This window comes from Enterobacter cloacae complex sp. P47BA (assembly GCF_014930485.1).
GTDB classification, from domain to species: domain Bacteria; phylum Pseudomonadota; class Gammaproteobacteria; order Enterobacterales; family Enterobacteriaceae; genus Enterobacter; species Enterobacter bugandensis.
In genome coordinates, this window is record NZ_JADBRF010000002.1 from 56,908 (window position 1) to 172,250 (window position 115,343).

Consider the following 115,343-nt stretch of genomic DNA (forward strand, 5'->3'; position numbering starts at 1 on the left):
GACTGGTTTGGCTCTGACATTACCCCTGCAACGGGGGCTATCTTCTTTGCGCTTATTGGCGGCGGCGTGGTCTGCGTGGGCACATCGCTGGTCGATCTCTTTAACCGCTTTCTGTTCAGCGCCAAAATTCTGTTTCTGGTTGTCATGCTGGCGCTGCTGGCACCGCACGTGCACAAGGTGAACCTGCTGACGCTGCCGCTGGAGCAAGGGCTGGCGCTTTCCGCCATCCCGGTCATTTTCACCTCGTTTGGCTTCCACGGCAGCGTGCCGAGCATCGTCAGCTATATGAACGGCGATGTCCGCAAGCTGCGTCGTGTGTTTGTTATCGGCAGCGCCATTCCGCTGATCGCCTACATTTTCTGGCAGCTGGTGACGCTGGGTAGCATTGACTCTTCAACCTTCGTTGGGCTGATGGCGCAGCACGCTGGCCTGAACGGTTTTCTGTTGTCGCTGCGCGAGGTGGTCACCTCGCCGCACGTGGAGCTGGCGGTTCACCTGTTTGCCGACCTGGCGCTCGCGACCTCGTTCCTGGGCGTAGCGCTCGGCCTGTTCGATTACCTGGCCGACCTGTTCCAGCGTCGCAATACTGCCGCCGGACGGTTACAGACCGGAGCCATTACCTTCCTGCCGCCGCTGGCGTTTGCGCTGTTTTACCCTCGCGGGTTTGTGATGGCGCTGGGCTACGCGGGGGTGGCGCTCTCTGTCCTGGCCCTGCTGCTCCCTTCCCTGCTGGCGTGGAAAAGCCGTCAGCAGCATCCTCAGCAAGGATATCGCGTCGCGGGAGGAAAACCGCTGCTGTGCGTTGTGTTTGGCTGCGGGGTAATGATTATTCTGGTGCAGGTGTTGATTGCCGCCGGGATGCTGCCGGAAGTGGGTTAAAGATAAAAGGGGCTATCATCAGCCCCTTTTTTATCAGTGCAGGCAGCAGCTCTTAAACTTCTTTCCGCTGCCGCAAGGACACGGATCGTTACGCCCCACTTTCGTGCCGTTCACGACAGGCTTCTTCGCTTCCGGCTGCTGCGGGTTCTCCACCCAGTAGTTGTATAAGCGCAGGGCCGCAGGCTGGATGCTCTCGATGCTGGCGATATACTCCTCTTCGGACAGTTCATCCAGCTTCTCGCTGTTCTCTTCCGTTCCGTGCAGGGCAATCACGTCGAGATCGGCCTTCAGGGCTTCCGGCAAGGCTGACCAGTCCGTCAGCGCCACGCCACGCATATAGCCATAGCACCACTCTTCGACCACGGTGTAACTCTCACCGTCAACGTCGTTATAGCCGAACAGCGGCTCAAACTGATCCGGGTATTCACTCAGGCGCTCGGCAATGTCGTTCATATGCTTAAAGCAGAGATCGATAAAACGGTTCATTTCACGATCGTTTTTCCAGCGCGGGATGTACTTCTCCCCGCCCCACACCGCCACCAGCCAGGCATCTGGCTCAACGACAACAGGGCCGGAAAGCACTGCAGTAAGCATGCCGTCCAGTTCGGACACGTCAATCACGGACGCATCGTCATGACCATAAGACATTAACGTCTCTTCCAGCCACGCCATTTCGCTTTCATTTAATGGACCTTCCGTCATCGCGGACACTCCTGATAAAAAAGGAAAGGATCCTACCACAGATCGCACGCCTGCCCTGGCTGAAGTTTAGGTCTTTATTGCTGCAAAAGTGTGCAAATCGTGACCGTTGCACAACTTATGGGCTTTATTGTTAACGATGTGTGATCTCCGCTGTAAATTCTTCTCCTGCCGCAGGGCGGGATAACGCGGCGCTCTATACTCAAACATGTCATAACCCCGTCAAGGGGTTAACCATTCTGGCAACGTTTTTGCTTGCTGTTCTTCGCGCGACGCTGCGCATGGAAACCTCGCCGTATCACGCAGGATGCCGTTCGTTTAGTGCATTTTGTTCTTGCTCGTGTTTTTGGATTGGCTGCGCCCTGGGCGTTCAGGCTTACGCCGTGGTGCAAAAACCTCTTTGCTAAGGAACATAATAATGTCGCTGAAATTTATCAAAACGCCTGTTTCTCTTGTGCTGGCCGGTTGTCTGGTAACGGCATTTTCCACCCGGGCAGATATCGTGATCGGTGTCGCCGGACCGTTCACGGGCCCTAATGCCACCTACGGCGATCAGTACTGGCACGGCGCAACGCAGGCCGCCGAAGACATTAACGCCGCAGGCGGTATTAACGGTGAGAAGATCAAACTGGTTCAGGGGGATGACGCCTGCGAGCCTAAGCAGGCGGTGGCCGTCGCCAACCGCTTAGTCGACCAGGATAAGGTCAACGCCGTAGTCGGCCACTTCTGCTCCTCTTCCACCATGCCCGCCTCCGAAGTGTATAGCGACGCGGGCATCATCGCGATTACTCCCGGCTCAACTAACCCGCAGATCACCGAACGCGGCATGAGCGACATGTTCCGCATGTGCGGCCGCGACGACCAGCAGGGTCAGGTCGCCAGCGACTTCATTATCGACAAGCTGAAAGCCAAACGCGTGGTCATCATTCACGATAAAGACACCTATGGACAGGGGCTGGCTGATGCCACCAAAGCGGCGCTGGCGAAGCGCGGGGTCAAGGATGTGATGTATGAAGGTTTATCCCGCGGTGAAAAAGACTTTAACGCGCTGGTGACGAAGATCGGCGCGCAAAAACCGGATGTGGTGTTCTTCGGCGGCTGTCACCCGGAAGCTGGCCCGCTGGTTCGCCAGATGCGTGAACAGGGGGTGCAGGCGAAATTCTTCTCCGGCGACTGCATTGTCAACGAAGAGATGGTGACGGCAGCGGGCGGCCCGCAATATACAAACGGCATTTACATGACCTTTGGTAAAGATCCGCGCCTGATCCCGGACGGTAAAGCGGTTATCGACAAATTCCGCGCCGGTAAATTCGAGCCGGAAGGTTATACCCTCTACTCCTATGCCTCCGTACAGGCCATTGCCGCAGCCTTCAAGGCCACCGGCGGCAAGGATTCCGCGAAAGCCAGCGAGTGGCTGAAAGCCAATTCTGTCGACACGGTGATGGGCAAAAAAGCCTGGGACAGCAAAGGCGACCTGAAAGTGTCTGACTACGTGGTTTACCAGTGGGACGACAAGGGAAAATATAAGGAAGTGCAGTAACGGGACGGAATCACGCTCAACGTCGGCGGGCTTGCCCGTCGGCGCGTAATAAACATCAGGCTGCGCGCCTCGCGCAGCCTATAAAACGAGCGCGCTAAGATGAGTACATTCTTCCTGCAGCAGTTAGTCAATGGCTTAACGCTGGGCTCCGTCTACGGCCTGATCGCCATCGGCTACACCATGGTGTACGGCATTATCGGGATGATCAATTTCGCCCACGGCGAAGTGTATATGATTTCCGCCTATCTCTGCGCCATTGGTCTGGCGCTGCTCTCTTTCTTCGGGCTTGAGTCCTTCCCCCTGCTGATTCTGGGTACGCTGGTGTTCACCATCGCGGTAACTGGCGTGTACGGCTGGACTATCGAGCGTATCGCCTACAGGCCGCTGCGCAACTCCACGCGCCTGGCGCCGCTTATCTCCGCCATCGGGATGTCGCTTATCCTGCAAAACTACGCCCAGCTGAGCCAGGGCCCGCGCCAGCAAGGGGTGCCGACCATGCTCGACGGCGTGATTCGACTGCATCTTGGCGACGGGTTCGTGCAGATAACCTACACCAAAGTGTTTATTCTGCTCGCCTCGTTTGCCGGCATGCTGTTGCTTACGTGGATAATCAACCATACCCGGCTGGGGCGGATGTGCCGCGCGGTACAGCAGGATCGCAAAATGGCCTCTATTCTGGGGATCAACACCGACCGGATTATCTCCCTGGTCTTTGTTATCGGCGCGGCGATGGCCGGCCTGGCGGGCGTGCTCATCACCATGAATTACGGCACCTTTGATTTCTACGTCGGGTTTGTGATTGGCATTAAGGCCTTTACGGCGGCGGTGCTCGGCGGTATCGGTTCCCTGCCCGGCGCCATGCTCGGTGGCCTTATCCTGGGCGTCGCAGAAGCCCAGTTCTCGGGCATGGTGAACTCGGACTATAAAGATGTCTTCTCGTTTGGCCTGCTGGTCATGATCCTGATTTTCCGGCCCCAGGGTCTGCTCGGGCGTCCGGTTGTGGCCAAAGTGTGAGGAAGAGAATGATGACATCGCACGGTTTTTCTCTAAAGCGCTGCGTTCTGGACGCGATTTTTTCCGGGCTGATTGCGCTGATTATCTTCGGCCCGATTGCTGGCGTGGTGCTGGACGGGTACAGCTTTAACTTTGCCGGACAACGGCTGGCCTGGATGGTCGGCATTGTAATGCTGGGGCGTTTTCTCTTGAGCGCTTTTTTGGGTACCGCCGCGGGCGCTCGTTTCCAGGCGCGCTTCGAAGCTGATAACGCGGGCGTCTATGTTAGGCCACCGGACTACAAAAGCCGCATGCGCTGGATTATTCCTCTGTTGATTGCGCTTGCGGTTTGCTTCCCGTTTGTCGCCACCAAGTATGTACTGACCGTCGCCATTCTCGGGCTGATCTACGTGCTTCTCGGTCTGGGGCTGAACATCGTCGTGGGGCTGGCCGGCCTGCTGGACCTGGGGTACGTCGCCTTCTACGCGATTGGCGCGTACGGTCTGGCGCTGGGGTATCAGTATCTGGGGTTAGGCTTCTGGAGCATGCTGCCGCTGGCGGCAATCATGGCCGCCGCCGCCGGTGCCCTGCTCGGTTTCCCGGTACTGCGCATGCACGGCGACTATCTGGCGATCGTCACCCTCGGGTTCGGGGAGATCATTCGCCTGATCCTGAACAACTGGCTGACCTTCACCGGCGGCCCCAACGGCGTGTCAGCCCCTCCCCCCACCTTTTTCGGCCTGGAATTTGGACGACGCGCGAAAGAAGGCGGCGTGCCTTTTCACGAGTTTTTCCACCTGACCTACAACCCGAACATGAAGTTTATTTTTATCTACGCGGTACTGTTTCTGGTGGTGATGCTGGTGCTCTACGTCAAACATCGCCTGACGCGGATGCCGATTGGCCGGGCGTGGGAAGCCCTGCGAGAAGACGAAATTGCCTGCCGCTCGATGGGGTTGAATCACGTCCTGGTGAAGCTCTCCGCCTTTACGCTGGGCGCGTCGACCGCAGGGATTGCCGGGGTGTTCTTCGCAACCTATCAGGGGTTTGTGAATCCGACCTCCTTTACCTTCTTTGAATCCGCGCTGATCCTCGCCATCGTGGTGCTGGGCGGCATGGGCTCGACCCTTGGCGTGGTGCTGGCCGCCTTCGTGCTGACGGTAACGCCGGAGCTGCTGCGCAGTTTTGCTGAGTATCGTGTCCTGCTGTTTGGCATGCTGATGGTGGTGATGATGATCTGGCGTCCACGCGGCCTGATCCGCATTAACCGCAGCGGGTTTGCCGTGCGTAAGGGCGTGGCGCCATGAACGGGACGATATTGCGCGTGGAACATCTGATGATGCACTTCGGTGGGATTAAGGCGCTTAACGATGTAAATCTGGACGTGCAGCGCGGCTCCATTACCGCCCTTATCGGGCCAAACGGAGCGGGAAAAACAACCGTGTTTAACTGCCTGACGGGTTTCTATAAGGCCTCCGGCGGCAATATTTTATTTTCTACCCGCACTAAAACGACCAACGTTATTCAGGTTCTCGGACAAAAATTCCAGCCGGGCGACTGGATTAACCCCGCGCAGTTCGGGCAGCGCCTGTTCTACAAAATGTTTGGCGGAACGCACCTGGTGAACCGCGCCGGGCTGGCGCGCACCTTTCAGAACATCCGCCTTTTTCGCGAGATGTCTGTCGTGGAAAACCTGCTGGTCGCGCAGCATATGCGCGTTAACCGCAATCTGCTCGCCGGGATCTTAAACACGCCGGCATATCGGCAGGCGGAAAGCGATGCCCTGGACAGGGCCTTCTACTGGCTGGAGGTGGTGGACCTGGTGGAGTGCGCCAATCGCCTGGCGGGAGAGATGTCCTACGGGCAGCAGCGGCGTCTGGAGATCGCGCGGGCAATGTGTACCGGGCCCGAGATGATCTGTCTCGATGAGCCTGCCGCCGGGCTTAACCCGGTCGAAACGCATAAGCTGAGCAGCATTATTCGTTTCCTGCGCGATCGTCATGACATCACGGTCTTACTGATTGAACATGATATGGGGATGGTGATGGAGATTTCGGACGACATTATCGTGCTCGACCACGGCGATGTCATTGCCAGAGGGAAACCCGAACAGATCCAGCATGATGAAAAGGTGATTGCTGCCTACCTGGGTACGGACGAAAGCGAGGTGACCCTATGACCGAACCGCTGCTGGCATTTCGCAAGGTGGATGTGTTCTACGGTGCCATTCAGGCGCTGAAGCAGGTCTCCCTGGAGGTCAATAAAGGTGAGACCGTGGCGCTGATTGGCGCTAACGGCGCGGGTAAATCCACATTGCTGATGTCTATCTTTGGCCAGCCGCGCATCCGGAGCGGGCAGATTCTGTTCAGTGGTGACGACATTAGCCATCAATCCACCCACTACGTCGCCTCCGGCGGCATTGCGCAGGCGCCTGAAGGCCGGCGTGTCTTCCCGGATATGACCGTCGAAGAGAACCTGCTGATGGGAACCATCCCCATCGGCAATCGGTTTGCGGCTGAAGATATGCAAACCATGTTCGACCTGTTCCCTCGCCTCAAGGAGAGGCGCAAGCAGCGCGCGATGACCATGTCCGGCGGGGAACAGCAGATGCTGGCGATCGCCCGGGCGCTGATGAGCCGTCCCAGGCTGCTGTTGCTGGATGAACCGAGCCTGGGCTTAGCGCCGATAGTGGTGAAACAGATCTTCCAGACGCTGCGCGAGCTGGCCCGCAACGGCATGACCATTTTTCTGGTGGAGCAGAATGCGCACCATGCGTTGAAGCTTTCCGACCGCGGATATGTGATGGTTAACGGGCAGATCCGGTTGAGCGGCAGCGGCGAGGAGCTGCTGGGAAATCAGGAGGTGAGGAAGGCGTATTTGGGTGGATATTAAAACGCCCGCGATAGCGGGCATAAAGATGCCGTATGGATTAACCAAACACCATTATCCAAACAGATAGTGGTTTAATTCCGATCACCCTTATTTACAAAAAACTGCAACTTACAGGCGTAATGTTTCCCTTGTTAACCATTAAGTCTATAAGGGATTAAATTATGTGGAGTGCCCATAAAGCCGCAGTTTATGCCCGCCAGCATGCGGGCGAGCATAGCCAGAAAAGATGTGCAGAATTTGTTTCAAAAGCCATTCGCGCTGGCGGTGCTAATCTGCAGAACACACATTATGCTAAGGATATGAAAAGCAATTTGATTTTGGCTGGCTTCCATCAGATTTACGGCGAGCCTGTTGAGGGTGACGTGGCAGTGATCCAGCCTACAGCCCACCCCCCCTATGGCCATGCATGCATCTTTGCGTCTGGTACTCTGATTTTGTTCAGCGAACAATGTATCCGGGAAAAGAATACCGGGAAGTAAAGCCAGTGTATGCAATATACAGGCATGACTAACATGAAAAAAATAATTCTTGCTGCCCTGCTTCTGCCCACTCTCGTATCAGCTGCACAGAAGCTACCCCCTGAGGCATCCGCCGCCCTTCAGTTTAATAAGTGGTACATCTCGCAGATTCTTAGTGGGAAAGAGCCAATAAAAAACTATGAAGCGCTGAGCCGATACGTTACCCGCGAAACAATCAGCAAGCTCAAAGCCATGGATAAGCTGGATCCGGATGAATATGACGTGCCTGACGTCGATATGTTCATAAAGGCCCAGGGATATGATGATGACTGGGGCATCGTCAGTGCGCGGGCATTAGATTACGATGCCGCATGCATGCAGGTGTATATATCATTCGGCAAAAAGCGGGATCACACCGTGATTGACTGCATGGTCAAAGAAAATGGCGCATGGAAAGTTCAGTCCGTGGCAAGCGTGAATATTTCTGACAACCTGAGCGCAGAATGATATCGGCGATATGACAGGGGTACTGATGCAATGCATCTTCGCGAATCCCTGTCGTATCGCCGACAAATACACCTTCGCTCTGGATAACTGAATAATAACAATGATGCAAGAAAGTGGATTTCAGGCACAAAAAAACCACCTTTCGGTGGTTTCACGACACTGCTTATTGCTTTGATTATTCTTTGTTTCCCATGGTACCCGGAGTGGGACTTGAACCCACACAGCGCGAACGCCGAGGGATTTTAAATCCCTTGTGTCTACCGATTCCACCATCCGGGCTCGGGAAGAAAGTGGAGGCGCGTTCCGGAGTCGAACCGGACTAGACGGATTTGCAATCCGCTACATAACCGCTTTGCTAACGCGCCGTAAAACTTTTCTAACTGACACCCGCAATTGCGCATGTCTTTAATCTGGAGCGGGAAACGAGACTCGAACTCGCGACCCCGACCTTGGCAAGGTCGTGCTCTACCAACTGAGCTATTCCCGCATGTTATCAAGTTAACTGCTAACCACTTGATTTCATTATCGTCCGGCTTGCTGTGCCGCCGTTCGATGCGTTGCATTCTACTGATATGACGTGATGAGTCAACGTTATTTTTTGCTTGTCTGGATTGTTTGCTGAAAATTACGGCGAAACGATCACTGATCAAGCAAATCCCCGCGCGCAGCGTTCAAATATTGCAGCATTGACCACAGCGTCAGCACCGCCGCGACCCACAGGAGGCCAATCCCCGCCCACTCAACCCAGGCGTTCGGACGCCAGAGCATCCACACCAGCGAGGCCATCTGCGCGGTGGTTTTCACTTTACCAATCCAGGATACCGCCACGCTGCTGCGTTTCCCCAGCTCCGCCATCCACTCACGCAACGCAGAGATGATGATCTCACGGCCAATCATAGTCGCGGCGGGCAGCGTCACCCACCAGGTATGATAGTGCTCAGCCACCAGCACCATCGCGATCGCGACCATCACTTTATCCGCTACCGGATCGAGAAAGGCGCCGAAACGGGTGCTCTGGTTCCAGCGGCGCGCCAGATAGCCATCAAACCAGTCAGTTACCGCTGCAATAAGGAAGATCAATGCGCAGGCGAACGGTGCCCAGACGACCGGCAGGTAAAACGCCAGCACAAAGAACGGAATGAGTACAACACGAAAGAGAGTGAGCAACGTAGGGATATTATATTGCATAGTGACGGTAACTATTTGTTGTCAGTAAAATTTAGCTCTATGTTGCTACAGAGCCCTCAATGTTTCAACGAGTAGTAGATCTTTTCTGCCAGCCCTTGCGAAATACCCGGCACTTTTGCAATTTCCTCCATACTGGCGTTGAGTAATCCTTGCAATCCGCCCATATACTTCAGCAGCATCTGGCGGCGTTTTGGCCCAACGCCCTCAATAGTCTCAAGCGTGCTCGTGTTTTTGACCTTCGCCCGTTTTTTGCGGTGGCCGCTGATGGCATGGTCGTGCGACTCATCGCGAATATGCTGGATGACGTGCAGCGCCGGGGAGTCCGGCGGCAGGCTGAAGCCCTCACCTTCCGGCTCAAAAAACAGCGTTTCCAGACCGGCCTTACGATCGGCCCCTTTTGCCACGCCTAACAGCAGCGGATGGTTTTTGTCCCACTCAACGTCGAGCGACTCGAATACCGCTTTCGCCTGACCTAACTGCCCTTTCCCACCGTCGATAAGAATCACGTCCGGGATCTTGCTCTCTTCAATCGCTTTACCGTAGCGACGGCGCAGCACCTGATTCATGGCAGCATAGTCGTCACCCGGCGTGATGCCGGTGATGTTATAGCGGCGATACTCGGCGCGCAGCGGGCCGTTGGCGTCAAATACCACGCAGGACGCCACCGTCTGCTCACCCATCGTATGGCTGATATCGAAACATTCCATTCGCTTCACTTCCGGCAACTTCAGGAGCGTCGCCAGCGCGGTTAGACGCTGGCTAACCGTCGATTGCTGGGACAGTTTAGTGGTGAGCGCCGTCGCCGCGTTGGTCCGCGCCAGCTTCAGATAGCGTGCACGGTCGCCGCGCGGTTTGGTTTGAACATTGACCCGACGCCCGGCCAGTTCGGAAAGCGAATCGGCCAGCAGGGTTTTGTCATCAAGGCTAAAATCGAGCAGGATCTCCGAGGGCAGCGTACGCATCTGGCTGCCCTGAAGATAAAACTGGCCAACAAAGGTTTCCACCACTTCACCCAGCTCGGTGCCGCCAGGCACCTTCGGGAAATAGCTGCGGCTGCCGAGCACTTTGCCCTGGCGAATAAATAGCACATGCACGCAGGCCATGCCGGCGTCGAAGGCCACGCCGATAACGTCGAGATCGTCGCCGGTATTTGAGACAAACTGTTTCTCAGTGACTCTGCGCACCGCCTGGATCTGGTCGCGGATCCGCGCAGCCTCTTCAAACTCAAGTGCGGCGCTGGCTTTTTCCATTCTGGCGATCAGCTGGGTTAAAACCTGATCGTCTTTTCCAGCTAAGAACAGGCGTACGTATTCTACCTGCTGCGCATACTCGTCTTCACTGACCAGCCCGGCAACACAGGGGCCAAGGCAACGCCCAATCTGGTACTGTAAACACGGGCGCGAGCGGTTGCGGTAGACGCTGTTTTCACACTGGCGGATCGGGAAGATTTTTTGCAGCAGCGCCAGCGTCTCCCGCACGGCATAGCCATTCGGGAAGGGGCCGAAATATTCCCCTTTCGCGTGTTTTGCGCCGCGGTGCATCGCCAGACGCGGATGGGTGTCGCCACTCAGAAAAATAAACGGATAGGATTTGTCGTCCCGCAGCAGCACGTTATAGCGCGGCTGGTAGAGCTTAATATAGTTGTGCTCAAGCAGCAGCGCTTCCGTCTCGGTATGCGTCACGGTGACATCAATATTCTGAATGAGTGAGACCAGCGCTTCGGTCTTACGGGAGGCAAGGTTACTGCGGAAATAGCTGGAAAGACGCTTTTTAAGATCTTTGGCCTTCCCCACATAGATAACCGTACCGCCAGCGTCATACATCCGATAGACGCCTGGCTGGCTGGTTACGGTTTTCAGAAATGCTTTTGAATCGAATACATCACTCACTGACTTAACAACGTCTCCGCGTTACATAAACCGTGCCGGATGGCCAGATGAGTCAGTTCAACATCACCATGAATGTTCAGTTTACTGAACATACGATAACGATAGCTGTTGACCGTTTTCGGGCTGAGATTCAGCTGCTCTGAGATCTCATTCACTTTCTGACCCTTGGTGATCATCAGCATAATCTGCAATTCACGCTCAGACAAACTGGCAAACGGTGATTCCGTTTTCTCGGGTTCGATCTGGCTCAGCGCCATCTGCTGCGCAATGTCGGAGGCAATGTAACGCTGCCCGGCAAATACAGAACGGATAGCATTGACGACCTCCTGCGGTGCGGCGCCTTTGCTCAGGTAACCGGCTGCCCCCGCCTGCATCACCTTCGCGGGAAGCGGATTTTCAGTATGCACGGTCAGCATGATGACTTTTGTATCAACAAAGGTACGCGCGATTTTGCGTGTTGCCTCAAGGCCACCGATACCGGGCATATTCATATCCATCAGCACCACATCGGCCGAGTTTGTGCGGCACCATTTTACGGCATCTTCCCCACAGCACGCCTCACCGGCAACTTTTATACCTTTAATATCTTCAAGAATGCGTCGTATCCCTGCGCGCACCAGTTCGTGGTCATCAACAAGAAGGACGTTGATCAAAGGAAATGTCTCCAGAATAGGGATAACGCTACTGAGTGATAATTTGGCTTATATTAACGGTTTTCATCACAAGATTAAAACGTTAAAAAATCGGCTATTCGATTTTGCTCTCGTTTTTGGAAATTAGCCTGTACAGTCGATGGAAAGAGAGCCCTTGCCATCAGAGCTTTTGCGGCAATTTTTAAGCATCTGTATTCAAAAAGTTACAAAAAGCATGCACGCTTTCCTCGCGGAAAAACTGTTCTCAATTTTTGTAACAATAATTAACGGCAAGTAAACCAGGCGCAAACAATTAATAGCCGTACCAGAACATCAGTTTACCGGCTGGCTCTGTTTACGCAAATAAACACTGGCGTAAAAGTACGAAAAACAACCGCTGCATTTTTTGCTGCAGCTTGTGGTATACTCCGCCGCCTTGACTTTCGTCGTCGCGCTTTAGCGCCGTTTAATAATGAGGAAAATAAATGAGCACACCTGAATTTGCCACTGCGGAGAATAACCAGGAACTGGCACAGGAAGTAAACTGCCTGAAAGCGCTGCTAACGCTGATGCTGCAGGCGATGGGCCAGGCTGATGCTGGTCGTGTGATCATTAAAATGGAAAAACAAATCGCGCAGATGGAAGACCAGGCGGAATCGGCCGTATTTGCTAACACCGTTAAGCAAATCAAACAAGCGTACCGCCAGTAACAAAAAACGGCTGGATGCAGTGCATTCAGCCGTCCACTCGTCTGTCACGCAGAACGTACTCTCTAATCAGATCAGTCCCGTAGCCGCCGCATAACAGGCAATCTGCGTCTTGTTTGGCGCATTAAATTTTTTCTGCATATTCTTCTGATGGAAGTTAACCGTATTCTCTGAAATAGAGAGAATGATCGCTATTTCCGCCGACGTCTTCCCTTCCGCGGTCCATTTCAAAATTTCTCGTTCGCGTTTGCTGAATTTCATCTCAGGCGGCATAACCATCTTATCTTCAAAACGCAGCAGCGCGGTTAATGCCATTTGCACCAGCATCTGCAGCCGCAGCTCTATTTCCTCGCCGGCAAACGATCCTTCCTGTGCGCGAGTACGGGAAACTGAGAGGAAGCCGAGCGCATGATTAGGCAGCATCAGACACTGAGTTATTCCCGAACGTAGACCGAAGTCCTGCGCCCTATGCCATAATTCCTGAGCATCCGCAAATAATTCGTCCGTCCAGGGTAAATGCCCCTGAATGAAATTCTCCGGCTTTAGCACCGGATCGATGGTGAAATAGTTCTCTGATTGATATTGCGCCAGCCACTGTTGCGGATAAGTGGCATGCACAGCAATTTTAGGCCGCGTAAACGGCACCGGATGGCGCACACAGAGTGAGTAATAATCGAATTCCAGCGCCTGAGTTTGTCGCTGAAGTTCATGATATACCTCGGCGGCACAGGTCAATTCCTGAAACCGCAGGGAGCAATCCCGTCGCCAGGTGAAAAAGTCTGAATCCTTCATACTTACTAAAAGAAGCCTCTGAAAAGATAATCATTATTATGGTGAATATAACCTAACACATAAAACTTATTTCTAACTACAAAATATCGGCACTAGCACAATTAACTGTGCTATGGATAAAGATTATTCTGTGCGGGTAGAATAAAAGAACACCGTTTAAGGCGAAGAGCGAGAATAATTTGCTCCAGAAGAACTTTCTGGAGCAAATGAGTACATAAATGCTACTGCATAAGGAATTTTTCCAGGAACTGACGGGTTCGCGGCTGCTGGGGGTTAGCAAATAAGCTTTTCGCCGGTCCCTGCTCCACAATCCGCCCCTGGTCCATAAAGATGGCTCTGTCCGCCACGTCGCGCGCAAAGCTCATTTCATGGGTCACGATAACCATCGTGCGTTTTTCCTGCGCCAGCTGGCGGATGGTGTTCAGCACCTCACCCACCAGTTCTGGATCGAGCGCGGAGGTCGGTTCATCAAACAGGATCACGTCAGGGCGCATCGCCAGCGCGCGCGCGATGGCCACGCGCTGCTGCTGCCCGCCCGACAGGCGGCGCGGATAGCTGGTCTCTTTCCCTGCCAGCCCGACTTTGGCGAGCAACTCGCGGGCGCGTGCCATCGCTTCCTCTTTGGGCTCACCTTTTACAATGACCGGTCCTTCAATAATATTTTCCAGCACCGTGCGGTGCGGGAATAGATTGAAGCTCTGGAACACAAAGCCGACATGCTGACGCAGGCGGCGAATCAACCCTTTCTGCTGGCTGATGGATTTACCGGTATCAATCGTTATCTCCCCAACCCGAATGGTGCCCCCTTCCGGCTGCTCAAGCAGGTTGATACTGCGCAGCAGCGTGGTTTTCCCCGACCCGCTCGGGCCAATAATCGCCACGACTTCTCCCTGCTCAACTTCCAGGTCGATGCCGTGGAGCACCGTTTGCCCGTGGAATTTTTTCACCAGGTTTTTGACGTCAATTGCACTCATTTTGGATCACGCTCCTGGCGGTTAAGCTGGTTTTCAAAGTAGTTTTGCAGAGCAGACAACACCGTCGCCATCACCCAGTAGATCAGCGAGGCGGCCAGATACATGGTGAAAACTTCAAGGGTGCGCGAGGTAATGAGCTGCGCCTGACGGAACAGCTCCGGCACCTGAATGGTTGCCGCCAGAGAGGTATCTTTCACCAGGCTGATGAAGCTGTTGCTCAGCGGCGGAAGCGCTACCCGCGCCGCCTGCGGCAGAATGGCGCGTCGCAGCGTCTGCCACGGCGTCATCCCGATACTGGCCGCCGCTTCCCACTGGCCTTTATCAATCGACGAGATCGCCGCGCGCAGGGTTTCGGAGGTATAGGCCGCCGTGTTAAGCGACAGGCCAATCATCGCCGCCGGGATCGGATCCAGCTCGATGCCGAACTGCGGTAAACCGTAGTAGATCATAAAGAGCTGAGCGATAAGCGGCGTACCGCGAAACACGGAAATATAAAAGCGCGCCAGCCAGCGTACCGGCAGGATGGGCGACATGCGCATTAAGGCCAGTACAAAGCCCAGCACAAGACCGAAGAACATCCCGCCGATACTGAGCTGTAGCGTGAATACCGCACCTTTCAGCAGGAATGGCAGGGAATCAATAACCAGTTGAATACTTTCTTGCATTATTATTTTTCGACCTGATTTTTAGACATGAGGATGATAAGCAAACAGCGCGGGCGCCCCGCCGGTGTGCACAAATAAAATCGGCCCTTCATCCTTAAAGCGTTTCTGCGCAATGCCATCGATAAGCCCGGCCATCGCTTTACCCGTATAGACCGGATCGAGCAGTATACCTTCAAGGCGCGCCAGCAGCTTAACGGCTTCCATCCCCTCTTCATTAGGCGTGCCGTAGCCCGGCGCAAAATAGTCATCCCAGAGCAGGATCTCGGCCCTGGCCTTCAGCTCCAGCTGCTCTGCCACCGCCTGTTGCAGCGCCACTACTTTTGGCTTCTGGTCCGCGACGCTGCGGGAAACCGTCACGCCAATCAGCTCGACATCCGGCAGAAGCTGTTCCAGCCCCACCGCCAGCCCGGCATGCGTGCCCGCGCTTCCGGAGGCGACAACGACCGACGAGAGGCTAACGGCGCCCTCGCACTGCTGGGCGATTTCCAGCGCGCTTTCCACATAGCCCAGCGCGCCCAGCGCGTTCGAACCGCCGACGGGAATAACGTAGGGGCGGAAACCCTGCGCTTCCAGACGCGTGGCCAGATCGTCGAGCTGCGCGGTTGGGTCGGTCAACGCATCCACCATCTCCACCTGCACGTTAAACAGATCCAGCAGCAGACGATTACCGTTGGTGAGATAGTTTTCCGCCCGCGTGCCAATCGGGTTTTCCAGCAACGCCACGCAGTGAAGCCCGAGCTTTGCCGCCACGGCGGCCGTCTGACGAACATGGTTAGACTGAATGGCCCCGGCAGTAATAAGCGTATCCGCGCCTTCGCGCAGCGCGTCAGCCGCCAGAAACTCCAGCTTGCGCAGCTTATTGCCCCCCATCGCCATCGGCGTCACGTCATCGCGCTTAATAAAAATATCGCGTCCCAGATAATCAGAAAATCGCGGCAGGTACTCCAGCGGCGTCGGCGCACCGATAAATTCCAGACGGGGAAAGCGCGTTAAATTCTGTAGTGACATGGACTCTCCGGTAACTCAGACAAAATGTGATATTTTTCATTATGCACGCAGACGCGTAAGAAATAAAAAAGGCGCTTTTAAAAGCGCCTTTTTTCCAGGTCACCAACTTATTTGGTGACGTCGGCCCCGAACCACTTCTCAGACAGCGCCTTCAGGCTGCCGTCTTTCTGCATATCAGCAATCGCGGAATCAATGGCTTTCACCAGATCCTCGTTGCCTTTACGGACGGCCACGCCGGATTCCTGACGAGAGAACGCATCACCCGCTACTGCCAGGGTATTATTGGTTTTCTTCACCAGATCCAAAGCGGCCAGACGGTCAACCAGAATGGCGTCGATACGGCCTACGCGCAGGTCCTGATATTTCGTCGGGTCATCATCATAGGTGCGGATGTCCACGCCCTGAACGTTCTGGCGCAGCCACTCTTCGTAGTTAGTTCCCAGACCGACGCCGACTTTTTTGCCTTTCAGATCGGCAGCGGATTTAATGGAGCCTTCGTTACCTTTCTTCACCAGCGCCTGAATACCGGAAACGGTGTACGGCGTGGAGAAGTCATACTTCTTCTTACGCTCGTCAGAAATGGTCACCTGGTTAATCACCACGTCAATGCGTTTTGAATCCAGTGACGCCAGCATACCGTCCCATTTGGTCGGTTTCAGGGAGGCTTTAACGCCGAGGTGCTTCGCCAGTTCTTCTGCAAATTCCACTTCAAAACCGGTCAGCTTGCCGTCATCGCCCTGGAAGCTGAAGGGAGGATAGGTTCCTTCCAGCCCGACCAGCAGCGTACCGCGCTCTTTTACTTTATTCAGCAGGTTTTCTGCAGCGAACGTTTTCACGCTCATGCCCGCAACCAGCGCGACGGCCATAACACCCATCAGCGCCTGACGACCCAGAAGTGCAAATTTCATAAATACCCCGATATAGTGGAATTTTTACGTAGTGTAGAGAAATCGCCTGCAACGTCAAAGGCGACTGCGCTACATCTTATTCTTTTTTAATATATATCAGAAGTTGTTCCGGCGAGCGCTTTCTGCTTCGCGGAACCCGGCATTTGCACCTTATATTGCGCATACTTGCGCAGCGCAATACGGTAGTTGTTGGTGCTGGTTGCAGGCAGCCACGGCTCCAGATTTTCATCCAGGTAACCGGTCTTCAGCAGATCGCGAGAGATATTGTTAACGCTCAGATGCTGCCCAAGACGGCGCAGGCGAACCACATATTCGCGCACGGTGCCGTGGCTCATCTCCGTTTGTTCAAACAGGAATTGCTTGAAGCCGATGATATCAAAGAAGTCGCTTTGCTCTTTGCAGTGGAGATCGCCACAGAAACGGCAAAGCGCCACCCACTCTTTTTGCTCTTCGAGCCACGCGGCTTCATCCATTAACGTGTCGAGGCGAGAGATAGCGATTTTATTCACGATCTCGCCGCGGCGAACCAGCGTGATACGATCGAGTAATTTGTTACAGTGGGCGCAATGCGTCTGGCTGTGTTTAAAGTCTTTCAGGTAGCGGCTTAAAGGCCGTCTTTTAGATTGCTGCACCGTCATGATAACTCCTGGTTGTCAATACGTTGTGCGGCATTTTTCGGGTGATTGGATCACCTATAACTTACCCAGTTTGGTTCGTAAGCGTTTAATGGCCTGGCTGTGCAGCTGGCTAACCCGCGACTCCCCCACCTCCAGAACCGCGCCAATCTCTTTGAGATTAAGCTCTTCCTGGTAATAAAGGGTCAACACCAGCTGTTCGCGCTCGGGCAGAGCTTCAATCGCTTCCATTACGCGCTGGCGTAAATTCCCTTCCATTAAATGGTGTAACGGGTTTTCCTGCTGGTGCTCGTCCGTCACCAGCTCGATGCTATCGCCATGCTCTTCGCGCCACTCGTCATAGGAGAAGAGTTGGCTATTATTGGTATCGAGCAACATCTGACGATACTCTTCAACAGCAATACCAAGACGTTCCGCCACTTCGATTTCCGTTGCGTTGCGTCCCAGTTCCTGTTCCAGCTGTCCCATCGCATGCGCCACTTCGCGCGCGTTGCGGCGAACGCTGCGCGGCACCCAGTCGCGGCTGCGCAGCTCGTCCAGCATCGCACCACGAATACGCTGAACTGCGTAAGTCGTAAATGCCGTTCCTTGCAGAGCGTCGTATCGGTCAACTGCATTCAATAACCCGATACCGCCCGCCTGTAGCAGATCGTCAAGTTCCACGCTCGCCGGCAAACGCACCTGGAGGCGCAATGCTTCGTGACGCACCAGCGGGACATAACGCTGCCACAGCGAGTGTTTATCCATTACACCTTCAGCGGTATAGAGTGAATTCACGATAAACAGCCCTGCGTTAGTTGAGTTATCGGCATGATTATCCGATTCTGCAGGGCGTTCAATTGGATGAATAATGGGTGAAATGAGGGGTTATTTTGAGATTAGAACAGGAAATTCTGCAGCCAGTCGTTTTTCTACTACTGGCGTGCTGAATGTTTTATTGTGCCCTTAAGTCTTTAACTGCATATTTGCTATGGATTTTTTCCAGTATCCGGGTAACTTTCTTTGTGTTCTCAATAGTAATATCTGCAGGCACGAAACCACGCTTTTGTTTAAACCGTTGCAAAGCAACTGTAACTATTGCTCTGAAAGTGAGCTCGCCTGAAATTGTAGATTGCTGAGTGCTCCATCCCTCATCGCCAATATAGTCTTGTGAATCTGCTATATCTGCAAAATAACCGAACGGAGGATGCATGCCGGCATCTATGACTGCAATGGTATGGTCAACATGTTCAAGCGCATTATAGAAACGTTCGTCCATGAGCCCCACCGTATCAAGCGCCAGCGAGGTATAGTAGCTAAATGCCCCGACACAGGAAGGGAACATAAATAGTTTTTCCCCGGCATAATCGCAGCGCATCCGTACGAGTGGCTGCCCCTGCTGATTAACATTCAGTAACCCATGCTGACTAAAATTGAAGTGTTGTACCCCTGTGAGGCGGGACATTTCAATGTAGCGATGAAAAACATCATTCCGTTTGACAAACAAGTCATCCTCAATGAGGAAATAGTGATCAACGCCCTTTTCTCGCAGGTAAGATAGCGCCCTATTTTTGCTGCACCCTACCCCAAGATTCTCTTCATTCAAAACATAGTGGCAATCCAGACCTGAATACTCAGGGAAATGTTGTCCATCATTAATAATGACCAGTTCATCAATATATTGGCGCGGAAGAGAGTTTAATAATTTAAGCAAACCGTCTTTACGGTTATAAGTGACGATCCCCACACCAATTTTTTCACCCTGATACATACATCATTTACCTATTCTTCGTTTCAGACACCGCCAGTTTCTGGCGCTCCTCCGCCCGGGTACAAGCATTAGCCTATCCAGGCGCGCTGCCAATCATCCAAACCGCCCTCTCTTAACATCCAGTCGCGATGCACAGCTTTGCGCAGTTCTTCACCAGCCTTCTCGAGCGCATTCCAGTCGTGAATGTATTCACGAACAGCAGCTATCCACGCATTAGGCGTATTTTTTACCCGATGAACGGGGAGGCCACAGCGATAAGGCTCGATATCCGTGCAGATAATAGGGAATCCGCAACTTCCCAGTTCTAAGAGACGAAGATTACTTTTACATTCGTTAAATCGATTCTGTTCGAGCGGGACCAATGCAAGATCAAGATCAAGTTCACTCAACTTTTGTGGATAATGCTCAAAAGGCACAGGTAAATGGAATTCGCACACGACACCCTCTGGCTTCATCCCCATAAACACCCATTCCACTTCATCTTTTAATTCAGAAATGATCGGTAATAATATTTCGAGATCGCCCGTATGACTCGCCCCCCCCGCCCAACCTACCCGCGGCTTTTTACCGCGGCGTTTTGCGGACTTGAGGTTCCCCCACAGTTCTATATCCAGGCGATTTTTTGCCACGCGGATATCCGAATGAAAACGAGAATAGGCTTCAGCCAGCGGCTCAGTTGACACGACAACCCAGTCAGCCAGGGCCAGAGCCGAGGTCAGTCGATTCTGGATGTCTTTTGGTACATTCTCCCTGAAGATATTTTTCTCAGGGACGTCTAAATAGTAATCATCAAATTCCATAATAATTTTGGCATTACAGACCTGACGATAGCGTTGTACTGTCCGGGGAATATCATCGGCGATAGGCACTTCAAGAATCAGGCGATCGGGCTGAAACTGCGCTACTTCCATCACCGTGGGCAGGCCGAGGATCAATCCGCCATCAGCCTTCAACTCTTGCTGAAGCGCATGAAGAGGTTTAATGACGCGATAATTACCGCATCCTGTCCAGTTAATGTGGGTCCCCATGATTACAGGTAACGGCTTTCCTGGCAGCGCATGCGGTAAGCGCGACATACGGGTATTCAGGCTGAATGTCGACCCGAGACGATTCATATTTGGATTGTAATAAGGATCACGCGCCAGTTCTGCTCCCCATTTCTCCAACAGCGCATCACTGCATGCTTCATCCGCATGAGTAGCGACTGCAAATTTTTCTGGGAACAAACGCGAAGCTCCGCCAAGGTGCTTAACTCGGCTAAACGGTGTCCACAGGGTAATATACCCTTGCGCTTTCGCTTTTAATGCCAAATCAACGTCAGCGTAGTAGATCGGGAAATTCTCTTCATCGAATCCGCCAAGCTCATCAAATACATCTTTACGCACCATCATGCATGCTGCACTTACTGCATGAGCGCCCCGAGGGATCTTCAGTCGGCTAAGGAAGCCACTGTCATCCGGAGAGCTCCCTTTCCCGCAGACAACCACGCCGTCATTGATGCCTGTAATATACCCACCATGCTCCAGCGTACCATCCGGATATTCAAGTTTACTCCCGACAATACCGACTTCCGGGCGTTGAGTGAGTTCGAGTAAAGCCCCCATCCAGTTGGCATCATGAATTTCAACATCATTGTTCATGAACAACAGGTACTCACCTGTTGCATAACGGCTAGCGTAGTTGTTGATAGCAGCAAAGTTGAACGCAGTATCCCAGCGCAGAACTCTAATTTGCGTCAGTTGCATCGACTCTAGTTGATCCAGGTACCTTCTCGCATCCTCATCAGTTGAACCATTATCAACAATGATGATTTCATACTGATGGTACGCGGTTTTTTCCATCAAAGAATCAATACAGCGCTGGAGCAACATCAGACGGTCCCTGGTCGGAATAATCACCGACACCTTCGCAATAGCGGGAAGTTGATACGTCACGAACTGGACGCCAGGTTCTTCGCCGGACGCGATCGTTGCATGTATGCCGCAGCGTGAGAGATGTGCGGCAGTGATGATTTTCATTTCATCAGTGATAGCGGGGTTTTTACACCATTCGCTCATACTGATGGCTCTTGCGATCAGCGCCTCAGGAATATGACCGACCGCGAACGGTCCTTTTTCTTCAATTAATTTCCAGCAAAGATCGATATGACTGAGATACAAAAAGTCTGGATTAAATCCATTGTGGCGACGTAATGCATCTGTCGAAATAAAGACACTGGAGCCGATATAAGGATGCGCACGCAACATATCTATATCGCATTCCGGCTTAAGAATTAAGCCATCTTCCTTATCATTACGGATAACGAGTTCATCAAAATACCAAAACGCCTTCTGCGGATCCCGCATGGTAAATTCGGCACAGGTAAGTAGTGCATGCTCTTCCAGGGTATCGCCCGCCTCCATAATGAGCAAATTAGCGGATGCGATCCCGTCCACCGCCAGATTCAGATCGCCCACGAAGCGTATTGTCGAATCGCCAGTAATAGAATGCGATGGATGCTTTCCTACGACGATGAGTGAATCGGCACTTAATGTCTGGCTATTAACAGAGCTTAAACTCGCACGCAGCTTATCACGGTCGCCTTCACGATCGATGATTATGACCGAAATACTGGCGCAGGCAGGGAAAGACTGAAGCAACGTGCCTATAATTGCGGAACGCAATGGCGTCGGTTTTCTTTCATTCATCCAGCTACTGACTGATCGCGTTGTTTCTTCGCCGAAACTGTCCATAACCTTGCGATGAAACTCGAGATTGCGGTGCTGTTCTTGCGAAATTTTTAATACTTTTGGCGCAGGCAGACGATCGAATATACGTTCAACGCAGGCGTCTAAAGAAAGCTGCGCGTTTGCTTCAGCCCGGTATTCCCAAGCCCAGTGGGCTGCTTGCGGGTAACCGTCAAGGATCTCTTTTATCCAGCGGTTACGGTTAACGATTTTGGGAGCACCTGTCAGTGCAAAGTGATAATCACTGCGTTCCAGCAGATTTGCTTCTGTCAGATAACCGTGTGAGGAAATACCATCTGATATCACAACTGGTAGCCCCATGCCCATGGCAAGTACAACTCGGGCTTCATCACCAATGATAAGCTGATATTGTGACAGCAACTCTGGCGTTACAGGACCAGGCGCAGAGTCGAGATTATAGTAATCCAGTTCAATATTTCTGGACTGGAATGACTCGATGAGCTCAGCTAAATTTTTATTATACCCAGTGGAGATCAGTAGTGCTTTTTCGAACTTATCAGTGAAGACGCCTGTGGCAGACGCAAATTGATTATTAATTGTGAGCGGGAAAATCTTGATCCGCGGTTGTTTAATTCCCTTTTCAACTAAGCGGACATAACTGGCGGTAGAGCAGGCAAAACTGGTGCTGGAAAGCACATTTTCCACATCAGCGCCGTAGGGTAAATCATAATCAGCATAACTGTAAAAGTGATGGAAGAAGATTCTGGAAACCCAGTCTCCTTGCATAAAAATGGTGTTCAGCTCGGCGGGAATATAGCCGTTAAATATCCACATCAGATCGTAGAAAGCGTGCAACTTACCATCGGGTTGTTCCAACAAGCGAATGGTTTTATTTGCATTTATAACATTCAAATTGTTGAGCCAATACCGACCCGTGGTTTTGGCAAAAACATCGACCTGCCAGTTGTGACGATGAAAATATTCTATCAGATCAAAAAAGATACTCTCGTGTTGACCGTAGTGTTCAAACCTGTCAATGGTAAGTAAAATTTTGCGCATAATATTTTCAAGTCTATCAACATTTAAGTGGAGTTGGGCAATATAACAAAAACCCGGCAACGCCGGGTTTTTGAATATCAAGGGCGTAAGAATTAACGCAGCAGAGACAGCATAGACTGTGGAACCTGGTTTGCCTGAGACAGAACAGAAGTACCAGCCTGTTGCAGGATCTGTGCACGTGACATGTTAGACACTTCGGTTGCGTAGTCAGCATCCTGGATACGAGACTGTGCTGCAGACAAGTTAGTTACTGAGTTGTTCAGGTTGTTAACGGTAGATTCGAAACGGTTCTGCATTGCACCCAGGTTGCTACGCGCACCGTCGATACCTTTAAGTGCAGTATCAACTGCGTCAATAACAGCTTTTGCAGTGGCGTTGTCGCTGATAGATGCCGTGCCGCCGGACAGGGCAGTACCGGATGCCAGAGAGCTGAGCTTAGCATTGATCAGAGAGTCAGAACCGATGCTGATGGTATCGCCAGCTTTGGTGTTTGCACCAACCTGAATGGTTACGCCGCCGCTCTGAGAACCATCCAGCAGGTTTTTACCGTTGAAGTTTGCAGCACCTGCGATACGGTCGATTTCAGACAGACGCTGGTTGATCTCGGTGTTGATGGAGGTCATGTCAGTGTCTTGGTTGGTGCCGTTTGCTGCCTGTACAGACAGTTCACGGATACGCTGCAAGTTGGTGTTAATTTCGTTCAGGTTGCCTTCAGCAGTCTGAATCATAGAGATGCCATCGTTGGCGTTACGAGCAGCCTGAGTCATGCCCTTGATCTGAGAATTCATGCGGTTAGCAATCGCCTGACCAGCAGCATCGTCTTTAGCGCTATTGATACGCAGGCCAGAAGACAGACGCTCAATCGCGGTACCCAGAGCAGACTGAGATTTGTTCAGGTTGTTCTGAGTAGACAGGGATAACAGGTTAGTATTGATTACTGACATAATTTAATTCCTTCAAATTGGATTCTAGGGTCGGTGCTTAACACTCACGGCGTCTCTCACCGTCAAAAAGGTTATCGACGAACGTTTTGAAGACTTTAGAATTTTCATTGATTTTTTTTTAACTATTTAATTTTAAAGAAATAATTTTACGTCATCATACCAAAAAAAGAATTATTTATGGCATTCATCCTTGTAGGGCCATACGCAATATCCCAGGGCTGCATCCTTCATACCGTTAACGAAGAGGGTATATGGTAAGGAGAATACCGCTTATTCAACCGATAATTTTCTTAGCTAATGGTTAAACTATTTTCTCATGCCGCCGATAACTAGCTGAAACTACCATTGACTAAAGGAAACAATCTAATGGCAAGTGCAACAATCAGTAGTCTTGGCGTAGGCTCAGGTTTGGATCTACAGACGCTCTACACGAATCTTGAAAACGCTGAAAAAACAAAATTAACGACAATAACGAATCAGCAAACCTCTTATAACGCGCAGCTCAGTGCGTTCAGTAAGCTGCAAAGTGCGATGCAAACACTCAATACCGCCACTGCAGCGCTTTCTAAAACTGATACATGGAACGCAACAGCCGTAGGATCGACCAATAACTCCTTCATGGCAACCACAGCCACGGGCGCAACCGTCGGCAGCTATACCGTTCAGGTCAAAGCGCTGGCAAAAGCGCAGGTACTGACCACTGCCAGCCAGACTAGCGCGACTTCACCGTTGGGCGCGACAACGGGTGCAACCCGTACAATAACCATTGCACAAGCCGGCTCAACAACGCCGCTGACCGTTACACTCGGTGATTCCGATACCTCATTAAATGGAATTGCCAGCGCGATTAACAAAGCGAACGGTAACGTTACGGCTACCGTCGTTAAAGCGAAAGACGGTGACTACACTTTAATGCTGACATCAAAAACATCTGGTACAGCAAATGATATGACGGTGAGCGTCTCGGGTGACAGCACATTACAAAACGTCATTGGCTATGATTCGTCAACTCACACAGGGGTAATGAATCAACAGACGGCATCCCAAAATTCGCAAGTCATTATCAACGACATCACGATTGAGCGTTCAACTAACACGATTAATGATGCCCTACCAGGTATTACCCTGAGCCTTAAAAATGAAAGCACGAGCAGCGAAAACCTAAATATTACCCGTGCTGCTGACACCACACAGAAAGCCATTACTGACTGGGTAACGGCCTATAACGCTTTACAGTCCACCATTACGTCCGTCACTAAATATGTAAAGGTTGATGCCGGTGAGAGTCAGTCCGCAAATAATGGCGCGTTAATTGGTGATAGTACGGTACGTTCGGTGCAGTCGCAGTTACGTGGATTATTAACTGAGGTGCAGTCAGGCTCTTATGCAATCCTGGCTCAGCTTGGCGTGACGCAGGACACCGCAACGGGGGCAGACGGTTCATTAGGCAACCTTAAGGTTGATTCCAACAAATTGAGCAAGGCGTTAACGGATAATCCAGAAGCGGTACAGGAATATTTTGCCGGCGATGGCAAGACAACCGGACTCGCGACACAAATGGGTACGATGCTCACGAATATGTTGAGCACAACGGCGGGCAAAGAAGGGATTATCAAGAATGCTACTGATGGTATTAACACGACGCTGAAAACGCTTGACCAACGCTATGATACGATGGAAGCCAGTATAGAAGCCACAATGGCGCGATATAAAGCGCAATTCACCAATCTGGATACGTTGATGAGCAAAATGAACAATACATCTACCTATCTGAAACAGCAATTCAGTTCTTCCAGCAGTTAAGGAATATCTATGTACTCACAAATTGGTGCGCGTGCATATCAACAAATTGGTCTTGAAAGTGCGGTAATGAGTGCAAATCCGCATCAACTTGTGACCATGCTATTTGACGGGGCACTTAGTGCCCTTGTCCGTGCCCGGCTTTTCCTCAACGAGGGTCGTATTGCCGAAAAAGGTGAAGCACTGTCGAAAGCAATAAATATCATCGACAACGGTTTAAAGGCTGGTTTGAATATGGAGATTGAAGGTCCGCTTTCCGCGAACCTTGCTGCACTGTATGACTATATGATTCGTCGTCTTTTACATGCTAATTTACGTAATGACGAAGGGGCTATCGTCGAAGTTGAGGAATTATTGAATAACATTGCTGACGCGTGGAAACAAATTGGCTCTAATGTCTCCTCTGACCAGGATAATCTTTAATGAACACCCCCAACTCTGTCCTTAGCGCCTGGCAGGCGCTACATAATCTCAGCCTTTCCATGCTTAAGCTGGCTAAAGCCGGTCAGTGGGACGATCTAATCACACATGAAATTACTTATGTTCAACTTATTGAACATATATCGCAGAATCCAATAACATCAGCACCGCGGCCTCACATCGAACAGGCCAGATTATTGCTCGAAAATGTGCTTAAAAATGAAAGTGAACTCAAAGAGTTACTGGCTGTGCGCATGGAAGAGCTCCGCAATCTTATTGATCAAACAGGTAAACAGCAATCCATAACATCTACCTATGGAAAGCTGTCAGGAAATATTCTTTATCCAGAAAGTTTGACCCGCGACACACAATTATGATTTCTTCATCCATACTCCAGAAGTCTGCCATATGGCTTCTGGAGCACGGACGATGAAAAACCCCACCCTGTTACAATGCTTTCACTGGTATTACCCCGCTGGCGGTGAATTGTGGCGAGAAGTCACGGCGTTAGCCCCCAATCTTAATGAAATCGGCATCAACATGATCTGGCTGCCGCCCGCGTATAAAGGGGCTTCCGGCGGGTATTCGGTTGGCTATGACTCTTACGATCTGTTTGACCTCGGCGAGTTTGACCAGAAAGGCAGTATCGCCACGAAATACGGTGACAAAGCGCAGCTGCTGGAAGCCATCGACGCCCTCAAAAGCAACGACATTGCCGTCCTGCTGGACGTGGTGGTGAACCACAAAATGGGGGCTGATGAGAAAGAGCCTGTCCGCGTGCAGCGCGTGAACGAACAGGACCGTACACAAATTGATGATGAAATCATCGAGTGTGAGGCCTGGACTCGCTACACCTTCCCCGCCCGCGCCGGGCAATATTCGCAGTTTATCTGGGATTACAAATGCTTTAGCGGCGTCGACCATATTGAAAACCCGGATGAAGACGGGATCTTTAAAATCGTCAACGACTACACCGGCGAAGGCTGGAATGACCAGGTCGATGATGAGATGGGTAACTTCGATTACCTGATGGGCGAAAACATCGACTTTCGCAATCACGCCGTCACCGAGGAGATCAACTACTGGGCCCGCTGGGTCATGGAACAGACGCGCTGCGACGGTTTTCGTCTGGACGCCGTCAAGCATATTCCCGCCTGGTTTTACAAAGAGTGGATTGAGCACGTTCAGGAAGTCGCCGACCAGCCGTTGTTTATCGTGGCGGAATACTGGTCTCACGAGGTAGACAAACTGCAGGCCTATATTGACCAGGTCGACGGTAAAACCATGCTGTTTGATGCCCCCCTGCAGATGAAATTCCACGAGGCGTCACGCCAGGGTCGGGATTACGACATGAGCCAGATCTTCACCGGTACGCTGGTGGAGGCTGACCCGTTTCATGCGGTTACCCTTGTGGCTAACCATGACACTCAGCCGTTGCAGGCGCTGGAAGCCCCGGTTGAAGCCTGGTTTAAACCCCTGGCGTATGCGCTGATCCTGCTGCGGGAAAACGGCGTGCCGAGCGTATTTTATCCGGATCTGTTCGGCGCAAGCTATGACGATACGGGAGGCGACGGTGAGAACTATCACATCGACATGCCGGTGATTGAGCAGCTTCACGAGCTTATCCTCGCCCGCCAGCGCTTTGCCCATGGCGTGCAGACGCTGTTTTTTGATCATCCAAACTGCATCGCTTTCAGCCGCAGCGGCACCGATGACGATCCCGGCTGCGTGGTGGTGATGTCGAACGGTGACGACGGGGAGAAGGTGATTTGCCTGGGGGAAAACTACGGCAACAAAACGTGGCGTGATTTTCTCGGCAATCGGGAAGAAACTATCACCACGGCAGCGGATGGCGAAGGCATCTTTACCTGTAAAGGGGGAAGCGTGAGCGTGTGGGTGATTGAGGATGCGTTGTAGAACGGGAAACGTGCGGCCTGATGCCCTCACCCCGTCCCTCTCCCACAGGGAGAGGGCGCAAACACCAAAAACGGCAACGAGGTTGCCGTTTTGCTTTTACCCTTAGGGCAGTTTACTCTCCAGCGGATTCTTGCTCAGGTAATCCGCACATTCCACCGTTGGGCGGTCAACCTTCTCCAACTCCATGCCATCATACTCAAGCGTAGCGCCGTCGCGATCCAGCGGATAGATATCCAGCTTGCGGGTAACGTTGTAATAATTGTCTGAACGCAGCATGATCTTACCCGGCACGGCAATCACGCGTTGCCACTGGCGGCAGTCCAGCGTATCGCCCTCTTCCGTCACCACCAGCGTGGCAATGGCTTCAGGACTGACCAGGCTGCTCTGCGGCCCTTTCGACTGCCAGTATCCTGCCAAGTTTGCCGGGACGGGATGATTGATCACATCTTGATAGTTATCCACCTGGACACACCCGGCAAGGATTATCAGAGCGCCTGTTAATGCTAACTTTTTCATGAAAAATCCAGGTTAGTGAAAAAATTCATTTTGGCATTAAAACGCGCGCAACTCTAGTCAGAACCCTTTATGACATAAGAATTACCTATTGCAGATGACTCTCAGACCTTATGCCACACGTACGACGCGAGTCAGTTGATCATTTTGATCGCGAAGGAAATCAACTTTCGCCTCATTTTTAGGATGGTGAGCCAGATAATCATCAAACTGAATATGTTCTACTGTATATCCCAACTCAAGAATAAAGGTCAGCAATGCCTCACGCTGCTCTTTAAACCACGGTAAGTCCCATGCTTCGAAAGAAAAGGGAGGGAAATTATTATGCTCAAGGAATCCGACGGCACCTTTTAAAACATCCAGTTCCAGGCCTTCGACATCAATCTTCAAAAATCGCGTTTTCTGTTCAAACAGAACATCATCAAGTTTGATAATCTGAACGACATCTTTTTCACCGCTCATCGCCGCCTCTACTCCCGTGTTTGAACGATATTGTTCAATTATGGAAAAACCACCAACGTTATACATTTTATGGTAGTCAGGCACTGGTAACTCAAGTATCCCATTTGCCGCACCAACTCCTTTGTTCAGGGCTGTTACGTTATTGAGACGATTGAGGAAAATATTTCCGCAGAGCTGATAATACACAACCTTTTGTGGTTCAAAAGAATAAATATGGCCATTTTGCTCATTCAGCATGAGTGCTGTAGGTATGGTATACGCCCCCAGATTTGCCCCGAGATCGAACACTATAGGCTTATCAAGCCCTCTGGTGAATTCACCTGTAATAGCAAAAAGCCAGTTTTCCCAGTTGTCCTGAGTAAAGAGGTGATTGGAAATGACATCATTGCCAAAGGTCAGAAAGCTACCTTGTGATGAGTTAACGACGTGAACTCTTGGTAACATAAGTAATCCTATAAACTTTCTTTATAAAAAGAAACTACGTCTGAAATCTCGGTAAGACATTTCTCTGCCTAAACCTGCATCCCCATCACTTCCTGATACGCCGACACCAGTTTGTTACGCACCTGGATCCCCATCTGCAGGGAAACCGAGGCTTTTTGCAAATCGGTCATCACATCATTGAGCGCCACGCCCGGCTCGCCGAGGGTGAACTTCTCCGCCTGCGTACGCGCAGCGGTCTGGGTATCGCTGATACGGTCAAGAGCGGCATGCAGTTGCCCCGCAAAGCTGATGGTCGGCTGCTGTTCTGCCACATTCTGATTACGGGCCGTCATCGCCGTTGCCTGCAACTGACTGATGACCCCTTCAATGCCCTGTATAGCCATGACTCTCCCCTGGATGGTTTTTTACGCGGTCAAGACTAACAGCTTGTCAATAAGATAATGGCGGTAAATAGCGTGAAAAAACCAGGTTATTTGACGCATAGAAAATCCGGAATCGTCAAATAATGGCAGGGCCATCAATATGGAACTTTTGTCGTGTTTGCCGACCCGGGAGTCAGTTTTGTTTCTCTACACGAATAACGTAAACCACCAGGATTTAAGAGGTGCGCAATGAGTGCAACAGCATCGACAGCGCCACAAAATAAATCACTCGAGTGGATGAACCGCCTTCGCGCGAATCCTAAAATCCCGTTGATCGTGGCAGGCGCTGCCGCAATTGCGATCCTTGTAGCGATGGTTTTATGGGCGAAAAGCCCTGATTACCGCACGCTCTACAGCAACCTTTCCGATCAGGATGGCGGCGCCATCGTCACCCAGCTTACCCAGATGAACATCCCGTATCGCTTTGCCGATAATGGCGGTGCGCTTGAGGTACCGGCGGATAAAGTGCACGAGCTGCGTCTGCGCCTGGCACAGCAGGGCCTGCCAAAGGGCGGTGCGGTCGGCTTTGAGCTGCTGGACCAGGAAAAATTCGGCATCAGCCAGTTCAGCGAGCAGGTGAACTACCAGCGTGCGCTGGAAGGCGAGCTGGCCCGCACCATTGAAACGTTAGGCCCGGTAAAGAGTGCCCGCGTGCACCTGGCAATGCCTAAACCCTCTTTATTTGTTCGGGAACAGAAATCCCCTTCAGCTTCCGTTACCGTGAACCTCGAGCCCGGCCGCGCGCTGGACGAAGGGCAAATCAGCGCGGTAACGCATCTCGTCTCCAGCGCCGTCGCCGGCCTGCCGCCGGGTAACGTGACGCTGGTGGATCAAAGCGGACACCTGCTGACGCAATCCAATACCGCCGGGCGTGACCTGAACGACGCGCAGCTGAAATACGCCGCCGACGTTGAAAGCCGTCTCCAGCGCCGCATCGAAGCGATCCTCGGCCCGGTGGTGGGCAACAGCAACGTGCACGCCCAGGTGACCGCGCAGATTGACTTCTCTAATAAAGAACAAACCGAAGAGCAGTACAGCCCGAACGGCGATGCGGCTCAGGCGGTCATGCGTTCACGCCAGATCAACTCCAGCGAACAGATCGGCGGGGCCTACCCTGGCGGCGTGCCGGGCGCGCTCTCTAACCAGCCAGCACCGGCAAACGCGGCGCCGATTTCCACGCCGCCGGCCAACCAGCAGAACGGTCAGCAAAATAATCAGCAGACCACCTCAACGACCAATAACGCCGGTCCGCGCTCCAGCAGCCGTAACGAAACCACGAACTATGAAGTGGACCGGACGATCCGCCACACTAAGCTGAACGTGGGCGATATTCAGCGTCTTTCCGTTGCGGTGGTGGTGAACTACAAAACCCTGCCGGACGGCAAACCGTTGCCGTTAACCGCCGAGCAGATGAAGCAGATTGAAAACCTGACCCGCGAAGCGATGGGCTACTCCGAGAAGCGCGGCGATACCCTCAACGTGGTGAACTCTCCGTTTAACTCGGTTGAAGAGACCGGCGGTGAACTGCCGTTCTGGCAACAGCAGGCGTTTATCGACCAGCTGATGTCCGCAGGCCGCTGGCTGCTGGTGCTGATTGTCGCGTGGCTGCTGTGGCGTAAGGGCGTTCGTCCTCAGCTCCAGCGCCGTGCGGAAGCCGAAAAAGCGGCGCGCGAGCAGATGAATACGCGTCAGGAAACGGAAGAAGCGGTTGAAGTTCGCCTCAGCAAAGATGAACAGATGCAGCAGCGTCGTGCTAACCAGCGCATGGGCGCTGAGGTGATGAGCCAGCGCATTCGCGAAATGTCAGATAACGATCCGCGCGTCGTGGCGCTGGTCATCCGCCAGTGGATGGGTAACGAACATGAGTAATACGCTTACGGGCACCGATAAAAGCGTCATCCTGCTGATGACCATTGGCGAAGATCGCGCGGCAGAGGTGTTTAAACACCTCTCCCAGCGAGAAGTGCAAATTCTCAGTGCGGCGATGGCCAACGTGCGTCAAATCTCCAACAAACAGCTGACCGAAGTGCTGTCAGAGTTTGAACAGGAAGCCGAACAGTTTGCCGCGCTGAACGTTAACGCCAACGACTACCTGCGCTCCGTGCTGGTCAAGGCGCTGGGTGAAGAGCGTGCCGCCAGCCTGCTGGAAGACATTCTGGAAACCCGCGATACCGCCAGCGGTATCGAAACGCTCAACTTTATGGAGCCGCAGAGTGCCGCCGACCTGATTCGCGACGAGCACCCGCAGATTATCGCCACCATCCTGGTTCACCTCAAACGTGGTCAGGCGGCCGATATTCTGGCCCTGTTCGAAGAGCGCCTGCGTCACGACGTGATGCTGCGTATCGCCACCTTCGGCGGCGTCCAGCCTGCCGCGCTGGCGGAGCTGACCGAAGTGCTAAACAACCTGCTCGACGGCCAGAACCTCAAGCGCAGCAAAATGGGCGGCGTGAGAACGGCGGCGGAAATTATCAACCTGATGAAAACGCAGCAGGAAGAAGCCGTCATTTCGGCGGTTCGCGAATTCGACGGCGAGCTGGCGCAGAAAATCATCGACGAGATGTTCCTGTTCGAAAACCTCGTCGAAGTGGACGACCGCAGCATCCAGCGCCTGCTCCAGGAAGTGGATTCCGAGTCGCTGCTTATCGCCCTCAAAGGCGCCGAACAGCCGCTGCGCGAGAAGTTCCTGCGCAACATGTCCCAGCGTGCGGCGGATATCCTGCGCGACGACCTTGCCAACCGCGGCCCGGTTCGTCTGTCTCAGGTGGAAAACGAACAGAAAGCCATCCTGCTTATCGTTCGTCGTCTGGCGGAAACCGGCGAGATGGTGATTGGCAGCGGAGACGACACCTATGTCTAATGAGCTGTCGTGGAAGCGCTGGACGCCGGACGATCTGGCCCCTCCCCTTGCCGAATTCACGCCCGCGGTGGTCTCGCCCGCAGAGCCCGACGCGGACGTTGAACAGCCCGAGCTGAGCGAAGAGGAGCAGCAAGCGCAGATGCTGGCCCAGCTGCAAATGCAGGCGCACGAGCAGGGCTATAACGCCGGTCTGAACGAAGGCCGCCAGAAGGGGCACGATCTGGGGTACCAGGAAGGCCTGGCGAAAGGGTTAGAGCACGGCATCGATCAGGCGCGCCAGCAGCAGGCGCCGATCCATGCCCGCATGCAGCAGCTGGTCAGCGAGTTCCAGCATACGCTGGACGCGCTGGACAGCGTGATTGCCTCGCGTCTGATGCAGATGGCGCTGGAGGCGGCGCGTCAGGTTATCGGCCAGACGCCCGTGGTGGATAACACCGCGCTGATCAAACAAATTCAGGGTCTGCTTCAGCAGGAACCGCTGTTCAGCGGCAAACCGCAGCTGCGCGTCCACCCGGACGATCTGCAGCGCGTTGAAGAGAGCCTGGGCGCAACGCTTAGCCTGCACGGCTGGCGTCTGCGCGGCGACCCATCTTTACACCACGGCGGATGCAAAGTCTCTGCCGATGAAGGCGACCTGGATGCCAGCGTCGCCACCCGCTGGCAGGAACTGTGTCGCCTGGCGGCACCGGGAGTCGTCTGATGACCGCACGCCTTACCCGCTGGCTCACCACGCTCGACAACTTTGAGACGAAGATGGCGCAACTGCCATCTGTTCGTCGTTATGGGCGACTGACGCGCGCCACCGGTCTGGTACTGGAGGCCACCGGCCTGCAGCTTCCCCTGGGTGCGACCTGCGTCATTGAGCGTCAGGATGGGCAAGAAACGCGTGAAGTGGAAAGCGAAGTGGTCGGGTTCAACGGCCAGCGCCTGTTCCTGATGCCGCTTGAAGAGGTGGAAGGCATTCTGCCCGGCGCGCGCGTCTATGCGAAGAATATTAGCGGCGACGGGCTGCAAAGCGGGAAACAGCTGCCGCTTGGCCCAGCCCTGCTCGGCCGCGTGCTGGACGGCAGCGGGAAGCCGCTGGATGGCCTGCCCGCACCGGACACCACCGAAACCGGCGCGCTGATTACCCAGCCGTTCAACCCCCTGCAGCGTACCCCTATTGAGCACGTGCTGGATACCGGCGTGCGTCCGATTAACGCCCTGCTCACCGTAGGGCGCGGACAGCGCATGGGCCTGTTCGCCGGTTCCGGCGTCGGGAAATCCGTCCTGCTCGGCATGATGGCGCGCTATACCCAGGCCGACGTGATTGTCGTGGGGCTGATCGGCGAGCGTGGTCGCGAAGTAAAAGACTTTATTGAAAACATTCTGGGTGCGGAAGGCCGCGCCCGCTCGGTGGTGATCGCCGCGCCGGCGGACGTGTCGCCGCTGCTGCGTATGCAGGGTGCCGCCTACGCCACCCGTATCGCCGAAGATTTTCGTGACCGCGGCAAGCACGTGCTGCTGATCATGGACTCCCTCACCCGCTACGCGATGGCGCAGCGTGAAATTGCGCTGGCCATCGGCGAGCCGCCGGCCACCAAAGGCTATCCGCCTTCGGTCTTCGCCAAACTTCCGGCGCTGGTAGAGCGTGCGGGGAACGGCATCAGCGGCGGCGGCTCCATCACCGCGTTCTATACGGTGCTGACCGAGGGCGACGACCAGCAGGACCCGATTGCCGACTCCGCGCGCGCGATCCTGGACGGCCATATCGTGCTGTCGCGCCGCCTGGCCGAAGCCGGGCACTACCCGGCGATTGATATTGAAGCGTCCATCAGCCGTGCAATGACGGCATTGATTACCGAGAAGCACTACGCCCGCGTGCGTAACTTCAAACAACTGCTTTCCAGCTTCCAGCGCAACCGCGATCTGGTCAGCGTGGGGGCGTATGCCAAAGGCAGCGACCCAATGCTCGACAAGGCGATTAGCCTGTGGCCGCAGCTGGAGGCGTTTTTACAACAGGGCATTTTTGAGCGTGCCGACTGGGAAGATTCAATCCAGGCGCTGGAGCTGATTTTCCCGCAGGTGTAACACAGGTGGAGGGCGAAGGTCATGGCGCAAAACAGCGCGTTATCAACGCTGAAAGATCTGGCTGAAAAAGAAGTTGATGATGCCGCATTGCAGCTTGGCGCAATGCGACGCGGGTGCCAGCAGGCTGAAGAACAGTTGAAGATGTTAATCGACTATCAGCATGAATATCGCACCAACCTCAATACCGATATGACGCAGGGCATTGGCAGCCAGCGCTGGATTAACTATCAGCAGTTTATCCAGACGCTCGAGAAGGCGATAGAGCAGCACCGCCAGCAGCTAAACCAGTGGACCCAAAAAGTCGATACCGCGCTGAATTTCTGGCGCGAGAAAAAACAGCGGCTGCAGGCCTGGCAGACCTTACAGGACCGGCAGATTGCAGCCTCGACCCTGGCGGAAAACCGCCTGGATCAGAAGAAAATGGATGAGTTTGCCCAGCGCGCATCAATGAGGAAACCGGAATGATCACACTGCAACAACTGCTGATGAGCGACAGCGACCCGTCAGGCGGGATGCAAACAGGGAAAGGCACCGAGGGGGCACAGGACTTTCTCTCCCTGCTGGCGGGCGCCCTGACGGATGCAACGGGCAAGGGCAACGATGCGCCGCTCACCCTGGCGGATCTGAAAGCCGCCGGCAGCAAGCTGTCGAAGGTCGCACAGGATGCCAAAGGCGATACCGCTCTGCAGGCCAAAATTGCCGACCTGCTCTCGCGTCAGCCTGCGCTGAATGGCGTTGAAACGTCGGAGCCCGCGCCGCTTGAAACGTTGGTCTCCGGGCTGGTACCGCTGTCAAAGGGCGACGCGCTTAAGACGCTCACCGCGGCCAACGGTAAAGATGACGCTAAAACCGAGCTGAGCGAAGAAGAGCTGGCGGGGCTAAGCGCGCTGATGGCGATGCTGCCGCACCAGCAGACGACCGCCTCTCGTGCGGCAGGCAGCGACGGCGTTCATGCCACCTCGGCGCTGAGTTCAGCAACGCTTTCGCAAAACGGTGCGGGACAGCCGCCGTCCCTGAACGCGCCAGCGGGAAGCCATGATAAAGCGCCGCTTTCTGCGTCCTATCAGAGCCAGGCGAAGAACAACGGTCCGGATCTCGCCGCCAACGCGCCAGCCACACCGGTCGTGGCCGCAGCCGCTGAGAAACAGGACTTCGCCAGCGCCTCTTCGTCATCTTCGCCGACCGCTACCCTGGCGCCGATTATCTCCAGCCATGCGGCCAGCCAGCCAGCCGCAACCGTTGCCACCGCCCCGGTGCTAAGCCAGCCTCTGGGGACACATGAATGGCAGCAGTCCCTGAGCCAGCACATCACCCTGTTCACTAAGCAGGGCCAGCAGACGGCGGAGCTGCGCCTGCACCCGGAGGATCTGGGCCAGGTGCAAATCTCGCTGAAGCTGGACGATAACCAGGCACAGCTGCAGATGGTCTCTGCGCACAGCCACGTGCGCGCGGCGCTGGAAGCCGCGCTGCCGGTCCTGCGGACCTCGCTGGCGGAGAACGGCATTCAGCTTTCTCAAAGCAGCGTCAGCAGCGAGAGCTTTGCCGGGCAGCAGCAGTCTTCATCCCAGCAGCACCATACTTCACGCCCGGGCCAGCACGGCGGTTTTAATGAAGAGAGCGATGAGCTCCTGCCGACCCCTGCCGCCCTGCAATCCGCGGCGCGCGGTAACGGTGCCGTAGACATCTTCGCCTAAACGCCAGAGGTAGCGTGATTATCCCCGTCTTTTCCACGCTTTGACGACGGCAGGACACGGGATAATCACCTTATTAAGCTGTACCGAAACAGGAAGCTCGTATCAGATGACAGACTCCGCTATCACCAAAAAAAGCAAGCGTTCCATCTGGATCCCGCTGCTGGTGTTGATCACGCTCGCCGCCTGCGCTACCGCGGGCTATAGTTACTGGCGTATGCAGCAGGAACCTTCAACCGCTGCGGCCAAAGCCGAACCTGCCCCACCGCCGGCGCCGGTCTTTTTCCCTCTGGACACCTTCACCGTTAACCTCGGTGATGCGGATCGCGTGCTGTATGTCGGTATTACGCTGCGCCTGAAGGACGAAGCAACCCGCGCGCGCCTGAACGATTATCTGCCGGAAGTGCGTAGCCGCCTTCTCCTGCTGTTTTCTCGTCAGGACGCCTCCGCGCTGGCTACCGACGTGGGTAAGCAAAAGCTGGTCGACGCCATCAAGCAGACGCTGGCCACCCCGCTGGTAAACGGTCAACCTAAGCAGGAAGTCACTGACGTTCTGTACACAGCCTTTATTCTGCGGTAACGACATGGGCGACAGTATTCTTTCTCAGGCAGAAATCGACGCGCTGCTTAACGGCGACAGCGATAAGAGTGACGACCCGCAACCGGGTCTCACCGGCGACGATAATATTCGTCCTTACGATCCCAATACCCAGCGTCGCGTGGTACGTGAACGTCTGCAGGCGCTGGAGATCATTAACGAACGTTTTGCACGTCAGTTCCGTATGGGGCTGTTTAACCTGCTGCGTCGTAGCCCAGATATCACGGTCGGTGCGATCCGCATCCAGCCGTATCATGAGTTTGCCCGCAACCTGCCGGTGCCAACCAACCTTAACCTGATTCATCTGAAGCCGCTGCGCGGCACCGGTCTGGTGGTGTTTTCCCCAAGCCTGGTGTTCATCGCGGTGGATAACCTGTTCGGCGGCGACGGGCGTTTTCCGACCAAAGTGGAAGGTCGTGAATTTACCCACACCGAGCAGCGCGTCATTAACCGCATGCTGAAGCTGGCCCTGGAATCCTACAGCGACGCGTGGAAAGCGATTAACCCGCTGGAAGTGGAGTACGTCCGTTCTGAGATGCAGGTGAAATTTACCAATATCACCACCTCCCCGAACGATATCGTCGTCAATACGCCGTTCCATGTGGAGATCGGTAACCTGACCGGTGAGTTCAACATCTGCCTGCCGTTCAGCATGATTGAACCGCTGCGCGAGCTGCTGGTTAACCCGCCGCTGGAGAACTCACGCAACGAAGATCAGAACTGGCGCGAAAACCTGGTACGCCAGGTGCAGCACTCGCAGCTGGAGCTGGTGGCGAACTTCGCCGACATTTCGATGCGGTTATCCCAGATCCTGAAATTAAAACCCGGCGACGTTTTGCCGATAGACAAACCCGACCGCATTATTGCCCACGTAGATGGTGTCCCCGTACTTACAAGCCAGTACGGCACGATTAACGGTCAGTATGCGTTACGCGTTGAGCACTTGATCAACCCGATTTTGAATTCGCTGAATGAGGAACAGCCCAAATGAGTGACATGAACAATCCGTCCGATGAAAACAGCGGAGCACTGGACGATCTGTGGGCTGACGCGTTAAACGAGCAAAAAACGACTCCGACAAAAAGCGCGGCGGACGCGGTATTCCAGCAGTTAGGCGGCGGCGACGTCAGCGGCACGCTGCAGGACATCGACCTGATTATGGACATCCCGGTTAAGCTGACCGTTGAACTGGGACGCACCCGGATGACCATTAAAGAGCTGCTGCGCCTCACGCAGGGTTCAGTTGTGGCCCTTGACGGCCTGGCCGGCGAGCCGCTGGATATTCTGATCAACGGTTATCTGATTGCCCAGGGTGAAGTGGTGGTGGTTGCCGATAAATACGGCGTGCGCATCACCGACATCATCACCCCGTCTGAACGCATGCGTCGTCTGAGCCGTTAAGCATGAAAACCCAGGCAACAATATCACAGCCTTCCGCCGTTCCCGGCTCCCCGCTGCTCCAGGTGAGCGGGGCGTTGTTCGGTATTATTGCCTTTATTCTTATCGCCGCCTGGCTGGCAAAGCGTTTTGGCCTGGCGGGTAAAACTGCCGGCACCCGCGGCCTGAAGGTCAGCGCCAGCACGACGCTTGGGCCGCGCGAACGCGTGGTCATCGTCGATGTGGAAGATGCGCGTCTGGTTCTGGGCGTAACCGGCTCAAACATCAACGTATTACATAAACTGCCGCCCGCCCCGGTCACGGTGGACGAGCGCGCACAAGCCCCTGCGGATTTTCAGTCCGTCATGAAGAGTTTGCTTAAGCGTTCCGGGAGAACCTGATGCGCCGTTTGTTATCCCTGACGCTTGCGGGCGTTGGCCTGTTTGCTCCTGCGGTTTATGCGCAGCTGCCCGGTCTGGTTTCCACGCCGATTGCGGGTGGCGGCCAGAGCTGGTCGCTCCCGGTTCAGACGCTGGTCTTCATCACCTCGCTGACCTTTATTCCGGCCATTCTGCTGATGATGACCAGCTTTACCCGCATCATCATCGTTTTTGGTCTGCTGCGAAACGCGCTGGGCACCCCTTCGGCGCCGCCAAACCAGGTGCTTCTGGGGCTGGCGCTGTTTTTGACCTTTTTCATCATGTCGCCGGTGATCGATAAGATTTATACCGACGCCTACCAGCCGTTCAGCGAAGACAAAATTTCGATGCAGGAGGCGCTGGAAAAAGGCGCGCAGCCGCTGCGAGAATTTATGCTGCGCCAGACGCGCGAGGCGGACCTGGCCCTCTTCGCCCGCCTGTCCAACACCGGCGAGCTGCAGGGCCCGGAAGCGGTACCGATGCGCATTCTGCTGCCGGCCTATGTCACCAGCGAGCTGAAAACCGCGTTCCAGATTGGCTTTACCATCTTTATCCCGTTCCTGATTATCGACCTGGTCATCGCCAGCGTCCTGATGGCGCTCGGGATGATGATGGTGCCGCCCGCCACCATTGCCCTGCCCTTTAAGATCATGCTTTTTGTGCTGGTCGACGGCTGGCAGCTGCTGGTTAGCTCGCTGGCGCAAAGTTTTTACAGTTAAGGAACGGCAATGACACCCGAATCGGTCATGATGATGGGCACGGAAGCGATGAAAGTCGCCATTGCCGTTGCCGCGCCGCTGCTGCTAGTCGCGCTGGTTACCGGCCTGATTATCAGTATTCTTCAGGCCGCCACGCAGATTAACGAAATGACGCTGTCGTTCATCCCGAAAATCATCGCCGTATTTGTGGCGATTATCGTGGCCGGGCCGTGGATGCTGAACCTGCTGCTGGACTATATGCGCAACCTGTTTACCAATCTGCCGTACATCATCGGCTGACCTGAAGATGCTGCACTTCACCAGCGACCAGTGGGTTCAGTGGCTCGGCGTCTATTTCTGGCCGATGCTGCGCATTCTGGCGCTGATCTCCACCGCCCCCATTCTCAGCGAGAAATCGATCCCCAAGCGCGTTAAGGTGGGGCTGGGCATTATTATCACCATTATCGTCGCCCCTTCCCTGCCACCGGTGGATATTCCCATCTTCTCGGCTAACGCAATATGGGTCGCTTTACAGCAGGTGATGATTGGCGTCGCCGTGGGCTTTACCATGCAGCTCGCCTTCGCCGCCGTGCGCACGGCAGGTGAGTTGATTGGCCTGCAAATGGGGTTATCGTTCGCCACGTTTGTCGATCCCGGCAGCCATCTCAACATGCCGGTGCTGGCGCGCATCATCGATCTGCTCGCCATGCTGCTGTTTCTGTCGCTCAACGGTCATCTGTGGCTCATCTCCATGCTGGTGGATACTTTCCATACGCTGCCGATCGGTGATAACCCGGTCAACAGCAATGCCTTCCTCGCGCTGACCCGCGCGGCGGGGCTGATCTTCCTCAACGGTCTGATGTTGGCTCTGCCGATCATCACCCTGCTGCTCACCGTCAACCTGGCATTAGGCTTACTGAACAGAATGGCACCGCAGCTCTCGGTGTTTGTGATTGGTTTTCCGCTAACGTTGACGGTCGGAATTTTATTAATGTCATTACTGATGCCACTTATCGCCCCCTTCTGTGAACATTTATTCGGCGAGATATTCAATCTGTTAGCGGATATTGTCAGCGAATTGCCACGTAAATAATAGTCCTCACGATCGCTATTGTCTTTCTGAGGATATTCCTAAAATAAAACGCGAAAAACATCTTCCAGGATATATCTGACGCGGTTTAAATGTTTCTAACCATCTCACAATACTTAATATTTACTTTACTTTAAGAAGATTCCTGGCAAATTATACGTAACTTTACGGGATAGTGAGTCCGCCTGAAAGTCTTTGTCATGCTCACAGGTTTATTATTTTTTTCCATCCCGTATGGCTGTTTTGAGCTCTCAGGCAGATGGTGAATTATCGTTACGCATTGAGTGAGGGTATGCCATGTCAACGATCATTATGGATTTATGCAGCTACACCCGGCTAGGGTTAACCGGGTACCTGGCAAGCAGAGGGGTAAGAAAGAGAGACATCAACGATGCACACACCGTTGAAGAACTCGCAGCCGCTTGTGACGAACTCAAACCAGGCGTGGTGTTTATTAATGAGGACTGTTTCATTCACGATCCAGCCAACAGTCAGCACATTAAGCAAATCATTAATCAGCATCCAAAAACCCTGTTTATTGTTTTTATGGCGATCGCGAATATCCATTTCGATGAGTATTTGTTGGTCCGTAAAAATTTATTGATCAGTTCTAAGTCGATTAAACCCGAGTCGCTGGATGACATTCTGGGTGATTATTTGAATAAAGAAGTTAAAAATGTAGGAGCGGTTAACTTACCCACCCTTTCATTAAGCAGGACTGAATCAAGTATGCTGCGAATGTGGATGGCTGGACAAGGAACTATTCAGATCTCTGACCAGATGAATATTAAAGCGAAAACCGTTTCGTCACACAAAGGAAATATTAAAAGGAAAATTAAAACGCATAATAAGCAAGTGATCTATCACGTGGTACGTCTGACCGATAATGTGACGAACGGGATTTTCGTCAACATGCGTTAGTGGCTTAAACCCCTTTGCACCCTACCTTTGATCTCTGGCCTGGCCAGAGATTTTTGCTTTTGCGGACGTGGTCGGGCACGCGCAATGCCACCCGACGCCGTACTACTCCGCTTTCTCAACAAAAATGCCGTCCGGATGCCCCAGTTCGTTAAAAAACCAGATACCGAGCGGGTAGTCTTCCAGTGAGACCAGGTACATTGTGCCTTCACTAAACTCTTCAATTGCCAGCACCACCCCCGGGCGGCGCGGCCCACCGTCCGTTTTAACGGTTACCCGATCGTTGACCTTCATACATTCCTCCTCTGGTTTTGAGCCAGTGTAGAACAAAACGCAAAAACACACATCGCCGCACGGCGTGAATGGCGTTTTTATACACAGTCTATACTTACCGTGGACACGGTTTAATGAGGAGCCCCGTAATGAAGACCGATAAAGAGTACAGCGACACCATCAAACGCGAGGTCGAGGTGGATGTCGATGCCCTGCTGGCCGCCATCAATGAGATCAGTGAGTCAGAAGTCCGCCGCACAAACGATGGTTCGGACCACGTCATTGTTAACGGGAGGGATTATCACACCTACCGCGAGCTGGCGGAGGCCTTCGAGCTGGATATTCACGACTTTAGCGTATCTGAAGCAAATCGTTAACACGAAAAAAATCCCGGTCATGGGGATGGCCGGGATCAAAACTTGCTTATGCAAGAAGCACTTGAAAATTCGTTACACCAGGAAATCTGATGTACAAACAACACTATCCCCAACGATTTTGCATGACAAGCATATATTCTTACGGCGAATATAATATTTTTAACATAATCGTTTTGGTTATGAGCAACAACATCCGCCGAATGCGGGTTTGGCTGGATCGGTTCTTTTCAATCCGGTTTAAGCCCAAATATTTTTTTAGGAATATTCTTAGATTAAGGCTCATTCGTTTTCGGGAGTTACTATGCTTTCACTCCGGGGTCCCCTGCTGATTTTTTCCGATCTGGATGGATCGCTGCTGGATATTCATACCTATGAGTGGCAGCCCGCGATGCCGTGGCTGGATAAACTGCAGGATAACCAGGTACCGGTGATTCTTTGCAGCAGCAAGAGCGCGGCAGAGATGCTGGATATTCAGCAGGATCTGGGTCTGGAAGGGTTACCGTTTATCGCTGAGAACGGCGCGGTGATTCAGCCTGACGTGCGCTGGGAAATGGGTCAGCGCCACATCAACGGCATGACGCACCGGGAGATTCGTCCGCTTATTGAGCAAATCCGCCAGCAGGCGGGCTTCAAATTCACCACCTTTGACGACGTGGACGAACGCGTCATTAGCGAATGGACGGGAGTGACCCGCTACCGGGCGGCGCTTGCCCGCAAGCATGACGCCTCCGTCACGCTCATCTGGCGTGATTCCGACGAAGCCATGGCCCGGTTTGAAGCGGCGCTGGCGCAACGCGGGCTGAAATGCCTGCAGGGAGCCCGTTTCTGGCATATTCTTGATGCCGGCTGCGGTAAGGACGTTGCGGCTAACTGGCTAATCGCGCAGTACCGTGAACGGGAAAATATTGAACCCACGACCCTGGGGCTCGGCGATGGGCCGAACGACGCGCCGCTGCTGGACAGCGTGGACTTCGCGGTGGTGATTAAAGGGATAAACCGGCAGGGTATTACGTTACGGGACGATAACCCCCGCCGGGTTTATCACACCCGGCAGGCGGGACCGCTCGGCTGGCAGGAGGGGCTGGATCACTTTTTGTCATGATCTTGCCAGACAACCCGGTTACGTCCGTCCTGTTTAGCTTCATATAACCGGGCATCCGCCACGGACTGCAGCTGTTCGAAATCGTAATTTTCGTTTTCCCGGGCGCTGCTGACGCCGAGTGACGCGCTGATACGCAGGGTCGTACTCTTCTTCACCAGAATCTCCTTGCTGTTGATTCGGCAGCGAATACGCTCCGCGATGCCTCTCGCCTCCTCAAGACCGAGTCCCGGCAGGACGATACAAAACTCTTCCCCGCCCACGCGTCCTGCCACGTCGTTTTTACGCAAGGCGCTGGAAATCAGCCCTGCCGAGTGGGAAAGCACCTTATCACCGGCCTGGTGACCGAACCGATCGTTGACGCTTTTAAAATGGTCGAGGTCTAACTGAATGACCGAGAACGGCAACGACTGTTGATGACACTTCTTCGCCAGCAGTTTCGCGCGTTCGAACAGCGCACCGCGATTATTCAGGCGGGTTAGCGGGTCGTGCCAGGCCTGCCACTTGAGCGAGTGCTGCAGCGTATACATATTGCTGACCATCCGGCGGATCACCAGCCACGAAATCAGCAGCATCGCGGTAAAGAGCGCCCACAGTAATGCCAGTACGATACTGATGCTGCCGAAGTCGCCCTGTACCCCTTCCTGCAGAGTATGGACACGCAAAACCAGGCCATCAAAATGATCGAGCCGCTGCCAACTGATGAAACGGCTGCCGAGGCGGATGCCACCACCAGTATCGTGCTCGATCGCCTGCGCTATCTGCGCGAGTTCGCGTTCATCGAAATGGTTCACCTGTTTATCTGTCTTTTCAGAGGAGGCAATCATATTGAGCCGGGAGTCGTACAGCTGATACTCCCCCTCCGTACGGTCGTCCGTCGCCTCTACCAGCAGGCGTTGCATCGTATTCAGCGAAAAATCCATCGCCACCACGCCATACCAGTAGCGATTGAAATAGATGGGGACGCTGGCAGTGATCGTTCGCTCGTCACCGGTCCAGGATGACGGCGTGGAGATAAACCAGCGCACCGCGCGGGAGCGATTGTTACGTTCCGACTGCTGGGTAAACCAGGACTGCGTGACCAGGTGATAATAGCGGGGGATAATATCGCTCGCCTCTGTTAGCGTATCCGTCGAAAGATAAAACCCGGCGCGTGAAACGTAGATCACCCGCGATTCACTATGCCTGCTCGACGTCGCCAGCCTGAGCAGATAACCCACCTCAAGCGCGGCTGAAATTTCATTGCTGATGCGTTCAGCGTCCCGGTTCAGAATCGACGTTTTTTCAACAAACGCATCCGAGACGCCGTTAATCGGAAGTGTGCGATTTCTATCAACGAGGAGCTGCCAGGTGGGACGCATGCGTAATGCGTTAAAGTGCGATACTGCATCGTGCAAAACATTGAAGGCCAGCGGCGTCTGTAGCGCATCGCGCATGCTCTGGCGAAATAACAGCATTTTATCCACGCTGTACTGCAGCTGCCTGTCCAGCGAGCTGGCCACGGTTTCCAGGTGGTTGCGCTGGCTGGAGATATACGCCTCTTCGAGGACCACCACTTCACGCCAGGTCAGGAGGGTTGAAAATACCAGAACAGTGATAAAACAGAGGTTAACAATCAAACCCGGATTGCTACGCTTATGCAGCCATTGCAGAAAGGAGCGTCTTACAACAAAGGTATCGCGCTGCACACACACTCCCTGATTACTACCTTACACCCGGTACTTCAGTTAAAAACGCCCGGCAAAGCCGGGCGTTATGTGATTAAGCCTGATCGTGCTTGCGCTGGCCGTCACCCGGCTGAAGCTCATCTTCACGAAAGGCTTCTTGCTTAATGCTATAGCCATCATGCCACCGACATTCCACCATTCCGCTGGAATACCCGGTGACAATCATGCGCGGGCCGCCCTTCTTAGGCTTAACTTCATCACTGACCAAAAAGACCATACCTGCCTCCTGTATCAGGGTGAAACTGTTTCAATTTAGACGAGGAATGGTCTTTTTGCACCCTGCGACGGGTAACAATTAGTGCGCCGTACCGCGCATTTTTTCGATCAGTTTCACCGCCGCCACCACGATAGCGCCAACGATAAAGCCCAGCACCAGATTAAGCAGCGTGGGCAGAATCGCTGCCACCACGCTCCCCTGCGCCGAGGCGAAATGTTCGATGGCATGGTGCAGCGGCGCAATGCCGTGGACCACAATGCCGCCGCCCACGAGGAACATCGCCAGGGTACCCACCACGGACAAGCTCTTCATCAGCCACGGCGCCAGCGTCAGTAAGCCTTTACCGATACCTTTAGCCACCGCGCTGGATTTCTCCTCCAGCCAGTAACCGATATCATCCAGCTTCACGATCAGCCCGACCAGGCCGTAAACGCCCACCGTGACCAGAATGGCGATCCCGGAGAGGATCAACACCTGATTCAGCAGCGGCGCATCGGAGACGATGCCCAGCGTAATGGCGACAATTTCAGCCGACAGAATAAAGTCGGTGCGAATGGCGCCTTTGATTTTATCGCGCTCGAAAACTTTCGGATCCTGCGCGGCAAGCGCTTCAAGGCGCTGCTGGCGCGCCTCCGGGGTATCCTTCTGCTTGCGCGAGCTCAAAGAGTGCAGGACCTTCTCCACGCCTTCGAAACACAAGAATGCCCCGCCAATCATCAGCAGCGGCGTGATGGCCCAGGGAATGAATGCGCTGATCAGCAGCGCCAGCGGCACCAGGATCACTTTGTTCAGAAACGAGCCTTTTGCCACGCCCCACACCACCGGCAGCTCACGGTTAGCCCGTACCCCGCTTACCTGTTGGGCGTTAAGCGAGAGATCATCCCCCAGCACCCCTGCGGTTTTCTTCGCCGCCAGTTTCCCCATCACGGAAATATCATCCAGTAAGGTGGCAATATCATCCAGCAATGTTAATAAGCTACTTCCTGCCAAAATGGTGATCCTTCTTTTTTGGTAATTAAGTGAATAGTATGGAGCAAAAGCGCAATCGCGGAAACAGGCAGCTTTCGTCAACAAAAAATTCACATCAACTACACAATTAAAGGACTCGCCAGCGCGATAGTTTTCGCGTTTACTATCAGCGACCTTTTTATTTCGTCGTGAGGGATTATGCGTTTCCGGCAACTGCTTCCGCTTATCGGGGCACTTTTTTCGCTGTATATCATCTGGGGTTCAACCTATTTTGTCATTCGCATCGGCGTGGAAAGCTGGCCGCCGCTGATGATGGCGGGCATTCGCTTCCTCTCGGCGGGTGTGCTGCTACTGGCCTTCCTGCTGCTGCGCGGGCATAAGCTTCCACCGCTCCGCCCAATGCTGAACGCCGCCTTGATAGGCCTGCTGCTGCTGGCGGTGGGGAATGGCTTTGTGACCATTGCCGAGCACCAGAACGTACCGTCTGGGATCGCCGCCGTAGTCGTTGCCACCGTACCGCTGTTTACCCTCTGCTTCAGCCGCCTTTTCGGCATCCGCACCCGCAAGCTGGAGTGGCTGGGGATTGGCATCGGCCTTGCCGGCATTATTCTGCTTAACAGCGGCGGTAACCTGAGCGGGAATCCGTGGGGCGCAGTGATTATCCTTATCGGCTCGATGAGCTGGGCGTTTGGCTCCGTATACGGTTCGCGTATCGAACTGCCGACCGGCATGATGGCGGGGGCAATAGAGATGCTTGCGGCTGGGATTGTGCTGCTGCTGGCCTCAGCCCTGACGGGAGAGGAGCTGACGACCCTGCCGCCGTTGTCGGGCTTCCTGGCGGTAGGCTATCTGGCGCTGTTTGGCTCCATCATCGCCATCAACGCCTACATGTTCCTGATCCGTAACGTCTCACCGGCGGTCGCCACCAGCTATGCCTACGTCAACCCGGTCGTGGCCGTGCTGCTCGGCACCGGGCTTGGCGGTGAAACGCTCTCTCCGGTTGAGTGGTTAGCTTTAGGGGTGATTGTTTTTGCCGTCGTGCTGGTGACTTTAGGCAAATATTTGCTGCCGGCAAAGCCCGTGGTTACGCCTTGCGAGGTGGAGAAACCGTAAGCGCGTGGATCCCCTGCGTGTCGATCTGCGCGGCCTGGCCGCCGCCGCAGATCCACTCTTCCAGCCGTTCGCTCAGATCGGCATCGTTCTGCTTTAACCGTCCTCTCAGCGCACACTCCCAGACGATCAGCACTCGCCAGCCCTGCGCGACAAGCGTGGCGAGATCCCGCGCATCTCTCTCAACGTTCTTGCCAATCTTTTCCAGCCAGAAATCGGTGCGCGTCGCCGGGACTTTAAACAGGTAGCAGTCGTGATGATGCCAGAAACAGCCGTGGGTGAAGATAATGCACCGATACGCGTCGATGACGAAATCCGGGCGACCCGCAAGTGCGGGATCCTGCACGCGAAAGTCGAAGCCCGCCTGTGTCAGAAGCCCGGCCAGACGCTTTTCTATCGCGGTGTCACGCGTGCCGATGGCACGCATGTTTTTGCTCCGCGTGGCCTTATCGTGAACGTCCGTCATTGACGGCCTCACCCTGGCGGAGCGCCACCGCCTGTCTGATGCGCGGGGCCAGCAGTTTTGCCACCGCCGCGAACGCGGGCACCACCACCGAGTTACCAAACTGACGGTAAGCCTGAGTGTCCGAAACCGGAATGCGGAAACGGTAGCCCTGTGGCGTTTCAAAGCCCATCAGCCGGGCGCACTCCCGCGGCGTGAGGCGCCGCGGACGGTGACGCTGGTTTTGCGGATCGTCGAAATCTTTCTCGCCCAGCGCTTTATCCCAGCCTCTGTCGATCAGGATTTCCGCGCCGTCTTTGTAGTAGCGAGCGGACAGCGTGCGGGTCACGCTGTGCGGATCGTTTGGGTTCACCATGCCAAACCCAAATCCGTTGCCTTTGGCCTGATGCTTTTTGGCATAGCGGTAGAGGTATTTCCACAGGATTGGGGTAAGGATAAATTTCGCGTCGACCACCGGCTCCAGCAGGTCGGCAATGGTTGGACGACGCTCGGGGTATAAGGAGGGAATATCCCGCAGGGTGAAATCCCCCTTAAGATTGAGATCGCGGCGGAAACCGACGAGCACAATGCGTTCGCGATGCTGGGGCAGGAAGTGTTTCCCGTCGATAATTTTCGGGTCATCCGCGCCCATGTCCTCGGAATCCGCCACGTCATAGCCCAGCTCGTCCAGCGTTTGCATGATAATGCGGAAGGTCTTTCCACCGTCATGGCTCTTTAAGTTCTTGACGTTTTCCAGCACGAATATGGCCGGGCGACGGGCGTCAATGATTCGAGCCACATCGAAAAACAGCGTTCCCTGCGTATCGCAGGCAAAACCGTGGGCACGCCCGAGGGCATTCTTTTTGGAGACGCCGGCCAGCGAGAAAGGCTGACACGGGAAGCCCGCCAGCAGCACGTCATGCGCCGGAATCGTCTGGCGAATGTGCTCGGCGGCTTGTTCATCCGTGACGCCGCTTTTATGGCTCAGGGTAACGTCGCGGATATCGGCGTTGAAATGATGTTCGTGCGGATCGCAGTACCAGTTCGCTTTATAGGTGCGTACCGCATGTTTGTTCCACTCGCTGGTAAACACGCACTGACCGCCGATAGCTTCAAAGCCGTGTCGGATGCCACCGATGCCGGCAAACAGATCGATAAAGCGGAAGGCATAGTTCGGGTGCGCGGCAGACGGCCGCGGAAGCAGGTCTTGCAGATAACGAAACTCGCTTTCGCTCAGGCGGCGCCCTGCCCGATCGCTGGTCAGCAGTCGCTTAAGGATGGCCGGGCTCCAGTGGCTCTCGCCGTGCGCCACCAGCTGGTTTGCCAGCGTTTTAGCGTCATAAATATCCAGCAGCTGGCGCAGTAATGCCTGCACCGTTGCCGTTGACTTCTCAGCCTGCTCTGGCGCGGGCTCTGTCACTGATCGATTTTCCTGCATTCTTTTAACCGGGCAATAAAGACTGGAAACAGATTACCACAGTTCACTTTCGCAAACTGCGACGGAAGCGGTGTTGAATCTGGCTATCCAGCCCGATGCAGTCGCCCTGTAATTCGGCACTGAGTTTCGCCATAAACTGAATCAGAAAATCGGCGTTGTGCTGCGCGAGCTCGCGCCCGACGTCGGTTTGCATTGTATCAGGCAAGCGCAGCAGCTTGGTCTGAAAATGATCGAGCGCAAACGCCCGGTCATCAAGCGGGCGCGCGTCGGCAAACGGATCGTCCGCGTCAAAAAGCGGTACGCCCAGCGCGCCTGACACGGCAAACACGCGCGCCAGGCCAATCGCCCCCAGCGCCTCCAGACGATCTGCATCCTGGACAATTTTGGCCTCAATCGTGTACGGCGTCAGGCCGGCGCTGAAACTGTGCGCCTCGATGGCGTGCTCCACGGCGGCATAGCGATCGGACGGGAAGTCAGGGAAATCGCGGTGCAGAATGTCCCGCGTTCTGCGTGCAGCCAGACGCGACGACTGGCTGCGTTCAGGATGATTTTTCGGCAGGCTAACGATGTCGTGAAAATAGCAGGCGGTCAGGATCGTCAGCGGGTCGACGTGGTGATGAACCATGATTTTCTGCGCCGTCAGCCAGACGCGACGGAAGTGTGAAATATCGTGCGCGGTGTCATCGGTCGCGTGATGTTCATCAAGCCAGGATTCAAAGCGCTGCTGCCACTGTATGAGTTCCATCATCCTTTCCTGTTACGAAAATGGGCACTGAATTATAACATAGCTAAATGAAATAAATTTAAAAATAGAAAGTCGAAATACTTAATAATAATTACCCGCAATACTTTCAAGCGATTAATTCATTTGAAAAATAAAGAGATTTTTGGAAATATTTTGTAATATTTTCACTGGTTTAATTACATTTATTTTTGAACCAAATTCACGAGCCATAGAATAGTATCAAACACGTAATTACGGAGGGTGATTACATATATTCATATAAATTATCTTTAAAGGGAATATATAATGAAAAGAAAAGTTCTGGCAATTCTTGTACCCGCTTTATTAATGGCTGGCGCGGCAAACGCGGCTGAAATGTATAACAAAGACGGCAATAAAGTTGACCTGTACGGCAAGGTTGACGCGCGTCATACCTTCTCCGACAACGCGGGCGACGACGGCGACGAAACCTACGTGCAGATTGGTTTCAAAGGCGAAACACAGATTACCCGCGATCTGGTCGGTTACGGTCAGTGGGAATATAAAACCTACGCTAATGATACCGAAAATGCCGGGGATACCTCTTTCAACCGTCTGGCCTATGCGGGCCTGAAATATGGCGAATACGGTTCATTTGATTATGGCCGTAATTACGGCGTCGTGTATGACGTTGAAGCCTGGACCGATATGCTGCCGGTATTTGGTGGCGATTCCTACACCTGGACTGACAACTATATGGTTGGCCGTACCAACGGTGTTGCGACCTACCGTAATAATGATTTCTTCGGTCTGGTTGATGGCCTGAACTTCGCGCTGCAGTATCAGGGTGCTAACGAAGGCGCAAACGCTAACGAAGATCAGGAAGGCACCAAAAACGGTCACGACGACGTACGCTTCCAGAACGGCGACGGCTTCGGTATGTCTACCACCTATGACTTCGACTTCGGCCTGACCCTGGGTGCGGCGTATTCTTCCTCTGACCGTACCAACGATCAGGTTGCTTATGGTAAAAATCTTGAAGGCGTGGGTTTTGCGGGTGGCGAAAAAGCTGAAGCCTGGACCGTTGGCGCGAAATACGACGCAAACAGCATCTACCTGGCGATGATGTATGCGGAAACCCGCAACATGACGCCAATTGGTAACTTTGGTATCGCTAACCAGACTCAAAACTTTGAAGCGGTTGCACAGTACCAGTTCGACTTCGGTCTGCGTCCTTCCCTGGCATGGGTTTACTCAAAAGGTAAAGATTTGGACGGTAAAGGATTCAATCAGGATCTGGTTAACTACATCGACCTGGGCATGACCTACAGCTTCAACAAAAACTTCTCCACCTATGTTGATTATAAAATCAACATGCTGGACAACGATGAAGCGCTGTATGACGCATATGGTATTTCCACCGACGACATCGTTGGCGTCGGTATGACCTACCAGTTCTGATCCCTGAAAATACCAAAGCCCGCATTGCGGGCTTTTTTGTTCCAAGGGGCACTATTTTACGGCGCTTCCTGCAGCGCCACGCGGATAAACCCGTTATTCTGCACCAGCAGTTCATGGGCTTTCCATGCATCCAGCCCTGTCAGCACCATCAATACCGCCGTTTTACAGTGGTGGTTACAGCTCTCCAGCGCGGCTTTTGCCTGCGCCCGGGTGCATCCCCCCGCCTCCATCACAATGGCGATTTGCCGTTCAGCCCATTTGGTATTGCTTGCCTCAAGATCCACGCGCAGGTTGCTGTAAACGCGCCCGGTGCGAACGGCCAGCGCGGTGGTAATCATCGAGAGGATCATTTTTTGCGCGATCCCCGCCCTGGTATTGCGATACCCGGCAACCACATCAGCCCCAAGCTCTGGGGCAATTACCATGCTTGCCAACTGTGCTGCTTCACTTTGTGCATCACCGGTGATGACCGCAACCGGCGCTCCCAACGACCACGCATGCCGCATTGCCCCCCAGACCCACGGCGTTTTTCCGCTGACGGTCACGGCAAGCATCATATCGTGCTCACCAAATTTAATGGCCTGCAGGTCAGCCACCCCGCGCTCGTAGCTCCCATCCCCCTCTTCTGCCGTCACGGCAATTACCGGCGTTTTACCCGGCGCATACTCATCTACAGCCTGTTGTGCGATGCAGCCTGACGGGCCCGCGCCGACAATCACCAGACGGCCGCCGTGGTTGAGCGCCGAGGCGGCATTATCCACCGCGCGGGCGATTGTCGTTAAGCAGGGGGTTATAGCAGCAGAAATGCGTGCATCTTCCTCGTGGATAACCTTCAGCATGTCCAGCGTGGACAATCTATCTATATTCATCGTGCTGGCGTGCCGTCTTTCCTTGACTGAACCGGTAAGCGTAATGCTCATAAACAGCCTCCTTATTATGAGTACCCACACACTATAAAGTGTTTTATATAGATGACCTGCGAGTGGGGTCACGAAAAGAAGAGTAAATCGACGCTTTTACATGGCTTTAAGAAAAGCCCATCATCAGCGATAATCACTCCCTTTCTTAATCATCGCGGAGTGTTGATGAGCGATTTGCAGCCTTTCCCTCTGACGCGCAAGCGCCCCATGAAACTGTACACGCTGGTCACGTTGATGGTGTCCGCGATTATCGCCTCGGTGTTGCTGGTAGTTTTTGCGCTCTATTCCGTGCAGATCACCCGGGCGACCCGCGATGATGTAAAAGATACCGCTCTGGGCATCGCCCGCACGCTGGCCGACAGCCCGGAAATCCAGCGCGGCCTGATGCAGTCGCCGCAGGCCGACATCATTCAGCCCATCGCCAAAGCCGTCACCCAACGCAACGATCTGCTGCTTACCGTGGTGACCGACATGCGGGGGATTCGCTACTCGCACCCGAACGAGGCGCTCATCGGCCTGCATTTTATCGGCAACGATCTGGAACCCGCGCTGGAAGGCAAAGAGAATGTCTCGGTTAACCGCGGCGCCCTCGCCGAGGCGCTTCGCGTTTTCACGCCGGTCTATGACAGCCAACACGATCAGATCGGGGTCGTCGTGGTCGGGATTTCCCTCAAAAAGGTGGAAGACCAGATAGCCCGCGGGCGGCTCAACGCGCTCTGGACGATTCTGTTCAGCATCTTTATGAGTTCGATGGCGATATGGGGTCTGGTACGGGTCCTGAAACGCATCCTGTTCGGGCTAGAACCCTATGAAATCTCCGCCCTGTTCGAACAGCGCCAGGCGATGCTGCAGTCGCTTCGCGAAGGGGTGCTGGCCGTCGACATTCACGGCCGCGTGACGATGATTAACCACGCTGCCAGAGAGATATTACTTCTTCCCTCCGGCAAGCAGACCGAAAACACCAGCGAGCCGCTGCTGGCAAGCCTGCGTGAGGTATCGAAAACCGGGATTGCGCGTCAGGATCAGGAGATTAGCTGCAACGGACGACTGCTGCTCTGCAACATGGTGCCGGTCAAAAGCCAGAATCGGGTGATCGGGGCTATCAGCACCTTCCGCGATAAAACGGAAATCAGCCAGCTGATGCAGCGTATTGATGGCATGGTCAACTACGTCGACGCCCTGCGCAGCCACACGCACGAGTTTATGAATAAACTGCATGTGATCCTGGGCCTGCTACACATGAAGCGCTACGACAAGCTGGAGGAGTACATCATCCAGACGGCGCATAATTACCAGACGGACATTGGCACGATCCAGAGCAAGGTAAAGTCCCCGGTCGTTGCCGGGTTCCTGCTGGGTAAAATCAACCGGGCGAAAGAGGCCGGCGTCACCCTGACGCTGGCGGATGAAAGCCTGATACCGGATACCGGCAGTGAAGAGCAGGTTGCGGTGCTGATCACCGCCCTGGGTAACTTAATCGAAAACGCGCTCGACGCGATGGCAGGACAGCAGGAAGGCGAGATTGGCCTGCTGCTGCATTATCAGAATGGCTGGCTCAGCTGCGAAGTCAGCGACGACGGCCCCGGCATTGATCCCACTCAGCTGGAGGCTATTTTTACTAAGGGGTTCTCAACAAAAGGTGAAAACCGCGGCGTTGGGCTGTTCCTTGCTCGCCAGCAGATCCAGAACCTGGGCGGCGATATTACCGTCGAGTCTGAGCCTGGCGTATTTACCCAATTTTTTGTTCACATCCCCTGGGATAGCGAGAGGAATATCGCGTGATAAATGTATTAATTGTCGATGATGACGCCATGGTAGCCGATCTCAACCGTCTGTACGTCAACCGTGTTGAAGGCTTCAGCTGCTGCGGCGTCGCCTCCACGCTCAATCAGGCCAGGGCCTTTATCAATAACCCCAGCCAGCCTGTCGATCTGGTGCTGCTGGACGTCTACATGCAGCAGGATAACGGGCTGGATCTGCTGCCCGATATTCGCGCGTCAGGCCGCCCGATTGATGTGATTATGATCTCCTCGGCCGCCGATGCCGCCACGATCCAGACCTCCATCCACTACGGCGTGGTGGATTATCTGATAAAGCCGTTCCAGTTCCCGCGCTTTGAAGAGGCGCTGAACGGCTGGAAGGCAAAACACAGCCTGATGGGCTCGCACCAGTATTACGAGCAGGCGGACGTCGACAGGCTGATCCACGGCGGCGCGCCGGAGCTGGCGGACACTAAAAAATTGCCGAAGGGGTTAACGCCGCAAACGCTGCGCACGATTTGCCAGTGGATTGATGGCCACCCGGAGACGGAATTTTCCACCGACGATCTGGCTAACGCAGTCAATATCTCCCGCGTCTCCTGCCGTAAGTACCTGATTTGGCTTGCGCAGATCAACATTCTGTTCACCAGCATTCACTATGGCGCCACCGGGCGTCCGGTGTATCGCTACCGCTTACAGCCGGAACAGATCGGGCTGCTCAAACAGTACTGCCAATAACGCGGTAGCTCTCGTCCAGAAGGGTAAAACGGAAGTGGTGCATCGAGGAGATCACCACTTCTTTTGTTTTGGTCACAAAGATAGCTTCAATATCGGGGCGCGCACGCAGGGCGGCACAGCCCTTTTCTACCCCCATGCCGTATATCAGCGTGGTCCAGATGTCGCCGTCAATGGAGTCTTTTGAAATGATAGTGACGCTCTCCAGCTCGTTGTCGAGCGGATACCCGGTGCGCGGATCGAGAATATGGTGATAGCGCTTGCCGTTCTGCTCGAAGTAGCGCTCGTACGTTCCCGAGGTCACCACGGATAGGTTCTCCACCGTCATCGCACCGATAAGCGCGTCACCGGCGAACGGTTTTTTTAGCCCCACGCTCCAGCCCCCTTCCGGCGAGCCTAACGTCTGGATGTTTCCGCCGAGGTTGATCAGCCCCAGCTCAGCGCCCTCTTTGCGCAGGTAGTCCCGCACCCGGTCGGCGATATAGCCTTTGGCGATGGCCCCCAGATCAATCTCCATCCCCGATCTGGTCAGAAACACGCTGGTCTGCGCCTCATCAAGGATGACCTCCTCGGGCCGGGTTATCGCCAGCAGGGACGCAATGTCATCGGCAGGCGGAACGCTGTCTCCCTGAAAGCCAATCTTCCAGCGCTTCACCAGCGGGCCGATCGCCAGGTTAAACGCGCTGTCTTTTAGCATGCTTGCCGCTTTGGCACAGCGGATCAGTTCAAACACCGGACGACTGACGGCAACCGGATGCTGGCCCGCCGCATGGTTGATGTCCATCACCTGCGAATGCGCCCGGTTAACGGTGAGGAGATCTTCGTACTGTTTGATCAGGCGGAAAACGCGGGACGCGAGGGCTTCGTCATGGGAGAAGAGCTTCAGGAGAATGGGCGAGCCCATCAGAACGGCGGAGTAGCTGTAAACGCGATGGCTATCAGGCATTGCATGTGTCCTCAGATGTAGCCCCGGCAGGCACCGCGCCGCCGGGGAGACAGGAGCCTTACGTTCTTTTTGAGCGCATCGCCGCCTGATGTCCTGCAAGGGTACCAAAAATAATGATATCCGCCACCGCGTTACCGCCGATACGGTTGCCGCCGTGGATCCCCCCGACCACTTCACCCGCCGCAAACGCACCCGGCAGTACGTTGTGGTTGCTGTCCAGCACGCAGGTTTCGGTGTTGATGGTCACGCCGCCCATGGTGTGATGCACGCCTGGCGCAATCTGAATAGCGTAGAAAGGCCCTTCGTTGATAGGCGCACGCAGCGCGGTGGTACGACCAAAATCGTCATCGTGCTGTTTTTCAACGAAACCGTTGTAACGTTCCAGGGTCGCGAGGAAAGCGTGGTGATCCATACCGAGCGCTTCCGCCAGCGCTTTTGGCGAGCTGGCGCTGGTCACGAAGCCTTTCGCAATATACTCATCCGCGGCTTTGTTTTTGGCACGTACGTGCTCGTCAAAGACGATGTACGCGTATTTCTCCGGCAGCGCGATGATTGACGCCGAGACTTTATCGCGGGTCGACATTTCGTTGTAGAAGCGCTCCCCTTTCTGGTTGACCAGAATCGCCCCGCCCCCGCGGATGGATTCGGAAATCAGGTACGAGGTGTTCTGCTCAACGGTTGGGTGAATTTGGATTTCGCCCATATCCACGGTGCCCGCCCCGATGCGCTCCAGCAGCGCGATACCGCCGCCGGTTGCCCCTTTGTGGTTGGTGGTGACGAACCCTTCCAGATCCGGACGGTATTTGACGACCATCTGGCTGTTGGCGCTGAAGCCGCCCGTCGCCACGATCACGCTTTTCGCTGCCACGGTGACGGTTTCGTTCTCTTCAGTGGTCAGGCGAACCCCGGTCACTTCACCGTTCTCGAAGAGAATGTCGCTGACGGAGGTATCCAGCATCACCTCGATGTTGCGTTTGTTGACGTTACGCACCAGGCCGCTGATCAGGTAGCCCCCCACCGCAGAGCCGTCTTTTGGACGGTGAGTACGGTCGATGCTCATCCCACCGGTGGTGGTAATGTCGTTCAGCATGATGCCGCGCGTTGCCAGCCACTCAATCGCCTGCGGCGCGTTCTCGACAAAGCGGCGCAGCAGTTCAGGGTTGTTCTTGTTGCCGCCGCCTTTCAGGCTTTCCTGGTAGAACAGCTCTTTGCTGTCCTGAATGCCCTTCACGCGCTGGAAGCGGGTTTCAGCGGCATTCATACCGGCAGAGGCTTTAATGGTGTTCCCGCCGATGGTTGGCATTTTCTCGACAATCAGCACGCTCGCGCCTTCGTCGTGAGCCTGAATCGCCGCCGCCAGACCGGCGCCGCCGCTGCCGACTACCACCACGTCCACGCTGCGGGTTTCGTTCGGGTCAACGCCCTCTTCCGCTGCCAGCGCTTTGCTGGATTTCAGCATCGCTTTAGAGACCGCTTTCTTCACCGCTTCACTCTGGCTGGTTGCACCGGTGATGGCATCCACGTGCGGGGTATTGGCGTCAAGAATGCGGGTACGGATCTCTTCAAAGCTGGTGACGAACTCAACGTCATCGCTCGGGCCAGAGGCCAGCTCGATGTCCGCAATGCGGTCGGTTTCCAGACTGACGTTAATCACCAGCTCGTTCGCGTCGTCCTGCACCTTCTCGGTGAACATGCCCGGTTTGAATTTCGATTCGCCCATGCTCATGTCGCGGATCATCGCTTCCACCAGCGAGAAGCGCCACAGCGGTTCAGGAATGCTCAGTTCCTCGCGTTTGGTGCTGTCCATAAACAGCTCAAGGTTTTCACCCGCCGCGATGCGGTCGGTCCAGTCCGGGTAGGCAATAGTGGCGCGGCCAACGGCAATCAGGTCGTAACCGTGGTCCAGCGCTTCATTCACGTCTGACGCATTCACCACGCCGCCCACGCCCATCACCGGAACCTGCGCCAGGGTTTCAGAGCGCATCGCGCAGTATTTTTCGATCAGCGGCGTCGGGTCCTGGGTGTCGACAATGGACGGACGCAAGGTCGCGCCGACGGAGAAGTGCAGGTAGTCCACGCCGCGCGCCGCCAGTTTTTCCAGCAGGTACATGGTGTCTTCAAAGCGGATGCCCGGCACTTCCAGCTCTTCAGGGGAGAAACGGTAGCCAATAATAAACGCGTCGTCCGCGTACTGGCGCACCATTTTGTGGGTGATGTCCAGCACCGCCAGCGGGAACTTCGCGCGATTGTCGCGGCTGCCGCCCCACTCGTCGTCGCGCTGGTTAGAGTTTGGAGAGTAGAACTGCTGAATCAGGTAGGTGTTCGCCCCGTGGATTTCCACGCCGTCAAAACCGGCCTGGATGGCGCGGCGCACGGCTTCACCAAACTTGCCGATCATGCCTTCCACTTCTTCGGCGGTCAGGGCAACCGGCGTTGCGGCACCGTCACGCGGCGCGGCCACGGCGCTTGGGCCAACCGGGGTACGGCCACCGATCAGTTTCGGATCAACCATGCGGCCACCGTGGTAGATCTGCAGCAGGGCCTTAGATCCTTTGGATTTAATGGCCTCGGCGATTTTCGCCAGCCCGGCGATTTTCTCGTCGTTATCAATACCAATTGCCCCCGGGAAGGCAAGGCCGAGATCGTCGACGAAGCAGCACTCCACGATGATGGTGCCAATGCTGCCGGAACGGGCCCGATAGTACTCCACCAGCTCGCTGGTGACGGTGCCGTCATAATAGCCGGTACAGGTGGTCATAGGGGCCATTAACAAACGGTTTTTCAGTTCAGTGCCATTCGGTAATGTGAAGGGGCTAAGAATGCGTTCGTTAGTGCTCATAATAGAAACTCCAAACTTTTAAAAATTGAGAATTCGTTATCGGATTGATTTTTTATTTCGTCGTTTTTTGCCGATGTCATGATATTAATATAATGATTTTTTTAGTTTCTAAAGTTATTACGTTAGTTAAAAAACTATTTAATCCCTGTGATAACACTAATAATACATTGGTGTTAGCGATTGTCATTCAGGCATTCACAATATTTTAAAATACGTTAAATAAAAAATGGTAAAACCATTTCGCCAAAAACCAAAAACACCCTTTAAAATCAACTAAATAGGCGTTATTAAAATTTCGAATTGTTACAGAAATGATAAAATAAACCCGCAAAAAAAGATAATAACCACATACGCCAGAGTGGTTATTAATAAAAGCATAAAAATAACGCTGCAATTCTGTTTTTTTGATCTCGATCAATAGTCATGGCATTTAAAAGCGCAATATAAAAACATCATCATTTTTTAATTTAACGCACACAAAAAAGCGTTAAATCGCTATTACTGAAAATACAAAAACGCACCTTTAATAACTAAAAAAAGCAAAGAAACTTAAGAAAGCAATTTTGACTTTTCAGTGCGACCGAATTTTTGACAACTTAAGACGTGAAACTATGAATACAAAAACTGCTGTAACGCCCCCTGTGGCGAACCAGGCATCAAATGGAAACGCAAAACGTCTGCTGATGATGGCACTGCCCGTCATCGTCGCCGTACTGCTGCTGTTTGTTCCGGTACCGGAAGGACTGCCTCCTTATGCATGGCACTACTTCGCCATCTTCGTCGGCGTGATCGTCGGTCTTATCTTCGAACCCCTGCCGGGCGCGGTGATCGGCCTGACCGGCGTGGTCGCCATTGCCCTGTGCAGCCAGTGGGTGCTGTTCAGCCCTGAACAGCTGGCTGACCCAAAATTTAAGCTGGCGGGCGCCTCCTTTAAGTGGGCAGTGAGCGGGTTTGGTAACTCCACCGTCTGGCTGATTTTCGGTGCCTTTATGTTTGCCGCAGGCTACGACAAAACCCGCTTCGGCCGCCGTCTGGCGCTGATTCTGGTGAAGTATCTTGGCCGTCGCAGCCTGACGCTCGGTTACGCGATTACGTTTGCGGACCTGCTGCTGGCACCGTTCACTCCGTCCAACACCGCGCGCAGCGGTGGGACCATCTACCCGATCATCGCTAACCTGCCGCCGCTGTACGGTTCAAAACCCAACGACCCAAGCGCGCGTAAGATTGGTTCGTACCTGATGTGGGTGGCGATCACCGCGGCCTGTATCACCAGTTCAATGTTCCTCTCCGCCCTCGCGCCAAACCTGCTGGCCCTGGCGCTGGTGAAAAGTACGGTTGGGATCGACATCTCCTGGGGGACCTGGTTCCTCGCCTTCCTGCCGCTGGGTATCCTGCTGATTCTGACCATGCCGCTGCTGGCCTACTGGTTCTACCCACCTGAAGTCAAAGTGAATAACGAAGTGCCGCTGTGGGCGACCCGCGAGCTGGAAAAACTGGGCAAACTGTCGCGCAATGAGATCCTTCTGCTGGTGTTCGTATGCTGCGCGCTGCTGATGTGGATCTTCGCCGCCGCGTGGATTGAACCCGCGATGGCAGCCCTGCTTATCGTTGGCCTGATGCTGTGGACCGGAGTGCTGGAGTGGAACGATATAACCGGTAACAAAGCGGCGTGGAACACCTTCGTCTGGTTCGCCACCCTGGTGGCGCTGGCGGATGGCCTCTCCTCTACCGGCTTTATCAGCTGGCTGGGTAAAGAAGGCGGCCTGCTGATGAGCGGTATCTCTCCGGGCGTGGCGACCATCGTCCTGCTGCTGGCGTTCTACCTGCTGCACTACCTGTTTGCCAGCACCACCGCGCACACCACGGCGCTGCTGCCAGCGATGCTGACCATCGCCTCCACCATTCCGGGCATGAATATGGAAGTGTTCGTTCTGCTGATGGTGACCTCGCTGGGCGTGATGGGGATTATCACCCCGTACGGTACTGGCCCAAGCCCGATTTACTACGGTAGCGGCTACCTGCCAACCAAAGACTACTGGCGCCTCGGCACCATCTTCGGAGCCATCTTCCTGGCGGCCCTGCTGCTGATTGGCTACCCGTGGATGTCCATGATGTTCTGATTCCTGACCGCCGGACTTCTCCTCCGGCGGTTTTATTTTTGTGGAGCAATACGCTATGTCAAACAAACCGTTTATCTACCAGAACCCCTTCCCTCTTTCGCATGACGACACCGAATACTACCTGCTGACCAACGAGCACGTTTCCGTTGCCGAGTTCGAAGGCCAGGAAATCCTGAAAGTGGAGCCGGAAGCGCTGACCCTGCTGGCACAGCAGGCCTTCCACGACGCCGCATTTATGCTGCGTCCTTCCCACCAGAAGCAGGTTGCCGCCATTCTTAACGACCCGGAAGCCAGCGAGAACGATAAGTACGTGGCCCTGCAGTTCCTGCGTAACTCTGAAATTGCCGCCAAAGGCGTGCTGCCAACCTGCCAGGATACCGGCACGGCAATCATTATGGGTAAGAAAGGCCAGCGCGTCTGGACCGGCGGCGGTGACGAAGCGGCCCTGAGCCAGGGCGTGTATAACACCTATATTGAAGACAACCTGCGCTACTCGCAGAATGCGGCGCTGGATATGTATAAAGAAGTGAATACCGGCACCAACCTGCCCGCACAGATTGACCTCTACAGCGTCGACGGGGACGAATACAAATTCCTGTGCATGGCGAAGGGCGGCGGCTCTGCCAACAAAACCTATCTCTACCAGGAAACCAAAGCGCTGATTACCCCGGCGAAGCTGAAAAACTACCTGGTTGAGAAGATGCGTACCCTGGGGACCGCAGCCTGCCCGCCGTACCATATCGCGTTTGTTATCGGCGGCACCTCAGCGGAAGCCACGCTGAAAACCGTGAAGCTCGCCTCCACCCGCTACTACGACGCGCTGCCAACCGAAGGCAACGAGCACGGCCAGGCGTTCCGCGACGTTCAGCTCGAACAGGAACTGCTCCAGGAAGCACAGAACCTCGGCCTCGGCGCGCAGTTCGGCGGGAAATACTTCGCCCACGATATCCGCGTGATCCGCCTGCCTCGCCACGGTGCCTCCTGCCCAATCGGCATGGGGGTTTCCTGCTCCGCAGACCGCAACATCAAAGCGAAAATCAACCGCGATGGGATCTGGATTGAGAAGCTGGAGCACAACCCGGGCCAGTATATTCCGGAGTCACTGCGCCAGCAGGGCGAAGGCGACGTGGTGAGCATCAACCTGAACAAGCCGATGAACGAGATCCTGGCGCAGCTTTCCGCGCACCCGGTCTTTACCCGCCTGTCGCTGAACGGCACCATCATCGTGGCGCGCGACATCGCCCACGCGAAGCTGAAAGAGCTGATCGACAACGGTGAAGAACTGCCGCAGTACGTCAAAGATCATCCGATTTACTACGCGGGCCCGGCCAAAACGCCTGAAGGCTACGCGTCTGGCTCACTCGGTCCAACTACCGCAGGGCGCATGGATTCGTATGTGGACTTACTGCAGTCGCACGGCGCGAGCATGATCATGCTGGCGAAAGGCAACCGCAGCCAGCAGGTGACGGACGCCTGCCATAAGCACGGCGGCTTCTACCTCGGCAGCATCGGCGGCCCGGCGGCGGTGCTGGCGCAAAACAGCATTAAGAGCCTGGAGTGCGTCGCGTATCCTGAGCTGGGCATGGAAGCCATCTGGAAGATCGAAGTGGAGAACTTCCCGGCGTTTATTCTGGTGGATGATAAAGGCAACGACTTCTTCCAGCAGATCCAGAACAAACAGTGCAAAGGCTGTTCACAGCGCTGAGTGCTTCCATACGTCCGGCAGGAGCGACAGCGTTTCAGCGATCGTGCTGCGCTTGTCGCTCCCCGGCTTCCAGATGGTGACCATCGTCTGACCAATCCCCTGGCTGCCCACTTCGGTGTGCAGCCTTTTTACGTTTTGCCACTGACCGGCATGAAAATGCGTCGGTAAGAATCCCCAGCCGCAGCCGCGCTCCAGCAGACCGCGCAGCATCTCCGGTTCATTGGTAAAGAGGGTATGCCCGGAAATCTGCAGGCGGCGCGCCACCGGCTCGTCCGAGGCGGGGTGCATGACGACCTGGGGCACCAGGGAGAGATCGAGCAGCGACAGAGGGGAAGAACGGTCAGCAAACAGCCCGCTGGCGGCATAAAAATCCATATCAATGGCACCCAGGGCGCGCCACTCCATATCATTGCCCACGCTGCGGTTGCGTGCCTGGCAGATGGCGAGATCCGCGTCGTTGTTCGCCAGCAGCCGTTCCGATTCATCCCGCGAGGCGCAAATAAGGCTCAGGCGGATTTTCCGCACCGCCATTTCAGCAATCACCCCATGCAGAAAGGCTCTGGGCGTAAAAGGATCGTAGACCAGCGTCAGGTCCTGCGTGGCACCGTGCGGCACCTCTCTGGCAAACGCCTCAAAGGCTTTTACCTGCCGCATCAGCAGGTGCGCCTGGCGCTGAAGCTGTTCCCCTTCGGGCGTGAGCCGCAGGGTGCGGCCGTCGCGAATAAACAGCGCGTAGCCTAACCCATCCTCAAGAAAATCAACCAGATCGCGAAGCGTCGTTCGGTCCTTCTTCAGCGCCACCGCGGCTTTACTCAGGCTCCCGTTCTCGGCCACGGCGGTAAATGCCTCGAGCTGTGCAAAAGAGTAAATCAATCCCGCCACGCTACGCTCCCTCTGTTTTTTGGGGGGATTTTCCCCCGCTACGCGTTTTTTATTATAGCCCCGGGGTTTTTAAACTAAAGCCGTTCCTAACCTGTAAGAGACGGATATGAAAAACAGAAAAGTAAACCATGCCCTGCTGGCGGGCCTTGTCTTCAGCACCCTGATCTCCCCTGCGGCAGTGGCGGCCTGTAAAGGCACCGACCTCAGCGCCTGTCCAGCCCCCTTCGACACCGCGCTGCCGGACACCCATAAGATGCTCACCTGGAGTCAGGCCGATCGCGTGGTGGGCTTTCGCAATGACTATCGCAACTACGCCGGGGATCGTTTCCGCCACGGTAACGCCGTGCCGCTGCAAATGTCGGACAAGCCGCTCACGGACGCACACTATCAGGTCAACGGCAGGCGCTACGGCCTTCAGGAGTACCTCCAGCGCCAGAACGTCAGCGGCATGCTGGTGCTGAAGGACGGCAAAATCGCCTGGAAGTACCTTGGAGAGGGCAATACCGACTCCACGCTCTGGACCTCGCGCTCGGTTGGGAAATCGGTGGTATCGGCGCTGGTGGGCGTGGCCCTCAAAGAGGGAAAGATCCACTCGCTTGACGACCTGGTCACGCGGTATGAACCCGACCTGAAAGGCACCGCGTGGGACGGCGTGACGCTTAAGCAGCTTATCACCCATACCTCCGGCGTGGCGTGGAACGAGGATTACACCAACCCTAAATCCGACTTCGCGCAGCTCACCGAGTGCGAGGCGAAGCCGGGTACCTATGACTGCGTGCGCAAGCTGGTGAAGGGGTTACGCAGGGCGCACCCGGCCGGAGAGAGCTGGTCTTACTCTTCGGGCGGCGCCTGGCTGCTGGGTGACGTGCTGGAGCGGGCCACCGGCATGACGCTGGCGGCCTATCTGGAGAAAAGCATCTGGCAGCCTTACGGCATGGCGAGCGACGGCGTGTGGCATGCCTACAGCAAAGGCCAGCATGACGTTGGCGCGCACGGCTTTAACTCCACACTGGAGGACTGGGGGCGCTTCGGGCAATTTATCCTGAGCAACGGTACGCTGCCGAACGGTAAGACCATTCTGCCGGAAAACTGGATCCAACAGTCGTCAGACTGGACGAAGGCCAAAGGCTCGGTCTCAGACGCCCATCCCGAGGGGCTGTACGGCTATCAGTGGTGGAACAACGAAGTGCCCGCCAACGCCACGGGCGTAGAGCCGACGGCCCAGGATTCGCTGAAAGGTTCACTCTGGGCGCTGGGCATTTTCGGGCAGATGATTATGGTGAACCCGAAGGAAAATCTGGTCATTGTCCAGTGGTCTACCTGGCCGCAGGCGGAACCGTCCTTCAGCGCCCAGCCGCTGGAGGCCTCTCTGATGTTTAGCGCGATTGCCAGAGCGCTGCGCTAAATGGCCTCCGCCGGGTAACGACGCGGTTACCCGGCTCATTCTGAAACGCGCCTCTGCGCTACATCACAAAATCGCAATATCAGAGGCTTACAGAATATTGGTGAATAAAAAGCCAATATTTTGTTAAGTTATTGTTGCCATTAATTGTATTTGTTCGCCGGATTATATTCATGCAAGAAACGCATCAGTCGATGCGGCATTTGCGCTTATCTAATTCCTCATCCTGATCCAGTTTTCAGAAACAGACGCGTAAAACGTCAACAATAAACTGGAGATAACCATGTTTTCCTCAACCTCACCTGCAACCGTACGCTCTAAGGCGGGCGCGATACTTCGCGTGACGTCCGGCAACTTTCTTGAACAATTCGATTTCTTTCTTTTCGGCTTCTACGCCACCTACATTGCCCACACATTCTTCCCGGCGAGCAGTGAATTTGCGTCGCTGATGATGACCTTCGCGGTCTTCGGCGCGGGCTTCTTGATGCGTCCAGTCGGGGCCATTGTGCTGGGGGCTTATATTGACAAGGTCGGTCGCCGCAAAGGGCTGATCGTGACGCTTTCCATCATGGCGGCAGGCACCTTCCTGATCGTGCTGATCCCGTCCTATCAAAGCATCGGGCTTTGGGCACCGTTGCTGGTACTGACGGGCCGTCTGCTACAGGGCTTTTCCGCCGGTGCGGAGCTTGGAGGCGTCTCAGTCTATCTCGCTGAAATCGCCACGCCGGGCCGTAAAGGGTTCTATACCAGCTGGCAGTCCGGCAGTCAGCAGGTTGCCATTATGGTCGCCGCGGCGATGGGCTTTGCCCTGAACGCGCTGATGGAAGAGAGCGCCATTCGTGAATGGGGCTGGCGCATCCCGTTCCTGTTCGGCTGTTTAATCGTGCCGTTTATCTTTTTCCTGCGCCGCAAGCTGGAGGAGACGGAAGAGTTCAGCGCGCGCCGCCATCATCTTGAGATGCGTCAGGTCTTTAAAACGCTGCTTGGCAACTGGCAGGTGGTGGTCGCGGGCATGCTGATGGTGGCGATGACCACCACCGCGTTCTACCTGATCACCGTCTACGCGCCAACCTTCGGCAAAAAAGTGCTGATGCTGAGCGCCTCGGACAGCCTGCTGGTCACGCTGCTGGTTGCGATCTCTAACTTCATCTGGCTGCCGGTGGGCGGCGCGCTGTCGGACCGCTTCGGGCGTAAACCGGTGCTGATTGCCATGACCCTGCTGGCGCTGGCCAGCAGCTATCCGGCCCTGACGCTGCTGGCTGATGCGCCAAGCTTCTCCATGATGCTGAGCGTCCTGCTGTGGCTCTCCTTCCTGTACGGGCTGTATAACGGTGCGATGATCCCAGCGCTGACGGAAATTATGCCCGCTGAAGTCCGCGTGGCAGGGTTCTCTCTGGCTTACAGCCTCGCAACGGCGATCTTCGGCGGCTTTACCCCGGTGATGTCCACCGCGCTGATTGAATACACAGGTGACAAAGCCTCGCCGGGCTACTGGATGAGCTTCGCCGCGGTGTGTGCCCTGCTGGCAACCCTCTACCTCTACCGTCGTCGCGCGGTTTCGGTGCAAAACACCGTTAAGTCGCAGGGGGCCGCATGACTCGCACTTCTCGTTATGCCGCCACCGCGCTGATGCTGACGTTCCTGAGCGCCAATGCCTGCGCTCAGGAGGTGAAAGTGATGATTTCAGGCGGTTTCAAAGCCGCCCTTGAAAAGCTGGCACCGGAATATGAACGCCAGACCGGCGATACCATCGTGATTATTCCCGGTCCGTCAATGGGCGCTACGCCGCAGGCGATCCCAAACCGGCTCGCGCGCGGCGAGAAAGCCGACGTGGTGATTATGGTGGGCGATGCGCTGGCGAAGCTCGAAAAAACCAGCCAGACCCAGCCGGGTTCGCGAACCGAACTTGCGGACTCCCCCGTCGGAATGGTGGTGAAAAAAGGGGCGGGTGTCCCTGATATCAGCAGCGAGGCGACGCTACGTAACGCGCTGCTTCAGGCCAGCTCCATCGCCTACTCAGACAGCGCCAGCGGCAGGTATGTCAGCCAGACGTTGTTCAAGAAACTAGGGATTGAAAAGGAGGCGGCGGCTAAAGCAACGATGGTCGAACGCATTCCGGTTGCTTCGGAAGTGGCAAAAGGGAAATACGCCGTGGGCTTCCAGCAGGTGAGCGAGCTGCTGCCGGTTCAGGGCGTCACCTTTATCGGTAAAATCCCGGATAATCTGCAGTACATCACGCGCTTCGCGGGTGCAGTTACCCGTCACGCAGAACATCCTGACGAGGGGAAAGCGCTGCTGACCTATCTCGCCTCACCGCCCTCACGCGCCGTCATCGAGAAGACGGGGATGATCCCCGTTACGTCCGGCGATACCGCTCGGTGATCTCTTTTTCCAGCTCAGCCGCGATATAAGACTGGATGCGCCCCCGGCGCCGGATAAGCCCCACGGTGCGTTTCACTTCCGGCGCCACCAGCGGCAGATGCGTCAGCGGCGTGTGCTCTGACGTCGGCATCGACATGGCGGGAACGGCGGCAATGCCGATCCCCGCCTCTACCATACCGAGCATCGTGGTGACGTGGCGCGTTTCGCAGACGCTGGGGCGCTCGGGAATGATATCCCCCAGCATCCGATCCAGCAGGTTGCGGTTCCCCGACGTTTTATCGAGGGAGATATAGTCCTGCTGGTAAAACGCCTGCCAGGTCAGGTGGCTCTTCTGCGCCAGCGGGTGGTCCTTTCTGCACGCCACAACGTAGACATCCTCCACCAGCGGGAAAAATTCAATTTCAGACGGCAAGTTTCCCGCAAAGCAGATGCCAAAATCCGCCTGGCTTCGGGCCACGGCGTCAATCACATTCCCCGCGCTGCTGTCGATGAGCTTAATGCGAACGCGCGGAAAGCGGGACTGAAAGCGACGGATCACATCAGGCATAAAATAACAGGCGGCGGAAGGTACCGCGGCGACCGTAATCAGCCCCGTCCGCTCTTCACTGGCCTTATCGACATCCGCCAGCATTGATTCTACGTTGTCGAGCAGCTGCGCTGAGCGTTCAGCAAAGTTTTGCCCGTATAACGTCAGGGCGACGCGGCGGGTGGTTCGGTCAAACAGCCTGATTCCCAGCGCGGCTTCCAGCTTTTCGATTCTGCGGCTCAGCGCCGACTGGGATATGCAGATTGATTCAGCGGCGACACGGAAGTTACCGTATTCCACTAACGCCCTGAAGGCATAGAGATCGTTAAGGTCGAAATTCACGGGCATAGCGTCTGGATGTCCTGTCAGGGAAAGCAACAAAGTCAAAAATAATAGCGTCTTATTGACCTTCCGCAACCGGCGCGGTGTTGAAATAGGTCAGAGGTCGTTGAGATTGAGGCGAATGCGCCCGGCCTGGTCAGCAATCGCCTGCCGTTCCTCTTCCTTCATATCCGCAAGCTGTTTATAGACAATGCCCAGGCGGGGATTGTTACCGAGGCGCGCTCGGTTGCGCGCAAAGAAATCCCAGTAGAGGGCATTGAACGGGCACGCCAGCTCTCCGGTGCGCTGGTTGTGCTGGTACCGACATTCCTGACAGTAATTACTCATCTTATGAATGTAGGATGCGCTTGAGACATAGGGCTTACTGGCCAGTAATCCGCCATCGCCAAACTGGCTCATGCCGAGAGTATTGGGCAGCTCCACCCATTCAAACGCATCAATATAGACCCCCAGATACCACTCATGAACCGCCTGCGGCGACAGGCCGCTGAGCAGACTAAAGTTACCGATCACCATCAGGCGCTGGATATGGTGGGCGTAAGCCTCGGTAAGCGATTGCCCAACGGCATGCGCCAGGCAGCGCATCTGCGTTTTGCCCGTCCAGAACCAGTCCGGCAGCGGGGCGTGCTGCTCCAGGGCATTCAGCTCGCGATAGCCCGGCATTTGCGACCAGTAGATCCCGCGCACGTACTCCCGCCAGCCGAGAATTTGTCGGATAAAACCTTCAACGGCAGGCAGCGGCGCGTGGCCAGAACGCCATGCCTGCTGGGCGGCGGCCACTACTTCCCGGGGATTAAGCATTTTGGTATTCAGCGCAAAAGAAATTAACGAATGAAAAAGAAAAGGTTCCTCCGCGTGCATCGCATCCTGCCAGTTTCCAAACTGCGGGAGCACGTGAGAAATAAACGCATCCAGACTGGCTTTGGCTTCCGAACGGTTGAGCGGCCAGCGAAAATTGTCGGCCTGCGGTTCGCCGAAGGTCTTTACGCCGCAGCGTTGGATCTCTGCCCACAAGGCTGAACGATCGTGGCGGGGGCGCGAGTCACCCGGCGCGGGCGGCTCGCCGGACCAGCGCCTGCGGTTTTCAGCATCATAATTCCATTTCCCCCCTTCCGGCTCGCCTTCAGAGGTCAAGAGAATCCCGTGCCGACGGCGCATTTCCCGATAAAAGTATTCCATTCGCCAGCTTTTACGCGACGCAAAAAACGTGCTTACCGCGTCCCGGGGGGTGAAAAAATGCTCGCTGCTGACGCAGGCTGTTTCGACGGACGCTGTTTTCGCCCACGCCTGCAGCTGCGCATCAAGACGCCATTCGTCGGGCTCCTGCCACAACACCCTGTCGGCGCTGTAATGCGTAACAAGCGCGTTGAGATTCTCTTCCAGCGCGCCGCGGTTTGAACCGTCAGAGAGCCGGACATACCTCACCCGATGCCCCTTCTCTTTTAATGCAGAGGCAAACGCGCGCATGGCCGCGAAGATAGCGATAACTTTCTGGGCATGATGCAGCACGTATGCGGTTTCCGCCCGCAGCTCCAGCATCACGTAAATGACGTTTGGGTTGCGGGTATCAAACCAGCTGTGATGCGGATTAAGCTGATCGCCCAGGATCAGACGCAGCTCGGTCAACGATGGCTCCTGCGGCAACGCTCGGAACAGTATTTGACCTCATCCCAGCATTTCGCCCATTTTTTGCGCCACGTCATCGGCCGCTGGCAGTGCACACACAGCCGGCTGGGCAGGTCCTGCTTGTTGCCTTTGAAATCGCTCATCTTTTCAATACCGTACTGATTTATTTACCCCACCTGCGGATAAAGGCTACGACAGACGTCACAAAATGAAGGTGATGCCTGCAAAGCGCTACCCACCGCTACGTACGAAATGATAGTTTATTCGGGCTGTAAGTGTTGCAATGATAACGTTCCCCTTTGTGTTCAAGTGACGAGTTTGCGAGCAAAGTGATGATTAAGTGGCCCTGGAAAACGAATGAGGCTGGCCGGGATATGGCGCTGCCGTGGGATGACGCGCTGGCGATCCCTGTTCTGGCGAATCTTAAGCCGGATGAACAATCGAAGCTGGTTCAGATGGCGGATCGTTTTTTGCAGCAAAAACGCCTGGTGCCGCTGCAGGGGTTCGAGCTTGATCCGCTGAAAAACGCCCGCATCGCCCTGCTTTTCTGCCTGCCGGTGCTGGAGCTCGGCATTGAGTGGCTGGACGGTTTTCATGAAGTGCTGATTTATCCTGCACCGTTCGTCGTCGATGACGAGTGGGAGGATGATATCGGGCTGGTACACAACCAGCGGGTGGTGCAGTCCGGGCAAAGCTGGCAGCAGGGGCCAATTATCCTCAACTGGCTCGACATTCAGGACTCGTTCGACGCCTCAGGCTTTAATCTGATTATTCACGAGGTGGCGCATAAGCTTGATACCCGCAACGGCGATCGCGCCAGCGGCGTGCCTTTTATTCCGCTACGTGAAGTCGCAGGATGGGAGCACGACCTGCATGCGGCAATGGATAACATCCAGGATGAGATCGATCTGGTGGGCGAAAGCGCGGCCAGCATTGATGCGTATGCAGCAACTGACCCCGCCGAGTGCTTTGCAGTGCTCTCGGAGTACTTCTTCAGCGCCCCCGAACTTTTCGCGCCCCGTTTCCCGGCGCTGTGGCAGCGTTTCAGCCAGTTTTATCATCAGGATCCGCTCCAGCGCCTGCGGCAAAATGAGGGCGCAGGCGGCCCTTCATCCCACCACGTCCATTAATTTTTTTCGACAGGGGTACGCTCGGTTAACCGTACCCCGATGCTCAGCGCTAAAAACAGCACCGCCACGCCAAAGGCCGCCGTCGTTAAATAGTGTTCGCCGAAAATGCGCGTCACAACGGGCACCAGCAGCGCGCTGACGCCATAGCCCAGCGTGTGGCTGGTCGCAATAGCGCCCGCCCCCTTCCCCGTGGTCAGGCGCTCGTTCAGCAGCAGCTGATAGCCCGGCGTTGCCATTGCCGCGCCGAGCGAAGTGATAGCAATCCCCACGTAGAACAGCGCCAGTTCGGCGATACACATTAGCGCCAGCCCAGCCACCATCAGCACCGCCGCCATGCAAAGCAGGGTCAGCGGGCTGAAATGCTGCGGACGAACCACCAGGAACTGCGCCGCGAGCGTAGCCAGCGCGGCCAGGCTCAGCAGGAGCGCAACATGATGGCTGATATCCCGGGCGTTGCCGTCCAGCAAGGGGCTGAGGTGCGGTGACAGGCCGAGCTGCATCAGGCTCACCAGCGCCGCCAGCAGCATCGCCAGCAGCAGGAACGGCAGCATGGACATCTGCAGACGGGTCGCCTGATGTGCCACCGGCGGCAGCGGCGGATCCGCCACTTCGCGCAGCACCAGCAGCAGAGCGATTAACGGCGCGATCGCCATCAGCCAGAGTGGCGCGACCGGGTTAACGCTGAGCATCAGCGCCGCCAGCGGAGGCCCCAGCAGGCGGCCGCAGCTGAGGCCGGAACTGATGGTTGCCAGCGCCGCCATGCGTTTATCCAGGCCCGCACGCTGAATGGCCCACGTCTGCGCGGCAGGCACCATGCCCGACACCGTCAGGCCATACAGCAGACGCGAGAGGATCAGCCCCGCCAGCCCCCAGGTGCTTTCCAGCCTCCCTGCCGCCATCGCCCATACCACCAGCGCCATGACGCCAAAGCTGGCGAGATAGCCGCTGAGGGAGGCCACCATAACGACCTTACAGCCGCGGCGCTCGCTCTGGCGTCCCCACCAGGGGGACGCGGGTAAAAAAAGCATGGAGCCGAACATCAGCAGCCCGGCCCAGACCGAGAGTGAAAGTCCGGTCAGGGTCACCAGCTGCGGAAGCATGACCAGCAAACCGTTTTGCCCGATGCCCAGCAGGCCCGCGCAGAGTGCCAGGGGCCAGTTGGCTTTGGAGGTGATGTTTTCGGTCAACGTTTCAGAATCAGCGCGCATGAGAATGTGAACATAGTGTCAATAAATGTGTGGAAATTATGAAGTTAATGAAAACAAATATTGCAAAAATAGTTGCGACTGTAAACAGAATGAATATCATAACGAGAATTATTATCAGTCATGGAATGAGGTACATCTATGCGTGCTCTGCCCCGCTCTGCCGGTACAGACGTTGCAGCCCAGTGTTTTTTAAACGCCCTGTTACGCGAAACGAAGGACTGGCGCTATCTCCCCGCAGCTGCAGCGGATGAGTTAGCGCACATTCATATTCCACTCTCTTCCTCCCAGGCCCTTCGGGTTCCGGTACGCTATTTCTCCCCAACCCAGCACCATCAGTACCGTTTCCCGGCAACGCTTATTCAGAGCGATAGCGACAGTGGTGACGCCGTCACCTTCACTCAACTGATTGATTTAATTATTGAAAAACCCTCAGTAAAAGGCTCACTGGATGCCGATACGCTGACGCGTTTTAAACAGCGCGCGCTGGAAAGCCATACCCATACCTGGCAGGCGATTGATTTGCGCCACGGCTGGGCAACGCTGCGAGACAAGCCGCTGACGTTTGCCGAAGCGGAACAGGCGCTGCTGGTGGGCCACGCGTTTCACCCAGCGCCAAAATCCCACGAGCCGTTCAACGAAACCGAGGCGCGCCGGTATCTGCCGGATTTCGGCTCCCGCTTCCCGCTGCGCTGGTTTGCCGTTGAGAGCACGCTCGTTGCCGGCGACAGCCTGAACGTCTCTCTGCGCGAGCGTCTGCTGCGCTTCGCCGCCCAGAGCGCGCCCGATCTGCTCGGCCACTTCACCGACACCCGCTGGCTGCTGCCGATGCATCCGTGGCAGGCCGACTATCTGCTGGAGCAGGACTGGTGTCAGCGTCTGGCGGCAAACGGTTCATTACAGGACCTGGGTGAAGCGGGCGCACAGTGGCTGCCCACCAGCTCCTCACGCTCGTTGTACAGCGAAACCAACAGCGACATGATTAAATTCTCCCTCAGCGTGCGCCTGACCAACTCCGTGCGCACGCTGTCGGTCAAAGAGGTTAAGCGCGGTATGCGCCTGGCGCGGCTGGCGAAAACAGAACGCTGGCAAGATTTACAGGCCCGCTACCCGACCATGCGCGTGATGCAGGAAGACGGCTGGGCGGGACTGCGTGATGAAAGCGGCGTCGTTCAGGAAGAGAGCCTGATGGCCCTGCGCGTTAACCTGCTGTTCGATACGCCAGACACCCAGACCAACGTGCTGGTCAGCCTGACCCAGGCCGCGCCTGACGGCGGTGACAGCCTGCTGGCCGCAGCGGTGCGCCGTCTTAGCCAGCGTCTGGATTTACCGCTCGCCCAGGCCGCCCGCTGCTGGCTGGACGCCTACTGCGACCGCGTGTTGCTTCCGCTGTTCAGCGCCGAGGCGGACTACGGTCTGGTGCTGCTGGCACACCAGCAAAATATCCTCGTTGAGATGCAGCAGGATTTCCCCGTCGGGCTGATCTACCGCGACTGCCAGGGCAGCGCCTGGACCGAAGGGGCCGACGCGTGGCTGAAAGAGGCGGGCGAAACCGACGTGGAAAACCGCTTCGGTGAAAGCCAGCTGCTGCGCTACTTCCCTTATTACCTGCTGCTGAACTCCACCCTTGCGGTCACCGCCGCTCTCGCCGCCGCCGGTTTCGACAGCGAAGAGCACCTGATGTCCCGCGTGCGTGACGCGCTGGCCGGGCTGCGCACGACGGCGAAGCAGACCCGCTGCCTCGACTACGTGCTCGACAGCCCGACCTGGAACTGCAAAGGCAACTTCTTCTGCTACCTGCACGATCGCAATGAGAACACCATCGTCGATCCGGCGGTGATCTATTTCGACTTTAACAACCCGTTTTACAAGGAGAAGGCGTGATGGCCATCGCGAATATCGTCCATTCCGGCTACGGCTTTCGCTGCACCGCAACGGAACAAAACCTGCCGCTGACGCTGGGTCTTGACGGCAGCGCGGTGCTGGAGCGCCTGACCGGGATCCCGGCCGGCTGGCTGGTGGAAGCCCTCGATCAGCTGTTTGTTGCCGCGCCCGCCCTGACCGGCATTACCCTGCCGTGGGCGGACTGGCAGGATGAACCCCAGGCGCAGGCGCTGTTTAGCCAGGCCCACGGGGATTATCTGGCGCGAGAAACCTTCTGGCAGCTGCCGCTGTGGCTGCAAGGCGAACGTCCGCAGGCAAGCGGCGGGATGCAGTTTGATGAGAGCCGCCAGCTGTACTTCCCGCTGCGTCCTCGTCGCCCGCAGGGCGAGGTGTATCGCCGTTACGATCCGCAAATCAAGCGCACTTTGAGCTTCCGCGTGGCGGACGTGGCGCTGGACGGCGAGCGTTTCACTCAATGGATGAATAACCCGCGCGTGAACGCCTTCTGGGAGATGGCGGGCCCGCAGGCCGAGCAGGAAAACTACCTGCGCCGCCAGCTTGACTCGACCTACTGCTACCCGGTTATCGGCTGCTTCGACGACCAGCCGTTTGGCTATTTTGAACTCTACTGGGCGGCAGAAGACCGCATTGGCCGCCACTACCGCTGGCAGCCGTTTGACCGCGGGCTGCACATGCTGGTGGGCGAAGAAAACTGGCGCGGCGCGCAGTATATCCGCAGCTGGCTGCGCGGCCTGAGCCACTATCTGTATCTCGATGAACCGCGCACCGCGCGCATCGTGGCCGAGCCGCGCTTCGACAACCAGCGCCTGTTCCGCCATCTGGCCTCCGCCGGTTTCGACACGGCGAAAGAGTTCGACTTCCCGCACAAGCGCTCGCGCCTCATCATGAGCCAGCGTCACCGCTTCTTCAATGAGGTGGGCCTGTGAACGCGCTCTGGCAGAAAGTGAACCGCGAGATGGTGGCGAAGATCCTCGCGGAGCTGGAATACGAACGCACCCTGCGCGCTGAGCCCGTTTCATCGGACGGCTGGCGCATCGCCATGGGCAACGAGTGCTGGCAGTTTCGCGCCACGCGCGGGATCTGGGGCTGGCTGCATATCGACCCGGACAGCCTGATCGCCGCCAGCGGCGCCGCCGTGGAAGCGGAGAGCGCGCTGCTGCAGCTGGCGACGGTGCTGGAGATGAGCGATGCGCAAACGGCGGAGCACATGGAAGATCTCTACGCCACGCTGCGCGGCGACATGCAGCTGCTGCAGGCGCGTGAAGCGCTGGACGCGGACGCGCTGATCCAGCTCGACCCGGACGAATTACAGTGTCTGATGAGCGGTCATCCGAAGTTTATTTTCAACAAGGGTCGCCGCGGCTGGGGGCTGGACGCGCTGCGTCAGTACGCGCCTGAGTATCGCGGGCGTTTTCGTCTGCACTGGGTCGCCGTTCAGCGGGAGCATCTGGTCTGGAGCAGCGACGCCGATTGCGATATCAACGCTCTGCTGGCAAGCGCCATGAACAACGCCGAGCGCGCCCGCTTTGACGCCCATTGGCAGACGCTGGCTCTCGATGACGGCTGGCTGCCCGTGCCGCTGCACCCGTGGCAGTGGCAGCAAAAAATTGCCATTCATTTCCTTGCTCAACTGGCGCGCGGTGAAATGGTTGAGCTGGGCGAGTTTGGCGATGAGTACCTGGCCCAGCAGTCCCTGCGCACGCTCACCAACGCCAGCCGTCGCGCGCCGTATGACATCAAGCTGCCGCTGACCATCTACAACACCTCCTGCTATCGCGGCATTCCGGGCAAGTACATTGCCGCCGGTCCTCTGGCCTCGCGCTGGCTGCAGCAGCAGTTCGCCGCTGACGCCACGCTGATCCGCTCTGGCGCGCAGGTGCTGGGCGAACCCGCCGCCGGGTATCTGTCGCATCCGGGCTACGCGGCGCTGCCGAAAGCGCCCTACCGCTACCAGGAGATGCTGGGCGTGATCTGGCGCGAGAACCCATCCTGCTATCTGCAGGACGGCGAACAGGCGGTGCTGATGGCGGCGCTAATGGAAACCGACAACGCCGGGCGCCCGCTGATCGACGCGTGGATTAAACGCTCGGGGTTAAGCGTCGACGCGTGGCTGGAAAAGCTGTTCGAGGCAACGGTGATCCCGTTCTACCACCTGCTCTGCCGCTACGGCGTGGCGCTGATTGCCCACGGCCAGAACGTGACGCTGGTGATGAAGGACTACGTCCCGCAGCGCATCCTGCTGAAGGATTTCCAGGGCGATATGCGCCTGGTGGACGAGGATTTCCCGCAGGCGCAGAGCCTGCCGGAGCAGGTAAAAGCGGTGACGGCGCGCCTGAGCGCGGATTACATCATTCACGACCTGCAGACCGGCAACTTTGTGACGGTGCTGCGCTTTATTTCGCGCCTCACGCTGCAAAGCGGCGTCAGTGAAACGCGTTTCTATCAGATCCTCGCCGGGGTGCTGCACCGCTATATGGCCGCGCACCCGGAGCTTGCGGAGCGCTTTGCGAAATTCGATCTGTTTAAGCCGCAGATTATTCGCGTGATCCTCAACCCGGTCAAACTGACCTTCTCCGAACACGACGGCGGCAGCCGCATGCTGCCGAACTACGTTACCGATCTTGATAACCCTCTTTTTCTGGCCTCCCGGGAGTCCGCGCAATGAAAACCTATGATTTCATCGGCATTGGTATTGGCCCGTTTAACCTCAGCGTCGCCGCCCTCGCAGAAGGTCTGGACGGCTTTAGCTCGCTGTTCCTTGAGCGTAAACCGCACTTCTCGTGGCACCCGGGCATGATGGTGCCGGACTGCCACATGCAGACCAGCTTCCTGAAGGATCTGGTCAGCGCCGTGGAGCCGACCAACCGCCACAGCTTCCTGAACTATTTGGTGCAGCGCAAAAAGTTCTACCGCTTCCTGACCACCGAGCAGCGCACGGTTTCCCGCGAAGAGTTTGCGGACTACCTGTGCTGGGCGGCGGATAACCTCACCAACCTCGCCTTCAGCCAGCAGGTTCAGCAGGTGAGCTTTGATGAGCAACGCGGCCTGTTTGAGGTGGTGACCCAGCGCGACCGCTTCCTCGCGCGCCACGTCTGCGTGGGTATTGGCAAACAGATCAACCTGCCTGACTGCGTCACGGCGCAGGACGAAACCTGCTTCCACGCCAGCGAGATGATGCTGCGCACGCCGGATCTCGCCGGCAAGCGCGTCACCGTTGTCGGCGGCGGACAGAGCGGCGCCGACCTGTTCCTGAATATTTTCCGTGGCGAATGGGGCCAGCCGCTGAGCCTGAACTGGGTCTCGCGCCGCAACAACTACAACGCGCTGGATGAAGCCGCCTTTGCTAACGAGTATTTCACGCCGGAGTATGTGGACAGCTTCTCCACGCTCGGTGAAGAGGCGCGTCGTCAGATGCTGCACGAGCAGAAGATGACCTCCGACGGCATCACCACCGAGTCCCTGCTGGCGATTTACCGCGCCATGTACCACCGCTTCGAAGTGCTGCGTGAAAAACCCTGGGCGCACCTGATGCCGTCCCGCTCGGTGACTGCCCTGACGCGTCAGGAAACCGGACATCGCCTGAGCATTCAGCATCACCTCGACGGCGGCCACGAGCAGCTGGAGAGCGACGTGGTGATTTTCGCCACCGGCTACCGCGCCGTGCAGCCCGCGTTCCTCGCGCCGCTGTCTCACCGCCTGCATCTGGATGCGGACGAAGCGTTCTGCATTAACAACGATTTCACTCTCGAATGGGACGGTCCGCAGAGCAATCGCCTGTTTGCCGTGAATGCCGGGATGCATCGTCTCGGCATTGCCGAACCCCAGCTCAGCCTGATGGCCTGGCGCGCGGCGCGAATTCTGAATCGCGCTCACGATGACGAGCCGTTTGAACTGGCGACCACCCCTGGCGTTATCCACTGGCGAAGCACCGCCAGCCCGGAGAGTAGCCAGGTTTTTAAATCTTTAGCAAAAACGACCGAGTACTGACACACACATTCAGGATCAACATAACAATGAAACGTTCTCATCTTTGGGTTTTAAATCCTTGCTTGCTTGCAATGCTTTCTACCTCTGCGTGGGCGGAAGAACAAAAGGAAGAAAATATCGTGGTCTCTGCCAGCCGCGCGCACCGCAGCGTGGCCGAGATGGCGCAGACCACCTGGGTCATTGAACGCTCTGAGATCGAGCAGCAGGTTCAGGGCGGGAAAGAGATTAAAGAAGTGCTGGCGCAGCTGATCCCGGGTATGGACGTCAGCAGCCAGGGGCGTACCAATTACGGCATGAACCTGCGCGGCCGCTCCATGATGGTGATGGTGGACGGCGTGCGCCTGAACTCGTCCCGCAGCGACAGCCGCCAGCTCGACTCCATCGACCCGTTCAACATTGACCGTATCGAAGTCATCTCCGGCGCCACGTCACTGTACGGCGGCGGCAGCACCGGCGGCCTGGTGAACATCGTCACCAAAAAGGGCCAGCCGGAGACCGAAGTTGAGTTCCAGACCGGAGCAAAAAGCGGGTTTAACAGCCACAATGACCACGATGAGAACGTGTCGGCTGCGGTCAGCGGCGGCAACGACAACGCCTCCGGTCGTCTGTCGGTGTCGTATCAGCGCTACGGCGGCTGGTATGACGGCAACGGCGACGAGGTGATCATCGACAACACCCAGACCGGCCTACAGTATTCCGACCGTATTGATGTGATGGGAACAGGCACTCTCAACATCGACGATCACCAGCAGTTGCAGCTCACTACCCAGTACTACAAGAGCGAATCCGACGGCAAGCATGGGCTGTATCTCGGGAAGAACTTCTCGGCGGTAACGGGCGATGCCACCGCGTACAATAAGGATAATCTCGACTCTGACCGCGTGCCGGGCACCGAGCGCCATCTGATTAACCTGCAGTACTCCAATACTGATTTCTGGGGCCAGGATCTGGTCGCGCAGATTTACTACCGTGACGAGAGCCTGACCTACTACCCGTTCCCGACCCTGACCAAAGGCGTGGTGAGCAGCATCGGCGCGTCGCAGCAGAAAACCGATTTTTACGGCGGCAAGCTGACGCTGAACAGCAAGCCGGTGGACGATTTGACGCTGACCTGGGGTGTCGATGCCGACCACGAAACGTTCGATGCCAACCAGCAGTTCTTTGACCTGAGCAAAGCGGCGGCGAGCGGCGGCATGGAGCTGGACAACGCCTACAACGTGGGCCGTTATCCGGGCTACAGCATCACCAATCTCGCTCCGTTCCTGCAGGCGAGCTATGACATTGACGCCATCACCCTGAGCGGCGGCGTGCGCTACCAGTACACCGAAAACAAGGTGGATGATTTTGTTGGCTACGCCCAGCAGCAAGCCATCGCCACCGGTAAAGCCACCTCCGCCGACGCGGTGCCGGGCGGGAAAACCGATTACAACAACTTCCTGTTTAACGCCGGGATCCTCGGTCGTCTGACCGAACAGCAACAGCTGTGGTTTAACTTCTCCCAGGGCTTTGAAATTCCTGATCTGGCGAAGTACTACGGCTCCGGCACCTACCAACTCAGCAACGGCCACTATCGCCTGCTGAACAGCGTGAACGTCAACGACTCAACGCTGGACGGCATCAAGGTCAACGCCTACGAGCTGGGCTGGCGCTTCACCGGCGACAACCTGCGCACGCAGGTCGCGGCGTATTACTCGCTCTCGGATAAAACCATCACCATCAACAAGACGGATATGACCATCAACCTGGAAGACGACAAGCGTCGTATCTACGGGATTGAAGGCCAGGTGGACTATTTCTTCACCGACAGCGACTGGAGCACCGGCGCGAACTTTAACGCCATCAAGTCTGAAACCCGCGAAAACGGGAAGTGGGAGAAGCTGACGGTCGACAGCGCCAGCCCGTCGAAAGCCAGCGCATGGGTGAACTGGGCGCCGGGCGACTGGACCCTGCGCGTGCAGAGCACGCAGACCTTTGACGTCTCTGACGCTGACGGCAAGAAGATCGATGGCTATAACACGGTCGATTTCCTGGGCAGCTACGCCCTGCCGGTGGGGAAAGTCAGCTTCAGCGTGGAAAACCTGCTGGACAAAGACTACACCACCGCCTGGGGCCAGCGCGCGCCGGGGCTGTATAGCCCAACCTACGGTGCACCGGGCCTGTACACCTATAAAGGCCGCGGACGTACGTTTGGTCTGAACTACTCCGTACTGTTCTGATCCTTCGCGCCGCCTGCGGGCGGCGCATTTCGTTGTGTAATTTCAACGCAAATTTGCTATAAAATCAGCGATTTGCTGAAATAGTCGGCAAACGAACAAAAAGCGCGTTTTCACCCTTTGACAAGGCGTACCGAGGTCGATAATATGCGCCTCGTTCACACGATTCCTCTGTAGTTCAGTCGGTAGAACGGCGGACTGTTAATCCGTATGTCACTGGTTCGAGTCCAGTCAGAGGAGCCAAATTTGAAAAGCCTGCTTTTAAAGCAGGCTTTTTGCTTTTCTGCGTCTCTGATGTTAATTCAGAATCGCATCCAACCTGGCAAGTACCTCATTTACAAAGGCGTCAGGTATGCGTTCCAGCCGCATGCCGTTCCGGGCAGCCATATCAATGGTTCTGGGCTGGTCACAGCGAATAACGCCTGTTGTTTTTGTCCCCGCCCCTTCCAGTGAAACGGTGAAACCTGCCGTGCGAGCAAAGTTACCGCCGCTGGTGACGGGAACCACTACCGGTAGCCGGGTCAGCTTGTTAAACGATGCCTTCGACACGACGAGAACCGGACGTTTTCCGCTTTGCTCATGGCCAGCAATCGGATCCAGTGAAACAAGCCAGATTTCCCCTCTGTCCATTTACAGGATCTCCTTGCCCACCGCAGGCGCATCAATCCATTCCCGATCCTCTTCACTCATTTCAGCGTGCGGATCGCACTGCGCCAGCAGCTCCTCAAGCGAATAATGAGGCCGTTTTTGGGGTTCAATGATCAGGCAGCCATTGCTGATGGTCATGCCGACTTCGCTGTCCATCGACAGCTCCAGCGTTTTCAACACGGCGGGAGGAACCGCCAACATGATGGATCCGCCGACCTTTTTCAGGCGAGTTTTATACATAGCGCACCTCCTGATATTATATTTTAATATAACATTCATGCCAGGAGGTGCGCAATTATTCATCAGATTCATGGTGATTTCCTTTTCGTAATTAAGTGGGCAGAGAGCCGTTATCCATCGAAGGGCAGCGCTGGTGGGAACGAATTGCGTCACTAAGAAGGCTGATAATAAAAAACTGTTTTTACGGTTAAAAGAATTATGGCGGATCGGATAAACGAAATGCGAGGCGGCTTCCGCATCGGGAGCATTGTGGGGGCCATGCTAAGGTCAACCCCCTCATGGCTTCATAACGATGCGGCCAAGCGGTTTCGCTGTCTCGGCGTATTCATGGGCCGCGGCGGCGTCAGCCAGGGGGAAGATGCGGTCAATGACAACCCTGATGCGCCCTGCCGCTACAGCCTGCAACATCTCGTCTACGCTTGCCCGAACCTCGGGCCTTTCAAAAAGGGGGCCCATGAATACCCCCATGAGCGTCTGGTTAGACTGCATTGCCGGCCATAAGTCGGCTGTCAGGCTGCCACCGCCCGCATTACCGACGAAAACGAGACGCCCTTCCGGCGCGAGTGCAGAAAGCGACGCAGGCAACGTCGTCCCTACCGGATCGATGACGAGGTTAACACCGGTGCCACGAGTGACCTGTCGGACACTCTCCACGACGTTATTCTCTACACGATCCACAACATGATCGGCCCCCAGTTCCAGCAACCGGTTTTTTCGCTGCGTTCCGCTTGCCACGGCGATGACCGTCGCGCCAGCTTGTGAGGCAAGCTGAACGGCCGCGAGCCCCACGCCACCCGCTGCTGCCTGAATCAGAACGGTTTCTCCGTGCCGGAGCATGCCTCGTGTGAAGAGGCAGTGATATGCTGTTCCAAAGGAGATCGGTACCACCGCCGCTTCTGCTGCATCCACTCCGTCTGGTATAAGCAAGGTTCGTTCCGCAGGCACAGCCCAACGTTCCGCATGCGATCCCTGCATGCTAAAAGCAGTCACTCTGTCTCCAACCTTGCGGCTACGAACTTTCGACCCGACGGCAACCACCGTCCCCGCGGCCGCGTAGCCAACGATCCATGAAGGAAAAGGCGGCGGAGTTGAACGTCGGTTGATCAGATCTCCCCCTTCAATCGAGATAGCCTCGACAGAAATCAGCACATCGTCAGGCCCTGCGACCGGATCCGGAACATCGACATACTGCAGGACGCCGGGAGCGCCTTCCACGTCATAAACCGCTGCCTTCATAAATTTTCCTCTGACTTGCCTTTTGACCGTCGGAAAGATCCGTAACGCTCAGGGTAGCCTGGCAATCACTTTTATCTCAAACTGGAATCCGTACAGCCACGTCACGCCGATCCCGGTCAAGGTTGGGTAAGGTGCTTCCCCCCAGTATTCTGGCAGGACACTCCAGATAGCGTCGAGGTTTGACTCGGGATCGACAACAAAAAGGGTAACGTCAACCACGTCATCGAACGTGCAGCCCGCAGCCGTGAGAACAGCATTAAGGTTATCAAACGCCAGACGGATCTGCGCTTTTATATCCTCTTCAGGCGAACCATCTTCCCGGCTACCCACCTGCCCCGAAACAAACAAGAAGCCATCAGATTTGATGGCGGGTGAATAGCGATTGCGCTCATAGAGCGCCTGGCGCCCGAAGGGAAAAACGGCTTCGCGTGTTGTCATATTTGTACCTTTGTAATGGGGCGAACTCTGCCCGGTGAACGTAAAGAGACTTTACAGCTGCTGAAGCAGAGGGATAAACAGGCGACTTTGTCCATCATTGTTTGTAATATCCAAACAATCGGTGAAAAGAGAGGACATGGGATGGATCGTTTTGATGCGATGCGCGCCTTTGCTCGCGTGGTGGAGGCAGGCAGCTTCACAAAGGCTGCCCAAACGCTCCATATGAGCAAAACCACGGTGACGCAGCTTATTCAGCAGCTGGAAGCGCGCCTGCGCGTCAAGCTGCTCCATCGCACCACCCGCAGGCTCGGCGTCACTCCCGATGGCGCGGTCTACTACGAGCGCGTTATCCGCCTGCTGGCGGACATGGAAGATGCAGAAAACAGCCTGTCCAGTGCGGCGATGACGCCCAGGGGACGCCTAAGGGTGGATGTGCCCACTCCTCTCGCCCGCCTTGTGCTGGTGCCCGCGCTACCGGCTTTTCACGCGCGCTACCCTGATATCCACTTTGACATGGGCGTAAGTGACCGGGTGGTGGATCTGATCGGCGACAACGTGGATTGCGTCCTGCGGGGTGGCGAAATCAATGACCAGTCACTGATCGCACGCCATGTTGGCGATTTGCAAATCGGTGTTTACGTTGCACCGAGTTATGTGGAACGCCTCGGCGCCCCCGCGCATCCGCGAGAGCTGGAAAACACGTACCATCGCATCGTGGGATTCTTGTCCTCACGCACCGGTAAGATTGATCCTCTGGTGCTGCACGGTGAGAGTGAACGTATTGAAATTACGGGCAACTATGTGCTTGCTGTGGATGATGGCAATGCTTACCTCGAAGCTGGGCTAGCGGGATTGGGCGTGATTGCGCTGCCGGTTTATATGGCGGCAGCACATCAGGCTCGCGGTGCCTTGATTCCGCTATTTGAACGCTGGCGTATCGCTCCAATGCCCCTGTACCTGGCATTCCCGCCTAACCGCCATGTCAACGCTAAACTGCGCGTTTTTATTGACTGGATTGTTGAGTTGATGCAGCAGCATGTCCCTACTTCTACCATTAAGTGACTACATCTATTCGCTCATCACCGCCGATTGGTGGTCATTCAGGCGGTTTTGACAGAAAGGGAAATATTTATTTGTTTGTTTGTTACTGGCAAAGTCGAACCCATCAGAGGAGCCATTTTTGAAAAGCCTGCTTTTGAAGCCGGCTTTTTGCATCTGTGACTCACTAATAGTTACCAAGCGGATTCTTTTCACAGGCAATACCGCAAATGCCCTCAAGTTCGGCTTCGAGTGTTTTAACCAACGATTGAAGGTAGTCTGGCCCTTCCTGATACTGGCGACGTTGTAACTGGTATTCTTCGGTAGAGAGCAAAGTTAATCGTTCTTTGACTCGCTCACCGCATGACGCTATCTCTTCAATAAAATCAACATCATAAAATGGAAGAATTTCTTTAGTTTTGTTATTAAAAACGATGACTTTGACGCTATGAGCATCCAGAACTTCAATGAATTTTTTATCACAGGTTAAGATTGCGGGAAAAAAGAATGCCGCTTTTTTATCAATATTTAAGGTAATAACAAATTCGAGAAAGCGCTGATGGCGAAGATCCCAGGCCATACCTCTAACGTACTCCCAAAATCCCGCCGTATTACGGTTCACTTTGTGAAAAAAGGCTTCCTTAGAACCATTTTCAAAAAAACGCTTAGCGAGCAAAATCTCTCTAATGCCAAAGAAATGGGCTTCATTGTGAGTAAATTCTAGCAGTTCGAGTAATTTTTCCTGCACCTGCTTAGCACTTGTTTTTGGGTTCCGCAGGTGAATCGCGCACATTTTTAACACATATACATATAAGCGATTATAGTCACGAGCCAGCTCTTCCATTAGCGACTTATTTATAAACTCATAATTTTTACGTGCCATATATTGCTGCGTTTTAGCTATAATTTCCTGTTCAGACACATTAAATTTTAACTGCCTATGCTGCTGCCAAGCCGCAACATCCAGGTTGCGTAACATCTCATAAGCTCGAATGCGTTCGAAGATTTTTTCCTGTTTATTGAGATCGCTAAAATTACAAAGATTTTCGAGTTCATACAGCAAAGGATCAACATTGACTTCCTCTCTGGCGATGAAGTCAAAAATTTCTTCAAAATCATCGGGAAGTCGCGATCTTTGCCCTTCAAAGAAAGGCTTAAGATAACTTAATACCTGCGTATCGAGCGAGATAGAATAGTCGATGGGAAATGTAACGCGGTTACCAGAGATAAACATTTCTCTGAATATGTCTGGTGTAAGAATAAACACATGCGGCGTTTTGAATAAGCTACGCACGGCAGAACCACTGCTGAAGTTCCTGTTAACCGATAAGCCCGGAGTCGCACCTTTCTCCGCTGCAAAAATGAAGGTATAATCGTCAAGATAGTGGTAATAGAGTGCATATTGTTGAACAGCTGCCTCAAGATTTCCTGAGTGGCAGATATCATAAATAAAATCATGAATAACATTTGCCATTGTGCCCTCCCGGCATCGACCTAGCCTCCATTTTTAACACGCCTAAGCTTTTGCTATCAATATTCAGTATTTATTCCTGCATGCATACTTCATAAAATTTATGCCGCGATACTAACGCACCGGGCATAAACGATAACAGACTGCTTGTCTAAGCTGGATTATTAAATCTGATAATCAATCGCCACTTCTTCCGGCTCCATGACCTGGCGTTTGATCTCGTCCACCGACAGCCCGGCATTGCACAGCTCGATAAAGCGCCACACATAGTTGCGCTGCAGCTGCCCGCGCTTCAGGCCCAGCCATACGGTGTTGGCGTCAAACAGATGACGCGTGTCAAGACGCACCAGGTTCCCGTCTTCGCGTTCGCCGCTGGACTGTTCCGCCACCAGGCCAATGCCCAGACCCAGCTCGACGTAGGTTTTAATCACGTCAGAATCCTGCGCGCTCAGCACGATGTCCGGCGTTAATCCTTTACGGTTGAAGGCCTCGTCTATGCGCGAGCGTCCGGTTATGCCCTGGCGATACGTAATCAGCGGCCATTTCGCGATCGCTTCCAGCGTCAGTGGTGAAACCTGATTCAACGGATGATCGAGCGGGAGCAACAGGCTGTGGTACCAGCGGAACCAGGGGAAGGCCACCAGCAGCGGGTCGTTGCTCAACCGCTCGCTGGCAATGCCGATATCTGCCCCACCGTTTTGCAGCAGCACTTCAATTTCCTGCGGCGTGCCCTGGATAAGCTCCAGACGGACGTCAGGGAAAAGTTCGCGGAAGGCTTTAATCACCGGCGGCAGGCTGTAGCGCGCCTGGGTGTGGGTGGTGGCGATGGTGAGCACGCCCGAGGCATCGTTGGTGAAGAGATCCGCCAGGCGACGCACGTTGCTGGCCTCGTTGAGGATCCGCTCAGCGATGGCGAGCAACGCTTTACCCGGCTCCGTCATGCCGAGCAGCCGCTTGCCGCGGCGGATAAAAATCTCTATGCCCAGCTCCTCTTCCAGCTCGCGGATATGGCGGCTGACGCCGGACTGAGAGGTATAAAGCATATTGGCGACCTCGGTCAGGTTGTAGTCCCGCCTGGCCGCCTCGCGGATAATTTTAAGTTGCTGGAAATTCACGATTCACTCCGGCGCATCTGACATAGCTCTATTGTTAGAGTCAGCCGAGCTGCAGAACAAATAATAAAAACCAGCATCTTATGCTTTTATGGAATATCAGCTCACGAGCTGGAGCTCACGGTTCTCAAGCGACGGCTTGCTGACCAGCGACATTAAAATCTCTTTTACCGCCTGCGCCTGAGGCGACAGCGAGCCACGAGCGGACATGTTCAGCGACAGCGGCAGGCTCATCGAAGGCGTGGTGATCCGCGCCATCCAGCCGTTTGCCGCACCGCACAGCGAGCGCGCGGCGGATTCCGGCAGTACGGTGACGCCCATTCCGCTGGCAATGGCTGCGGTCAGCGTGGAGATTGAGTCGATTTCGCCGATGATTTTGGCCGTCAGGCGGCGCAGGGAGAACGCTTCGTCCACGCGCACGCGCACGGCGCTGTAGTCGCGCGGCAGATAGAGGTTCATCTCTGCCACGGCGGTAAGATCGACGCTCTGGCCCGGACAGTCGCGGGTGCCCACGAGGTAGAGATCTTCCTTGAGCAGCGGCTGGCTGGTGATCCCGGCAACCGGGGAGCGATCGTAAAGGACCGCCATGTCCAGCTGGCCGTTGAGCAGCTTGTCATTCAGTACAGAACCACTGTTTTCATGCAGATAGACCAGCACTTCCGGCAGCTCGGCGCGCACGGCCTGCAGAAGCGGCATGGTGATAGAGGACGCCGCCGTTCCCGGCGCCAGCCCGATAGAAACGTGCCCGCTCAGGGTCTGGCCCACGTTGTTCACCGCCAGCTGCGCCTGTTCACACTGACGCAGGATAGTGCGGGCATGGGTATACAGGATCTTGCCTGCTTCCGTTGGCGTGACGCCGCGTTTGGTGCGGATCAGTAACTGCTGATCCATCTCGCCTTCCAGAGTAGCCACCTGCTGGCTCAGCGCAGGCTGCGCGATGTGCAGCACTTCTGCCGCTTGAGTCAGGCTGCCGATATCGACGATTTTTACGAAGTATTTCAGTCGTCTTAAGTTCATTTTGCCCCCTGTTCGAAATGCATTGCCGGAACCGGCTGTCGTTGTTGAACAGGTTTTGCAATATGAATGCCACTTTTACCGTGCGGTCTGAATTGTTCGCTAACCGCCTGAAAATAAGGAAACCTAATCATGGAGGGGTGATTTATTACTGAAACAGCAGTTTACGATCTGCCCCATTAGAGGTATATCCGCACCATTACGGTGCATTCCGCTGTCAAAAACATCATTTTGCCGATTTTGTCAGCAAACGATCAAAAGGCGTTGATCCACCCTTTGACAAGGCGAACGCAGGTCGATAATATGCGCCCCGTTCACACGATTCCTCTGTAGTTCAGTCGGTAGAACGGCGGACTGTTAATCCGTATGTCACTGGTTCGAGTCCAGTCAGAGGAGCCAAATTTGAAAAGCCTGCTTTTAAAGCAGGCTTTTTGCTTTTCTGCGCAAGGTAAATGCAAAACGGCAACTAGGTTGCCGTTTTTAGTGTGTTCCCCCTCTCCCGTGGGAGAGGGTTGGGGTGAGGGCACCAGCCCGCACTATGCCCTCACATGCCGATTTTAACCGGCATCCCCGACCGCCGTTCCAGTTCAGCGCCCGCCCCCTCGTTTATCAACTGTGTCTGCTGTGCGGCGGAGATGGGCAGAGGCACTTTCCGGCTCGATTCAAATTCCGCCCGGTTACGCGACAGCGGTTCGTGAACCTCCACCCAGCGGCTGCCGTCCGGCTCCGTGGTCACCTTAACGGGCCGATCGATAAGCTGCACGCGGGTGCCCACGGGGACATTATCGAAAAGATATTTAATGTCGTTGTTACGCAGACGAATACAGCCCTGGCTCACCCGCAGCCCAATGCCGAAATTGGAGTTTGTGCCGTGTATGGCATATAGCCTGCCGATATATATCGCATACAGCCCCATCGGGTTATCCGGCCCGGCGGGCACGAAGTCGGGCAGCGTTTTCCCCTCTGCCGCATAGGCACGACGCGTGTTCGGCGTAGGTGACCAGGTGGGGCCCTCCTGCTTGCGCTCAACCGCCGTGACCCAGTTACGCGGGGTTTCGCGACCGGCCTGACCAATGCCGATAGGCAATACTTCAACGGTATTGCTGCCCGGCGGATAATAGTAGAGACGCATTTCCGCCACGTTAACGACAATCCCCTCGCGCACGGTGTCGGGTAAAATCAGCTGCTGAGGAATGACCAGCCGGGTGCCGGATTTGGGCAAAAAAGGATCAACGCCCGGGTTCGCTTCCAGCATATTGCTGAGCCCAAGCCCGTGCTGTGCAGCAAAGGCCTCAAGCGGTAACGTATTGCGCTCGGGAACGGTGATGGTAATCGGGGTTCCCACCAGCCGACTGCCTTCCGACGGCAGGGTATAGGTTACGGCAAACGTACTGGGAACAGCGGCACACAGCGTAAGGACGAACCAGGTAAGTCGCATCATAATTTCCTGTGCTCACAAAAGAGAAAGCCTGGACTCAGGCAGGCTTTCTCAGTTTACGCTATTACGCTTCGATTTTACGCCATCTGCGCGTCAGCACTTTTTCCGCCTCGACAATAAGGAACATCACAAAACCAATCAGGAAGGTAATGACCCAGTAGCGGAACGGCAGCGCTTCGGTGCCAAACAGCATCTGCATGAACGGGGCGTAAATGATAAGAAGCTGTAGCGCAAGCAGTACGCCGCTCACGATCCAAATCCCTTTATTCGCCAGCAGACCTTTGCTCAGCGAGAAGCCGTCATTAACGCGACAGTTGAGCATGTAGAACCACTGCGCGGTCACCAGGGTTTGCAGCAGCACGGTGCGGATGAATTCCGCCGAGTAGCCGCGCGGCTGTAGCCAGGCTTCCAGCACGAAGGCGCTAATGGCAATCATCAGACCGACAAACACCACGCGCCAGATGGCGTAGCCGTCCATCACATGCAGATTCGCCTTGCGCGGTGGCCGGTTCATGATGTCCTTCTCACCCGCTTCAAACGCCAGGCCAAACGACAGGGTTGCCGACGTCGCCATGTTCATCCACAGGATCAGGACCGGCGTCAGCGGAATCAGGTTCCCCGCCAGCAGCGCGATGATGATCAGCAGGGCCTGCGCGATGTTGCTCGGGATAACGAACAGAATCGTTTTTTTCAGGTTATCGTAAACCCGCCTTCCCTCGTGGACCGCACTGGCAATGGTGGCAAAATTGTCATCCGTTAACACCATGTCGGCGGCTTCCTTGGTGACCTCAGTCCCCTTAATCCCCATGGCGATACCCACATCCGCCCGCTTGAGCGCCGGGGCATCGTTTACGCCATCCCCGGTCATGCCCACCACTTCCTGTTTACTTTGCAGGGCCTGCACGAGGCGGAATTTATCCTCCGGGCTGGTTCGGGCGAAAATATCGTACTGCTGCGCGGCGTCGCTCAGCTGACGGTCATCCATCGCCTCCAGCTCACGTCCGGTGATTGCGCTTGCGGCGTTACCAATCCCCAGCATTTGCCCAATGCTCATGGCCGTTTGCGGGTGGTCGCCGGTGATCATTTTCACGCGAATCCCGGCCTGCAGACAGTCGGCAATCGCGGTAATGGCCTCCGGACGCGGCGGATCCATCATTCCTGCAATACCCAGCAGGATCACGCCATCATGGAGGTCCGGGTGATCCAGATCGCGCTGTCCCTCGCGGGCAGGTTTCCAGGCCGCCGCCACCATGCGCAGCCCTTCCCGGGCATACTCTTCAATCTTCCCTTCCCAGTAAGGTTGATTGAACGGCTGCAGTCCGTCATTCGTCTGCTGGTGCTGGCAGAGGCGGAACAGGACGTCCGGCGCGCCGGTGATTAAAATCGCCTCTTCTTCACCCAGTCGGTAGAGCGTGGACATGTATTTATACTGCGAATCAAACGGGATTTTACTGCGCATTTCCGTATCAAGCGGTGGGAGCGGGATTTTCGCCGCCAGCACCTTCAGGGCACCCTCGGTTGGTCCTCCGGTGATTTTCCACAGCCCCTGCTCGTCTTTGATCAGCTGGCTGTCATTGCAGAGGTCAATGGTGCGCAGGTAGCGTTCCAGCAGGGAACCCTGCGTCACGCTGACGGGCGTCGGGTCATCTACGGGGTGAATATTCCCCACCGGTTCGTAGCTGTCGCCCTCCACGCGATAGGTCGTGTCAGCGGTAATTACCGCTTTGACCGTCATTTCATTCATCGTCAGGGTGCCGGTTTTATCCGAGCAGATGACCGTCATTGCGCCCAGGGTTTCCACCGTGGGCAACTTGCGAATAATGGCCTTGCGACGCGCCATGGCCTGTACGCCAAGCGAAAGGATGATGGAAATGATGGCCGGCAGGCCTTCCGGCACGGCGGCAACGGCGAGGCTGATAAGCGACAGCACCAGTTCAGAAACCGGCATATCCCGGAACAGGAGGCTAAAGACGAACAGCGCTAACATCATCACCAGGATAGTGATGAAGATGGTCTTACCGAGCTTGTCCATCTGCACCATCAGCGGCGTGCGGTGCTTTTCAATGTCGGACATCATCTGGTTGATGTGGCCAAGCTCGGTCTCCCCCCCGGTGGCCACCACCACGCCTTTACCGCCGCCGGAGCTGACGGTGGTGCCTGAGTAGAGCAGATTATAGCGATCGCCTAAGGGCAGTTCCCCGCTTAACGCATCGCTGTTTTTCTCAACAACGGTGGATTCGCCAGTCAGGATGGCCTCCTCCACGCGAAGGTTATGCGCCTCAATCACGCGCAGGTCCGCAGGGATACGATCCCCGGCGCGGATCACCACGATATCGCCCGGGACCAGCGCCGTAGTGGGGATCGTTTCATGATTCCCCTGTCGTACCACCACGGCTTCGCTGGAGAGCATATTGCGAATACTCTGCAACGATTTTTCAGCATTGCTCTCCTGGATATGGCCGATCAGCGCGTTAATGATGGCAACCCCAAGGATCACAAACATGTCTACCCAGTGGCCCATAAAGAGCTTAAGCAACGCGGCCACCAGCAGAACGTAAATCAGTACATCGTTAAAATGCGCCAGGAAGCGCAGCCAGGCGGGTTTGCCCTTTTTTTGCGGTAACGCATTCTCACCATGCTGCTGAAGTCGGGCTGATGCCTCAGTGCCGCTAAGTCCTTCCAGAGTGGAGTGGATATTCGACAGGGTTTCATCAACGGTTTGTTGATAATACGGACGTTCAGGTTTTCCTGTTTTCATTGTTACTTCCTCAGGTTCTATTCAGAAATCACCTTGCTTTCATGAAATTAACGAATAACGAAAACAGGAACATGGGCGTAACGGACAATACTTGCCGCCTCCGATCCTAACAAATGGGTTTGAATATTTGGATTGCGGGAGCCGACGATAATCGCGCCAGCAGCAAGTTCATCTGCCAGCTTAATAACCTCATCACGAACATTTCCGCTGCGAACATGGAGGTGAACGCGCTCTTCTGGCAAATTCAATTTTTTGACCAGGTCAGACAGTTTTTCTTTTGAATTATTAATCATATATTCATCCATCTTTCGCGCATCTGAAATAAAACCACGCGTCAGCTCGGCTGAAAATTTTGGCATGACGTGCAGCAAATGAATGTCACCCAATGCGCTTTGCGCCAGAAACTGTGCATGCTGCAACGCTTTATCCGCCAGGCTTGTCTCATAGACATCCACCGGAACGAGAATGTTTTTATACATATCGAGCATCCTTTTTATAACCAACATGAGAGTGAATGAAGCAAAAAAAACGCATTAAATGCAGGGGGTTGCCCTTAATGCCAGTTACGGTAAAAGAGATGAATAATATTAAACGTAGCACAGGAATTTCAGGTTTAGCGCGTCCCCGCTGCTAATGGTTATTTAACATTTATCTTTTCGCCGACTATGCTCATAGTGAGTTACCGCTTCCGGCTCATGGAGGAATGTATGTATGGCATAAGCCTGATCCGACTGGGTATGTTTATTGCGCTTGCCATTATCGCCAGCACGGCGATTGGTTTATTTACCTATATGGTCGTCACTGTTCTGGCAGAATAGTGTCACCCCTGTCCAGGTTATGGAATAAATAAAACAGTTATTTATTAGGGGAATACAGTGAACCGCTACCTCTCTCTTTTACCGTTCGTTTTGTTAACGCTCACGGCGTGCGATCCAAAACCTGAACAAGCCTCCCCCCTGCCCAGAATGGTTAAAGTGGCGGAGGTGACGGTTCCCGGTCATGCCCAGCAGCGCGTTTTTCCCGCCCGCATTGAATCGGGCGATGCCACAGACCTTTCCTTCAAGCGCGCTGGTCAAATTGAAGCGCTCGATGTGCGTCAGGGCGCAGCCATCAAGCAGGGCCAACAGCTTGCAAGATTGAACTCTCGTGAAGCCCAGCAGCGGGTTAACGACAGGCAGACGGCGGCGACGCTGGCCCAGAGGCAGTTCGATCGCTTCCAGACGCTGGCGGGCCGCCAGGCGATTTCGAAAGCCGAAATGGACGTGCAGCGTGCAAACCGCGATTCGGCGAATGCGGCGCTGCAGATTGCCCGAGAAGAGTTGAATCAGATGACGCTCGTCGCCCCCTTCAGCGGGACGGCGGCCAGCGTACATGTCCGAAACCATCAGGTGGTGTCTGCTGGTCAGCCCATCGCGACGTTAACCCGCACCGATCTGCTTGACGTGGTGTTCAGCATCCCTGAAAACCTGTTTAAGACCTTTGATATCCGCAACGCGCAGTATCGTCCGGTAGTGAGAATTAACGCTATTCCGGATCGGGAATTTACCGCCGTCTACAAAGAGCACTCGGGCAGCAGCGACAGTAATACCCTGACCTGGCAGGTAATACTGACCATGCCGCGACCAGAGGATTTTCCCGCCGTCGGTGGCGTAAGCGGTACGGTGACCATCAATTTAACCAACCTCCCGGCTGGCGCGGGCGCTCAGGCGCTGGTTGTACCGGTTGAGGCCGTCTTTAACCCGGACAACAGCCCACGCAATGAGCCGCACGTCTGGGTTGTGGCGGGAGAAGGCAACACGCTCCATCTTGAAGACCGCAAGGTCAGCGTGGGGCAAGTGATAACCGAAGGCGTGACGATCACCAGCGGGCTTAAGGCGGGCGAGCGCGTGGTGGCCGCAGGCGTGGGAGAGCTCCATGCTAACCAGCCGGTGCGTATCTGGACGCGTGAGCGGGGACTGTAATGGATATCACTCGTCAATTTATTAATAACCCGGTTCGCGTATGGCTAACGATTCTGCTGCTGGGCATGGGGGGGATTTTCGCCCTGTTGAATATCGGCAGGCTGGAAGATCCCGCCTTTACCATCAAAACCGCAGTGGTGGTCACCCACTACCCCGGCGCATCCGCTCAGCAGGTTGAAGAAGAGGTGACGCTGCCGCTGGAGAATGCCCTTCAGCAGCTGCCTTATCTGGACAACGTGAGCTCCATCTCTTCAAACGGGCTGTCGCAAATCACCGTTAACATCGCTTCACGCTATCACTCGAATGAACTACCGCAGATTTGGGATGAGCTGCGCCGCCGCGTAGGCGATGCCTCGCGTCAGTTCCCGCCCGGCGTCGTCACGCCCTTTGTGAATGACGATTTCGGCGACGTGTTCGGCTTCTTCTTCGCCATTTCCGGGGATGAATTCAGTAATCCTGAACTGGTGAGATATGCAGAGCAGCTGCGCCGCGCGTTGATTCTGGTTCCCGGCGTCGCGAAGGTCGCCATCGGCGGGGCCATTAGCCAACAGGTCAACATCGATATTTCCCTGACTAAAATGGCCGCGCGCGGCATTACGCTGAACCAACTTTCCGCCCTGCTCAGCAGGCTCAACGTCGTTTCCAGCGCCGGAGAAATCACCTCGGGCAGCGAATCCATTCGTCTGCACCCCACCGGTGAGTTCGAGAATCTTGATGAACTGGCGGATCTCATCATCACGCCTTCCGGCACCGGGGCGGCGACGCGCCTGCGGGATATCGCCACGCTGTCGCGCGGGCTGAACGAATCGCCCGCCAGTATCTACCATGCCAACGGCAAAAAAGCCGTTACCATGGGCGTCTCGTTTATTCCCGGCGTGAACGTGATCGACGTGGGCCACGCGCTGGAGGCGAAGCTAAACCAGATGTCGGCGGAAAAACCGGCAGGCATACAGATAGATCTGTTTTACGATCAGGCAGCCGAAGTGGGTCATTCTGTTAACGGTTTTATTATTAACTTCCTGATGGCGCTGGCGATTGTCATCGGCGTGCTGCTGATCTTTATGGGGGTACGCAGCGGGATCATCATCGCGGTTTCTCTCGCCCTTAACGTGCTGGGCACGCTGCTGATTATGTATCTGTGTGGCATTGAGCTACAGCGCATCTCGCTCGGGGCGCTGATTATCGCCCTCAGCATGCTGGTGGATAACGCCATCGTGATTGTCGAAGGGGTGTTGATTGCCCGGCAGCAGGGCTCCCCGCTGTTAACCGCCGTAAACAACATCATCCGCCGCTCCGCCCTGCCGCTGCTGGGGGCGACGGTGATCGCCATCCTTGCGTTTGCTCCTATCGGGCTATCGCAGGATTCCACCGGGGAATACTGTAAATCTCTGTTCCAGGTGCTGCTGATTTCCCTGATGCTGAGCTGGTTCTCGGCGCTCACCCTCACCCCGGTGCTGATTAAGTGGTGGTTGTTTAAAAACGACAGCGCACCGGACACTACTGACGAGTCAGATCCTTACGACAAACGTCTCTACCGCCTTTACCAGCACCTGCTGAACGCACTGCTGCACCATAAAGCGCCGACGCTGGTAGTGATGGCCGCCCTGCTGGCCGCGTCTGTCTGGGGGTTTGGCGCGGTGCGGCAAAACTTTTTCCCGTCGTCCAATACGCCGATTTTCTTTGTCGACCTCTGGTTACCTTACGGGACAGATATCAAATGGACCGAGAAAATGACCGGCGACATTGAGAAAACCATCAAGGGACGGCCCGGCGTGGAAACCACCGTCTCGACCATTGGTCAGGGGAGTATGCGCTTTATTCTGACCTACAGCGGACAGCGGCAGTACAGCAACTACGCGCAGATCATGGTGCGTATGGATGACCAGCGCAGCATCTCCGCGCTGACGCGCTACGTGGATGAGTACATCGCGCGTAACTACCCGCAGGTCAACGCCAGTACGAAACGGGTGATGTTTGGGCCCTCCGGCGACAGCGCCATTGAAGTGCGCATTAAAGGCCCGGATCCTGACAGGCTGCGTCTGATTGCCAGCCAGGTGGACGATATCCTGGCGCGCGACCCGGCCACGGGGAGCGTCCGAAACGACTGGCAAAACCGCAGCAAAGTGATCCGTCCGCAGTACGTCGCCGCGCTGGGACGCGAGCTTGGCGTGGATAAGCAGGACGTCGACAACGCGCTGGAGATGAATTTCTCCGGCAGCCGGGCGGGGTTGTATCGGGAAGGCAGTGACCTGCTGCCCGTGGTGGTGAGGCCTCCGGAAAGCGAAAGGCTGGACGCCAGCCACCTGAACAACGTGCTGGTGTGGAGCCATGCGCGGCAGCAGTATATCCCGCTGAGTAACGTCGTCAGCAGCTTCACGCTGGAGTGGGAAGATCCGCTCATCCTTCGACGCGACCGCTCGCGGGTACTGACGGTTCAGACGGATCCGGACCCGCTGAGCCAGCAAACCTCCGGTGATATTCTCGCCCGCGTGAAGCCGCAGGTGGATGCCCTTCCCCTGCCACACGGCTACAGCATCGAGTGGGGGGGCGACGCGGAAAACTCCAGCGAAGCGCAGCAAGGGCTGTTCACTACGCTACCTCTCGGGTATCTGGTGATGTTTGTCATTACGGTGCTGATGTTCAGCTCGGTAAAAAATGCCGTCGCGATCTGGCTAACCGTACCGCTGGCGTTGATTGGCGTCACGCCAGGATTTTTAATTACCGGCATTCCCTTTGGCTTTATGGCGCTGATTGGTCTGCTGAGCCTGAGCGGAATGCTCATCCGCAACGGCATCGTGCTGGTGGAAGAGATTGAACAGCAGAAAACGCACAAGGATCAGCACAGCGCGATCGTTTATGCCGCCACCTCGCGCCTGCGCCCTATCCTGCTCACCGCGTTCACGACCGTACTTGGCCTGGCTCCGCTGCTGCTGGATGTTTTCTTCCAGAGCATGGCCGTTGTGATTATGTTTGGACTGGGGTTTGCTACAATCCTGACGCTACTGGTACTCCCCGTGATCTATGCGTGTTTCCATCGTAAGGACGAAGCCAAACAACAATGAATGCGACAGGGCTGAACATTATCAAGACGCTGGGCTGTATGACGGCGGTCACCTTCTTCACCATCTACAATACCTGGGATCATTATGACTATGACTATCACTGGATCCTGGGCTTTTTAACCTTTATCTCGACCATCGCCACGCCGCTGTTTTTTGTGGTGTCGGGCTATCTCGACGGGCAATCCCGGCACGGCACACGCTGGCAGCTGGGTAAAATAAAAAGTCTGGTGATTGTTTTTCTGTTCTGGATAACGATCTACTACCTGTGGGAGCCTTATCAGCGCGGGTATTTAATTCAGCCCTGGTTCGTGTTCGCCTTTGTGGTGATTTACACCTTCCACCCGGCGGTGGAGTGGCTTAGCCAGAGGAGATCGCTGTTCTGCGGCGCGATTGCTGCTCTGCTGTGCTTTTCCTACGGATACGATCTGCTATCGGCGCTTTATCCTGAAACGCACGTCCTTTCGCTTTCGCCGCAGTATCGGCTGTGGACATGGCTGCTGTTTTATCTGACCGGGCAGCTCTTCTGCGACCCAAAAGTGGCCGAGTGGATAAGCCGCAAAAATGTGGTCCGGGCGGCGGTTGTCGCCATCCCGTTTATCTATCTCTTCACCTGGTTTTACGAGCGCCACTTCTTTTTTGCCCTGTTTAAGGCCGACAGAAACGCCTTTATTCTCACCGGCTCGCAGATCTACATCCTGATTATTGCCCTGGTGATTGCGGCGAACGGCGTTCGCTTTCGCCGCAATGCTGAATTAAAGGAGTCCATTCTGGCCGCCATCAGCAAAACGATGACCGGCGTATATATTGTGCACTACTCGGTGTTTCATCTGCTGACGGCGCTGATACCGGTGACCTCTCTCGGCATGAAGCTGGCGCTGATTGTGCTTACGTTCGTCACCTCTGTTCTCTTCTCCATGCTGGTATTGTCTAACGCCGTGGCAAAAAAGGTGATCACCCTTTAAAAGCCTAAGCGCAGCCAGGCAAAGAGCACGTTGCCGTTGTTATACGTTCCGGGAATATAGGTGAACTGGACGGTAACGCGCTTATAGCCAGCTGAAAACAGCGGGAAGATGAACGGCAGAGGCACATAGTTTGCAAAATCATCTCGCGCCGTGATGCCCGCGGCGGCACCGAGCCCAAGGCGGAAATCTTTGGCATTATCCAGATACCAGCCCTTCTCCCAGCCATAGCCCATCGCGGGCTGCCATTCGTTGTGCGAGTCCTTGAACATCATTGCGAAAAGCGCGCTCCAGTTGCCCTCTTCGTTATAGCGGGACACGCCCAGGCCGCCGCCCCACGGCATTTCGTTGTAATTGTCGGTTTTTTCTTTATCGTACATAAAGCGGGCGTGCCAGCTCAGAAACGGCAAGTACAAATCGTAACGTTGCGGCTCTTCCCAGGTCTGGGAGATATCATCCGTCAGCGCATTCAACCAGCCGCTAATACGCTGTTCGCCATAGACTTTCGGCTCGGCATGAAGCGGTGCGGCGAATAAAAACAGGACCATCCAGAATGCCGAAAAGTTACGTTGCATCGTTTTTCCCTCAGCTTTAGTCACGCAGCGGTATCTATTACTGTAATCCATTCAGCACGAACCGGAGCCAAACAGACTGATTTATCTTGAGGCAGGGGAAGATGAAATTTATTTATTCAGCGCCTTCCGGAAAGATAAAAACGTTTTCTCAGGCGTTTTGTCGCGGTAGTCTCATAGGTTCCGTTTATATGACGGCAGCTATGTGAGTGACCTTTTCTTATACCAATAATAAAAAACAGTACGGACAGGATAACTATGGACTCCACCCTCATCTCCGATCGTCCCAACGAGGAGACACCTTCGCTCAATCGCGCCCGCCGCGCTGCACTCGGCAGCTTCGCAGGTGCCGTCGTCGACTGGTATGATTTTCTGCTTTACGGCATTACCGCCGCGCTGGTGTTTAACCGCGAGTTTTTTCCCCAGGTCAGCCCTGCGATGGGCACGCTCGCCGCGTTTGCCACCTTCGGCGTCGGCTTTCTGTTTCGCCCGCTGGGCGGGGTGATTTTCGGCCACTTCGGCGACCGGCTTGGCCGCAAGCGGATGCTGATGCTTACCGTCTGGATGATGGGGATTGCCACCGCGCTGATTGGCATTCTCCCGTCGTTTTCCGCTATTGGCTGGTGGGCGCCTGTGCTGCTGGTGACGCTGCGCGCCATTCAGGGCTTCGCCGTGGGCGGCGAATGGGGCGGCGCGGCGCTGTTATCCGTTGAAAATGCGCCAAAAAACAAGAAAGCGTTTTACAGCAGCGGCGTGCAGGTCGGGTACGGCGTCGGGCTGTTGCTTTCCACCGGGCTGGTATCGTTAATCAGCCAGCTCACCACCGACGCGCAGTTTCTGAGCTGGGGCTGGCGCATCCCTTTTATCTTCAGCATCGTGCTGGTCATTGCCGCCCTGTGGATCCGCAACGGGATGGAGGAGTCCGCTGAATTCGAACAACAGCAGCTGGAAAAACCGGCCGTCAAAAAACGGCTGCCGGTGATGGAAGCCCTGATTCGGCACCCTGGCGCTTTTCTGAAAATCATCGCCCTGCGCCTGTGCGAACTGCTGACGATGTATATCGTTACCGCCTTTGCGCTGAACTACTCGACGCAGAACCTCGGCCTGCCGCGCGAACTGTTCCTGAATATCGGCCTGCTGGTCGGCGGGATCAGCTGTCTGACCATCCCCTGCTTCGCCTGGCTGGCGGACCGGTTTGGTCGCCGCCGCGTCTACATCACCGGCGCGCTGATTGGCACCCTCAGCGCCTGGCCGTTCTTTATGGCGCTGGAGGCGCAGTCTGTGTTCTGGATTGTCTTCTTCGCCATTATGCTCGCCAACATCGCTCACGATATGGTGGTCTGCGTGCAGCAGCCGATGTTTACCGAACTGTTCGGCGCCAGCTACCGCTACAGCGGCGCGGGCGTGGGCTACCAGGTGGCAAGCGTGGTCGGCGGCGGGTTTACGCCGTTTATTGCCGCCGCGCTGGTGACCTTCTCCGGCGGTAACTGGCACAGCGTGGCGATTTATCTGCTGGCCGGCTGCCTGCTGTCGGCAGCGACGGCGCTTCTGATGAAAGAGACGAGCCACGCCTGATCTCCCTTTTGTTTCACAGGCGTGTGACATACTATCGGATAGAGTCGCACACCTGTGGAACAAGGAGACAGAGATGAATAATAAGGGCTCCAGCCTGACCCCGGCTCAGGCGCTGGAAAAACTCGACGCGCTGTATGAACAGTCCGTCAACGCGCTGCGCAGCGCCATCAGCGAATACATCGAAACGGGGAAACTTCCCGATCAAAAGGCCAGAAACGAAGGCCTTTTTGTTTATCCATCGCTCTCTGTGACCTGGGACGGCAGCGCAAGCACGACGCCGAAAACCCGCGCCTACGCCCGTTTTACCCACTCCGGCTGCTACAGCACCACCGTCACCCGCCCTGCACTGTTCCGCCCCTATCTGGAAGAGCAGCTAACGCTGTTGTATCAGGATTACGGCGCGCACATTGCCGTGGAGCCTTCACAGCATGAGATCCCGTACCCGTACGTGATTGACGGTTCGGCGCTAACTCTTGACCGCTCCATGAGCGCGGGACTGACCCGCCACTTCCCAACGACGGAACTGTCACAGATTGGCGATGAGACGGCTGACGGGATTTATCACCCGGCAGAGTTTTCACCCCTGTCGCACTTTGACGCCCGTCGGGTGGATTTCTCCCTGGCGCGCCTGCGCCACTACACCGGCACGCCCGCCGAGCATTTCCAGCCGTTTGTGCTGTTTACCAACTACACCCGCTACGTGGACGAGTTCGTTCGCTGGGGCTGTAGCCAGATCCTTGATCCGGACAGTCCATATATCGCCCTCTCCTGCGCGGGGGGGATCTGGATCACCGCTGAAACCGAAGCCCCCGAGCAGGCCATCTCCGATCTGGCGTGGAAAAAACACCAGATGCCCGCCTGGCACCTGATCACCGCCGACGGTCAGGGGATCACCCTAATCAACATCGGCGTCGGCCCGTCGAACGCCAAAACCATCTGTGACCATCTGGCGGTGCTGCGCCCCGACGTGTGGCTGATGATTGGCCACTGCGGCGGCCTGCGCGAAAGCCAGCTGATTGGCGATTACGTGCTGGCCCACGCTTATCTGCGCGACGACCACGTGCTGGATGCGGTACTGCCGCCGGATATCCCAATCCCGAGCATCGCCGAAGTACAGCGCGCGCTCTACGACGCCACCAAAGAGGTGAGCGGCATGCCGGGTGAAGAGGTGAAGCAGCGCCTGCGTACCGGTACGGTGGTGACGACGGATGACCGCAACTGGGAGTTGCGTTACTCCGCCTCCGCGCTGCGCTTCAACCTGAGCCGAGCGGTGGCGATTGATATGGAGAGCGCCACCATCGCCGCCCAGGGGTATCGCTTCCGCGTTCCTTACGGCACGCTGCTGTGCGTGTCCGATAAGCCGCTGCACGGCGAAATTAAGCTGCCGGGTCAGGCCAACCGTTTCTATGAAGGGGCGATTTCCGAACATTTGCAGATCGGCATTCGCGCCATCGACCTGCTGCGGGCGGAAGGCGACCGACTGCATTCACGCAAGCTGCGCACCTTCAACGAGCCGCCGTTCCGCTAATAACAATAAGGAAAAACCATGCACACCCCTACTCCGCTCTCTGCCCTGCGTCAGTGGCTTCAGGAAAACAGCCTCGACGGGATGATCGTTCCGCGCACCGATGCCTGGCAAAGCGAGAATTGCGCGTCGAACGACGAAAAGCTGGCCTGGCTGACAGGCTTTGACGGCTCTGCTGGCGTCGCGCTGGTACTGAGGGATAAAGCGCTGCTGTTCGTCGACGGGCGCTATCAGGTGCAGGCCCACGTTCAGGTGAATATGGATGAGGTTGAGATCCACCATCTGCACAACGAGCCGCTGGCAGACTGGCTGACGGCCAACGTCGCGGCGGGCACGCGCATCGGTTTCGACCCAATGCTGATGACGAATACCGAGTTTACGCAGCTGTCTGCCACACCGTGCACGCTCGTGCCGCTGAACGCGTCACCGTTTGACGCCTTATGGACCGATCGCCTTGCCGCACCGGCGGGGCTTATCCGTGAGATGCCGGTTGCGATAAGCGGTGAAAGCAGCGAAGACAAACGTCAGCGCGTTGCCGCCGTGCTGGCCGCGAACAACGCTGACTACCTGGCCGTTACGCTGCCGGATAACATTGCGTGGCTGCTCAACGTGCGCGGCTCAGATATCCCCACCAGTCCGGTACCGCTCTCATTTGCCCTGCTCGGTCGCGACGGCCGCGTTGAGTGGTTTGTTAACGATAATAAGCTCGCAGAACTTCCTGATGCAGTTCTGAACGCCTTCACGATTGCGCCACAGGACACCTTTATTGAGCGCTGTCAGCAACTTGCTGAAGGGAAGCGGGTGATGGTTGATGCCGACTCCGCGCCGGTGGCCCTGCGCTTTGCCATTGAACCGCGCGGTGAAATTGTCTGGCGAACCGATCCCGTTACCCTCATTAAGGCTACCAAAAACCCGGTCGAGCTGGCAGGGTATCGCGAGTGCCATCTCCAGGACGGCGCCGCGTGGGTCAACTTCCTGGCCTGGCTGAGCCGCGAAGTGCCGCTGCGTGCGGCGGCGGGACAACCGCTAACGGAGCTGGAAGTGCAGGCGCAGCAACTGGCATTTCGCAAACAGCAGCCCGGTTTTATCGAGCAGAGTTTCGCGACCATTTCCGCCTCTTCGAGCAATGCGGCGATGTGCCACTATCATTCAAGCGAGGCCAGCAACAAGCCCATCGGCCATAACCATTTTTACCTGAACGATTCGGGCGGTCAGTACGCTAACGGCACCACCGATGCCACGCGCACGCTGGCGTGGGGTAATGTCCCCTCGCAGCAGCGTCTGCACTACACCGCCGTGCTGAGAGGTTTTCTGTCGCTGATTACCCTGCAGTTCCCTTCCGGTACGCAGGGGCACCAGCTGGATGCTTTCGCGCGTCGTCCGCTGTGGGAGATGGGGCTGGATTACGATCACGGTACCGGGCACGGCGTGGGCCACCAGCTTCTGATCCACGAAAACCCGCATCGCATCGCCAAAAAGGTCAACCCGTGGCCGCTGGTGGCAGGCAATATCATGACGATTGAACCGGGATACTATCTGGGCGATAGCCACGGTATCCGTATTGAAAACCAAGTGGAGATAGTGGAGAGCCGTCCGGGGTTTTGCAAATTTGCTTCTCTGACGCTGATCCCGATTGATTTAAGCCAGGTCGAGATGGATCTGTTGAGCGAGCAGGAAAAGCAGTGGCTGGATGAGTATCACCAGCAGGTACGGGAGGCGCTGTCACCGCTGGTGAATAGCGAGGCGCGTTCGTGGCTGGAGGAGGCGACGGCGCCGGTTCGTGTGTAATTTCGTGCGGTATGATGCCCTCACCCCATCCCTCTCCCACGGGAGAGGGTGAAAACACTAAAAACGGCAACAAGGTTGCCGTTTTGCATTTACCTGACGCAGAAAAGCAAAAAGCCTGCTTCAAAAGCAGGCTTTTCAAATTTGGCTCCTCTGACTGGACTCGAACCAGTGACATACGGATTAACAGTCCGCCGTTCTACCGACTGAACTACAGAGGAATCGTGTGAACGGGGCGCATATTATCGATGCTCCCCGATGATGTCAAAGGCAGAATGCATATTTCCGATCGTTTGCCGAATTATTCTCCATTTCGCGCATTTGTCAGGCATTTTGTCGCGGATATTTCCACAGCCAGCGCCCGCTGACCATGCGCCAGTAGAACAGCGCCCCGCGTACGGCCCAGTCAAGGAACATCCCCAGCCAGACGCCCACCACGCCCCAGCCCAGCACCACGCCCAGCGTATAGCCCGCCACAACGCGACACCCCCACATGCCAAGCATGGACACCCACATGGCAAAACGGGCATCGCGCGCCCCTTTCAGCCCGGCAGGCAACACCCAGGATGCCGCCCAGATGGGCATAAAGGCGGCGTTGAGCCAGATAAGGATCTTCACCACCTCTTTCACGTCATCTTCGTGGGTATAAAACGCGGCCATCAGCCCGGCAAACGGCGCTGTGCCCCAGGCGATCAGCGTCAGCCCAATCGTCGACAGCCAGAACACATGGCGCAGCTGCCGCTCCGCCTGGCCTATCTGCCCTTTCCCGAGCCGTTTACCCGTGATGATGGTTGATGCCGACCCAAGGGCGTTACCCGGCAGGTTAATCAGCGAGGCGATGGAGAAGGCGATAAAGTTACCGGCGATAACGTCGGTGCCCATTCCGGCGACAAACATCTGCGTGAGCAGCTTCCCGCCGTTGAACAACACGGATTCAATGCTCGCGGGAATACCAATCCCCATCACTTCCCAGATAATGGCGAAATTAAAGGGCCGGAAATAGCTCTTAAGCGTAAGACGCAGCGAGGGGGTAATCCCCGTCATCAGCACCCCGATGATGGCCGCCGCACCGATATAGCGTGATATGGTTAATCCCAGCCCGGCCCCGACGAACCCCAGACCATCCCACGAGAACGCGCCGTAGATCAGCACGCTGCTGATGATGATATTCAGGATATTCATCCCACCGTTGATCAGCAGCGGGATTTTGGTGTTACCTGCCCCGCGCAGCGCGCCGCTGCCAATCAACGCGATGGCCGCCGCCGGATAGCTTAAGACGGTCATTTCGAGATAGGTCAGCGCCAGGTCTTTGACCTCGTTCGTGGCTTCCCCGGCGACAAAATCGATAATCTCTTTACCGAAATAGTGGATCACCGCCGCCAGAACAATCGAAAAGAGGGTCATGATCATCAGCGACTGACGTGCAGCCTCGCGCGCGCGTTTGGGATCCAGCTTGCCGAGACTAAAGGCCACCACAACCGTCGTTCCGAGATCGATGGCGGCAAAGAATGACATCACCACCATGTTAAAGCTGTCTGCCAGCCCGACCCCCGCCATCGCCTCTTTCCCCAGCCAGCTCACCAGGAAGGTGCTCAGCACTCCCATCAGCAGAACGCAGGTATTTTCCAGGAAAATAGGCACGGCAAGAGGGGTGATTTCACGCCAGAACAGAACACGATAGCTTTTACGTTTTGCGTACCATGGCGTGCGCACGATCGCCTGGCGCAGAGGGGCAGTGACGTTCAAAATGGACCTTAGCGAGAATAGTTGAAACTTCATTTCAAATGATGGGGGAGAAATGCTAATCCTGCAAAGTATTTTCCTGAAAAAGATGTGTGTATTTACAACAAACTGACGACAGAATCGGCAATCAGTCGATTTTCCCTAAGATCAGGTTTGACAAAAGTTTTTTCGCCGCTAAGATAAGCCTCCACAACGATTCCTCTGTAGTTCAGTCGGTAGAACGGCGGACTGTTAATCCGTATGTCACTGGTTCGAGTCCAGTCAGAGGAGCCAATTTCCTGTTTGCATGCATCTTTGCGAATCCTTATCTGATATTGATTCAAGAGGTTAGCGTGAAAACTCTTCCCGGTGCATTTTGATTTTACCCTCCGCATCGGGAAAAATTGGTGGTCAAATCTGGGGTCAGGTTAGTTCGATGACGGAGTGACCCCCAAATGTCCCTTAACGACTCAAAAATCCGCAACTTAAAACCATCCGCAAAACCCTTCAAAGTTTCTGATTCTCACGGTCTGTACCTTCTTATCAAACCAGGCGGCTCACGTCACTGGTATCTTAAATATCGTATAAACGGCAAAGAATCCCGCATTGCACTGGGTGCCTATCCTGCCGTCTCCCTGTCTGATGCCCGCCAGCAGCGCGAAGGTATCCGTAAGATGCTGGCGCTGAACATCAACCCGGCACTGCAGAGGGCTGCTGAACGCAGAGCCTGCACACCAGAGAAGGTGTTTAAAACAGTGGCGCTGGCATGGCATAAAAACAATAAAAAGTGGTCGCAGAACACCGCTGACCGTCTGCTTGCCAGCATGAACAACCATATCTTTCCTGTAATTGGTCATCTGTCCGTCACGGAGCTTAAACCCCATCATTTCATTGACCTGCTGAAAGGCATTGAGGAAAAGGGCCTGCTGGAAGTCGCGTCCCGCACGCGGCAGCACCTCAGTAACATCATGCGCCATGCGGTCCATCAGGGATTTATCGACACCAACCCGGCAGCAAATCTTGATGGCGTGACGGCTCCCCCCATGAGACACCACTATCCCGCCCTGCCGCTGGAGCGGCTGCCTGAACTGATTGAACACATTGAAGCATATCATCAGGGCCGTGAACTGACCCGGCTTGCTGTCCTGCTGACGCTGCATCTGTTCATTCGCTCCAGTGAGCTGCGCTTTGCACGCTGGTCAGAAATTGATTTCATAAACAGAATTTGGACGATACCCGCCACACGCGAAGCCATTGTGGGTGTGCGTTATTCAGGGCGCGGTGCAAAAATGCGCACTGCTCATATCGTGCCCCTCTCACAGCAGGCTATAGCTATTCTGAAACGGATTAAGGAAATATCCGGGGCTTACGAACTGGTCTTCCCCGGCGACCATAACCCGTACAGGCCGATGTGCGAAAACGCGGTTAATAAAGCACTGCGCCTTATGGGATTCGACACGAAACAGGACATCTGCGGACATGGCTTTCGGGCAATGGCATGCAGTGCCCTGATGGAGTCTGGCTTATGGTCGCAAGATGCAGTGGAACGCCAGATGAGTCACCAGGAGCGCAACACCGTGCGTCTGGCTTACATTCATAAGGCTGAGCATCTGGAAGCCCGCAAGGCGATGATGCAGTGGTGGTCAGATTATATCGATACATGCCGGGTCGCATACGTACCACCTTTTAACACAGGGCGGGATAAAAACAACGAAGCTGCATGACCAATAACAAAAAGCTGTATCAGCATACCCTGGTACGGCTTTATTCATTTCTGATGGCTTGCCAACCCCTCCACCCCGACCCGACCCGTCGCTGCCTGTAGAAAGCTGTTACACAACAACAACAACAACACGCTTGCGCCGTCAGCCCTGGCGTGCCATTTCATTTGAGAGCAAGGATCATCCCTACTGCCCCAGCGACGAGAACGGCATCAATGAGAAGCTCGAACGTATGCGTCTGGAGTTTCTGGACGAGACGTTTCGCAATCATCGAACCGACGAACAATGCGATGCCGATGGCAAGTCCATGTGTGAGGACAGGCTGCGCGAGTGCGCCCGATATACCGAACGTAGCTAGCTTACCAGCGTAGAGCAGGATTGCGCTTGCCGCCTCTGATCCCAAAAATACGCCTCCACTCATTCCGTACCCGGTAAATACCGGCACGCTGAGCGGCCCGGTGGACAGCACGAATCCGGTCATAAACCCGACAATCGCCCCGGCCAAACTCATGTGCCAGAGATTCAAGTGGAGGTTCGATCGTCTGATGAGACGGCGCAGCGGGATCATCGCAAGGAAGAAAGCTGCTAGGAATACCTCCACTGTGCCAGGAGAAATCGTAAGTAACGTGTGCGCCCCGAGAACAGCCGCAGGAACTCCCGCCAACGAATAGGCAAACACCGGTCGCCAACGAATCTCATGCCACCAGACAATCACCCGTCCGATGTTGCCGAAAAGGGAGGCGATCGCCATAACAGGCACAGCAATCCGTGGCCCGTACGTGGCGACGAGGACGGGCAGCATGATTAACGACGAGCCAGTGCCGACGACACCGCTGAGTACTCCGGCACCGAGAGCGACGAAGAAGAGAAGTAAGAGTGCAATCATCGGCTTTAAGATCAACCAGGGCCATCGCTCGCAGCCGCAAGAAGCGGCACCAGGATGTCGCTGATCGGCGTTGGAATGCTGTGAACCCGGCCGCGACGCGCAATGACGCCGTTGCGGATATCCCATTCAAGCGGTCGGCCAGCTTCTCGATCCGTGAGGATGGAGGTGCTCATGTCTGCAGGAGCCGCCCGGAACTTATCGAGGATCTCCTGCGGCACTTCGTCTCCGAGTTCAGCGCCCTCTGCACGTGCCACGGCCAGGCATTCCTGCAGATAAGCCAGCGTAAGCCTGGCGATATCAGCACGGCCAAACATGCCTGAGCGGCGGTGCGTGAGTGCCATGAGTCCAGCCACCGCATTCTGCATCAGCTTGCGCCAGGCCAGGGAGCTGAAATTCGCGGCCAGATCTACGGAGCACCACGTGCCTTGCAGCGCTGCGGCCACTACACGGGAAGCTGGTGCGTCTGGCACGCTGAGGCGCGCCTCACCACGCAAGCGTACCGAGCCATCGGACTGCGCTTGCGCAGGGAACCACACGACAGCGGGAACAATCTGTCCGGGCAGAGAGTACGTAGCGAGCCTGTCCAACTGTTCGACCCCATTCTGGAGCACGCATATAACCGTCTCCGGGCCAGTCAACGCCCTGAGCCATTCTGCTGCCGCGTCGATTTGTGTGGACTTGACTGCCAGAAAGATAAGATCAACCGTGCGAGTGATTTGTGCCGGATTCGTCTGTACCGGACCGGGTACGGTGATAAAGCGGTTGCCATCTTGCAAGGTCAGGCGATCGCGGGGAGTACGTCCACACAGCAATGGTGTGCGGTCGACTTCGTGTAACGCCGCCGCGACTGTTGTGCCGATGGCACCTGGACCTAAAACAGCAACAACTGTATTGATTTCAGTGTTCATGAATGCGGACTCCTTGCAACAGAATCTAATTACGTGGTGGTTGTGCCCTTCCCAAAGGACATGTAATATATTACATATGAATAAAGAAAATGGTAATAGAATTTCAGAAGGTGAGCAGCGGTTACAGCAATGGCTTGGCAGCATTCACGCCCGAAGCGGCGACCTCGCTGCAAGTGAGGCTAAAGTTGTCGATCTCCTGCTTGTCGATCCTTTATTTGTCGGTACAAGCACGGCAGCACAGGTTGCCACCCGTGCTGGTGTATCACCGCCGACAGTAATACGCGCTGCACGAGCGATCGGGTTCACCGGGTTCACTGAACTTAAGATAGAGATTGCCCGGGCTCGTGGCACTGCCCAATTCTTTGCCCCGCCTGAAGTTCTTACAGCGGATGCGACGCTGGCATCAGTGCTGGAAACATCAATTCGTGCTGGTGTAGACGCACTGACTGCGCTCAGCGGTGCTATCGAAATCTCCGCACTTGATGAGGCGGTCGATTTAATCCAGAGCGCACGCCAGGTATTTGCATTTGGTGCTGGTCCCTCTGCGACGGTTGCCGCTGATGCGGTCTTTCGTTTGCGGACGGCGGGTGTGATAACCGTCAGTATCCAGGATTATTTATCAGCGATGATTGCTGCTCGTCTACTCGGTCCAGGCGATGTCATCATCGTCGTCAGTTCAACAGGGCGCACATCATCCACACTCTCCATCGCTGATGCAGCATCCTCGGCAGGAGCATCGCTTATTGCAATAACTAACCAGTACGATACCCCACTGGCAACACTCGCCAACGTTTCGCTCGTTGTTGGCGGAATGCCACTCCCGGCACAGATGGCCGCTGCCGGGAGTCGACTGGCCCAGCTCGTCGTTATTGATACGCTGGTCGCTGCTCTCACTCTGCGGGATAAAGAACAAAGTCGCCGGGCTGAACGGGCGGGTATTGATTTGCCCGATATGTCCTGATGCAGTTCAGCACGGTAGCAATGATTCTTACTGCTGCGGTAGCTCATGCAGTATGGAATATAGCCTCAAAATACAAGAGGGAAGACACTCTTGTGTTCGTCTGGGCGTACAGCTGTGCCTCAGCATTGCTGTGGCTCCCGTTCAGCCTCATTCTGATAGTTGAGGGACAACAGGAACTCGACTGGAGACTCGCTGTCGGCGCAGTTATCTCGTCTGCACTTCATATCGCTTATTCTCTAATCTTGCAGGCTGGCTACGAGCGCGCCGAACTGGGTGTTGTTTATCCGATTGCCCGAGGAAGTGGACCAGTTCTGACGATACTGTTTGCAACCCTTCTCATGGGAGAACGGCTTTCACCAGGCGCTTTACTCGGCGCTTTTATCGTTATCGCTGGTATTTTCGTTGTCACCGGCAATCCGTTCAGGAGCGGAAGCCGACCACTACAGGGAATGCTTTGGGGGGCAGCGACAGGCACCGCCATCGCTGGCTATACACTCTGGGACGGTTATTCGGTAATCTCTCTGCACTTGGATCCAGTGCGCTACTACGCCAGCACACTCCTGCTACAGAGTCTGATTCTTACCCCTGGTGCGATGCGGCGACGAAATCGCATTCCAACTGCTGTACGTGTGGATATCATCCCAATCCTTATCATTGCTGTATGCTCTCCCCTTGCCTACATCCTTGTACTGACAGCCATGCAGAGCATGCCACTGGCACTCGTCGCTCCTCTCAGGGAAACATCCATTATTGTCGGCTCCCTTCTTTCGTACTGGCTGTTTCGTGAAAATCATCTGGCACGCCGGATTGCCGGTGCAGTGGTGGTGCTGACCGGCATCGCAATAATTAGCCTTTGATCGCTTCGTTGGATGCCAATCGTCGTCTTATTGTCAGCGTGGATCGTTCGTCGAAGTTCAGTTTTCATCACCAGTTTGATCGCAAAGCTATGCCACATAGCACTATTGGCTTTATAATCATTAACGGTAAAAGTGGTATTGAATAGTGATACTCCGATGCAACACATTCAACATGTAGCCTGATTCTGATAACCGCTTTCGTTAGAAATGGCTTACTCCATAGCGAGAGTTCGTGATGCTCAAAACAGAAGATCTCAACACTATGATATCAATTGATGAGATTCACTTTGCTGACTGGCAAATCTGGCCACAGCTAAGGATTCTGTTACATCGGGGTAAGCCAGTAAGAATTTCTGCCAGAGCTTTTGATGTTCTGGTTGTTCTGGTGAGTGCCAGAGGTAAAGCGGTAAGTAAAGAATCTTTACTTACGCAAGTGTGGGGAAATGAAATCGTCGAAGAAAATAATCTTCAGGCACAAATTTCAGCTATACGCCGCATACTGGGACATGACCGCCATCTACTGGTTACTGAATTTGGTTGTGGTTATCGCTTTAATATCAACAAATCGCCAACTGAACCTCTCTCTAAATCAAAAATACCTGAGCCCGCTATTACCCCTTTTCTAGCGTCGATTCTGGGGCGTGATAAAGCTGTGCAGGAATTATGCGCCTTATTGGATCAATACCGTCTGGTGACGATTACAGGCTCAGGGGGCGTGGGTAAGACTCGTCTGGCATGGGAAGTCGTCAGTCTTACACACACGCATTTTCCTGATGGAATATGTGTGGCTGAACTGGCTCATATCACCGAAGCATCCAGCTTGCTATCCGTTATTTCACAAGCGCTCCATCTTCCATTAGCTGCCATTCATAATGATGCCGATTTACGGCAACAGCTTGCACGGCGTCGATGTTTACTGCTGATTGATAACTGTGAACATGTAATTAATGAACTTGAACCAGTGATTACGTTGCTCCTGCACCTGGCTCCCCATATCAAACTGTTGTTGACTAGCCAGGTAGCGTTGCAGGTTGCCGGCGAGCAACAATATCTACTACCACCATTACAAGTTCCTGAGAGCGAAGAGGCTGATACCCACGAGTTACTGACTTTTTCCAGTGTCCGCCTCTTTATCGAACGCGGGCAGGCAAATCGACATGATTACCATCCATCAGCCAGCGAACTGTCTTTGATTGGCGAGTTATGCCGTCATCTTGACGGTCTGCCGTTGGCGATTGAACTTGCGGCCTCCCGTCTGCCAGTCATGAGTGTCAAAGAGATCTATAGCCGACTGGAAGACCGTTTCCAGCTATTGAGCAATACGCACAGATCTCTGGAGCCCAGACATCAGAAAATACTGACCGCGCTGGAGTGGACTTATCAGTTGCTCAACACACGTGAACAACGATTATTTTGCTCTCTGGGGATCTATACCGATATGTTCAGTGCGAAATCAGTAAGCGACCTTCTGCTGATTAAAGACAAGCATCGCTGGCAGGTTGTTGACGATCTGCAAAGATTACTGTCTTTATCCCTGATTCAGGTCAGTACTCAGGTACCAGAGACCCGTTTCCGCCTGCTGGAAACCATGCGCCAGTTCGCATGCGATAAACTCAGGCAACAGGGTGAATATACTGTTCTTGAGGCCCGTTTTGCCGGTTATTATAAAGTTCTGGTAGAAGAGGCCCAAGGTGATTGGTTTATGCTGCCAACGGGACAGTGGCGTGAACGTTATAGCCATATGCTTAATGATTTGCGGAGTGTATTACAGCAAACGTTGACTGAGGGGGCCGATCCTTCTAAGGGGCTTAAGATATTACAAGCGATGACCCCTTTTTGGATTGAATATTCACTATACGATGAATGTCAGCGCCATATTTATCCTCTGCTTTATGAAAATACTTCGCAGGTAGTATTAACGCTACGCCAGAGAATGAATCTCAGCGCTGTAGCAGGTAAGGCGTCAACCTGGGCAAAAGGCCCTACGCCTGAAACACATTCAGCCTGGAAAACCGCGCTGACAATTGCAGAAAAGCTCGACGACAAAGAAATACGTTTACAGGCTCATTACGGATTATGGTTGTATTATCTGCGTACTGGCGAGTTGGATAAAGCGCTTGAGCATGCGCAATCTATGTGCGAGCTAGCACGGTCCATTACCGACGAGGAGGCGATGGCAACCGGGCTGCGTATTCTCGGTGTATCCCTGCATTTTTTGGGCCGTCATGATGTCGGGCGTGATTATCTCCAGCAATCTCTTGATTGGTATGAACATGGTGAATTAAGCCACTCTTTCCGTTTTGGTCTTGATCAAGCGAGCGCCGGTCAGGCCTTTCTGTCTCGTTTACTCTGGTTACAGGGTGAGTATAAGGCCGCGAAACAGATGGCATGGCGCGGTGTTAAAAAAGCCGCTCGTTTGCAGCATGTCTGTTCTCTTTGCTGTGCACTGGCTGAAGGCGCTTGTATGACAGCAGCACTGGATCGTAATCCGCGTTGGGTTATAAAGGCCGCAAACTGGCTTATTCATCTGGCAAAAAGGCATGATTTATATTTCTGGAAGACATACGGCGAGCTGTTTCTTGTTTGGGCCAAACAGTTCAGTCATACCGATGTTAGTCAAACTACACTGTTTAGCTCGTTGCGGGCGATGGGATTAGACTGGCAATATTCCCCCTTGTTGTCAGAAATTGATACCGGGGTATCACTGAGAGCCACCCGCCAAGATCATGAAAACTGGTGCACGCCAGAGCTGATGCGTCTTTCTGCCACTCAATTACCTCCTCAGAAGCAACGCCTGCTGTTGGAGAAGGCCCTGGACAAAGCGCGTCAGCAACAGGCTCATGGCTGGGCCCTCCGTATTGCTTATTCATTGGCGACATTGCAGGCTGAAGCCGGGGAAAAATGGGCTGCTAAACAATTGATACAGGACGCTTTACATGATGTTGATGACTCAGACAATGCGACGGATGTAAGAAGTGCTATTGCGCTATGTGCCCGAATAGGGACCTGAATATTTACGTTTTACGGCTATTAACATCCCCATGATCACGAGTCCGCCCCCTGCTGAAGAAATCAGCGCCCAGCTATGAGTTGTCTCCCATAACCAGGTGGCAGTCAGTGAGCCACATGCTCCGCCAATAAACATAACGCACATAAATAATGTATTAAGACGGTTTCTGGCATCCGGACGCAAAGAATAAATCGTGTGCTGATTAGCTATCAGTACACATTGCTCACCCGCATCCAGTAGTAGAATGCCCACCACCATACCCACAATACTGTTCCATCTCCAAAAAACAGTCCAGGCTAGCAGCATGAGTATCACACCAAAAACAACCATTCGGAATGGTCCCTGACGATCGCTGAAACTTCCCGCCAGAGGCGCACACAGAATACCGATTAACCCCAAAGCAGCCAGGGCGCCGGTTATCCCTGCACCGTAATCGTAGCGATGAGCTAACCAGAAAGGGAGCACGGTCCACAGCACGCTGAAGGAGGCAAACAGCATTGCTTGTGTAAGAGTTGCACCACGCACCTGCGGCTCGTTTTTCCACAGCAGTCCTAATAAACGTAATACCGCCAGATAGTTAAACTTTGGCGTTGACAACGACTGAGTAGGCAAAATGCGTAAGATGAAAAATATAGCCAGCAATGTCATGATCGCGCCGGATAAAAAGACGCCACGCCAGCCGAAATACTGACCAATAAGGCCTCCGATAGCCCGGCCAGCAAGGATACCTGCCAGGACACCGCTCATCACCGTACCAACGGTTTTACCTCGTGCAGAAGTTCTTGAGAGCGAGGCGGCAAGCGGCACTATCTGTTGAGCTACTGTTGCAGCCATCCCGGTAAGGAAGGAGAAGAACACCAACACTGTCGCCGTTGGGGATAACATCATGCCGATCATTGCCAGGAAAAGCACCTGCGCTTGACGCAGGATAAGCCGCTGACGTTCAATATAATCGCCCAGGGGGATCAGAAAGAATAAGCCCACCGCATAGCCTACCTGGGTGACCATGGGGATCAAAGAAACAGCTCCCCATTCATTGGGAAATGATCCGGCAATTAAATTCAGGACAGATTGATTAAAATAAATATTAGCCACAACAATACAACAAATAATCCCCAGCATAAGAATCCTGGTAGAAGAAAGCTCGTGATTGTCCGAACGCATTGACCACTCCTGGCACTAAACTCAATATTGTCTGGAGTATAAGCAAAGGCGACACCCAACTCTTTGACCGCTTTTTTCAGACATCTGAATTCTGATGCACAAGCTCCTGAAAAAGAGATTTGTTACTAATACTGCTCATGTTATTGACTGTGCTTAACTTGAGGAGCAACAAATGGATTTAAAACTGACTGGAAAAGTGGCTCTGGTAACTGGAGCCCGTACCGGAATTGGTTTCAGCATTTGTGAAGAATTGGCCGTGAATGGTGTGCATTTAGTCATGGTGGCCAGACGAGAACCTGAGCTGATTCTTGCTGCGAAAAAAATTTCAGAGAAATACGGTGTTTCGGTGCTGCCTATTGCCGGGGATGTGACTGATCCCAAACTACCTTCTTTAGTGGTTGAACAAGCGGAAAAAGTTTTTCAGCGTATTGATTTACTGGTGAACAATGCCGGAAGAGCCCATGCGGGCACGCTGTTAACCACTTCGGAAGAAGACTGGCAGATAATGACTGAGACCAAATTCTCCGCCATGCGACGTTTTTGTAAGGTAATCATCCCCGGGATGCAGAGACGAAACTGGGGGCGTATTGTCAATATCTCATCCATTGGCGGTATCTACCCTAATCCGCAACTTACCGTCTCACACGCACTGAGCGCCGCTATCAACAACCTGACCCGTAGTTTAGCACTTAGCGTGGCTCCGGATGGCATTCTGGTCAATGCGATCGGAGTGGGTGCTGTCGCGACGGATAACTGGGCGCAGAACATGCTACCGAATGTTCGCAATCGTCGTCCTGAACTGGCTGACAGAACAGACGAAGAGGTAATGGCATTACTGGGTAAAGAGAAAACGCCTGTGGGCCGCTTTGGACTTCCTGAAGATATTGCTGCAATTGCTGCGTTCCTACTTTCTGGGAGGAATCAGTTTGTTACTGGACAGACAATTGAAGCATCAGGCGGAGCAGACAGATTTATGTAATGTCTTCCATTCAACTTAAATAATGTTTGAGAATTGAATTAGTTTAACCTGATATTTGTTCTTCTTTTCAATCACTGCGAAATATGAGGCCGGATATGGGGGGCTGAAACGCTAAGAAGCCCCCGCGCCAATATAATCCAAATATTATAACGTAATAAATCCCGCACCATGAAATTAATTTCACTGGAAAATTCATGGTATTTTTTTAAAAAAATAGAAATAGAGGCAAACCACTATGTCAAAAAAACAAACACTATCAAATACAAACTATAGTTCGCCTGACTGGCTGACTATCCGTGAAGCAGTCGAAGTGATAAATAAAAAAGGACTGAAAATTAAAAAAAAGTGACATTTACA

The 115,343-nt window shown here is 55.0% G+C and carries 103 protein-coding genes, 7 tRNA genes and 2 pseudogenes (2 of these 112 only partly in view); 60 read left to right on the plus strand and 52 right to left on the minus strand.

The window, feature by feature from the left end:
• A protein-coding gene (tyrP, locus tag IM299_RS03735; RefSeq protein ID WP_041909407.1) for a tyrosine transporter TyrP crosses the window boundary here: on the plus strand, window positions 1-879 show its 3' portion. The gene continues 333 nt to the left of window position 1, outside the view; only the last 879 of its 1,212 coding nucleotides appear in the window; the start codon falls outside the window, past its left edge; the stop codon is at window positions 877-879.
• Between the two features lie 33 nt (window positions 880-912).
• On the opposite strand, the gene IM299_RS03740 is transcribed toward tyrP, so the two are convergent.
• Window positions 913-1,581 (minus strand): YecA family protein, encoded by a 669-nt coding sequence (locus tag IM299_RS03740; protein ID WP_028013666.1) that lies wholly within the window; start codon window positions 1,579-1,581, stop codon window positions 913-915.
• 415 nt (window positions 1,582-1,996) lie between these two features.
• Here IM299_RS03740 and IM299_RS03745 point away from each other — a divergent pair, with 415 nt between their 5' ends.
• The 7 genes from IM299_RS03745 to IM299_RS03775 all read left to right on the plus strand — a co-directional run bounded on the left by IM299_RS03745 (window position 1,997) and on the right by IM299_RS03775 (window position 7,968).
• Complete coding sequence (locus tag IM299_RS03745; RefSeq protein WP_193357071.1) at window positions 1,997-3,118, plus strand: branched-chain amino acid ABC transporter substrate-binding protein; 1,122 nt, start codon at window positions 1,997-1,999, stop codon at window positions 3,116-3,118.
• A 99-nt stretch (window positions 3,119-3,217) separates the two neighbouring features.
• Window positions 3,218-4,132 (plus strand): branched-chain amino acid ABC transporter permease, encoded by a 915-nt coding sequence (locus tag IM299_RS03750; protein ID WP_048959822.1) that lies wholly within the window; start codon window positions 3,218-3,220, stop codon window positions 4,130-4,132.
• Between the two features lie 11 nt (window positions 4,133-4,143).
• Window positions 4,144-5,418: a high-affinity branched-chain amino acid ABC transporter permease LivM gene (gene livM / locus IM299_RS03755; protein WP_047362806.1), complete on the plus strand. Its 1,275-nt coding sequence runs from the start codon at window positions 4,144-4,146 to the stop codon at window positions 5,416-5,418.
• On the plus strand, window positions 5,415-6,290 hold the full coding sequence (locus IM299_RS03760) for an ATP-binding cassette domain-containing protein (protein WP_041909401.1): 876 nt from the start codon (window positions 5,415-5,417) through the stop codon (window positions 6,288-6,290). The genes livM and IM299_RS03760 overlap by 4 nt, the downstream gene beginning before the upstream one ends.
• Window positions 6,287-7,003 (plus strand): ABC transporter ATP-binding protein, encoded by a 717-nt coding sequence (locus IM299_RS03765; protein WP_045631541.1) that lies wholly within the window; start codon window positions 6,287-6,289, stop codon window positions 7,001-7,003. Before IM299_RS03760 ends, IM299_RS03765 begins: the two co-directional genes overlap by 4 nt.
• 161 nt (window positions 7,004-7,164) lie before the next feature.
• A complete protein-coding gene (locus IM299_RS03770) occupies window positions 7,165-7,482 on the plus strand; it encodes a CHAP domain-containing protein (protein WP_370567617.1) in 318 nt (105 codons plus the stop codon).
• Window positions 7,483-7,515: 33 nt separating this feature from the next.
• On the plus strand, window positions 7,516-7,968 hold the full coding sequence (locus tag IM299_RS03775) for a DUF3828 domain-containing protein (protein WP_028013673.1): 453 nt from the start codon (window positions 7,516-7,518) through the stop codon (window positions 7,966-7,968).
• Between the two features lie 192 nt (window positions 7,969-8,160).
• On the opposite strand, the gene IM299_RS03780 is transcribed toward IM299_RS03775, so the two are convergent.
• The 6 genes from IM299_RS03780 to uvrY form a co-directional block, all read right to left on the minus strand.
• A tRNA-Leu gene (locus IM299_RS03780) sits at window positions 8,161-8,247 on the minus strand.
• 12 nt (window positions 8,248-8,259) lie between these two features.
• Window positions 8,260-8,333, minus strand: a tRNA-Cys gene (locus IM299_RS03785).
• 46 nt (window positions 8,334-8,379) lie between these two features.
• Window positions 8,380-8,455 (minus strand) — tRNA-Gly (locus tag IM299_RS03790).
• Between the two features lie 152 nt (window positions 8,456-8,607).
• On the minus strand, window positions 8,608-9,156 hold the full coding sequence (gene pgsA, locus IM299_RS03795) for a CDP-diacylglycerol--glycerol-3-phosphate 3-phosphatidyltransferase (protein ID WP_041909393.1): 549 nt from the start codon (window positions 9,154-9,156) through the stop codon (window positions 8,608-8,610).
• A 56-nt stretch (window positions 9,157-9,212) separates the two neighbouring features.
• Complete coding sequence (uvrC, locus tag IM299_RS03800; RefSeq protein ID WP_041909391.1) at window positions 9,213-11,045, minus strand: excinuclease ABC subunit UvrC; 1,833 nt, start codon at window positions 11,043-11,045, stop codon at window positions 9,213-9,215.
• Window positions 11,042-11,698 carry a UvrY/SirA/GacA family response regulator transcription factor gene (gene uvrY / locus IM299_RS03805; protein WP_013096026.1) on the minus strand — a complete coding sequence of 219 codons (657 nt, stop codon included), beginning with the start codon at window positions 11,696-11,698 and terminating at the stop codon, window positions 11,042-11,044. Before uvrY ends, uvrC begins: the two co-directional genes overlap by 4 nt.
• Before the next feature lie 464 nt (window positions 11,699-12,162).
• Here uvrY and IM299_RS03810 point away from each other — a divergent pair, with 464 nt between their 5' ends.
• Window positions 12,163-12,387, plus strand: a complete 225-nt coding sequence (locus tag IM299_RS03810; protein WP_014832453.1) for a DUF2594 family protein — start codon at window positions 12,163-12,165, stop codon at window positions 12,385-12,387.
• A 66-nt stretch (window positions 12,388-12,453) separates the two neighbouring features.
• Here the strand turns inward: IM299_RS03810 and sdiA are convergent, their stop codons facing one another.
• The 10 genes from sdiA to IM299_RS03860 form a co-directional block, all read right to left on the minus strand.
• Entirely contained in the window at window positions 12,454-13,176 is a 723-nt protein-coding gene (gene sdiA, locus IM299_RS03815; RefSeq protein WP_193357072.1) for a transcriptional regulator SdiA, read from the minus strand.
• Between the two features lie 221 nt (window positions 13,177-13,397).
• Window positions 13,398-14,150: an L-cystine ABC transporter ATP-binding protein TcyN gene (gene tcyN / locus IM299_RS03820; protein ID WP_163329838.1), complete on the minus strand. Its 753-nt coding sequence runs from the start codon at window positions 14,148-14,150 to the stop codon at window positions 13,398-13,400.
• Complete coding sequence (tcyL, locus tag IM299_RS03825) at window positions 14,147-14,815, minus strand: cystine ABC transporter permease (protein WP_028013677.1); 669 nt, start codon at window positions 14,813-14,815, stop codon at window positions 14,147-14,149. The genes tcyN and tcyL overlap by 4 nt, the downstream gene beginning before the upstream one ends.
• 21 nt (window positions 14,816-14,836) lie before the next feature.
• Window positions 14,837-15,823, minus strand: coding sequence for a D-cysteine desulfhydrase (gene dcyD / locus IM299_RS03830; RefSeq protein WP_048956501.1), 987 nt, complete (start codon window positions 15,821-15,823; stop codon window positions 14,837-14,839).
• A gap of 107 nt (window positions 15,824-15,930) precedes the next feature.
• Window positions 15,931-16,731: a cystine ABC transporter substrate-binding protein gene (gene tcyJ, locus IM299_RS03835; RefSeq protein WP_028013679.1), complete on the minus strand. Its 801-nt coding sequence runs from the start codon at window positions 16,729-16,731 to the stop codon at window positions 15,931-15,933.
• A gap of 86 nt (window positions 16,732-16,817) precedes the next feature.
• Window positions 16,818-17,369: a flagella biosynthesis regulatory protein FliZ gene (fliZ, locus tag IM299_RS03840; RefSeq protein WP_045631537.1), complete on the minus strand. Its 552-nt coding sequence runs from the start codon at window positions 17,367-17,369 to the stop codon at window positions 16,818-16,820.
• 54 nt (window positions 17,370-17,423) lie between these two features.
• Window positions 17,424-18,143, minus strand: coding sequence for an RNA polymerase sigma factor FliA (locus IM299_RS03845; protein ID WP_193357073.1), 720 nt, complete (start codon window positions 18,141-18,143; stop codon window positions 17,424-17,426).
• 157 nt (window positions 18,144-18,300) lie between these two features.
• A complete protein-coding gene (locus IM299_RS03850; protein WP_051486078.1) occupies window positions 18,301-19,116 on the minus strand; it encodes a glycosyltransferase in 816 nt (271 codons plus the stop codon).
• Window positions 19,117-19,184: 68 nt separating this feature from the next.
• Entirely contained in the window at window positions 19,185-22,862 is a 3,678-nt protein-coding gene (locus tag IM299_RS03855; RefSeq protein ID WP_041909384.1) for a glycosyltransferase, read from the minus strand.
• Between the two features lie 92 nt (window positions 22,863-22,954).
• A complete protein-coding gene (locus IM299_RS03860) occupies window positions 22,955-23,806 on the minus strand; it encodes a flagellin domain-containing protein (RefSeq protein WP_041909382.1) in 852 nt (283 codons plus the stop codon).
• A gap of 366 nt (window positions 23,807-24,172) precedes the next feature.
• Here IM299_RS03860 and fliD point away from each other — a divergent pair, with 366 nt between their 5' ends.
• Genes fliD through amyA form a run of 4 tightly spaced genes read left to right on the plus strand, consistent with a single transcriptional unit; the run spans window position 24,173 to window position 27,943 of the window.
• The gene (gene fliD / locus IM299_RS03865) at window positions 24,173-25,609 is read left to right on the plus strand and encodes a flagellar filament capping protein FliD (protein ID WP_041909380.1); all 1,437 of its coding nucleotides are present in this window, start codon (window positions 24,173-24,175) and stop codon (window positions 25,607-25,609) included.
• A gap of 9 nt (window positions 25,610-25,618) precedes the next feature.
• Window positions 25,619-26,029 (plus strand): flagellar export chaperone FliS, encoded by a 411-nt coding sequence (fliS, locus tag IM299_RS03870; protein WP_041909379.1) that lies wholly within the window; start codon window positions 25,619-25,621, stop codon window positions 26,027-26,029.
• On the plus strand, window positions 26,029-26,403 hold the full coding sequence (gene fliT / locus IM299_RS03875; RefSeq protein WP_041909376.1) for a flagella biosynthesis regulatory protein FliT: 375 nt from the start codon (window positions 26,029-26,031) through the stop codon (window positions 26,401-26,403). The genes fliS and fliT overlap by 1 nt, the downstream gene beginning before the upstream one ends.
• A 52-nt stretch (window positions 26,404-26,455) precedes the next feature.
• Window positions 26,456-27,943 (plus strand): alpha-amylase, encoded by a 1,488-nt coding sequence (gene amyA, locus IM299_RS03880; protein ID WP_193357074.1) that lies wholly within the window; start codon window positions 26,456-26,458, stop codon window positions 27,941-27,943.
• A gap of 102 nt (window positions 27,944-28,045) precedes the next feature.
• Here the strand turns inward: amyA and yedD are convergent, their stop codons facing one another.
• The 3 genes from yedD to fliE all read right to left on the minus strand — a co-directional run bounded on the left by yedD (window position 28,046) and on the right by fliE (window position 29,745).
• Complete coding sequence (gene yedD / locus IM299_RS03885) at window positions 28,046-28,459, minus strand: lipoprotein YedD (protein ID WP_048956498.1); 414 nt, start codon at window positions 28,457-28,459, stop codon at window positions 28,046-28,048.
• 108 nt (window positions 28,460-28,567) lie between these two features.
• On the minus strand, window positions 28,568-29,362 hold the full coding sequence (locus tag IM299_RS03890) for an FkbM family methyltransferase (RefSeq protein ID WP_193357075.1): 795 nt from the start codon (window positions 29,360-29,362) through the stop codon (window positions 28,568-28,570).
• A gap of 68 nt (window positions 29,363-29,430) precedes the next feature.
• On the minus strand, window positions 29,431-29,745 hold the full coding sequence (gene fliE, locus IM299_RS03895) for a flagellar hook-basal body complex protein FliE (RefSeq protein WP_013097729.1): 315 nt from the start codon (window positions 29,743-29,745) through the stop codon (window positions 29,431-29,433).
• Between the two features lie 228 nt (window positions 29,746-29,973).
• On the opposite strand from fliE, the gene fliF reads away from it, so the two are divergent.
• The 14 genes and pseudogenes from fliF to rcsA all read left to right on the plus strand — a co-directional run bounded on the left by fliF (window position 29,974) and on the right by rcsA (window position 41,508).
• Window positions 29,974-31,653: a flagellar basal-body MS-ring/collar protein FliF gene (gene fliF / locus IM299_RS03900; protein WP_028013700.1), complete on the plus strand. Its 1,680-nt coding sequence runs from the start codon at window positions 29,974-29,976 to the stop codon at window positions 31,651-31,653.
• Window positions 31,646-32,644 (plus strand): flagellar motor switch protein FliG, encoded by a 999-nt coding sequence (fliG, locus tag IM299_RS03905; protein WP_014832476.1) that lies wholly within the window; start codon window positions 31,646-31,648, stop codon window positions 32,642-32,644. The genes fliF and fliG overlap by 8 nt, the downstream gene beginning before the upstream one ends.
• Window positions 32,637-33,344, plus strand: a complete 708-nt coding sequence (fliH, locus tag IM299_RS03910) for a flagellar assembly protein FliH (RefSeq protein WP_045260350.1) — start codon at window positions 32,637-32,639, stop codon at window positions 33,342-33,344. The genes fliG and fliH overlap by 8 nt, the downstream gene beginning before the upstream one ends.
• Entirely contained in the window at window positions 33,344-34,714 is a 1,371-nt protein-coding gene (fliI, locus tag IM299_RS03915; RefSeq protein WP_023330814.1) for a flagellar protein export ATPase FliI, read from the plus strand. The genes fliH and fliI overlap by 1 nt, the downstream gene beginning before the upstream one ends.
• Before the next feature lie 21 nt (window positions 34,715-34,735).
• Window positions 34,736-35,179: a flagellar export protein FliJ gene (gene fliJ, locus IM299_RS03920; protein WP_006811155.1), complete on the plus strand. Its 444-nt coding sequence runs from the start codon at window positions 34,736-34,738 to the stop codon at window positions 35,177-35,179.
• On the plus strand, window positions 35,176-36,408 hold the full coding sequence (fliK, locus tag IM299_RS03925) for a flagellar hook length control protein FliK (RefSeq protein ID WP_193357076.1): 1,233 nt from the start codon (window positions 35,176-35,178) through the stop codon (window positions 36,406-36,408). Before fliJ ends, fliK begins: the two co-directional genes overlap by 4 nt.
• 106 nt (window positions 36,409-36,514) lie before the next feature.
• On the plus strand, window positions 36,515-36,985 hold the full coding sequence (gene fliL, locus IM299_RS03930; protein WP_021241388.1) for a flagellar basal body-associated protein FliL: 471 nt from the start codon (window positions 36,515-36,517) through the stop codon (window positions 36,983-36,985).
• A gap of 4 nt (window positions 36,986-36,989) precedes the next feature.
• Window positions 36,990-37,994 carry a flagellar motor switch protein FliM gene (gene fliM, locus IM299_RS03935; protein ID WP_193357077.1) on the plus strand — a complete coding sequence of 335 codons (1,005 nt, stop codon included), beginning with the start codon at window positions 36,990-36,992 and terminating at the stop codon, window positions 37,992-37,994.
• Window positions 37,991-38,404 carry a flagellar motor switch protein FliN gene (gene fliN / locus IM299_RS03940; protein WP_003859592.1) on the plus strand — a complete coding sequence of 138 codons (414 nt, stop codon included), beginning with the start codon at window positions 37,991-37,993 and terminating at the stop codon, window positions 38,402-38,404. The genes fliM and fliN overlap by 4 nt, the downstream gene beginning before the upstream one ends.
• Before the next feature lie 2 nt (window positions 38,405-38,406).
• The gene (gene fliO / locus IM299_RS03945) at window positions 38,407-38,781 is read left to right on the plus strand and encodes a flagellar biosynthetic protein FliO (protein ID WP_045260352.1); all 375 of its coding nucleotides are present in this window, start codon (window positions 38,407-38,409) and stop codon (window positions 38,779-38,781) included.
• Window positions 38,781-39,518: a flagellar type III secretion system pore protein FliP gene (fliP, locus tag IM299_RS03950; RefSeq protein WP_028013705.1), complete on the plus strand. Its 738-nt coding sequence runs from the start codon at window positions 38,781-38,783 to the stop codon at window positions 39,516-39,518. Before fliO ends, fliP begins: the two co-directional genes overlap by 1 nt.
• Window positions 39,519-39,527: 9 nt before the next feature.
• On the plus strand, window positions 39,528-39,797 hold the full coding sequence (gene fliQ, locus IM299_RS03955) for a flagellar biosynthesis protein FliQ (RefSeq protein WP_003859587.1): 270 nt from the start codon (window positions 39,528-39,530) through the stop codon (window positions 39,795-39,797).
• 7 nt (window positions 39,798-39,804) lie between these two features.
• A pseudogene (gene fliR, locus IM299_RS03960) lies at window positions 39,805-40,597 on the plus strand (flagellar biosynthetic protein FliR); the annotation flags it as partial.
• 287 nt (window positions 40,598-40,884) lie between these two features.
• Window positions 40,885-41,508, plus strand: a complete 624-nt coding sequence (gene rcsA, locus IM299_RS03965; protein WP_013097740.1) for a transcriptional regulator RcsA — start codon at window positions 40,885-40,887, stop codon at window positions 41,506-41,508.
• A 102-nt stretch (window positions 41,509-41,610) separates the two neighbouring features.
• On the opposite strand, the gene dsrB is transcribed toward rcsA, so the two are convergent.
• On the minus strand, window positions 41,611-41,799 hold the full coding sequence (dsrB, locus tag IM299_RS03970) for a protein DsrB (RefSeq protein ID WP_013097741.1): 189 nt from the start codon (window positions 41,797-41,799) through the stop codon (window positions 41,611-41,613).
• A 128-nt stretch (window positions 41,800-41,927) separates the two neighbouring features.
• On the opposite strand from dsrB, the gene yodD reads away from it, so the two are divergent.
• Both yodD and IM299_RS03980 read left to right on the plus strand, forming a co-directional pair.
• Complete coding sequence (gene yodD, locus IM299_RS03975; protein WP_028013707.1) at window positions 41,928-42,155, plus strand: YodD family peroxide/acid resistance protein; 228 nt, start codon at window positions 41,928-41,930, stop codon at window positions 42,153-42,155.
• Between the two features lie 301 nt (window positions 42,156-42,456).
• Window positions 42,457-43,257 carry a mannosyl-3-phosphoglycerate phosphatase-related protein gene (locus tag IM299_RS03980; protein ID WP_045631638.1) on the plus strand — a complete coding sequence of 267 codons (801 nt, stop codon included), beginning with the start codon at window positions 42,457-42,459 and terminating at the stop codon, window positions 43,255-43,257.
• Here IM299_RS03980 and dgcQ read toward each other — a convergent pair.
• The 3 genes from dgcQ to IM299_RS03995 all read right to left on the minus strand — a co-directional run bounded on the left by dgcQ (window position 43,242) and on the right by IM299_RS03995 (window position 46,191).
• Complete coding sequence (gene dgcQ / locus IM299_RS03985) at window positions 43,242-44,942, minus strand: cellulose biosynthesis regulator diguanylate cyclase DgcQ (RefSeq protein WP_193357078.1); 1,701 nt, start codon at window positions 44,940-44,942, stop codon at window positions 43,242-43,244. The genes IM299_RS03980 and dgcQ overlap by 16 nt on opposite strands.
• A gap of 73 nt (window positions 44,943-45,015) precedes the next feature.
• Window positions 45,016-45,198, minus strand: a complete 183-nt coding sequence (locus IM299_RS03990; RefSeq protein WP_028013710.1) for a YodC family protein — start codon at window positions 45,196-45,198, stop codon at window positions 45,016-45,018.
• 78 nt (window positions 45,199-45,276) lie between these two features.
• The gene (locus IM299_RS03995; protein WP_169804339.1) at window positions 45,277-46,191 is read right to left on the minus strand and encodes a DUF808 domain-containing protein; all 915 of its coding nucleotides are present in this window, start codon (window positions 46,189-46,191) and stop codon (window positions 45,277-45,279) included.
• A gap of 174 nt (window positions 46,192-46,365) precedes the next feature.
• Between IM299_RS03995 and yedA the strand changes: the two genes are divergently transcribed.
• Window positions 46,366-47,280: a drug/metabolite exporter YedA gene (gene yedA, locus IM299_RS04000; protein WP_028013712.1), complete on the plus strand. Its 915-nt coding sequence runs from the start codon at window positions 46,366-46,368 to the stop codon at window positions 47,278-47,280.
• Here the strand turns inward: yedA and IM299_RS04005 are convergent.
• The 3 genes from IM299_RS04005 to IM299_RS04015 all read right to left on the minus strand — a co-directional run bounded on the left by IM299_RS04005 (window position 47,252) and on the right by IM299_RS04015 (window position 49,902).
• Window positions 47,252-47,743: a very short patch repair endonuclease gene (locus tag IM299_RS04005; protein WP_193357079.1), complete on the minus strand. Its 492-nt coding sequence runs from the start codon at window positions 47,741-47,743 to the stop codon at window positions 47,252-47,254. The two genes, yedA and IM299_RS04005, sit on opposite strands and share 29 nt — an antisense overlap.
• Window positions 47,724-49,139 carry a DNA cytosine methyltransferase gene (locus tag IM299_RS04010; protein WP_041909349.1) on the minus strand — a complete coding sequence of 472 codons (1,416 nt, stop codon included), beginning with the start codon at window positions 49,137-49,139 and terminating at the stop codon, window positions 47,724-47,726. Before IM299_RS04010 ends, IM299_RS04005 begins: the two co-directional genes overlap by 20 nt.
• A 61-nt stretch (window positions 49,140-49,200) precedes the next feature.
• Entirely contained in the window at window positions 49,201-49,902 is a 702-nt protein-coding gene (locus IM299_RS04015; RefSeq protein WP_045260359.1) for a phosphohydrolase, read from the minus strand.
• A 285-nt stretch (window positions 49,903-50,187) separates the two neighbouring features.
• Between IM299_RS04015 and ompC the strand changes: the two genes are divergently transcribed.
• Window positions 50,188-51,321, plus strand: coding sequence for a porin OmpC (gene ompC, locus IM299_RS04020; protein WP_193357080.1), 1,134 nt, complete (start codon window positions 50,188-50,190; stop codon window positions 51,319-51,321).
• 56 nt (window positions 51,322-51,377) lie between these two features.
• Here the strand turns inward: ompC and IM299_RS04025 are convergent, their stop codons facing one another.
• Window positions 51,378-52,241: an N-acetylmuramic acid 6-phosphate etherase gene (locus tag IM299_RS04025; protein ID WP_193357081.1), complete on the minus strand. Its 864-nt coding sequence runs from the start codon at window positions 52,239-52,241 to the stop codon at window positions 51,378-51,380.
• A gap of 165 nt (window positions 52,242-52,406) precedes the next feature.
• On the opposite strand from IM299_RS04025, the gene IM299_RS04030 reads away from it, so the two are divergent.
• Window positions 52,407-54,023, plus strand: a complete 1,617-nt coding sequence (locus tag IM299_RS04030; RefSeq protein WP_045260362.1) for a sensor histidine kinase — start codon at window positions 52,407-52,409, stop codon at window positions 54,021-54,023.
• A complete protein-coding gene (dcuR, locus tag IM299_RS04035) occupies window positions 54,020-54,739 on the plus strand; it encodes a two-component system response regulator DcuR (protein WP_028013719.1) in 720 nt (239 codons plus the stop codon). Before IM299_RS04030 ends, dcuR begins: the two co-directional genes overlap by 4 nt.
• On the opposite strand, the gene IM299_RS04040 is transcribed toward dcuR, so the two are convergent.
• Entirely contained in the window at window positions 54,720-55,682 is a 963-nt protein-coding gene (locus IM299_RS04040; protein ID WP_048956476.1) for an FAD:protein FMN transferase, read from the minus strand. The genes dcuR and IM299_RS04040 overlap by 20 nt on opposite strands.
• 58 nt (window positions 55,683-55,740) lie before the next feature.
• Window positions 55,741-58,521 (minus strand): flavocytochrome c, encoded by a 2,781-nt coding sequence (locus tag IM299_RS04045; protein ID WP_048956475.1) that lies wholly within the window; start codon window positions 58,519-58,521, stop codon window positions 55,741-55,743.
• Between the two features lie 611 nt (window positions 58,522-59,132).
• On the opposite strand from IM299_RS04045, the gene IM299_RS04050 reads away from it, so the two are divergent.
• A complete protein-coding gene (locus IM299_RS04050; RefSeq protein WP_023325580.1) occupies window positions 59,133-60,641 on the plus strand; it encodes an anion permease in 1,509 nt (502 codons plus the stop codon).
• A 55-nt stretch (window positions 60,642-60,696) separates the two neighbouring features.
• Entirely contained in the window at window positions 60,697-62,346 is a 1,650-nt protein-coding gene (gene fumA, locus IM299_RS04055; protein ID WP_193357082.1) for a class I fumarate hydratase FumA, read from the plus strand.
• On the opposite strand, the gene IM299_RS04060 is transcribed toward fumA, so the two are convergent.
• Window positions 62,335-63,228 (minus strand): LysR family transcriptional regulator, encoded by an 894-nt coding sequence (locus IM299_RS04060; RefSeq protein WP_048029380.1) that lies wholly within the window; start codon window positions 63,226-63,228, stop codon window positions 62,335-62,337. The genes fumA and IM299_RS04060 overlap by 12 nt on opposite strands.
• Before the next feature lie 106 nt (window positions 63,229-63,334).
• Between IM299_RS04060 and IM299_RS04065 the strand changes: the two genes are divergently transcribed.
• The 3 genes from IM299_RS04065 to IM299_RS04075 all read left to right on the plus strand — a co-directional run bounded on the left by IM299_RS04065 (window position 63,335) and on the right by IM299_RS04075 (window position 67,012).
• Window positions 63,335-64,633 (plus strand): serine hydrolase, encoded by a 1,299-nt coding sequence (locus IM299_RS04065; protein WP_193357083.1) that lies wholly within the window; start codon window positions 63,335-63,337, stop codon window positions 64,631-64,633.
• Between the two features lie 280 nt (window positions 64,634-64,913).
• A complete protein-coding gene (locus IM299_RS04070; RefSeq protein ID WP_028013725.1) occupies window positions 64,914-66,227 on the plus strand; it encodes an MFS transporter in 1,314 nt (437 codons plus the stop codon).
• Window positions 66,224-67,012: a substrate-binding domain-containing protein gene (locus tag IM299_RS04075; RefSeq protein ID WP_193357084.1), complete on the plus strand. Its 789-nt coding sequence runs from the start codon at window positions 66,224-66,226 to the stop codon at window positions 67,010-67,012. Before IM299_RS04070 ends, IM299_RS04075 begins: the two co-directional genes overlap by 4 nt.
• Here IM299_RS04075 and IM299_RS04080 read toward each other — a convergent pair.
• From IM299_RS04080 to IM299_RS04090, 3 genes are all read right to left on the minus strand, one after another.
• The gene (locus IM299_RS04080; RefSeq protein ID WP_048956468.1) at window positions 66,987-67,886 is read right to left on the minus strand and encodes a LysR family transcriptional regulator; all 900 of its coding nucleotides are present in this window, start codon (window positions 67,884-67,886) and stop codon (window positions 66,987-66,989) included. The two genes, IM299_RS04075 and IM299_RS04080, sit on opposite strands and share 26 nt — an antisense overlap.
• Window positions 67,887-67,976: 90 nt before the next feature.
• Window positions 67,977-69,506 carry a cryptochrome/photolyase family protein gene (locus IM299_RS04085; protein WP_193357085.1) on the minus strand — a complete coding sequence of 510 codons (1,530 nt, stop codon included), beginning with the start codon at window positions 69,504-69,506 and terminating at the stop codon, window positions 67,977-67,979.
• Window positions 69,503-69,649 carry a DUF2256 domain-containing protein gene (locus IM299_RS04090; RefSeq protein ID WP_072001212.1) on the minus strand — a complete coding sequence of 49 codons (147 nt, stop codon included), beginning with the start codon at window positions 69,647-69,649 and terminating at the stop codon, window positions 69,503-69,505. Before IM299_RS04090 ends, IM299_RS04085 begins: the two co-directional genes overlap by 4 nt.
• A gap of 189 nt (window positions 69,650-69,838) precedes the next feature.
• Between IM299_RS04090 and mtfA the strand changes: the two genes are divergently transcribed.
• On the plus strand, window positions 69,839-70,636 hold the full coding sequence (mtfA, locus tag IM299_RS04095; RefSeq protein ID WP_193357086.1) for a DgsA anti-repressor MtfA: 798 nt from the start codon (window positions 69,839-69,841) through the stop codon (window positions 70,634-70,636).
• On the opposite strand, the gene IM299_RS04100 is transcribed toward mtfA, so the two are convergent.
• Window positions 70,633-71,844: an MFS transporter gene (locus IM299_RS04100; RefSeq protein ID WP_193357087.1), complete on the minus strand. Its 1,212-nt coding sequence runs from the start codon at window positions 71,842-71,844 to the stop codon at window positions 70,633-70,635. The genes mtfA and IM299_RS04100 overlap by 4 nt on opposite strands.
• Window positions 71,845-71,982: 138 nt before the next feature.
• Between IM299_RS04100 and IM299_RS04105 the strand changes: the two genes are divergently transcribed.
• The 6 genes from IM299_RS04105 to IM299_RS04130 all read left to right on the plus strand — a co-directional run bounded on the left by IM299_RS04105 (window position 71,983) and on the right by IM299_RS04130 (window position 80,189).
• Complete coding sequence (locus tag IM299_RS04105; protein WP_193357088.1) at window positions 71,983-73,725, plus strand: IucA/IucC family siderophore biosynthesis protein; 1,743 nt, start codon at window positions 71,983-71,985, stop codon at window positions 73,723-73,725.
• Window positions 73,725-74,672: a GNAT family N-acetyltransferase gene (locus IM299_RS04110; protein ID WP_193357089.1), complete on the plus strand. Its 948-nt coding sequence runs from the start codon at window positions 73,725-73,727 to the stop codon at window positions 74,670-74,672. The genes IM299_RS04105 and IM299_RS04110 overlap by 1 nt, the downstream gene beginning before the upstream one ends.
• Complete coding sequence (gene iucC, locus IM299_RS04115; protein ID WP_320701357.1) at window positions 74,669-76,411, plus strand: aerobactin synthase IucC; 1,743 nt, start codon at window positions 74,669-74,671, stop codon at window positions 76,409-76,411. Before IM299_RS04110 ends, iucC begins: the two co-directional genes overlap by 4 nt.
• A complete protein-coding gene (locus tag IM299_RS04120) occupies window positions 76,408-77,733 on the plus strand; it encodes a lysine N(6)-hydroxylase/L-ornithine N(5)-oxygenase family protein (protein WP_193357090.1) in 1,326 nt (441 codons plus the stop codon). The genes iucC and IM299_RS04120 overlap by 4 nt, the downstream gene beginning before the upstream one ends.
• Before the next feature lie 26 nt (window positions 77,734-77,759).
• Window positions 77,760-79,949 carry a TonB-dependent siderophore receptor gene (locus IM299_RS04125; RefSeq protein WP_028013734.1) on the plus strand — a complete coding sequence of 730 codons (2,190 nt, stop codon included), beginning with the start codon at window positions 77,760-77,762 and terminating at the stop codon, window positions 79,947-79,949.
• A 164-nt stretch (window positions 79,950-80,113) separates the two neighbouring features.
• Window positions 80,114-80,189 (plus strand) — tRNA-Asn (locus tag IM299_RS04130).
• A gap of 54 nt (window positions 80,190-80,243) precedes the next feature.
• Here the strand turns inward: IM299_RS04130 and IM299_RS04135 are convergent.
• The 4 genes from IM299_RS04135 to IM299_RS04150 form a co-directional block, all read right to left on the minus strand.
• Window positions 80,244-80,576 (minus strand): type II toxin-antitoxin system PemK/MazF family toxin, encoded by a 333-nt coding sequence (locus IM299_RS04135; protein WP_193357091.1) that lies wholly within the window; start codon window positions 80,574-80,576, stop codon window positions 80,244-80,246.
• Window positions 80,577-80,834, minus strand: coding sequence for an antitoxin (locus IM299_RS04140; protein WP_193357092.1), 258 nt, complete (start codon window positions 80,832-80,834; stop codon window positions 80,577-80,579). It abuts the gene before it with no gap.
• 276 nt (window positions 80,835-81,110) lie between these two features.
• Window positions 81,111-82,070 (minus strand): zinc-binding alcohol dehydrogenase family protein, encoded by a 960-nt coding sequence (locus IM299_RS04145; protein ID WP_193357093.1) that lies wholly within the window; start codon window positions 82,068-82,070, stop codon window positions 81,111-81,113.
• A 48-nt stretch (window positions 82,071-82,118) separates the two neighbouring features.
• The gene (locus IM299_RS04150; RefSeq protein ID WP_045629800.1) at window positions 82,119-82,508 is read right to left on the minus strand and encodes a RidA family protein; all 390 of its coding nucleotides are present in this window, start codon (window positions 82,506-82,508) and stop codon (window positions 82,119-82,121) included.
• A gap of 141 nt (window positions 82,509-82,649) precedes the next feature.
• On the opposite strand from IM299_RS04150, the gene IM299_RS04155 reads away from it, so the two are divergent.
• The gene (locus IM299_RS04155) at window positions 82,650-83,570 is read left to right on the plus strand and encodes a LysR family transcriptional regulator (RefSeq protein ID WP_193357094.1); all 921 of its coding nucleotides are present in this window, start codon (window positions 82,650-82,652) and stop codon (window positions 83,568-83,570) included.
• Window positions 83,571-83,733: 163 nt separating this feature from the next.
• On the opposite strand, the gene IM299_RS04160 is transcribed toward IM299_RS04155, so the two are convergent.
• The 3 genes from IM299_RS04160 to nac all read right to left on the minus strand — a co-directional run bounded on the left by IM299_RS04160 (window position 83,734) and on the right by nac (window position 87,146).
• Window positions 83,734-85,020 (minus strand): hypothetical protein, encoded by a 1,287-nt coding sequence (locus IM299_RS04160; protein WP_048957156.1) that lies wholly within the window; start codon window positions 85,018-85,020, stop codon window positions 83,734-83,736.
• Between the two features lie 161 nt (window positions 85,021-85,181).
• Window positions 85,182-86,132, minus strand: a complete 951-nt coding sequence (cbl, locus tag IM299_RS04165) for an HTH-type transcriptional regulator Cbl (protein ID WP_063942253.1) — start codon at window positions 86,130-86,132, stop codon at window positions 85,182-85,184.
• A 96-nt stretch (window positions 86,133-86,228) separates the two neighbouring features.
• Window positions 86,229-87,146 carry a nitrogen assimilation transcriptional regulator NAC gene (nac, locus tag IM299_RS04170; RefSeq protein ID WP_028013742.1) on the minus strand — a complete coding sequence of 306 codons (918 nt, stop codon included), beginning with the start codon at window positions 87,144-87,146 and terminating at the stop codon, window positions 86,229-86,231.
• Window positions 87,147-87,466: 320 nt separating this feature from the next.
• On the opposite strand from nac, the gene IM299_RS04175 reads away from it, so the two are divergent.
• Window positions 87,467-87,542, plus strand: a tRNA-Asn gene (locus IM299_RS04175).
• Window positions 87,543-87,687: 145 nt separating this feature from the next.
• Here the strand turns inward: IM299_RS04175 and ldtA are convergent.
• From ldtA to IM299_RS04190, 3 genes are all read right to left on the minus strand, one after another.
• Window positions 87,688-88,584, minus strand: a complete 897-nt coding sequence (gene ldtA, locus IM299_RS04180) for a L,D-transpeptidase (protein WP_193357095.1) — start codon at window positions 88,582-88,584, stop codon at window positions 87,688-87,690.
• Between the two features lie 61 nt (window positions 88,585-88,645).
• Window positions 88,646-91,339, minus strand: coding sequence for a cation-transporting P-type ATPase (locus tag IM299_RS04185; RefSeq protein WP_193357096.1), 2,694 nt, complete (start codon window positions 91,337-91,339; stop codon window positions 88,646-88,648).
• A gap of 47 nt (window positions 91,340-91,386) precedes the next feature.
• Window positions 91,387-91,818 carry a universal stress protein gene (locus tag IM299_RS04190; protein ID WP_028013745.1) on the minus strand — a complete coding sequence of 144 codons (432 nt, stop codon included), beginning with the start codon at window positions 91,816-91,818 and terminating at the stop codon, window positions 91,387-91,389.
• 396 nt (window positions 91,819-92,214) lie between these two features.
• Between IM299_RS04190 and IM299_RS04195 the strand changes: the two genes are divergently transcribed.
• Genes IM299_RS04195 through IM299_RS04205 form a run of 3 tightly spaced genes read left to right on the plus strand, consistent with a single transcriptional unit; the run spans window position 92,215 to window position 97,324 of the window.
• Window positions 92,215-93,300 carry an efflux RND transporter periplasmic adaptor subunit gene (locus tag IM299_RS04195; protein ID WP_193357097.1) on the plus strand — a complete coding sequence of 362 codons (1,086 nt, stop codon included), beginning with the start codon at window positions 92,215-92,217 and terminating at the stop codon, window positions 93,298-93,300.
• On the plus strand, window positions 93,300-96,362 hold the full coding sequence (locus IM299_RS04200) for an efflux RND transporter permease subunit (RefSeq protein ID WP_047362999.1): 3,063 nt from the start codon (window positions 93,300-93,302) through the stop codon (window positions 96,360-96,362). The genes IM299_RS04195 and IM299_RS04200 overlap by 1 nt, the downstream gene beginning before the upstream one ends.
• Window positions 96,359-97,324, plus strand: a complete 966-nt coding sequence (locus IM299_RS04205; protein WP_045629806.1) for an acyltransferase — start codon at window positions 96,359-96,361, stop codon at window positions 97,322-97,324. The genes IM299_RS04200 and IM299_RS04205 overlap by 4 nt, the downstream gene beginning before the upstream one ends.
• Here IM299_RS04205 and pagP read toward each other — a convergent pair.
• On the minus strand, window positions 97,321-97,896 hold the full coding sequence (pagP, locus tag IM299_RS04210; protein WP_048957562.1) for a lipid IV(A) palmitoyltransferase PagP: 576 nt from the start codon (window positions 97,894-97,896) through the stop codon (window positions 97,321-97,323). The two genes, IM299_RS04205 and pagP, sit on opposite strands and share 4 nt — an antisense overlap.
• Window positions 97,897-98,151: 255 nt before the next feature.
• Here pagP and shiA point away from each other — a divergent pair, with 255 nt between their 5' ends.
• The 3 genes from shiA (at window position 98,152) to IM299_RS04225 (ending at window position 102,781) form a co-directional block, all read left to right on the plus strand.
• On the plus strand, window positions 98,152-99,468 hold the full coding sequence (shiA, locus tag IM299_RS04215) for a shikimate transporter (RefSeq protein ID WP_193357098.1): 1,317 nt from the start codon (window positions 98,152-98,154) through the stop codon (window positions 99,466-99,468).
• Between the two features lie 73 nt (window positions 99,469-99,541).
• The gene (locus IM299_RS04220) at window positions 99,542-100,996 is read left to right on the plus strand and encodes an AMP nucleosidase (protein ID WP_041909184.1); all 1,455 of its coding nucleotides are present in this window, start codon (window positions 99,542-99,544) and stop codon (window positions 100,994-100,996) included.
• Window positions 100,997-101,014: 18 nt separating this feature from the next.
• Window positions 101,015-102,781, plus strand: a complete 1,767-nt coding sequence (locus IM299_RS04225; RefSeq protein WP_193357099.1) for an aminopeptidase P family protein — start codon at window positions 101,015-101,017, stop codon at window positions 102,779-102,781.
• Between the two features lie 142 nt (window positions 102,782-102,923).
• Here IM299_RS04225 and IM299_RS04230 read toward each other — a convergent pair.
• The 3 genes from IM299_RS04230 to IM299_RS23075 form a co-directional block, all read right to left on the minus strand.
• Window positions 102,924-102,999, minus strand: a tRNA-Asn gene (locus IM299_RS04230).
• Between the two features lie 103 nt (window positions 103,000-103,102).
• Window positions 103,103-104,557, minus strand: a complete 1,455-nt coding sequence (gene emmdR, locus IM299_RS04235) for a multidrug efflux MATE transporter EmmdR (RefSeq protein ID WP_127336340.1) — start codon at window positions 104,555-104,557, stop codon at window positions 103,103-103,105.
• 62 nt (window positions 104,558-104,619) lie between these two features.
• On the minus strand, window positions 104,620-104,712 hold the full coding sequence (locus IM299_RS23075) for a DUF5951 family protein (protein ID WP_219358334.1): 93 nt from the start codon (window positions 104,710-104,712) through the stop codon (window positions 104,620-104,622).
• 6 nt (window positions 104,713-104,718) lie between these two features.
• Here IM299_RS23075 and IM299_RS04240 point away from each other — a divergent pair.
• A tRNA-Asn gene (locus IM299_RS04240) sits at window positions 104,719-104,794 on the plus strand.
• A 161-nt stretch (window positions 104,795-104,955) separates the two neighbouring features.
• Window positions 104,956-106,224, plus strand: coding sequence for an integrase arm-type DNA-binding domain-containing protein (locus IM299_RS04245; RefSeq protein ID WP_049097176.1), 1,269 nt, complete (start codon window positions 104,956-104,958; stop codon window positions 106,222-106,224).
• 160 nt (window positions 106,225-106,384) lie between these two features.
• Here the strand turns inward: IM299_RS04245 and IM299_RS04250 are convergent, their stop codons facing one another.
• Window positions 106,385-107,107, minus strand: coding sequence for a sulfite exporter TauE/SafE family protein (locus IM299_RS04250; RefSeq protein WP_032105408.1), 723 nt, complete (start codon window positions 107,105-107,107; stop codon window positions 106,385-106,387).
• A gap of 11 nt (window positions 107,108-107,118) precedes the next feature.
• Window positions 107,119-108,015, minus strand: a complete 897-nt coding sequence (locus IM299_RS04255; RefSeq protein ID WP_049097175.1) for an oxidoreductase — start codon at window positions 108,013-108,015, stop codon at window positions 107,119-107,121.
• Between IM299_RS04255 and IM299_RS04260 the strand changes: the two genes are divergently transcribed.
• The 3 genes from IM299_RS04260 (at window position 107,966) to IM299_RS04270 (ending at window position 112,843) form a co-directional block, all read left to right on the plus strand.
• Window positions 107,966-108,976: a MurR/RpiR family transcriptional regulator gene (locus IM299_RS04260; protein ID WP_227013029.1), complete on the plus strand. Its 1,011-nt coding sequence runs from the start codon at window positions 107,966-107,968 to the stop codon at window positions 108,974-108,976. The two genes, IM299_RS04255 and IM299_RS04260, sit on opposite strands and share 50 nt — an antisense overlap.
• On the plus strand, window positions 108,976-109,833 hold the full coding sequence (locus IM299_RS04265) for a DMT family transporter (RefSeq protein WP_049097172.1): 858 nt from the start codon (window positions 108,976-108,978) through the stop codon (window positions 109,831-109,833). Before IM299_RS04260 ends, IM299_RS04265 begins: the two co-directional genes overlap by 1 nt.
• 235 nt (window positions 109,834-110,068) lie before the next feature.
• Window positions 110,069-112,843, plus strand: a complete 2,775-nt coding sequence (locus IM299_RS04270) for a winged helix-turn-helix domain-containing protein (protein WP_049097170.1) — start codon at window positions 110,069-110,071, stop codon at window positions 112,841-112,843.
• On the opposite strand, the gene IM299_RS04275 is transcribed toward IM299_RS04270, so the two are convergent.
• Window positions 112,820-114,007, minus strand: coding sequence for an MFS transporter (locus tag IM299_RS04275; protein ID WP_187044411.1), 1,188 nt, complete (start codon window positions 114,005-114,007; stop codon window positions 112,820-112,822). The genes IM299_RS04270 and IM299_RS04275 overlap by 24 nt on opposite strands.
• Before the next feature lie 172 nt (window positions 114,008-114,179).
• On the opposite strand from IM299_RS04275, the gene IM299_RS04280 reads away from it, so the two are divergent.
• Window positions 114,180-114,986 (plus strand): SDR family NAD(P)-dependent oxidoreductase, encoded by an 807-nt coding sequence (locus IM299_RS04280; protein ID WP_064360569.1) that lies wholly within the window; start codon window positions 114,180-114,182, stop codon window positions 114,984-114,986.
• 235 nt (window positions 114,987-115,221) lie between these two features.
• Window positions 115,222-115,343: pseudogene (locus tag IM299_RS04285) on the plus strand (hypothetical protein) (it continues 797 nt past the right edge of the window).

Bases quoted from the DNA above. Each gene is read 5' to 3' on its own strand.
- IM299_RS03740 (WP_028013666.1), bottom strand. From the start codon at position 1,581: ATGACGGAAGGTCCATTAAATGAAAGCGAAATGGCGTGGCTGGAAGAG.
- IM299_RS03745 (WP_193357071.1), top strand. From the start codon at position 1,997: ATGTCGCTGAAATTTATCAAAACGCCTGTTTCTCTTGTGCTGGCCGGT.
- IM299_RS03750 (WP_048959822.1), top strand. From the start codon at position 3,218: ATGAGTACATTCTTCCTGCAGCAGTTAGTCAATGGCTTAACGCTGGGC.
- livM (WP_047362806.1), top strand. From the start codon at position 4,144: ATGACATCGCACGGTTTTTCTCTAAAGCGCTGCGTTCTGGACGCGATT.
- IM299_RS03760 (WP_041909401.1), top strand. From the start codon at position 5,415: ATGAACGGGACGATATTGCGCGTGGAACATCTGATGATGCACTTCGGT.
- IM299_RS03765 (WP_045631541.1), top strand. From the start codon at position 6,287: ATGACCGAACCGCTGCTGGCATTTCGCAAGGTGGATGTGTTCTACGGT.
- IM299_RS03770 (WP_370567617.1), top strand. From the start codon at position 7,165: ATGTGGAGTGCCCATAAAGCCGCAGTTTATGCCCGCCAGCATGCGGGC.
- IM299_RS03775 (WP_028013673.1), top strand. From the start codon at position 7,516: ATGAAAAAAATAATTCTTGCTGCCCTGCTTCTGCCCACTCTCGTATCA.
- pgsA (WP_041909393.1), bottom strand. From the start codon at position 9,156: ATGCAATATAATATCCCTACGTTGCTCACTCTCTTTCGTGTTGTACTC.
- IM299_RS03810 (WP_014832453.1), top strand. From the start codon at position 12,163: ATGAGCACACCTGAATTTGCCACTGCGGAGAATAACCAGGAACTGGCA.
- sdiA (WP_193357072.1), bottom strand. From the start codon at position 13,176: ATGAAGGATTCAGACTTTTTCACCTGGCGACGGGATTGCTCCCTGCGG.
- tcyN (WP_163329838.1), bottom strand. From the start codon at position 14,150: ATGAGTGCAATTGACGTCAAAAACCTGGTGAAAAAATTCCACGGGCAA.
- tcyL (WP_028013677.1), bottom strand. From the start codon at position 14,815: ATGCAAGAAAGTATTCAACTGGTTATTGATTCCCTGCCATTCCTGCTG.
- dcyD (WP_048956501.1), bottom strand. From the start codon at position 15,823: ATGTCACTACAGAATTTAACGCGCTTTCCCCGTCTGGAATTTATCGGT.
- tcyJ (WP_028013679.1), bottom strand. From the start codon at position 16,731: ATGAAATTTGCACTTCTGGGTCGTCAGGCGCTGATGGGTGTTATGGCC.
- fliZ (WP_045631537.1), bottom strand. From the start codon at position 17,369: ATGACGGTGCAGCAATCTAAAAGACGGCCTTTAAGCCGCTACCTGAAA.
- IM299_RS03850 (WP_051486078.1), bottom strand. From the start codon at position 19,116: ATGTATCAGGGTGAAAAAATTGGTGTGGGGATCGTCACTTATAACCGT.
- IM299_RS03855 (WP_041909384.1), bottom strand. From the start codon at position 22,862: ATGCGCAAAATTTTACTTACCATTGACAGGTTTGAACACTACGGTCAA.
- IM299_RS03860 (WP_041909382.1), bottom strand. From the start codon at position 23,806: ATGTCAGTAATCAATACTAACCTGTTATCCCTGTCTACTCAGAACAAC.
- fliD (WP_041909380.1), top strand. From the start codon at position 24,173: ATGGCAAGTGCAACAATCAGTAGTCTTGGCGTAGGCTCAGGTTTGGAT.
- fliS (WP_041909379.1), top strand. From the start codon at position 25,619: ATGTACTCACAAATTGGTGCGCGTGCATATCAACAAATTGGTCTTGAA.
- fliT (WP_041909376.1), top strand. From the start codon at position 26,029: ATGAACACCCCCAACTCTGTCCTTAGCGCCTGGCAGGCGCTACATAAT.
- amyA (WP_193357074.1), top strand. From the start codon at position 26,456: ATGAAAAACCCCACCCTGTTACAATGCTTTCACTGGTATTACCCCGCT.
- yedD (WP_048956498.1), bottom strand. From the start codon at position 28,459: ATGAAAAAGTTAGCATTAACAGGCGCTCTGATAATCCTTGCCGGGTGT.
- IM299_RS03890 (WP_193357075.1), bottom strand. From the start codon at position 29,362: ATGTTACCAAGAGTTCACGTCGTTAACTCATCACAAGGTAGCTTTCTG.
- fliE (WP_013097729.1), bottom strand. From the start codon at position 29,745: ATGGCTATACAGGGCATTGAAGGGGTCATCAGTCAGTTGCAGGCAACG.
- fliF (WP_028013700.1), top strand. From the start codon at position 29,974: ATGAGTGCAACAGCATCGACAGCGCCACAAAATAAATCACTCGAGTGG.
- fliG (WP_014832476.1), top strand. From the start codon at position 31,646: ATGAGTAATACGCTTACGGGCACCGATAAAAGCGTCATCCTGCTGATG.
- fliH (WP_045260350.1), top strand. From the start codon at position 32,637: ATGTCTAATGAGCTGTCGTGGAAGCGCTGGACGCCGGACGATCTGGCC.
- fliI (WP_023330814.1), top strand. From the start codon at position 33,344: ATGACCGCACGCCTTACCCGCTGGCTCACCACGCTCGACAACTTTGAG.
- fliJ (WP_006811155.1), top strand. From the start codon at position 34,736: ATGGCGCAAAACAGCGCGTTATCAACGCTGAAAGATCTGGCTGAAAAA.
- fliK (WP_193357076.1), top strand. From the start codon at position 35,176: ATGATCACACTGCAACAACTGCTGATGAGCGACAGCGACCCGTCAGGC.
- fliL (WP_021241388.1), top strand. From the start codon at position 36,515: ATGACAGACTCCGCTATCACCAAAAAAAGCAAGCGTTCCATCTGGATC.
- fliM (WP_193357077.1), top strand. From the start codon at position 36,990: ATGGGCGACAGTATTCTTTCTCAGGCAGAAATCGACGCGCTGCTTAAC.
- fliN (WP_003859592.1), top strand. From the start codon at position 37,991: ATGAGTGACATGAACAATCCGTCCGATGAAAACAGCGGAGCACTGGAC.
- fliO (WP_045260352.1), top strand. From the start codon at position 38,407: ATGAAAACCCAGGCAACAATATCACAGCCTTCCGCCGTTCCCGGCTCC.
- fliP (WP_028013705.1), top strand. From the start codon at position 38,781: ATGCGCCGTTTGTTATCCCTGACGCTTGCGGGCGTTGGCCTGTTTGCT.
- fliQ (WP_003859587.1), top strand. From the start codon at position 39,528: ATGACACCCGAATCGGTCATGATGATGGGCACGGAAGCGATGAAAGTC.
- rcsA (WP_013097740.1), top strand. From the start codon at position 40,885: ATGTCAACGATCATTATGGATTTATGCAGCTACACCCGGCTAGGGTTA.
- dsrB (WP_013097741.1), bottom strand. From the start codon at position 41,799: ATGAAGGTCAACGATCGGGTAACCGTTAAAACGGACGGTGGGCCGCGC.
- yodD (WP_028013707.1), top strand. From the start codon at position 41,928: ATGAAGACCGATAAAGAGTACAGCGACACCATCAAACGCGAGGTCGAG.
- IM299_RS03980 (WP_045631638.1), top strand. From the start codon at position 42,457: ATGCTTTCACTCCGGGGTCCCCTGCTGATTTTTTCCGATCTGGATGGA.
- IM299_RS03990 (WP_028013710.1), bottom strand. From the start codon at position 45,198: ATGGTCTTTTTGGTCAGTGATGAAGTTAAGCCTAAGAAGGGCGGCCCG.
- yedA (WP_028013712.1), top strand. From the start codon at position 46,366: ATGCGTTTCCGGCAACTGCTTCCGCTTATCGGGGCACTTTTTTCGCTG.
- IM299_RS04005 (WP_193357079.1), bottom strand. From the start codon at position 47,743: ATGACGGACGTTCACGATAAGGCCACGCGGAGCAAAAACATGCGTGCC.
- IM299_RS04015 (WP_045260359.1), bottom strand. From the start codon at position 49,902: ATGGAACTCATACAGTGGCAGCAGCGCTTTGAATCCTGGCTTGATGAA.
- ompC (WP_193357080.1), top strand. From the start codon at position 50,188: ATGAAAAGAAAAGTTCTGGCAATTCTTGTACCCGCTTTATTAATGGCT.
- IM299_RS04025 (WP_193357081.1), bottom strand. From the start codon at position 52,241: ATGAGCATTACGCTTACCGGTTCAGTCAAGGAAAGACGGCACGCCAGC.
- IM299_RS04030 (WP_045260362.1), top strand. From the start codon at position 52,407: ATGAGCGATTTGCAGCCTTTCCCTCTGACGCGCAAGCGCCCCATGAAA.
- IM299_RS04040 (WP_048956476.1), bottom strand. From the start codon at position 55,682: ATGCCTGATAGCCATCGCGTTTACAGCTACTCCGCCGTTCTGATGGGC.
- IM299_RS04045 (WP_048956475.1), bottom strand. From the start codon at position 58,521: ATGAGCACTAACGAACGCATTCTTAGCCCCTTCACATTACCGAATGGC.
- IM299_RS04050 (WP_023325580.1), top strand. From the start codon at position 59,133: ATGAATACAAAAACTGCTGTAACGCCCCCTGTGGCGAACCAGGCATCA.
- fumA (WP_193357082.1), top strand. From the start codon at position 60,697: ATGTCAAACAAACCGTTTATCTACCAGAACCCCTTCCCTCTTTCGCAT.
- IM299_RS04065 (WP_193357083.1), top strand. From the start codon at position 63,335: ATGAAAAACAGAAAAGTAAACCATGCCCTGCTGGCGGGCCTTGTCTTC.
- IM299_RS04070 (WP_028013725.1), top strand. From the start codon at position 64,914: ATGTTTTCCTCAACCTCACCTGCAACCGTACGCTCTAAGGCGGGCGCG.
- IM299_RS04075 (WP_193357084.1), top strand. From the start codon at position 66,224: ATGACTCGCACTTCTCGTTATGCCGCCACCGCGCTGATGCTGACGTTC.
- IM299_RS04080 (WP_048956468.1), bottom strand. From the start codon at position 67,886: ATGCCCGTGAATTTCGACCTTAACGATCTCTATGCCTTCAGGGCGTTA.
- IM299_RS04090 (WP_072001212.1), bottom strand. From the start codon at position 69,649: ATGAGCGATTTCAAAGGCAACAAGCAGGACCTGCCCAGCCGGCTGTGT.
- mtfA (WP_193357086.1), top strand. From the start codon at position 69,839: ATGATTAAGTGGCCCTGGAAAACGAATGAGGCTGGCCGGGATATGGCG.
- IM299_RS04100 (WP_193357087.1), bottom strand. From the start codon at position 71,844: ATGCGCGCTGATTCTGAAACGTTGACCGAAAACATCACCTCCAAAGCC.
- IM299_RS04105 (WP_193357088.1), top strand. From the start codon at position 71,983: ATGCGTGCTCTGCCCCGCTCTGCCGGTACAGACGTTGCAGCCCAGTGT.
- IM299_RS04110 (WP_193357089.1), top strand. From the start codon at position 73,725: ATGGCCATCGCGAATATCGTCCATTCCGGCTACGGCTTTCGCTGCACC.
- IM299_RS04120 (WP_193357090.1), top strand. From the start codon at position 76,408: ATGAAAACCTATGATTTCATCGGCATTGGTATTGGCCCGTTTAACCTC.
- IM299_RS04125 (WP_028013734.1), top strand. From the start codon at position 77,760: ATGAAACGTTCTCATCTTTGGGTTTTAAATCCTTGCTTGCTTGCAATG.
- IM299_RS04135 (WP_193357091.1), bottom strand. From the start codon at position 80,576: ATGGACAGAGGGGAAATCTGGCTTGTTTCACTGGATCCGATTGCTGGC.
- IM299_RS04140 (WP_193357092.1), bottom strand. From the start codon at position 80,834: ATGTATAAAACTCGCCTGAAAAAGGTCGGCGGATCCATCATGTTGGCG.
- IM299_RS04145 (WP_193357093.1), bottom strand. From the start codon at position 82,070: ATGAAGGCAGCGGTTTATGACGTGGAAGGCGCTCCCGGCGTCCTGCAG.
- IM299_RS04150 (WP_045629800.1), bottom strand. From the start codon at position 82,508: ATGACAACACGCGAAGCCGTTTTTCCCTTCGGGCGCCAGGCGCTCTAT.
- IM299_RS04155 (WP_193357094.1), top strand. From the start codon at position 82,650: ATGGATCGTTTTGATGCGATGCGCGCCTTTGCTCGCGTGGTGGAGGCA.
- IM299_RS04160 (WP_048957156.1), bottom strand. From the start codon at position 85,020: ATGGCAAATGTTATTCATGATTTTATTTATGATATCTGCCACTCAGGA.
- nac (WP_028013742.1), bottom strand. From the start codon at position 87,146: ATGAACTTAAGACGACTGAAATACTTCGTAAAAATCGTCGATATCGGC.
- ldtA (WP_193357095.1), bottom strand. From the start codon at position 88,584: ATGATGCGACTTACCTGGTTCGTCCTTACGCTGTGTGCCGCTGTTCCC.
- IM299_RS04185 (WP_193357096.1), bottom strand. From the start codon at position 91,339: ATGAAAACAGGAAAACCTGAACGTCCGTATTATCAACAAACCGTTGAT.
- IM299_RS04190 (WP_028013745.1), bottom strand. From the start codon at position 91,818: ATGTATAAAAACATTCTCGTTCCGGTGGATGTCTATGAGACAAGCCTG.
- IM299_RS04200 (WP_047362999.1), top strand. From the start codon at position 93,300: ATGGATATCACTCGTCAATTTATTAATAACCCGGTTCGCGTATGGCTA.
- IM299_RS04205 (WP_045629806.1), top strand. From the start codon at position 96,359: ATGAATGCGACAGGGCTGAACATTATCAAGACGCTGGGCTGTATGACG.
- pagP (WP_048957562.1), bottom strand. From the start codon at position 97,896: ATGCAACGTAACTTTTCGGCATTCTGGATGGTCCTGTTTTTATTCGCC.
- shiA (WP_193357098.1), top strand. From the start codon at position 98,152: ATGGACTCCACCCTCATCTCCGATCGTCCCAACGAGGAGACACCTTCG.
- IM299_RS04220 (WP_041909184.1), top strand. From the start codon at position 99,542: ATGAATAATAAGGGCTCCAGCCTGACCCCGGCTCAGGCGCTGGAAAAA.
- IM299_RS04225 (WP_193357099.1), top strand. From the start codon at position 101,015: ATGCACACCCCTACTCCGCTCTCTGCCCTGCGTCAGTGGCTTCAGGAA.
- emmdR (WP_127336340.1), bottom strand. From the start codon at position 104,557: ATGAAGTTTCAACTATTCTCGCTAAGGTCCATTTTGAACGTCACTGCC.
- IM299_RS04245 (WP_049097176.1), top strand. From the start codon at position 104,956: ATGTCCCTTAACGACTCAAAAATCCGCAACTTAAAACCATCCGCAAAA.
- IM299_RS04250 (WP_032105408.1), bottom strand. From the start codon at position 107,107: ATGATTGCACTCTTACTTCTCTTCTTCGTCGCTCTCGGTGCCGGAGTA.
- IM299_RS04260 (WP_227013029.1), top strand. From the start codon at position 107,966: ATGGCACCTGGACCTAAAACAGCAACAACTGTATTGATTTCAGTGTTC.
- IM299_RS04255 (WP_049097175.1), bottom strand. From the start codon at position 108,015: ATGAACACTGAAATCAATACAGTTGTTGCTGTTTTAGGTCCAGGTGCC.
- IM299_RS04265 (WP_049097172.1), top strand. From the start codon at position 108,976: ATGCAGTTCAGCACGGTAGCAATGATTCTTACTGCTGCGGTAGCTCAT.
- IM299_RS04270 (WP_049097170.1), top strand. From the start codon at position 110,069: ATGCTCAAAACAGAAGATCTCAACACTATGATATCAATTGATGAGATT.
- IM299_RS04275 (WP_187044411.1), bottom strand. From the start codon at position 114,007: ATGCGTTCGGACAATCACGAGCTTTCTTCTACCAGGATTCTTATGCTG.
- IM299_RS04280 (WP_064360569.1), top strand. From the start codon at position 114,180: ATGGATTTAAAACTGACTGGAAAAGTGGCTCTGGTAACTGGAGCCCGT.